74 protein-coding genes (2 of these 74 cut by a window edge) are annotated in these 115,343 nt (G+C 43.2%); 19 read left to right on the top strand and 55 right to left on the bottom strand.

Going from position 1 to position 115,343, the window contains the following annotated elements; all coding sequences use genetic code 11:
- The 3 genes in view from plsX to yceD are tightly spaced (at most 11 nt apart) and all read right to left on the bottom strand, a layout consistent with a single transcriptional unit that may run on beyond the window.
- Positions 1–499, bottom strand: partial view of a phosphate acyltransferase PlsX gene (gene plsX / locus BGP78_RS01605; protein ID WP_119859769.1) — the start only. Its footprint begins 554 nt before the window's first position; the window shows 499 of its 1,053 coding nt (coding positions 1–499); its start codon is at positions 497–499; its stop codon lies beyond the left edge, outside the window.
- A gap of 11 nt (positions 500–510) precedes the next feature.
- Positions 511–681 (bottom strand): 50S ribosomal protein L32, encoded by a 171-nt coding sequence (rpmF, locus tag BGP78_RS01610; protein ID WP_010364512.1) that lies wholly within the window; start codon positions 679–681, stop codon positions 511–513.
- A 10-nt stretch (positions 682–691) separates the two neighbouring features.
- Complete coding sequence (yceD, locus tag BGP78_RS01615; protein ID WP_119859770.1) at positions 692–1,216, bottom strand: 23S rRNA accumulation protein YceD; 525 nt, start codon at positions 1,214–1,216, stop codon at positions 692–694.
- A gap of 119 nt (positions 1,217–1,335) precedes the next feature.
- On the opposite strand from yceD, the gene BGP78_RS01620 reads away from it, so the two are divergent.
- Entirely contained in the window at positions 1,336–1,935 is a 600-nt protein-coding gene (locus BGP78_RS01620; protein WP_119859771.1) for a nucleoside triphosphate pyrophosphatase, read from the top strand.
- Here the strand turns inward: BGP78_RS01620 and BGP78_RS01625 are convergent.
- Both BGP78_RS01625 and rluC read right to left on the bottom strand, forming a co-directional pair.
- Positions 1,912–2,556, bottom strand: coding sequence for an HAD-IA family hydrolase (locus tag BGP78_RS01625; protein ID WP_119859772.1), 645 nt, complete (start codon positions 2,554–2,556; stop codon positions 1,912–1,914). The two genes, BGP78_RS01620 and BGP78_RS01625, sit on opposite strands and share 24 nt — an antisense overlap.
- A gap of 4 nt (positions 2,557–2,560) precedes the next feature.
- Positions 2,561–3,511, bottom strand: coding sequence for a 23S rRNA pseudouridine(955/2504/2580) synthase RluC (gene rluC / locus BGP78_RS01630; protein WP_010364504.1), 951 nt, complete (start codon positions 3,509–3,511; stop codon positions 2,561–2,563).
- A 514-nt stretch (positions 3,512–4,025) separates the two neighbouring features.
- On the opposite strand from rluC, the gene rne reads away from it, so the two are divergent.
- A complete protein-coding gene (rne, locus tag BGP78_RS01635) occupies positions 4,026–7,202 on the top strand; it encodes a ribonuclease E (protein ID WP_119859773.1) in 3,177 nt (1,058 codons plus the stop codon).
- A gap of 375 nt (positions 7,203–7,577) precedes the next feature.
- On the opposite strand, the gene BGP78_RS01640 is transcribed toward rne, so the two are convergent.
- Both BGP78_RS01640 and BGP78_RS01645 read right to left on the bottom strand, forming a co-directional pair.
- Positions 7,578–8,933, bottom strand: a complete 1,356-nt coding sequence (locus BGP78_RS01640) for a transglycosylase SLT domain-containing protein (RefSeq protein ID WP_119859774.1) — start codon at positions 8,931–8,933, stop codon at positions 7,578–7,580.
- An 82-nt stretch (positions 8,934–9,015) separates the two neighbouring features.
- A complete protein-coding gene (locus BGP78_RS01645; RefSeq protein ID WP_119859775.1) occupies positions 9,016–9,594 on the bottom strand; it encodes an LPP20 family lipoprotein in 579 nt (192 codons plus the stop codon).
- Positions 9,595–9,778: 184 nt separating this feature from the next.
- On the opposite strand from BGP78_RS01645, the gene BGP78_RS01650 reads away from it, so the two are divergent.
- The 3 genes from BGP78_RS01650 to BGP78_RS01660 are packed head-to-tail and all read left to right on the top strand — an operon-like array spanning position 9,779 to position 13,084.
- Positions 9,779–11,491 (top strand): hypothetical protein, encoded by a 1,713-nt coding sequence (locus tag BGP78_RS01650; RefSeq protein WP_119859776.1) that lies wholly within the window; start codon positions 9,779–9,781, stop codon positions 11,489–11,491.
- A 5-nt stretch (positions 11,492–11,496) separates the two neighbouring features.
- A complete protein-coding gene (locus BGP78_RS01655; protein ID WP_119859777.1) occupies positions 11,497–12,111 on the top strand; it encodes a penicillin-binding protein activator LpoB in 615 nt (204 codons plus the stop codon).
- Entirely contained in the window at positions 12,101–13,084 is a 984-nt protein-coding gene (locus tag BGP78_RS01660) for an LPP20 family lipoprotein (RefSeq protein ID WP_119859778.1), read from the top strand. The genes BGP78_RS01655 and BGP78_RS01660 overlap by 11 nt, the downstream gene beginning before the upstream one ends.
- A gap of 70 nt (positions 13,085–13,154) precedes the next feature.
- On the opposite strand, the gene yejK is transcribed toward BGP78_RS01660, so the two are convergent.
- Positions 13,155–14,168 carry a nucleoid-associated protein YejK gene (gene yejK, locus BGP78_RS01665; RefSeq protein WP_119859779.1) on the bottom strand — a complete coding sequence of 338 codons (1,014 nt, stop codon included), beginning with the start codon at positions 14,166–14,168 and terminating at the stop codon, positions 13,155–13,157.
- 65 nt (positions 14,169–14,233) lie between these two features.
- Between yejK and BGP78_RS01670 the strand changes: the two genes are divergently transcribed.
- The 5 genes from BGP78_RS01670 (at position 14,234) to BGP78_RS01690 (ending at position 19,231) form a co-directional block, all read left to right on the top strand.
- Positions 14,234–14,446 carry a DUF1414 domain-containing protein gene (locus tag BGP78_RS01670; RefSeq protein WP_119859780.1) on the top strand — a complete coding sequence of 71 codons (213 nt, stop codon included), beginning with the start codon at positions 14,234–14,236 and terminating at the stop codon, positions 14,444–14,446.
- A 4-nt stretch (positions 14,447–14,450) separates the two neighbouring features.
- Positions 14,451–15,947: a DUF3413 domain-containing protein gene (locus BGP78_RS01675; RefSeq protein WP_119859781.1), complete on the top strand. Its 1,497-nt coding sequence runs from the start codon at positions 14,451–14,453 to the stop codon at positions 15,945–15,947.
- A gap of 61 nt (positions 15,948–16,008) precedes the next feature.
- The gene (locus tag BGP78_RS01680; RefSeq protein WP_119859782.1) at positions 16,009–16,482 is read left to right on the top strand and encodes a DUF4124 domain-containing protein; all 474 of its coding nucleotides are present in this window, start codon (positions 16,009–16,011) and stop codon (positions 16,480–16,482) included.
- 75 nt (positions 16,483–16,557) lie between these two features.
- On the top strand, positions 16,558–18,306 hold the full coding sequence (gene aceK / locus BGP78_RS01685) for a bifunctional isocitrate dehydrogenase kinase/phosphatase (protein ID WP_119859783.1): 1,749 nt from the start codon (positions 16,558–16,560) through the stop codon (positions 18,304–18,306).
- Positions 18,293–19,231 carry a LysR family transcriptional regulator gene (locus BGP78_RS01690; RefSeq protein WP_119859784.1) on the top strand — a complete coding sequence of 313 codons (939 nt, stop codon included), beginning with the start codon at positions 18,293–18,295 and terminating at the stop codon, positions 19,229–19,231. The genes aceK and BGP78_RS01690 overlap by 14 nt, the downstream gene beginning before the upstream one ends.
- Positions 19,232–19,336: 105 nt before the next feature.
- Here BGP78_RS01690 and BGP78_RS01695 read toward each other — a convergent pair whose 3' ends face one another.
- From BGP78_RS01695 to hrpB, 3 genes are all read right to left on the bottom strand, one after another.
- A complete protein-coding gene (locus tag BGP78_RS01695; RefSeq protein WP_119859785.1) occupies positions 19,337–19,783 on the bottom strand; it encodes an isoprenylcysteine carboxylmethyltransferase family protein in 447 nt (148 codons plus the stop codon).
- A 60-nt stretch (positions 19,784–19,843) separates the two neighbouring features.
- Positions 19,844–20,434 (bottom strand): Crp/Fnr family transcriptional regulator, encoded by a 591-nt coding sequence (locus tag BGP78_RS01700; protein WP_220475510.1) that lies wholly within the window; start codon positions 20,432–20,434, stop codon positions 19,844–19,846.
- A 74-nt stretch (positions 20,435–20,508) separates the two neighbouring features.
- A complete protein-coding gene (hrpB, locus tag BGP78_RS01705) occupies positions 20,509–22,935 on the bottom strand; it encodes an ATP-dependent helicase HrpB (protein WP_119859786.1) in 2,427 nt (808 codons plus the stop codon).
- 262 nt (positions 22,936–23,197) lie between these two features.
- Between hrpB and BGP78_RS01710 the strand changes: the two genes are divergently transcribed.
- The gene (locus BGP78_RS01710) at positions 23,198–24,541 is read left to right on the top strand and encodes an ABC transporter permease (RefSeq protein WP_119859787.1); all 1,344 of its coding nucleotides are present in this window, start codon (positions 23,198–23,200) and stop codon (positions 24,539–24,541) included.
- Positions 24,542–24,550: 9 nt separating this feature from the next.
- A complete protein-coding gene (locus BGP78_RS01715) occupies positions 24,551–25,756 on the top strand; it encodes an ABC transporter permease (protein ID WP_119859788.1) in 1,206 nt (401 codons plus the stop codon).
- A 66-nt stretch (positions 25,757–25,822) separates the two neighbouring features.
- Here the strand turns inward: BGP78_RS01715 and BGP78_RS01720 are convergent, their stop codons facing one another.
- The 5 genes from BGP78_RS01720 to metA all read right to left on the bottom strand — a co-directional run bounded on the left by BGP78_RS01720 (position 25,823) and on the right by metA (position 33,403).
- Complete coding sequence (locus tag BGP78_RS01720; protein ID WP_119859789.1) at positions 25,823–27,667, bottom strand: GGDEF domain-containing protein; 1,845 nt, start codon at positions 27,665–27,667, stop codon at positions 25,823–25,825.
- Positions 27,664–28,545 carry a hypothetical protein gene (locus BGP78_RS01725; protein ID WP_119859790.1) on the bottom strand — a complete coding sequence of 294 codons (882 nt, stop codon included), beginning with the start codon at positions 28,543–28,545 and terminating at the stop codon, positions 27,664–27,666. The genes BGP78_RS01720 and BGP78_RS01725 overlap by 4 nt, the downstream gene beginning before the upstream one ends.
- A gap of 209 nt (positions 28,546–28,754) precedes the next feature.
- Positions 28,755–31,385 carry a methionine synthase gene (gene metH / locus BGP78_RS01730; protein WP_119859791.1) on the bottom strand — a complete coding sequence of 877 codons (2,631 nt, stop codon included), beginning with the start codon at positions 31,383–31,385 and terminating at the stop codon, positions 28,755–28,757.
- 10 nt (positions 31,386–31,395) lie between these two features.
- Positions 31,396–32,466, bottom strand: a complete 1,071-nt coding sequence (locus tag BGP78_RS01735) for a homocysteine S-methyltransferase family protein (RefSeq protein WP_119859792.1) — start codon at positions 32,464–32,466, stop codon at positions 31,396–31,398.
- Positions 32,456–33,403 carry a homoserine O-succinyltransferase gene (gene metA, locus BGP78_RS01740; protein WP_119859793.1) on the bottom strand — a complete coding sequence of 316 codons (948 nt, stop codon included), beginning with the start codon at positions 33,401–33,403 and terminating at the stop codon, positions 32,456–32,458. Before metA ends, BGP78_RS01735 begins: the two co-directional genes overlap by 11 nt.
- Before the next feature lie 147 nt (positions 33,404–33,550).
- Here metA and BGP78_RS01745 point away from each other — a divergent pair, with 147 nt between their 5' ends.
- Entirely contained in the window at positions 33,551–34,447 is an 897-nt protein-coding gene (locus BGP78_RS01745) for a DMT family transporter (RefSeq protein ID WP_119859794.1), read from the top strand.
- 333 nt (positions 34,448–34,780) lie between these two features.
- On the opposite strand, the gene BGP78_RS01750 is transcribed toward BGP78_RS01745, so the two are convergent.
- The 37 genes from BGP78_RS01750 to BGP78_RS01930 all read right to left on the bottom strand — a co-directional run bounded on the left by BGP78_RS01750 (position 34,781) and on the right by BGP78_RS01930 (position 106,900).
- A complete protein-coding gene (locus BGP78_RS01750; RefSeq protein WP_119859795.1) occupies positions 34,781–35,791 on the bottom strand; it encodes a phage late control D family protein in 1,011 nt (336 codons plus the stop codon).
- Between the two features lie 10 nt (positions 35,792–35,801).
- Positions 35,802–36,017 carry a tail protein X gene (locus BGP78_RS01755; protein WP_119859796.1) on the bottom strand — a complete coding sequence of 72 codons (216 nt, stop codon included), beginning with the start codon at positions 36,015–36,017 and terminating at the stop codon, positions 35,802–35,804.
- 12 nt (positions 36,018–36,029) lie between these two features.
- Positions 36,030–36,476, bottom strand: coding sequence for a phage tail protein (locus tag BGP78_RS01760; protein WP_119859797.1), 447 nt, complete (start codon positions 36,474–36,476; stop codon positions 36,030–36,032).
- A complete protein-coding gene (locus BGP78_RS01765) occupies positions 36,476–40,417 on the bottom strand; it encodes a hypothetical protein (RefSeq protein ID WP_119859798.1) in 3,942 nt (1,313 codons plus the stop codon). The genes BGP78_RS01760 and BGP78_RS01765 overlap by 1 nt, the downstream gene beginning before the upstream one ends.
- A gap of 256 nt (positions 40,418–40,673) precedes the next feature.
- A complete protein-coding gene (locus tag BGP78_RS22815) occupies positions 40,674–40,802 on the bottom strand; it encodes a hypothetical protein (protein ID WP_259386089.1) in 129 nt (42 codons plus the stop codon).
- A gap of 5 nt (positions 40,803–40,807) precedes the next feature.
- Entirely contained in the window at positions 40,808–41,065 is a 258-nt protein-coding gene (locus tag BGP78_RS01770; RefSeq protein ID WP_010364460.1) for a phage tail assembly protein, read from the bottom strand.
- Positions 41,066–41,071: 6 nt separating this feature from the next.
- Complete coding sequence (locus BGP78_RS01775) at positions 41,072–41,581, bottom strand: phage major tail tube protein (RefSeq protein ID WP_119859799.1); 510 nt, start codon at positions 41,579–41,581, stop codon at positions 41,072–41,074.
- The gene (locus tag BGP78_RS01780) at positions 41,581–42,915 is read right to left on the bottom strand and encodes a phage tail sheath subtilisin-like domain-containing protein (RefSeq protein ID WP_119859800.1); all 1,335 of its coding nucleotides are present in this window, start codon (positions 42,913–42,915) and stop codon (positions 41,581–41,583) included. The genes BGP78_RS01775 and BGP78_RS01780 overlap by 1 nt, the downstream gene beginning before the upstream one ends.
- A 378-nt stretch (positions 42,916–43,293) precedes the next feature.
- A complete protein-coding gene (locus BGP78_RS01785) occupies positions 43,294–43,629 on the bottom strand; it encodes a GPW/gp25 family protein (protein WP_119859801.1) in 336 nt (111 codons plus the stop codon).
- A 54-nt stretch (positions 43,630–43,683) separates the two neighbouring features.
- The gene (locus tag BGP78_RS01790) at positions 43,684–43,983 is read right to left on the bottom strand and encodes a PAAR domain-containing protein (RefSeq protein ID WP_119859802.1); all 300 of its coding nucleotides are present in this window, start codon (positions 43,981–43,983) and stop codon (positions 43,684–43,686) included.
- 2 nt (positions 43,984–43,985) lie between these two features.
- Positions 43,986–44,666 (bottom strand): phage baseplate assembly protein V, encoded by a 681-nt coding sequence (locus tag BGP78_RS01795; RefSeq protein ID WP_119859803.1) that lies wholly within the window; start codon positions 44,664–44,666, stop codon positions 43,986–43,988.
- Positions 44,667–44,668: 2 nt separating this feature from the next.
- A complete protein-coding gene (locus tag BGP78_RS01800; RefSeq protein WP_119859804.1) occupies positions 44,669–45,271 on the bottom strand; it encodes a hypothetical protein in 603 nt (200 codons plus the stop codon).
- 70 nt (positions 45,272–45,341) lie between these two features.
- Entirely contained in the window at positions 45,342–45,623 is a 282-nt protein-coding gene (locus BGP78_RS01805; RefSeq protein WP_119859805.1) for a hypothetical protein, read from the bottom strand.
- Between the two features lies 1 nt (position 45,624).
- Positions 45,625–46,422, bottom strand: coding sequence for a hypothetical protein (locus BGP78_RS01810; RefSeq protein WP_259386093.1), 798 nt, complete (start codon positions 46,420–46,422; stop codon positions 45,625–45,627).
- A 22-nt stretch (positions 46,423–46,444) separates the two neighbouring features.
- Positions 46,445–47,002: a phage tail protein gene (locus BGP78_RS01815; RefSeq protein ID WP_119859806.1), complete on the bottom strand. Its 558-nt coding sequence runs from the start codon at positions 47,000–47,002 to the stop codon at positions 46,445–46,447.
- A complete protein-coding gene (locus BGP78_RS01820) occupies positions 47,003–47,944 on the bottom strand; it encodes a phage tail protein I (RefSeq protein ID WP_119859807.1) in 942 nt (313 codons plus the stop codon). It lies immediately after the preceding gene.
- Positions 47,941–48,858: a baseplate J/gp47 family protein gene (locus tag BGP78_RS01825; protein WP_119859808.1), complete on the bottom strand. Its 918-nt coding sequence runs from the start codon at positions 48,856–48,858 to the stop codon at positions 47,941–47,943. The genes BGP78_RS01820 and BGP78_RS01825 overlap by 4 nt, the downstream gene beginning before the upstream one ends.
- Before the next feature lie 1,887 nt (positions 48,859–50,745).
- The gene (locus BGP78_RS01830; protein ID WP_119859809.1) at positions 50,746–51,174 is read right to left on the bottom strand and encodes a hypothetical protein; all 429 of its coding nucleotides are present in this window, start codon (positions 51,172–51,174) and stop codon (positions 50,746–50,748) included.
- A 9-nt stretch (positions 51,175–51,183) separates the two neighbouring features.
- Entirely contained in the window at positions 51,184–52,665 is a 1,482-nt protein-coding gene (locus BGP78_RS01835) for a hypothetical protein (protein WP_119859810.1), read from the bottom strand.
- A 9-nt stretch (positions 52,666–52,674) separates the two neighbouring features.
- Positions 52,675–52,992, bottom strand: a complete 318-nt coding sequence (locus BGP78_RS01840) for a hypothetical protein (RefSeq protein WP_119859811.1) — start codon at positions 52,990–52,992, stop codon at positions 52,675–52,677.
- A gap of 9 nt (positions 52,993–53,001) precedes the next feature.
- Entirely contained in the window at positions 53,002–54,207 is a 1,206-nt protein-coding gene (locus tag BGP78_RS01845; protein WP_119859812.1) for a hypothetical protein, read from the bottom strand.
- Entirely contained in the window at positions 54,204–56,237 is a 2,034-nt protein-coding gene (locus BGP78_RS01850) for a DUF4815 domain-containing protein (protein WP_119859813.1), read from the bottom strand. Before BGP78_RS01850 ends, BGP78_RS01845 begins: the two co-directional genes overlap by 4 nt.
- Before the next feature lie 9 nt (positions 56,238–56,246).
- The gene (locus tag BGP78_RS01855) at positions 56,247–56,729 is read right to left on the bottom strand and encodes a hypothetical protein (protein ID WP_010367972.1); all 483 of its coding nucleotides are present in this window, start codon (positions 56,727–56,729) and stop codon (positions 56,247–56,249) included.
- 241 nt (positions 56,730–56,970) lie between these two features.
- Entirely contained in the window at positions 56,971–57,921 is a 951-nt protein-coding gene (locus tag BGP78_RS01860; RefSeq protein ID WP_182912195.1) for a DUF4376 domain-containing protein, read from the bottom strand.
- Between the two features lie 149 nt (positions 57,922–58,070).
- Positions 58,071–61,337 carry a hypothetical protein gene (locus BGP78_RS01865; RefSeq protein ID WP_119859815.1) on the bottom strand — a complete coding sequence of 1,089 codons (3,267 nt, stop codon included), beginning with the start codon at positions 61,335–61,337 and terminating at the stop codon, positions 58,071–58,073.
- A 347-nt stretch (positions 61,338–61,684) separates the two neighbouring features.
- Positions 61,685–62,233, bottom strand: coding sequence for a phage tail protein (locus BGP78_RS01870; RefSeq protein WP_119859816.1), 549 nt, complete (start codon positions 62,231–62,233; stop codon positions 61,685–61,687).
- A 607-nt stretch (positions 62,234–62,840) separates the two neighbouring features.
- Positions 62,841–66,164 (bottom strand): hypothetical protein, encoded by a 3,324-nt coding sequence (locus tag BGP78_RS01875; RefSeq protein WP_119859817.1) that lies wholly within the window; start codon positions 66,162–66,164, stop codon positions 62,841–62,843.
- Positions 66,165–67,274: 1,110 nt separating this feature from the next.
- The gene (locus BGP78_RS01885) at positions 67,275–68,270 is read right to left on the bottom strand and encodes a phage tail protein (protein WP_119859819.1); all 996 of its coding nucleotides are present in this window, start codon (positions 68,268–68,270) and stop codon (positions 67,275–67,277) included.
- 7 nt (positions 68,271–68,277) lie between these two features.
- The gene (locus BGP78_RS01890; protein WP_119859820.1) at positions 68,278–69,114 is read right to left on the bottom strand and encodes a baseplate J/gp47 family protein; all 837 of its coding nucleotides are present in this window, start codon (positions 69,112–69,114) and stop codon (positions 68,278–68,280) included.
- A gap of 157 nt (positions 69,115–69,271) precedes the next feature.
- On the bottom strand, positions 69,272–69,823 hold the full coding sequence (locus BGP78_RS01895; RefSeq protein ID WP_119859821.1) for a hypothetical protein: 552 nt from the start codon (positions 69,821–69,823) through the stop codon (positions 69,272–69,274).
- The gene (locus BGP78_RS01900; protein WP_119859822.1) at positions 69,807–70,718 is read right to left on the bottom strand and encodes a hypothetical protein; all 912 of its coding nucleotides are present in this window, start codon (positions 70,716–70,718) and stop codon (positions 69,807–69,809) included. The genes BGP78_RS01895 and BGP78_RS01900 overlap by 17 nt, the downstream gene beginning before the upstream one ends.
- On the bottom strand, positions 70,718–75,223 hold the full coding sequence (locus BGP78_RS01905; protein ID WP_119859823.1) for a phage tail protein: 4,506 nt from the start codon (positions 75,221–75,223) through the stop codon (positions 70,718–70,720). The genes BGP78_RS01900 and BGP78_RS01905 overlap by 1 nt, the downstream gene beginning before the upstream one ends.
- A gap of 12 nt (positions 75,224–75,235) precedes the next feature.
- Complete coding sequence (locus BGP78_RS01910) at positions 75,236–75,808, bottom strand: phage tail protein I (RefSeq protein WP_119859824.1); 573 nt, start codon at positions 75,806–75,808, stop codon at positions 75,236–75,238.
- The gene (locus tag BGP78_RS01915; protein WP_259386098.1) at positions 75,805–76,710 is read right to left on the bottom strand and encodes a baseplate J/gp47 family protein; all 906 of its coding nucleotides are present in this window, start codon (positions 76,708–76,710) and stop codon (positions 75,805–75,807) included. Before BGP78_RS01915 ends, BGP78_RS01910 begins: the two co-directional genes overlap by 4 nt.
- A gap of 589 nt (positions 76,711–77,299) precedes the next feature.
- Positions 77,300–78,061, bottom strand: coding sequence for a hypothetical protein (locus BGP78_RS01920; RefSeq protein WP_119859826.1), 762 nt, complete (start codon positions 78,059–78,061; stop codon positions 77,300–77,302).
- Positions 78,062–78,322: 261 nt separating this feature from the next.
- Positions 78,323–89,968, bottom strand: a complete 11,646-nt coding sequence (locus BGP78_RS01925; protein ID WP_259386101.1) for a non-ribosomal peptide synthetase — start codon at positions 89,966–89,968, stop codon at positions 78,323–78,325.
- A 3-nt stretch (positions 89,969–89,971) separates the two neighbouring features.
- Positions 89,972–106,900 (bottom strand): non-ribosomal peptide synthetase, encoded by a 16,929-nt coding sequence (locus BGP78_RS01930; RefSeq protein ID WP_182912196.1) that lies wholly within the window; start codon positions 106,898–106,900, stop codon positions 89,972–89,974.
- Between the two features lie 568 nt (positions 106,901–107,468).
- Between BGP78_RS01930 and BGP78_RS01935 the strand changes: the two genes are divergently transcribed.
- The 6 genes from BGP78_RS01935 to BGP78_RS01955 all read left to right on the top strand — a co-directional run bounded on the left by BGP78_RS01935 (position 107,469) and on the right by BGP78_RS01955 (position 114,034).
- Positions 107,469–108,020 carry a YcjF family protein gene (locus BGP78_RS01935; RefSeq protein WP_119859829.1) on the top strand — a complete coding sequence of 184 codons (552 nt, stop codon included), beginning with the start codon at positions 107,469–107,471 and terminating at the stop codon, positions 108,018–108,020.
- 150 nt (positions 108,021–108,170) lie between these two features.
- On the top strand, positions 108,171–109,814 hold the full coding sequence (locus tag BGP78_RS01940) for a cyclic peptide export ABC transporter (RefSeq protein ID WP_119859830.1): 1,644 nt from the start codon (positions 108,171–108,173) through the stop codon (positions 109,812–109,814).
- Complete coding sequence (locus tag BGP78_RS01945; RefSeq protein WP_119859831.1) at positions 109,807–110,895, top strand: prohibitin family protein; 1,089 nt, start codon at positions 109,807–109,809, stop codon at positions 110,893–110,895. Before BGP78_RS01940 ends, BGP78_RS01945 begins: the two co-directional genes overlap by 8 nt.
- 39 nt (positions 110,896–110,934) lie before the next feature.
- Positions 110,935–112,773: an ABC transporter substrate-binding protein gene (locus tag BGP78_RS01950; protein ID WP_119859832.1), complete on the top strand. Its 1,839-nt coding sequence runs from the start codon at positions 110,935–110,937 to the stop codon at positions 112,771–112,773.
- Positions 112,770–112,931, top strand: coding sequence for a hypothetical protein (locus BGP78_RS22570; protein ID WP_171044344.1), 162 nt, complete (start codon positions 112,770–112,772; stop codon positions 112,929–112,931). The genes BGP78_RS01950 and BGP78_RS22570 overlap by 4 nt, the downstream gene beginning before the upstream one ends.
- A 41-nt stretch (positions 112,932–112,972) precedes the next feature.
- The gene (locus BGP78_RS01955; RefSeq protein WP_119859833.1) at positions 112,973–114,034 is read left to right on the top strand and encodes a DUF481 domain-containing protein; all 1,062 of its coding nucleotides are present in this window, start codon (positions 112,973–112,975) and stop codon (positions 114,032–114,034) included.
- A 103-nt stretch (positions 114,035–114,137) separates the two neighbouring features.
- Here the strand turns inward: BGP78_RS01955 and BGP78_RS01960 are convergent, their stop codons facing one another.
- Both BGP78_RS01960 and BGP78_RS01965 read right to left on the bottom strand, forming a co-directional pair.
- Entirely contained in the window at positions 114,138–114,521 is a 384-nt protein-coding gene (locus BGP78_RS01960) for a hypothetical protein (protein WP_147386050.1), read from the bottom strand.
- A gap of 699 nt (positions 114,522–115,220) precedes the next feature.
- Positions 115,221–115,343: the end of a hypothetical protein gene (locus tag BGP78_RS01965; protein WP_119859835.1), read on the bottom strand. Its footprint extends 693 nt past the window's final position; the window shows 123 of its 816 coding nt (coding positions 694–816); its start codon lies off the right edge, out of view — the gene reads right to left on this strand; the stop codon is at positions 115,221–115,223.

A 115,343-nucleotide genomic window follows, 5' to 3' on the forward strand; every position in this document is an offset into this window, starting at 1 on the left:
AGCCCATGACTCCGAACTGGAACAACGTTTCAGCATCACAATGTACATTAGCGCCCAAGTCTAATAAATAAACCGGCTGTTTCTTTTCTGTTGGTACGGCTGAAATTAACGCAGGGCGTTTAATTCCCGGCAGCATTTTAAGGACATAATGTGCCATAAAGAACAATGCCCCCGTGTTACCTGCACTGACACATGCTTGTGCTTCACCTGATTTAACTAATTCTAAAGCAACTCGCATTGAAGATGATTTTTTATTTCTCAATGCCGAAGCAGGCTCACAGCTATTGGTCACAACTTCAGAGCAGTGCTTAATGATCAATCTAGGGTGATTTAACGAGTCGAGATCAGATAGGCGTTCGCGAATCAGTTTTTCGCTGCCACATAGGAGTAGAGTTAGGTTTGCGTGTTTATTTACCGCAGAAACTGCAGCAGGAATAGATGAACGGGGGCCGTAATCGCCCCCCATCATATCTAACGCTATGGTTAGATGAGTCAGCATCAAGCAATCTCTTATTTAGAAATTACTTGAACGCCTTTGTAGTAACCATCTGCAGTCACATGGTGACGACGATGAGTCTCGCCTGAAACCTGATCTACAGTTAAAGCTGGTCCACTGATCGCATCGTGTGAACGACGCATACCGCGTCTTGCGCGAGACTTTTTGCTTTTTTGTACTGCCATGAGCCTTCTCCTAAGAATCTTTCTTAAGTTGTTTTAAAATATCAAATGGATTTGGTTTACTCTCTTCTGCATCTATTTCTCCGAAGCTGGCTGGCTTCTCAGAATAAGAACAGTTAACTTCGTTATGAGTAGGTACTATTGGAATCGCTAAAATCAATTCATCTTCGATTAATTCTCGAAGATTAATTTCACCATCTTCATCCAATTCTACTATATCGTAGTTATCAGGAAGTTCGTCTGACTCTGCATCCGCCTTCACAGGAGAATACATAAAGTCTTGGACCAAATCCAACCCTAGTTCATCATTACAACGCTGACAAACAACAGTCAGATGCGTTTGGATAGAACCATACACAACTGTTAACCCTTGCTCATCATTTTTGCAATGAATTTGTACCGCTATTTCACCGCTTTGATCACGCACAACTTGCTCTAAACGAGAAAGTTCTTCGAGTTGAACAACACCATCATAACTGAGTTGGCGCTGAGCTGCTCTGCTTGGATCAAGAGTGACGGGAATTTTCACCTTTTGCATAGGGGCTGCATCATATAGATTGTTAGTATGTTAGTCAAAATAAATATCAAACTTTCCTTTGTTTTTCGCTTGATTGCGCCCTATCCTAGCAACAAGTTTACAATGACTTCAGAGTATTTATGAAAATCCCTCTTATTCTAGCCTCTAGTTCTGAATTTAGGCAGTCTATTTTAAAAAAAATCAACCTACCATTTTCATCTTTCAGTCCCGAAATTGATGAAACCGCGCGAGTCAATGAAACGCCTGAACAATTAGTCCTTCGTTTAGCAGAACAAAAAGCACGCACCGCCACAAAACACTATGCGCAAGGCCTCGTTATCGGTTCAGATCAGGTTGCTGTCCATCAAAACCAAATTTTAGGTAAACCCCATACAAAATCAAATGCAGTCGCGCAATTACAACTGTTTAGTGGGCAAAAAGTGACGTTTCTTACGGGACTATGCCTTTATAACATTGAACAAAATAAAAGCGTGTCGATTGTCGAACCGTTCCATGTTTACTTTCGCAACCTAAATAAAAATCAAATCTCTGCCTATTGCGACGCAGAACAACCCTATCAATGTGCAGGGAGCTTTAAAAGTGAGGGGTTAGGTATTTGCTTATTTGAAAAATTAGAAGGCAATGATCCAAATAGCCTCATCGGATTACCCTTGATCCAATTGACGCAAATGCTTTTAGACCAAGGAATCGATATATTAACTGAAAATAGTACTGCGTAACGCGTCATAGTCATCACACACTGTTAACGCGTTTGTTGCTGATAGCGCTAATGTATCAGCAGCCCCCCAACTCATTGCCACAGCATCTACCTTTGCATGCTTTGCCATTTGCATATCTAACAATGAATCACCCACCATAAGCGCTGAGCTTGCAGCGATCCCGAGTTCACTGAGGATCTGCTCAAGCATATCAGGAGCGGGCTTTGAGCTTGCTTCATCTGCCGTACGACTGGTAATAAAATACTGACTTAACCCAGATTCTTTAAGTACCCGATCAAGGCCCCTGCGACTTTTACCAGTAGCGACAGCCAATAACATTCCCTGAGTACGTAATTCCATCAGCAACTCAGCGGTCCCTTTAAACATCGCAGGCTCTAAAGTAGTATTGCTTTTATAGCTGGCTTGATAACCAGTAACTAGCTCAGGCCACATAGCTTTATGTTTGGGAAATAAAGTCGCAATAGCGACTTCCAATGAAAGCCCGATAACCGCAGCGGCATCCCCCGTCTTGGGCTCTGGTACTCCTACACGCAATGCCGCCTGTTTAAGGCAGTTGACAATTTTTGGTATGGAGTCCATTAATGTGCCATCCCAATCAAAAATTATCAGCTTATATTTCATAAGTTTAGCCTCGTAAAACCTTTAAGCAATTCTTTAGCGTTTTGTCCAATGGCGCTTCAACACGCAATGTGGTCTCCGTTTTAGGGTGGAAAAAGCGAATATCATGGGCATGCAAAAATAACCGGTTTAAGCCGAGTTTACGCATTTTACCGTCAAATACTTGATCTCCATACTTATCATCACAAGCAATAGGGTGCCCTTTACATTGAGTATGAACCCGTATTTGGTGAGTACGCCCCGTCACCGGAGAGGCTTGCACTAAAGTACAATCATCAAAGCGTTGCAACACTTTAAAACGAGTATGAGAGGCTTTGCCTTCCTCATGATCAACTCGTACAACACGTTCACCTGACTGCAACGTATTTTTTCGTAGCGGTTCAGTGACATTTTTTGTTTTTGATTGCCACTCTCCGGTTACTAACGCCCAGTAATTTTTCTCCATCGTTTTTTCACGCAACTGCTCGTGTAAACTTTTTAGGACCGAACGTCGCTTTGAAATCAATAAACAACCCGATGTATCTCGGTCTAAACGATGTACCAATTCCAAGCTTTTTTCATCCGGACGAAGTGCGCGCATTGCCTCAATTAAACCATAGCTTAAACCACTCCCACCATGCACCGCCATTCCTGAAGGTTTATTTATAACAATTAGATACTTATCTTCATAAATAATGGCATCCTCAAGCCCTGCAACCTTATCTAGATTTTTTGGTACAAATTCTTCTCTCTCAGCCACTTTAACTGGCGGAATACGTACTAAATCATCAACTTGGAGTCGATACACTGGTTTAACGCGTTTTTTATTAACTCGCACTTCCCCTTTGCGCAAAATTTTATAGATGGCGCTTTTTGGCACCCCCTTCAAATGCGTCAACAAGAAGTTATCTATTCGTTGACCATCTTGGTCTTCGTTAATAGTTACAAAGCTAACTTTTAGAGCCGGTTTTTCTGACATTGCCTAATCACTGATTTGAGTAATAATTTAGTTGCTATCACGAGTATATTAATGGGATAATCGGCCCGCAAATTTTTGCGAATTTGCTTTTTATCGCAAAAATCGACCGTGATGCACATCTTGGGTGCCAGATCATACAGATTGAAGCTTGGATCTCCAACGCTTTTTAGCCCCAATTAAAACACGTGCGTTTAGCCCACTGCGTTGCGCGTAATAGAACTCAGTGTGAATGCTAAGCATGGTAAGAAATAAAAAAGCAAAAAATAGAAGATATACGTCAGATTGTTTAGTAACGAGCCCTTTAGCCCGTGCAAACACCGAACGCAAATAGCGATGCTCGCAGGTGCCAGTAATATAATGGCGAAAAAAGCCAATAATAAGGCACTGTGAAGCCGGTACTACTGATTGTTCCCATTTCCCCAGTCGGGAGACTGTATTAAATACCTTGGAACGCTGAATGTAGGCTCGTGATATCAATCAGACTTAACTAAAAATTGAAATGTAGAGTAACAATATGAAACGTATGCTAATCAATGCTACGCAGCAAGAAGAAATGCGCGTCGCACTGGTTGACGGCCAACGCCTTTACGATCTAGATATCGAAAGCCCTGGTCACGAACAGAAAAAAGCAAATATATACAAGGGTAAAATTACCCGTATCGAACCATCTCTTGAAGCAGCCTTTGTTGATTATGGTGCTGAACGTCACGGTTTCCTTCCTTTAAAAGAAATAGCAAAAACCTACTTCCCTTCTGGATACACATTCAATGGTCGTCCAAATATCAAAGATGTGATCAGAGAAGGGCAAGAAGTCATCGTTCAAGTTGATAAAGAAGAACGAGGCCAAAAAGGTGCAGCGTTAACAACGTTTATTAGCGTCGCTGGTAGCTACTTGGTGCTCATGCCAAATAACCCTCGTGCCGGCGGTATTTCACGTCGCATCGAAGGGGACGAACGCATTGAATTAAAAGAATCCCTTAGCCGCCTTGATTTACCAAAAGGTATGGGCCTCATTGTTCGTACAGCAGGTGTAGGTAAATCTTTTGAAGAACTTGAATATGACTTGAAAGCGCTATTGGTGCACTGGCAAGCGATTCAAGAAGCAGCCGACAGTGGCAAAGCGCCGTTTTTAATCCATCAAGAAAGTAACGTGATATTCCGTGCTATTCGTGACTACTTACGTCGCGACATCGGTGAGATCTTGATTGATAAAGCGCGAGTCTTCGAAGAAGCAAAAGCACACATCGAGCGTTTTCGTCCCGACTTTATGAGCCGAGTGAAGTTATACCAAAACGATGTACCGTTATTCACGCATTACCAAATAGAAAGCCAAATAGAGTCTGCGTTTCAACGTGAAGTTCGTTTGCCTTCTGGCGGTTCAATTGTTATTGACCCTACTGAAGCACTTACCTCAATTGACATCAACTCTTCAAAAGCAACCAAAGGTGGTGACATTGAAGAGACTGCACTGAATACAAATTTAGAAGCAGCGGATGAAATTGCGCGTCAATTACGTTTGCGTGATTTAGGCGGCCTGATAGTCATTGACTTCATTGACATGACCCCTCCTCGTCACCAACGTGAAGTAGAAAATCGTTTAAAAGATGCGGTAAGACCAGACAGAGCTCGCGTGCAAATCGGTAAAATCTCACGCTTTGGTTTACTTGAGATGTCTCGTCAGCGTTTACGTCCAAGTCTTGGTGAAGCTAGTCAGCACTCTTGCCCTCGTTGTAATGGACAAGGTACCATTCGTTCAAACGAGTCAATTGCTCTGTCAATTTTGCGTTTAATCGAAGAAGAAGCGATTAAAGAAAATACTGCGCAAGTGAATGCTCAAGTACCAGTACGTGTAGGCGCTTACTTACTTAATGAGAAACGTAAGTCTGTTCACCGTATCGAAAAACGTCACAATTGTGACGTCGTGATCATTCCTAATCAGCACTTAGAAACCCCACATTACGAAGTTGTTCGTTTGCGTAAAGATGAAACGTCTGAAGCGGCAAGTTACGAACAAATGAGCGTGCCAGAGCCAGAGACAATTGAAGTTGCGCGCACGGTTACTGCAGTTAAAGAAGAGCCTGTTCTTAAAGGTGTTGTAATGCCTTCGGCACCTGCGCCTCAACCAGTTGCTGAAACGACAGAGAAACCAGCGAGTGCACCGGTAAGTGCAGAGCCAAGCTTACTTTCTCGTATTGGTACTTGGTTAAAGGGTTTATTCGATACTGAAGAGCCTGCTCCAGAACCTAAACCAGAGCCTAAGCCTGTTGATAAAAAGCCGCGTCGAAACAATGACAATCGCCGCCGCAATCAGCGCCGCCGAAACTCAGGTAAAAAACGTGATGAGCATGGCGATGCAGTAAACACTGAGCAAAACCAAACTGCTGTTACAAATACTGACAGTAATGAAAAACCTGAAGGTCGCAACAAGCGCCGCCGTCAGAATAACCGTAAACGCAACGACCAGCAAAAGCCGGAACATGACGTTGAATCAACGTCAAAAGATACGACAGAAGTTAAAGAGCCTAATACAAAACCACGTCGTCAGCGTAGAAATATGCGTAAAAAAGTCCGTGTTGTTGATGAATCTGTTGAGCAAACAGCAGATACAAACACAGTTCAAGCACAAGAGCCAATTCAACAGACTGAAAAGCCAGTTGAAAAGCCTACTAGGCAACGAACTCGTAAAGAAGCGCAAAGCACGCATGCGTCTGATCAAGCGGAAGTTGAAACTAAACAGCCTGAGACTCCAACATCCGATGCTCAACACCCTGTTGCACAAACAGCTGTAGCAACTGACACAGTAGTAGCTGATACAGTAACAGCTACGTCGCAAGACGACTCGGATAAAGATGCACCGAGAACGCGTTCAAGACGCTCACCTCGCCATTTGAGAGCTGCGGGCCAACGCCGCCGTAAGCCTGAAGTGAATGAGACAGCTGAAGAGCCAGCATTTGTTCCTGTTGCTGACCAGGCAGCTGCCGAATATGAGGCTCAGTTAAAAGCGACTGAAGAAGTTTCTCCATCTACTCCTGCGGTTGAAACGCCAGTTGTTGAAGCACCTGTAGTTGAAACGCCAGTTGTTGAAACGCCAGTGGTTGAAACGCCAGTGGTTGAAACGCCAGTTGTTGAAACGCCAGTTGTTGAAACGCCAGTTGTTGAAGCACCTGTAGTTGAAACGCCAGTTGTTGAAGCACCTGTAGTTGAAACGCCAGTGGTTGAAACGCCAGCTGTTGAAACGCCAGTGGTTGAAACACCAGCTGTTGAAACGCCAGTGGTTGAAGCACCAGCTGTTGAAACGCCAGTTGTTGAAACGCCAGTTGTTGAAACGCCAGTTGTTGAAGCACCAGTTGTTGAAGCACCAGTTGTTGAAGCACCAGTTGTTGAAGCACCAGTTGTTGAAGCACCTGTAGTTGAAACGCCAGTGGTTGAAGCACCAGTGGTTGAAGCTCCAAAGGTTAAAACACCTTTAGCTGCAACATCTACTGTCACATCACGTGTACGTTACAATAGAACAGCCTTTGCACCGATGAAAAAGGCCAGTAGTGTTGAAGATGGATCGTTAGCAATAACGCCATCAGCTATGCCACATGAAGCACGTGAGTTAGTCGCGAACTCAGGTCTTGCAGCCGGTTCTAAAGCACCAATGGGTAGAGCTAGCGCAGAAATGGCTTCTCCGCCACAAGCCGACTAAATATAGATTGGTATTTGACTTAAAAAGGCCGCAATTGCGGCCTTTTTTAATACATTCCCCCGTACTAGAGCGGTTAACGTATTCGTTGAATTAAGTATTGCAATAACAGACATCAAAAGTAGTGCCTACTCAAACACACTTTTTAGTCATACAATAAAGTAAATGCCCTCTCATTTTTGCACGCATCCTCGTTCAGAACAGCTCTAACATCACTCATGCTTTTTATGTCCAACAGCACGAGATTATAGCTGTGCTATCAAGTTATAAAATACCTGTATGAACAATATATATTTGAAAGATGATAAGGGTCGGATGTCAGATAGAACAGCCAACTATGAATACATAGTCGGCTTACATTGATGTTTTAAAGTAGAGTTACTGTATGTAGAGTGTTTCTTTTGATAAGACTTTATCTAAGTAACGCTTTGTTTCATCATAAGGTAAGTGACTTTGTAATGTCTTAAGCACAAGCTTTGGTGACATAGAATTTATCACCCTACTGGCCTTTTTAATATTACGTGAACCATCACTATTAAATACCCGTGCAACATTACCTGCGCCGGTGTTATAAGCCGCTATTGTGCAGTATTTTCTGCTTAACGGATCTTCTATATGGCGCAAATAACGATCGTTCAATAAATGTAAATAGGCAGTGCCTGCTTCAATATTATTATCTGTGACGTATAAATATGGCCCTGACATAGGCTCATCAATATCATATAGGAACCGGTTAACATCAACCCCTGCACTGGTTGGCACAACTTGCATTAAGCCATATGCTGGAATAGGTGATTTAGCAAGCGGGTTAAAATGGCTTTCGGTATGCATTACAGCCAATACCAAACTATTGTCTATTGAAAAGCGCTCACTTTGTGCTTGAATTTGTTTTACATATCCGCTGGCACGTTTTTGAGCCAATGTATTTTTAGGCAATGTGATCACAAACTCTGTTACCACGGTATCACTGCTCTTTTTGGGTAAATCTTTAATACTTTCTTTAAGCTTTTTGATCCGCTTAACTTGCAACGCTTCAATTGCTTGCTTTTTTGCCTTTAGCTGCGTAGCTGCTTGTTGATCATCTATTACATCAGATGTAGCAGTATTATCATCGTTATCAGCTAATACGGTATCAAATTGCTTATCAATTACTTGCTGCTGTTGCAACGTTTGCGATTTAATCTGCGCTTTTGCAGTTATCAGTGCTGTGGCCCGTTTTGCATTATCAACAACATACGACTGCGCTTTTGTTATTGCTTCTTGCTGGTCCTTGATTGATTGGTGCTGAAAGAACTCAGTTAATAGTGCACTATTTTCTTGTAAAAAGTCTTTGAATGCTTGTTGTGCTTGCGCTTTAGAAACATCTTGCTTGCTACTGTGCTTAACACTAACCACTAACTGATCTTGCTCAAAATCAACCATAAGTCTTGCGTTATTATCTTTTGAATAATGCACATATTGACTGCGGGACGAAATTTGGGCATCTCCCCATTCCAATATTAAATTATCTCTGTATGCATCAAATTCAGCGAAATGTGCTTCAACATATTTGTCATATTGTTCAAAATGCTGTGTTTTAAATTGCTCAAACTCATCCTTGTCTTGTACTGTTTGCTGACTGGCTTTCCAACTGGCCATAGCGTGTTCTAATTCAGCATCGAGTTGTACTTGACTTGCGTATAAAGAAATCGGTAATAGATGAGCTGAGACAACAAATGCGATTAGTTTTTTCACTATGTCGTCCTCAGTGATCACTTTAGATAAAGTGAAATGTAGAATATCGCGCAACAGTAGTCATTGCGCGAAGTATCAAGTGCTAGTTGGTTAATTTAGCAATTTCTTTGTCTAGGTCTTGCTCAGCTTTGAACGCCTTAAACTCCTGATATAAGAACTGTTCATCTTTTGCATTTATTTTAGGCTTTGTTTCTTTGATCAAATCCTTAAACAAAGTTTTTGTTAATTCTGGTGATAATGTGGTCAATGCGCAAAAGTAATCCTTACCACCAATTTCGACAACATCAGCTTTAACAATGCGAGAACCATTCAGCGTTTGCTTCGTTAGCTGCTTTGATACTGAACTAAACGTTGTGCCAACGCTTGATTCGTCATTAACATCCGTTCTATTTGCAAATGTTTTATCTAAGCCTTCAATACGAGTTTCAATCTGCTGCGCAAGCGCGAGACGTGCATTCGCAACAGCCATTTTTTGATCGATAGAAATATTGCCTGAATACTTAATGCAATCAGCTGCTGCAATACCATTTTCTACAACAGGATTTAGCACCCACTCCGGAATGTTTACACTCGAGTCAGCTGCTGAATTGTCTTTAGTTGCGCTACACGCAGACAATGTCCCTGCAATAATCAATGTCGTTAAGATTGGTTTCAATTTCATTTTGGTTCCTTTAAGCCTTGAGCGGTTTATATTTAATCTAGCAAATCTAGTTAGTATTAACAGTAATAAAGTGTACGAACGTTTTTTAACAAAAATTATCTTTTAATATCAATTCTTTTTATCTACTTTGTAGAAGTTATTGTAATATATCCTCAATATGAAATTGAGTGCAAAGGACGCATCTTTGAATTCTATCACTACACAGGTTTTAAAATTTTTCCTACTGCTTGCTACTTTAACATGTTTAAGTGCTTGCAACGTAACGCATTTTGAAAAAAACAATGCAATTAGCTTAGCTCAAAAAGGAGAGCTGACCTCTGCACGCACGGCAATTAAACGTCATTACAGTAGTCAGGGTAAAAATAGATTACTTTATCACCTAGAGCTTGCTACTTATTTCCAGTTAGAAAAAGACTATCAACAAAGCAACAAGCACCTAACGCATGCAAAAGATTTATTGGAATCATTTTATACGGTAAGTTTATCTGAAACCGCGCTATCACAATTTAGTGGCCCAACTTATACAACGTTTCATGGACAAAAATATTACCGTCCACTATTGCACGTAATGAAAGCACTTAATTACAATGCACTCGCCATAGCTCAACCAGAAAATAGACCCGCATTACAAGATTCTGCATTAGTTGAAATGCGACAACTCAACCTTTACTTAGAAGCCTTAACAGACGAAACTGGAGGCTATAACCCCTCTGTAAATGACAAACTCACCAATCAAATTTACGCAATTTTAAAGCCTATTTTGGCACCTAAAGCATTACTCTCTAATATTGACTATCGAGATGACGCATTTGCTCATTACCTCAGTGGTGTTATTAATGAACAAAATGGCGAATTAGACAGCGCGAGACTGCAGTACCAAAGAGCCGCATCAGCCTATGAAAATGGGTTTGCCGAGCAATATCAACTGCCGCCAGATACAACCAAGCAAGCTTATAATAACCTAGCGCGTGTAATGACAAAAAGTGGTGGCTACGAAATAGAGTTAGAACGCCTAAAAGGCAAAATAGACCCACAACAGCAAAACCATTTAAGTCAACTGACCGTTATACAAAATATCGGCGTGGCTCCACAACGCAAACAGTTTAATTTAGTATTAACCGCGGATCATGATTCCAAAGCACTGGTTATGACTCCTATCCCATTTGGTACTCACGCTGAACGCCAAGCACAAATTCAGTGGTTTCAAATGCTATTTGCGGATACCAGCATTTTCGATATGATACAAAACTATACAATGGGTGATGGTTCAGATGTTGCACTTGGGTTTGTCACTAAGCGCTTGCCCCTCGGCGGTCTTTGGGACAACGCTAAAAAAGTGGGACTTATTGATGCTTTGCAATACGGCGCTCGGATCTCAGTAACCTACTTAGCCCCACCAAAAGAAAGAATAAAAAGCACAGAAATCTGGGTCAATGGTCAAAAACACTCACAATTGCACCCTTTTCACTCGATTGAACTGCTAACAGTACAAAATGCACTGAAAAACGCGAATACAGAAATCCAACTTGCTTTAACAAGAGAAATAGTAAAAGCAATCAGCGCTCAAAAGCTCTTGCAGAAAACGGGTTTACAACAACATGAAGTATTTGGTAGACTCGCAAAATTTGCGACATCTGCAGTTAATGCCGTCACGGCAGCTGCCGATACCCGACAATGGCAATCACTCCCAGCTCAGATCAGAGTAGCTCAAATCCCTCTGCCAACAGGTGAACATAACATTATCATCAAAACACAGCTTAATTCAGGACGTGTTATTAATCAGACGGAACAAGTCAATGTAAGTGGGCAAATGTCACTGTGGCAAACACGAACGTTTATTGATGCACCACCGCAATCAAAGTCTTCTACGTCATCATCAATTTTTAATTTGGACTAAATAGTATGAAAAAGCCTTCTAATATAATCAAACTAACCCCTATTCTTATTGCATGCTCACTGGTATTGACCGGTTGTAAAACGACTGAAGTACGTCGTGTTGATGCTAACCAGGAAGTTGCGCTATCAGATAAATGGAATGGAAAAGATTCTCAGCTGGTTTCTGAAGCAATGATCAATGACATGTTAAGTTTTCCATGGGTACGAGATCACCTCGCTAAAGAAGGAACACGCCCAGCGATTATCATTCAATCTGTGCGTAACAAATCTCATCAACATATTGCCGTAGACACTTTCTTAAATGACTTAAAACGCTCAATATTACGTTCGGGGCAAGCTGACTTCGTTGCCAGCGCTGACCTACGTGGCGAAATAAGAAATGAAAGAAAAGACCAAGAGCTCAATGCCAGCTTAGAAACGCAAAATGAGATGGGCCAAGAGCAAGGTGCTGATTATGCACTGTCGGGCACAATCAATTCATTTGTAGACGAGCAAGGCGGAAGTCGTGTAACTTTTTACCAAGTAGATTTGCGCTTAATCGATATGACAACTAACCGCGAGGTGTGGAATGGACAGAAGAAAATTCAGAAAGTGCAAGAGCGTTCAAGCTATGGCTTCTAAAACAAGCATTGTATTATGCATCAGCCTCGCTTTATTGAGCGGCTGTCAAAGTACCAATGAACAGTCTACTTCAACAACGCAGCCTCTATGGATCACTGAAACGCCAAGATCTGACTATATGATATATGGTGTTGGCTCAGCAAAAAGTAGTGGAGATTTGCGTCAAGCACAAGTAGCGGCGCAAGAAAGTGCACGATTAGAATTAGCAAAACAACTCAATGTTTCTATTACAGGTTCTACGACTGTAAAGCAATCTGCGACAACAAAATCAATGCAATTTCACGTTGATGAATTAATTAATTCCAATGTACCCACCATCCAATTGCAAGGCGTTAAAATAGAGCAAGAGTTCCAAAAAAATGAGGTTGCTTATGCATTAGCCACATTTAATAGAACTGAAGCAATTATGCAAACTGAACTGAGTATCAATGCTTTAGATACGCAAATTAGTCAATTTAAATTACAAGGTGCAAGTAAGTCAGAACTTTTGCACAAAGCCATTAAAGTAAAAACATTGGCGGCAAAACGTCACAAGTTAAATACCTACTTGCAGATGTTACAAAGTGCAAATATAACCCCCTCTGAAGCGGTCAACACGCAATTAGAAACCAGCGAAGGTATTTTAAATGGCTTGAGCTTTACTGTTGTATCAGATCATTTGAAGCATGCAAAAGTACATGATTTACTATCTAGTGCACTGACAAGCAACGGGATAGTCATAAAACCTAGCAATGCAGATTTCGATTTAAGTTTCAGAGTAGAGTGGCAAGAAATATACAAATCAGGTACTTACTACTCTATTGCAGAGAGCTATATGGTTGTGAGTGAAAATGGTGAGGAAAAAGCCCACTTTAACAGTAAAGTAAAAGCAGCATCATCGTACCAAGAAACTGCCAAAAGTAACGCAATGAGTAAGCTAGCTGACAAATTATCTAACCAGCTGGCTAAGTTTATTGTATCTGGGCACTCATAATATTAGTCGGGTATAAAGGGTCTTATGTGTATAAGTTCAGACCTTCATACCCGCCTATTTATAAGCTTAATTACTCACTGTCTTCATAGTGTCTCTGCAGTTGATCTTTCAAATTGGGTGGGATCCCCTTAATGGTTAAAGTATCTGTTGCTGCATTATATGTGACTCGTTCACCTAAATGTTTACGCTCAAAACCAATACTTACGCCACCGCCTAAGCCTGAAAACTTAACCATGCTGGTGACTGTTTTCTTATCTACCGGGAATGACTCCTCTAGTGCGTAATCCTGATCTTTATAAAAATCATCAAATTGTGTGTCGCCTGACTTCGATAATGTCTCTGATAAGGTTTCTATATTAGCGTCTTCACCAGAGGCAACACAGTCATTACAATAATCAAACACTTCCTTTCGAAGGGTGTCTTTTTCTTGTTTATCGAATTGCTGTTCGCTTAAATAATCTTCAACCGCTTCAAGCATCACCTGAGATTGTTGTTTTGGATCTATCCCCTCTTCGCAACCTAAAAAGTCTAAAAAGAAATCGGCTACTTTACGGCCAGCACGGCCTTTAATAAATGAAATATAGCGGGCATCATCAGGTTGGGTGTCCCAAGCCGATAAATCAATCTTGGCTGCTAATTGCATACGAGAAATATCCAAATGCCTAGAAGAAGATAAATCAAGCTCTGACGTAATAGAATAATGGTCTTTAATATTTATCAAGGCGATTAATATATAATCAGTTGCCACATATTGATAATGGCAAAAAACCAAATAGCCAGTTTCATTAAATGCGTATTTATTTAACTCTTCTTTGAGTACTTCCGTGGCCTGTTCTGTCATATGCCAAAAGCCAAGTTCATCATTACGATAACTTTGCATCGCTGCTGATACTTGGCTGTTCTTATCACCACTAAATGCGCAGTACCCTTTTCCAGGCTTTCCGTTATAAGCGTGATGTAGCTGTTCGATAAATACATTTACACGATCATTAACCTGCATCTCATCATTGCGTAAATGGATTTGTGTATCTTCATCTTGCTTGTCTACATAATGTACAACAAGCTTATTCACCTCAATGCTCATCTTTGTTTTTCACGCCTCTAGTGTTAAAATAAATAAATTATAACTCTTTAATATTGAACTTACTGATGCCTATCCAATCAAAATACTCCAACAAGCAAGTTGAAGACATTGTTGACCAACTACTAAACGTCTTAACTCAACAAAATGCGACTGTTGATTTAAGCCTAATGTGTTTAGGAAATTCTATCACGCATATTATAAAAGAACATGTGCCTGAAGGAAAAAGACAAGCGGTTACAGCGAACTTTGCAAAAGCACTAGAGCAATCGGTAAAATAACTGAATGAATTTATCCCCTCACAGCCCTTTTTCATCAAAAGCTAGCCAGTTACTCAGTTGGGGCCACTGGTTTACTTTTGCGAACATTGGGCTGGTATTATTGATCAGCAGCAGCTACTTATTTGCCGACAAAAGTCCAACCTCTTTACTCGGTTGGTTTTACATGGTGATAACTTGGATTAGTCACACAAGCTTCATTACGTTTAGCGCATTTGTACTCACTATTTTTCCTTTAAGTATGATATTCCCCTATCCTCGGCATATTCGAGGTATGGCTGCTGTCATTGCCACAGCTGGCATTTGCGTACTAAGCTTAGACGCATTCGTTTATTTTCAGCTAGGCTATCACTTAAACTTTTCTTCACTGCCAGATATTATCACCGTTTTGTGGAAAACCATTGTAGGTTCTCCGGTAATTACCTCCATTTTAAGTATCGGGTTTGTGCTGCTCATTTTTGCACTGGAGCTTATTGCTGGGAATCATGCTTGGCGCCACTTAGATAAGCTTAAGTGTTTCAAATTCCCTCGTTATGCAACGGGACTATTGGTTTCTTGTTTTGCAATGAGCCATAGTATTCATATTTGGGCAGATGCAAATGCATATTTTGACATCACCAAGCAAGATAATGTCCTCCCATTGTCATACCCAACCACGGCGAAAAAGTTACTTGCGCGTCATGATTTATTAGACATTGAACATTATCAGCAAGCGACTGAAATTCATTTAGATAACACGCAAAATCAGTACCAGTTGCCGCATTCTTTACCTAGTTGTACGTCATCTAATCAGGCTGTTACTGTCCTTTACTTTGACGGCCCATTGGCGTTAGAAAACTTTATACAAGATAAGCCTGAGTTAACAGCTGTGCCCCAACTGATCCAACCATCAGATCATCAAGATGCACTTTTTAACCTTGCTTTTGGGTTACCAGCATACTACCAAACCGCGAATAACCCGCACCCTTCATGGGATCCAAATAACCATATTTTAGCGTTACAACAGCCTGACACACATAGCAAAAACGTTAATGCCAACAATCCGCCGCCGCTAATCTCTGTTGTTAATGGGTCAACTAATAATATGACGTATGACAAACAACAGTATTATTTTATATTTTCATTGGCTGAGCCAAAAAGCGACGTGGTGATAAGCAACACCTATTATACCAATATACCTACACTACAAAATATTATGGGGTTTAAACAGTTACAAGATATCACCTACACACTACTTGCCGAGCATTTTAGCTGCGCCAAGCTTGCTGAGGCGACCATGATCGCACGTAACTTAACGCATAGTAGGAGTGAGGGCGTAAACTTTACCCAAGGTGTACTCGTCGCGCTCAAAAAAGATCGTATTACGCTTGTAAAAAGAGATGGAAGTTATGAACATATCTCTGGTGCCGAAGGGTTTGCTATTGAACAAAAACTAGATGTGCCCTTTTTAATTCAAAGTATCAAAACGCTTAAAAAGTTCTCTGTCGATACCTCAACCAAATAACACTTGCCAATAAGCTCTAATCGGCTATCTTAATATTAAGGAGATAGCCGAAGGACGCACCATGATTAAGATAATTATTGCATTTTCATTGTTATTTAGCACTTTACTCGATGCCAAATCAGTCGTTAACTACTATAAGTGCGTAAACGAAAGAGGGTCTACTTACAGTCAATTCCCATGTGGTCAAAACGCAACACAACATACTCTTTCACATTCAGATCCAGATGTTGCAATTCCCTCAGAGCAACACTATAAAACCCTCAATCAGCTTGAAAAAAAGCAGCTCGTACGTAATCTCAAAAAGTCATTGCGTGCCAAGCGACATGAGGTCGCTATTTTAAATAGAGACAGAGATCGTGCCACACGCGATCAACAAGAGAGGATCCGTCATGTTATGGATGATAAAAAACGTAAGGAAACCGTAAAAGATATCAAAAAGCAGCTTAAGTCGATTAATAGAAAGCATAAAAAAGAAGTTAAAGTGGTCACAAAACAAATAGCTAGGATAGAAAAAAAGCTAAAACGCTATGAATGATCTATCAAGGTCTTTGACAAAGAACCAGTAAAGCATGTTAATCTAACAACAAGTCAGACCACTTGGTAAGCTTTTATGGATGCGTTTGCAATATCTAAGCTGATATTAGCCGGTTTTACAAAACATTATCGACTATTTCAATCTATCACCAAAGAAGCACCTGAAGCATTTGCCCAACAACATTGGGATAAGATGCAAAAAATAAGTTCAATGCGCATTGATCATTATGACCAACGTGTTGAAGAGACCATTACTCAGTTAAAAATGACAGTAACGTGCTCAACGCTCAATGAAAGTTTATGGCTAAATATCAAACGGCAGTACCTCGACTTATTGACCTTTCATCCACAAGCCGAACTTGCAGAAACTTTCTATAATTCAGTGTTTTGTAGGCTATTTCATCGTCGATACTTTAATAATGCGTTTATTTTTGTTCAAACAACACTCAAAAATGCACCAGCTCTGCCTGTTGAGGCAGAATATCGCAGTTACTTCCCTGTGGTGGAGGGGCTCATCCCTACCATTCGCAATATTGTTGAGCATATTGATTTTAAATGCCAATTTCGAGATCTCGAGCAAGATATCCGCAACCTAGTCAAAGCATTTATTAAGCAAGCACCCGATACGCATCATCATGGCCATATGATGCGTTTTGATATGCTTGAAGCGCCATTTTATCGTAATAAAGCAGCGTATATTGTGGGCCGAGTTGTTTCCACCAGCGGTGTACAACCGTTTATTATCGCTGTACTACATCATCATAAAGGGGGCTTATACATAGACGCCCTACTTACAAGCTCATCGCAGATGCGTGTTATTTTTGGTTTCGCACGTGCTTATTTCTTAGTTGAAACACACGCCCCCTCTGCCATGATGCGTTTTTTAAACCAATTAATGCCCAGTAAAACACCCGCTGAACTATACAACGCGATCGGCTTTCACAAACAAGGTAAAACTGAATTTTATCGCGAGTTTCTAGACCACCTTGATACCACTCAAGACAAATTCACGATTGCTCCCGGTACACTGGGCATGGTGATGATGGTATTTACTCTCCCTAACTTCCCTTATGTATTCAAAGTTATCAAAGATACCTTCTCGGAAAGTAAGCCCTTTGGTAGAGATACCGTAGTGCAGCGATACCAACTCGTAAAAAATCATGACAGGGTGGGCCGTATGGCCGATACAATAGAATATTCCAATGTTGTCATTCCCAAAGGACGTATTGAGCCTGCATTGCTAACCACCTTAATGCAGACTATATCGGGCAGTATGCAAATAGAAGATGACGTTGTCACGATTAAACATTTATATATTGAACGGCGTATGACTCCGCTAAATTTGTATTTAGAGAATGCCAATGACGCCCAACTAGAGCATGCCATGATCGACTATGGTCATGCCCTTAAAGAAATGCTCCATGCCAATATCTTTCCCGGTGACATGCTATTAAAAAACTTTGGTGTTACCAAGCACATGCGCATCGTTTTCTATGATTACGATGAAGTACAATACCTAACCGATATGAATTTTCGACGCATGAAAAAGCCGTCTCTTGAGGATCTCTATTCTGGTGCAGATCAGCAATCGATTGCACCACAAGATGTATTTCCTGAGCAACTATATACATTTGTACTCACAAACCCTAAACTCAAGACGGTGTTTAAGAACGCGCACCCTGATCTGCTGGACGTCGATTATTGGTTACAAGCGCAAAAGGACGTGACCAATAAAGTGGTTAAACACATTTATCCGTACCCACAACAGCAGCGATTCAAATATTTAGACAAAACAATAATAAAGGAAAGCCGTGAACATAAGTAAAATAGACCTCAACTTGTTGGTATATTTAGATACGCTGCTGCGAGAATGTAATGTTACGCGAGCCGCAAATCAACTGAGCATTACACAGCCGGCAATGAGTAATGGCTTAAAACGCCTGCGTAACTTATTTAACGACCCTATTTTAGTACGTACCAGTGAAGGGATGGTGCCGACTGAAAGAGCGTTAGAACTGCAACCCGTTGTTCGCGGGATCTTAATGACGCTAGAAGAAACATTAGCGCCTAATCGAGAGTTTGAAGCAAGCCAAAGTAAACGCGTATTTCGTATTATGGCCAGTGACTATGCAGCAAGTACTTTGGCACCCAAATTACTGAGTAAATTACACGCAGAAGCACCAGAAACAACATTAGATATTTTAACGCCAAGTGACGTGACCTTTCATGATGTAGAGAATGGCAAAGTCGATATGGCGATCAACCGCTTTGAAAATTTACCCCAATCATTCCATCATAAACGCATTTGGAAAGACAGTTTTTGCTGCTTGGTAAAATCCGATAACCCCATAATTGAACAGTTTAGCCTCGATGCATACCTCAAAGCACGCCACATATGGGTGAGTAAAACAGGCTTTGGTGTTGGTGTCGGCATGGACCCTGAAGACGTGCAAAAACTTGGTTGGGTAGATGAAGCTCTCGCTCATTTCGGTAAACACAGAAATATCGCAACGTTCACGAGAAATTATCACGTAGCAATTCACTTAGCGAAAGAACAAAACTTAGTTGCGACATTGCCTTCCAAAGCTGCAAATATTTACCAAGATGACCCTGGTTTAAGTATTTTAGAGCCGCCCTTTCCGATCCCACCGTTTGAATTAGATATGATCTGGAGCCCACTATTGCACAGAGATGCAAGCCATATTTGGCTAAGACAGAAAATAGCCGAAGTTGCCGACCAGCTTAAATAGACTGGCCGCAAAATGACTGTTTGGCTGCCTATCGCAACCAAACAGTCACTGTACTACTTGACACAGAAACCTTTAAAAGTCACCTAATCAGCATCATCGTAAGGATTAAAACCACCGCCTTACTTTATTACAGTAGAAAAGATAATCCTTACCAAAAGCTTGCTTCATCTTTTGCTCCTCAAAGCGGATATACCAAGCATGACTAACCGCGACAAAAATGAGTAAAAACACAAAAGCGAGAAAACTTGCACCAATAGCCAAGACGAACCCAAATAGCGCAATGGAAAAACCAAGATACATGGGGTTTCTAGAATACTGAAAAGGCCCGCTCGTAACCAATTTATTAGGCATACCGAAGGTCATAATGTTCGTATTTTCTCGTTTAAATACGCTTTTGCTGATCACACACAATAATAACCCTGAAATAATAAATGGGATCCCTATTAGCGTAATTGGGTAACTCAAGTTATGCTCAATCTTTAAACTCCAACAGAGTGAAACCATAAGCACAACACACACCAAAAATAAGATTGGGGGTAAAATTTTCTTCATTATTAATCTCCAAATTAAGTACATCTCACTTTAACGCAGAGGTAAATACCATGCCTTAACCTATGTTAAGCCCATCACTTTTCTTATTCTTGATAATGAAACATCTGTTACACCAATATACATCGCGACTTGGCGTAGTGGAATGTGGGGTGCCTCATCCGAAAACTCCCTCAAAAACTGTTGATACCTTTGTTGTCCAGAAAGTAATAATAAATCAGCTTCTCTTTTTTCTTTTTTGAGCACCAACCGCTCGTAAACCTTTAATAAAAACATCGCCCATTGAGTATTGCGCTTCGCAAGCGTTAATAAATCGTCGTAACTCACTGACAGCGTATTACAAGGCACTATTGCTTGCGTAAAAAATGGACTTGGACGCTTCTCTACCAAACTGCTCATGCTCGTAAAAGCACCACCGTATTTCACTAAAGACTTATTACGTTCATAACCACGCTCGTCGATATAGTAATAACGTCCGATCCCTGATAACAGGAAAAACACGTCATTAACCATATCACCTGCACTAAAAATGATTTCTTTGGCTGCAAAAGTACGCACTTTAAAATAAGGCAAAGCAAGTGCTAAGTCATGCTCTGTAAATTTGATAAGCGATGTCGCAAACTGTTTAAACTGTGTGATCTGTCCCGGCTCCACCTAGTATACTCCCTTGTACATTAACCCTCATTTAGACTCGCGTTTCCTCATCACCAGCGTGAAAAATATCCACCCTACATTCGACTTTTAACTTTATTGGTCGCTTGTGAAGTGGCAGGATCATCCGGCCAAAAATGCTTTGGATATCGACCTTTCATTTCCTTTTGCACTTCTTTGTAACTATTTTTCCAAAAATGCGCCAAATCTTGCGTTAGCTGTAATGGCCTTCTTGCCGGTGACAATAGCTCCATTAATAACGGCAGCTGGCCTCGACATAATTTAGGTGTTTCTGTTAACCCATATACTTCTTGCATACGAACCGACACTTTAGCAGGCCCTTCGAGTTGATAAGCAATTTTTACATTAGAACCACTTGGAACCTGAATTCTAGTTGGCAGTATTTGTTCTAACAGCTGTTGCTGCTGCCAATCTAAACAACTTATTAAAGCCGATTTCAAGTCTAATTTTTTTAACTGTGTCAGCTGTTTAACATCATGTAAAAATGGAGCAAGCCATTTATTTATTTCTTTAAATAAGGCCAACTCATCTAAATTGTTAAACTCAGACGGATAAAAACGTGACGCTAACGATAAACGATTAAGGAAAGGCTTTACATCATCATATTGCACAAATAGCACAAAACCATGTTTTTTAATTAACGCTAACCAAGCTTGGGTTCTCGTTGCTATATCAATCTCTTTCGAGCTTGGCACGGCATCAATGATCAACTCACCAATGGCGGTGCGATCTTCGTGTAAAAAGCGCCCTTTTTTGTCATCAAACTCACAAATACTATAATGAGTAAACAAATAAGGTAACACGTCATTTAACTGCTTTATTGGTAAGTCAGTCGCACTGAATATACGCTGGCCTTTATGTCCCCCAAGCGCCGCAATCGCGATGTAATCATCACTTAACCAATGACTATCATGACTGTTCACGCCTGCACCATTTGCCAGTATAAATCCTTGACCTCGCCGTTTAGCCAGCCTATCAGGAAAAGCTAGAGCAACGATAATACTTAAATGCTCTGTGGCAAGAGTAAGAGGCTTTGCCAGCTTTAAACGTTTTAACCATTGATTCAATTGTACCGTAAATGCGTGATGTGGCTGCTCCAATTGATTTAGTAACGCAACCCTTAACTCAGGGCTACTTGTTACCCTGCTTTCGAGCAATGCAATAAAGTAGCATGCCAATGTTGTGATCCCAGATAACTTTGCTTCTAAAGCTTGAGCTTTGATCAACATGTGTGCCAAACGCGGCTCTGTACCAAAACTATGAACCTTGTTACCTAGAGGTGTTAGCTTGCCATTCTTATCAAGTATTTCGAGCATTTCTAACAACTGAGTCGCTTGCTCTATTTGACCATGACTTGGCTGATCGAGTAATGGCAACTCAACGAGCTCCGTGCCCCATACTTTCGCTTCAAGCAATAAGCTGGCGATATCTGAACTGAGTACCTCTGGTGTATCATGACCATCGCGTCGTTCAAATTGTTCATGAGAACCCAATCGATATACAACGCCAGGCTCAATTCTTCCCGCTCGCCCAGCTCGTTGAATCGCTGATGACCTTGATATTGACACTGTCGATAATTCTGTCACACCCGTTCTAAGATTAAATTGTGCAGCCCGACGCTTTCCACTATCAACAACAATCCTGATCCCTTCGATTGTTAATGAAGTCTCAGCCACATTTGTAGTCAAGACGACCTTTCTCAACCCCGCTTTTGCAGGAGCAATAGCCGCTTGCTGAGTGTGTTTGTCTTGATCGCCAAACAAAGTGACTATTTCAGTATCGGACAATTTATAAGCCGATAACATTTGGGCTACTCTATGAATTTCTCGCTGTCCGGGTAAAAAAACCAGTGCGCTACCATGTTGCTCTTGTAATGCTTTAACCACTAAACCTGCAATCGCATCTAACCATTTTGATTCATCATGCAAAGGCTCATACACAGTATCAATAGGAAAGCTGCGCCCCTCACAACTCACAACCGGCCCCCCTAAAAACTGCTGGTAACGCTGAGTATCGAGTGTCGCTGACATAACCAATATTTTTAGGTCTTCTCTGAGCACCATTTGCGTTTCAAGCGCCAAAGCCAATGCGGTATCTGCTGCCAAAGAACGTTCATGAAATTCATCAAATATAATTAAATCAACACCTGTGAGCTCAGGATCTGTCTGAATTAGCCTCGTCAACATCCCCTCTGTGACTATTTCTAACTTAGTATGGTTAGACACTTTGACATCATTCCTAATACGAAGCCCAACACTTTGGCCAACAGGTTCCTGTTGCTGTTTAGCTAAAAACTGCGCGATATTTCTTGCGGCAAGGCGCCGAGGTTCAAGCATTATGATCCGCTTAAAATGCCCATCTCTTATTAACTTCAAAGGTAACCAAGTTGACTTACCGGCTCCGGGAGGGGCTTGTAACAACACTTTACTCTGACAGTGCAACTCAGAAATAAGCGAAGGATAAATTGATTCTATTGGTAACAAAGCAAAGCCTAGCAGGATAATATTTATCTATATTAACATGTTAGAAGTCGGTATTTGCACCTTTTTAATATCACAATGAATGATTGAACAAGCCAACAACAAGTTAAAGGTAAGTAACTAAAAGGTTGCCAAAATGATTAAAAAAGAGTATTTATTACTGAGTTAAGCAATAAACTCAAGTAATGAAATAAATAATATATTACATCTATATTATTTATTTAGCACAATTATTCACCTAAAATATAGGCGAGCGCGGTAGGTTATGTTTCAGTATTATTTAAAGTTAGCGTGGATCAGTATTAGAAAAACGCCCGTATTAAGCTTGCTCATGGTCTTAATAATCGCAGTAGGCATTGCGGCTTCTATGGTCACTTACACCATAAATTATATGATGACCCAACACCCTATACCAAATAAGCACGATACTGTGCAGCTCATTCACTTAAGTAGCTGGAGCTCTGAGCAACCCTACCGAGAGCTTGATGGTAAAGAAGATGCGCCATCAATGATGGCCTACCAAGATGCTGAAAACCTTTTTTCAGTACATAAAACCAGCCCACTAATAAAACATCAATCTATCATTGGCACTTATCGAGACCAAATAAGAGCAATACATCAGCCAGTCACAGACGCCAGACTGCGATCTATGTTGACCGTAAATCATGACTTTTTCCCAATGTTTGATGTCCCTTTTCTTTTTGGTACAGCTTGGTCTAAACAGGCTGATGAAAAAGGGGAGCTCGTCGCCGTGATCAGCAGTAAACTCAATGAACAGTTATTTAATGGTGAAAACTCCGTTGGTAAGCAGATCGTGATGGGAAACCTCATATTGACAATATCTGGCGTCACAGATAACTGGCTCCCAACTCCCAAATTTTACTACGTCAGGACAGAAAGCTTTGTAAACCCAAGAGATATAATGATCCCATTTGAGAGTCAAATTCAAAATGAGCTGTTTGCTAAGTCAGATACTCGATACTATTGTGTCAATTATCCAACTGTTCAGTCCTTCTCAACTTTTTTAGCTTCAAACTGTGTGTGGCTGCACTTTTGGATTGAGCTTAATTCTGCCACCGATTTACCTCAATATAATGATTTTCTAAACAACTATGATGCGCAACAAAAACAGGCCGGTCGCTTTGAGAGAGAGCTTGCAAGTTACACTCTAAATATAGAAGATTATTTAACCAGAGAAAAAATGATCCCTGAAGATACAAAATTGGCTGTGTGGCTGGCGTTTTCGTTCTTAGTAGTTTGTCTATTGAATTGTATGAGTCTGATGCTAAATAAGTTCTACAATAAGCGGGCAGAAGTAGGATTGCGCAGAGCGGTTGGAGCCAGTCGACAAAACATTGCTCACCAATTTGGCTGTGAAACACTATTGATCAGTATTATTGGTGGATTTCTTGGGCTGCTCCTCACCAAGCTAGGGTTACTAGCCGCACAAAATGTCTTAACTTTTTTACCTCAACAAGTGATGGAGATGAATCTACCACTGGCAAGCATGGCTTTGATTTTGGCTATTGTGTCATGCTCTATATTTAGTTTATGGCCTATTTATAAAGCCATTAAAGTTCAGCCATCTAGTCAGCTAAAAAGTATGTGAGGTCACTTTATGAAATCATTTAGCCTAATAATAAAGTCACTTTTTAAAAGAAAAACGACGACCTTACTTTTAATATTACAAATTGCAATCACACTCACAATCTTAATTAATGCCACTTTTATTCTTATACAAAAGCAAGGAAAGATTGATAAACCAAGTGGTGTAGACACACATAATATCTTCAGCTTCACCACAAACATTCAGGGAGCTGATAACGAAATACTCACTCTAATTGAACAGCATGTGCAAGCAATACGTGATTTAAACAGTGTTTATAACGCATCACAATTCAATGCTGTACCTTACTCTGAAATTGGCGCCCATGTATCTTATGGTTTAATGCAAGGGAGTGATAATAGCATGGGCAGCGCAGGGTATTATCTCAGTAGTTATCATGGCGCAGATACATTAGGGATCACGCTTATTGCCGGTGAATGGTTCAAGCCCACAGATATTACCATTTACGACAACACCGATCCTACTGGTGTTAAAGTGGTGATCTCAAAAGCCCTAGCCACAGCCCTATTTCCAGATGATTGGCGACAAGCATTAGGGAAAACCCTTTATGTCGATGGTTCACCAGACACCATTGTTGGTATTGCAGATATTATCCCAGGTACGTGGCCTTCATGGCGAAACTTTGATAAGCACATTATGGCGGCGAGTACATTGAAAAGTGCAGAGCCTAATATCATTGTGCGAGCACATGATGGCGCTCGTGATGAAGCTATGGAAGAGGTAAGAAAACTGCTATCGCAAACACCAAATCGCTGGATTGATAAGTTCAAAACACTACAAGCACAGCGGACACAGAGTCATGCTAACGACACCGCGATTGTCCATATATTATATTGTGTTATCTCACTGCTTATCATCGTCACTGCACTGGGAGTATTCGCACAAGTACGCTTTGGAATTGTTACTCGACGCAAAAAAATAGGTACGCAACGCGCATTAGGTGCAAGTAAATCTCAAATACTACAGTATTACATAATTGAAACATTCATTCTTGCGACATTAGGAGCAATATTAGGTGGCTTACTCACCATAGTGACAAACGTTTATCTAATTGAGCAATTTAAGTTAATCGTGGTACCAATGAGTTACATACTGCTTGGCGCATGTACTATGATATTGCTAAGTCAAATCGCAACATTACACCCCATTTTACAAGCAAGTCGCGTGTCACCTGCGATTGTCACCCGAGGCGGTTAATCGTTAAAACATAAACCTGCCTTCACATTAGATTACATTACTCGTTCAAGCCTGAACGAGTAATACTTAAGCAGGTATTTCAGCACCGACATAACTGCTACTAACAACAATGTTGCCCTGACGCACCTGTTCTTTGTAATGTTTTAATGTGTACTCCACATCAAATGCACTAGGTTGACGCACGGAGTCGAGTCCAATCCATGTATTTCTATGCACTTCTTTTGCCAAATATAGACCACTATCGGCCAGCTCTAATACTTGTTCCCACGACACTTGCTCTTGTAAGTCTGGTGTCAAAGGATAAGGTGCAAACCCTATCGAACAGGTGCACTGCACTGTTTGACCATTAGCCATAAATGGAAAACGCTCAACCTGTTGACGGATCCGCTCAACAGCTTCCTGTGCATCACGCCTAGACATATCGGGCATTACCAACAAAAACTCCTCACCGCCCCACCTCACAAGTAAATCACTATTTCGAGTACACTGCTTGAGAATGTCAGCGAAACTCTGCAGCACAAGGTCTCCAGCGGCATGGCCATAGGTGTCGTTGATTTTTTTGAAGTGGTCAATATCAACAATGCAAAAGATCATGTCGTGCTTTTCTGGCAAAGCATTGATTTGACTGTCTATGGTGCTAAAAAAGTAATGGCGATTACTCAATCCCGTTAAACTGTCAGTAAAGCTCAGAGTTTGTAGGCGCTTATTTCTTTCTTTTAGCTCGGCCGTGCGTTCAGCCACTTGCATCTCTAGCTTTGACGTATAACGGCGGTTTTGCCAACGCCAATAAACAAACAGTACCGCAGCAAAACACAACAAACCGATCAGCAGCCAACGTTGCTGCGTGAGTTTTGTATTTTCTAATGTTTGCTCATGTTGCACTATCTGCTGAGCTTGAATGGCGTTGTCTTTTTCTAACAAGCTCACCTGCTGCTGCTGGTGCGCTAACGCATATTGCGCCTCCAGTTGCAAAACTTTGTTATTGCGTTTTTGCTGGTCAAGCGCTCTTTCTGTTAACGAGTAACGCTTCAAATATAAATGCGCTTGCTGATAATCACTAAGCTGCGCATAAGCGCTGGCCAATAACCGTTGTAAAGATGCTTGCTCTTCTAAATACCGTGTATGAAAAGTTTGCTCAAGTCCTTTCATTGCTAATTCAATCGCCTCAGAAAACTCACCGGCTTGTAAGGCACTTTCCGCTAAAGCAAGTTGATAATCTAACTGACTCTTATCATCTGCTGATGACATATACTTTATTGAAAATTCGTTGAGTAAGGTGCGACTGACCAAATAATTACCAAGCCGTAAGGCAACTTGCGCTTCAATTAATAACAGTCGAGCAGAGAGAGGGCTATTATTTTTAGCAAGCTTTTGGCCCAGCTCTAGCTCATATAAAGCCTGCCTGAAGCTGCCTTTCTCAAGATAGATCTTGGCCCGCCAAAGCTTCACATGTACTAAAAATTCATCGTCTTGATTAAGCGCCTGCGCTATTTGTGTCGCTTGATTTACATATCTTTGTGCATGGTCATAGCGCTCTAAATCAAGTTCTAAGTCAATAATAGCCAATAATGTTTCTACCATAATACGTGGCTTACCAACTTGCTCAGCAAGTTCTAACGCTTGGTAATGCATCGACAAGCTATGTTTATAGTCACCAAAATGTTGTCTGATACTGGCTTCGATTAAGATTGTTTGAATTTCAATAGTACGTTGTGCATAGTGCTTAGCTTGATTACGGATCACCCTAAGCTGGGGTAACACACTGAGTTCATGCTCGCTTTCCATACGGTACTTGAGTTGCTCAAATGCTGTACTTATTGTTTGCTTTTGGACCACAGTATCTTCGTCACCACAGATCTCGTACGAAAATAAGATCAGGCAGTAATACCAAACACTTCTTAGCCAGCTCATGGCAGAGCTCGCATCAGCATTGATTCATTAACCATGTGCCAATCTTTCACTCGCCCACTAATGAACCCCGATTCAATCAGTGCTTTTTTCAGTATCCCTCGCTGTTTTAAAATAGCCAACCCTGTATTAAGTGCATTAAACACTTGCTCACCTTCAGGATGGCGTTTGCTAACAACAAAGTGTCGAGAATCGGGTAACAATAATTTTAATTCATTGATGGGCACATACTCTCGCCCCTCAAAGTTCAATACTAAAGATTCACTCACACTAAAGTTAATGAGCATGGCATCAACCACATTGGTTTCAACCATCTCTAGCATAGTTTCCCAAGGGCCAATAAAGCTCACCACATTAATATCGGTATTATTCAATGCTCGCCAGTCCACTTTCCATCGAGGGTTAGCAACAACAGTTAATTGATTGAGGCGCTCTGCTGGCATGTCATGTAAAGCAACATTGCGTTTGGTTACATAAAACCCCGCTTCATACTCTCCGTACTCAACCAAAGGCTCTGTTATGTAGAGCGACCCTTTATAATCGAGTAAGTCTTCATGCCATGTTGAACGCGCTAATACCAAGCTGTCTCCAGCAATTAGGTCTGAGAACTCAATAATATTAACGGATGGCTTAGGATTAAATATAACGGGCCGATGTTCACCGCCTAAAAAAAGGGCTTGCTGTAAAAGCACCATTTCTATGATCTCAATATGAGACCCTTTGGTTGAAGGGTGAAAGTCATCAATCTCTAAAACTGATCGTCCCGCTAAAAACTCTTTATACCGCTGGCTAAAATTTTCACTGCTAATAATATCAATCACAAGCGGTGGCTTCGCATAAGCAAAGCAAGATACAAAGAAAAACAACCAGCACCATTTCATTCACAATTCCAACAATCAAAGAGAATAAAAACTTCGTTCAAATTAATTATACAAGAATAAAAATTAATTAGTTAACTTAGGCAGGAATATTATTGTGATTGGCACAAGATAGAGAAAGTTTTGAGATAAAAATTAGAAAGTTAACAATATACACTCAAAAGGGCGATTAAGAATTACAGGTTTCTTAAACGCCCTTAGCCAAACATTAGCTACGCAGGTTCATAGCCTAAATTAGGAGATAACCAGCGCTCCGCTTCTTCAAGTGTCATGTTGGTACGTTTTGCATAGTCTTCAACTTGGTCTTTTTGAATACTCGCAACCGCATAATATTTACAGTCTGGATGAGAAAAATACCAACCCGACACCGCGGCACCTGGCCACATAGCATAGGAGGTAGTTAACTGCATACCAATACGCTGCTCAGTATCAAGTAACTGCCAAATCTTTTTCTTCTCAGTGTGCTCAGGGCAAGCTGGGTAGCCTGGTGCTGGACGTATGCCTTGGTAATTTTCACGAATAAGTTCTTCATTACTCAAGCTCTCGTCAGGCACATAACCCCAAAACTCTTTTCGTACTTGCTCGTGTAAATACTCTGCAAATGCTTCCGCCAAACGATCCGCTACGGCCTTAACCATTATTTTATTGTAGTCATCTTGCTTGGCATCAAATGCATCAGCCAAGTCGTCTTCTTCAAGACCCCCCGTCACCGCAAAGCCACCGTAATAATCCGCAATACCCTTCGGCGCAATGTAATCTGCCAAACAGTAATTAGGAAAGTCCGTTTTTTCTGTTTGCTGACGTAAATGACATGATGTCGTTAATACCTCTGAGCGTGTTTCATCAGTATAAATCTCAATGTCATCACCTACTCGGTTTGCCGGAAACAATCCGATGACACCAAGCGGCTTGAGTGCACCACTTTTTTCATACTCATCAAGCATCTCATTGGCATCTTTAAACAGGCTTTTTGCTTCCTCGCCGACGATTTCATCGTCTAAAATGCGCGGGTATTTACCTGCTAATGACCACGTCATAAAATACGGAGTCCAATCAATATATTTACGTAATGTCTTGATGCTCACATCACGAAACTCGGTTACCCCTAACTTTTTCGGTACCGGTGGCGTATAGTTTTTCCAATCAATTTGAATGGCATTATCGCGCGCGCGTTGCAAGGTGACTGGCTTTGAACGTGGTTTTTTACGTGCCTGCTGCTCTCGAACTTTGACATACTCTGCCGCTGTTTTAGCTAAAAACCCAGGTTTTCTTTCATCACTTAATAAACTTGAAACCACACCAACCGCACGGCTGGCGTTATTCACATACACAACGCCTTTATCGTACTGAGGTTCAATTTTAACCGCGGTATGCGCTTTTGATGTGGTTGCGCCACCAATGAGTAATGGCAGTTCAAAATTTCGGCGCTTCATTTCTTTGGCAACATGGACCATTTCATCAAGCGATGGGGTTATTAACCCAGAAAGCCCGATGACATCGGCGTTTTCGTCTATGGCAGTTTGCAAAATTTTCTCTGCGGGTACCATCACGCCTAAGTCGACCACTTCGTAGTTATTACACTGCAACACCACGCCAACAATGTTCTTACCAATATCATGTACGTCCCCTTTGACGGTCGCCATGATGATTTTACCATTGGTTGCGCCTTCTTCTTTTTCTGCGTCAATAAAAGGGTCAAGGTAGGCAACAGCACGTTTCATTACCCGTGCAGATTTAACCACCTGAGGTAAAAACATTTTACCTGCACCAAACAAATCCCCAACCACATTCATGCCATCCATTAATGGCCCTTCAATGACTTGTATGGGCTTATCCATACTGGCACGACACGCTTCAGTGTCTTCATCAATATAATTGGTAATACCTTTAACCAAAGCATGTTCAAGGCGCTTTTCAACTGGCCAAGTACGCCATTCGAGATCTTCCACCTTTTCAGCTTGTGCCATACCTGAATATTTCGGCGCAAGCTCTACCAGCCGCTCACCAGCGCCTGGATCGGTATTGAGTACCACATCTTCAACGGCTTTTCGCAGTTCTTGTGGAATATCATCATAAACCGCAAGTTGCCCTGCGTTTACAATCCCCATATCCATACCAGCTTTAATGGCATGGTATAAAAACACCGAATGAATTGCTTCACGAACGGGGTTATTACCACGAAACGAAAACGAGACATTCGATACCCCACCCGACACTTTACAATGCGGTAAACCTTGTTTTATCCGGCGTGTGCCCTCTATAAATTCAACCGCATAATTGTCATGTTCTTCAATACCGGTTGCCACAGCAAAAATATTCGGATCAAAAATAATGTCTTCAGGCGGAAAACCTAACTGGTCAACCAAAATACGGTATGAGCGCTGACAAATTTCAAACTTACGATCTTCTGTTTCCGCCTGGCCTGTTTCATCAAACGCCATTACAACGGCTGCGGCACCAAAACGTTTAATTATTTTTGCTTGACGAATAAAAGGCTCTTCCCCTTCTTTTAAAGAGATAGAGTTAACAATGGCCTTACCTTGAATACACTTTAAACCCGCTTCAATGACTTCCCACTTAGAGGAGTCGACCATAATTGGTACACGAGAAATATCGGGCTCTGAGGCGATCAAATTTAAAAACTTCACCATCGCCGCTTTTGAGTCCAACATGGCTTCATCCATGTTGATATCAATCACTTGTGCGCCACTTTCTACCTGTTCACGTGCGACGCTTAGTGCGGTTTCATAATCTTCTTCTAATATTAGGCGTTTAAAACGCGCAGATCCTGTGACATTTGTACGCTCACCAACGTTGGTAAATACTGCTGTTGCTTGACTCATTGACGACTTCCTAATTCAAATTACAGGCTTCAAGACCAGCCAAACGCATACGGACGTCTAGTTCAGGTAATGCACGAGGTTTTACACCTGTAAGGCCATCAGCAAAGGCTTTAATATGCGCAGGCGTTGTACCACAACAGCCTCCAACAATATTGATGTAGCCCTCTTTACCCCAATCTATAATTTCTTTCGCCATTTCATCCGCTTCTAAGTCATACTCACCAAATTCATTGGGTAAACCGGCGTTAGGGTGAACCGACGTAAATGTTTCACATACGCGCGATAACTCCACCACATACTGACGTAACAGATCAGGTCCTAATGCACAGTTTAGTCCTATTGAAATAGGCTTTATATGACGAATAGAGTTATAAAAAGCTTCGGTTGTTTGACCTGATAACGTACGCCCAGATGCATCGGTAATGGTACCTGAGATCATCACCGGCAAAGTAACGCCCGCTTGCTCAAACGCTTCTTCAACAGCAAACGAGGCTGCTTTGGCATTTAAGGTATCAAAAATGGTTTCGATTAATATTAAGTCCGCGCCTCCCTCCATTAAAGCAAGCGTTGACTCAACATAGGCCTCAACTAATTTATCAAAGGTAATATTGCGATAACCCGGGTCATTTACATCCGGAGAAATTGAACAAGTTTTAGATGTTGGCCCTAACACGCCCGCGACATAGCGAGGTTTATCTGGATTTTGTGTGGTAAATTCGTCACACACCGCTCTTGCCAACTTCGCCGACTCAATATTGATTTCACGGCTAAGGCTAGCCATTTCGTAATCGTCCATTGAAATGGTCGTGGCATTAAAAGTATTTGTTTCAATAATATCCGCACCAGATGCTAAAAACTGACTATGGATGTCTCTAATTACCTCAGGTTTAGTCAAACTCAGTAAATCGTTGTTACCTTTGATCAACACATGCCAATCTTTAAAGCGCGCACCACGATAGTCTTCTTCTTCAAATTTATATTGCTGGATCATGGTACCCATTGCACCATCAAGGATCAGAATACGGTTCTTCATTGCTTCGCTTAAAGCTGCGCTTTTATTCGACGGTAAATTATTCGGCATAGCTGTTAGTCCTTACATCTTGGCTAACGAGGTTAATATCATACGGAGTGGTTTGGTAAACATAGTAGTTTAACCAATTCGAGAATAACAAAAAGGCATGACTTTGCCACGTTTTAGATGGCCGTTTGTCTGCATTATCATCAGGGAAGTATCCCTCAGGCATAGCAGCATCATCGCTTTTGCTCAGATCTCTGGTATATTCTTTTTGCAATGTATCAGCATCATATTCAGGGTGGCCCGTTAAGTAAACTTGGCTCCCAGATTGGTTCTTAATTAAATACGCCCCGACCCTTTCTGAGCCAGCAAGGGTAATTAAATCATCTGTTTTATCAATTTTTTCTGCGTCAATATGACCATAGCGAGAATGCGGCACCACAAACTCGTCGTCAAAACCTCGCGTCAACGCACCATGTTCAAAGTAACAACGGTGTTTAAACACCCCACACAGCTTATTCTCTTTAAGCTCTCGTTTTAATCCATGGTGGTGAAATAACCCAGCATGGGCAGCCCAACAAGAAAACAACGTTGAAGTTGCATGGTTCTCAGCCCAATCAAAAAAGGCTTGTAGCTCATTCCAGTACGTTACATCTTCATATTCTAAATGTGCCAACGGTGCACCCGTCACAATCAGCGCATCGTAGTTGTTGTCTTTTACATCTGAAAAATAACGATAAAACATATCTAAATGATGCTCTGAATTTTCAGAACTACGATGGGTATCTAGCCGCAACAGATCAACATTCACCTGCAAAGGAGAATTGGCCAGTAAACGAATAAACTGAACTTCAGTTTCTACTTTATTAGGCATCAAGTTTAAAATGGCCAAACGCATCGGGCGGATCTCTTGCGATTTTGCACGACTTTTTGGCATTACAAACACATTTTCTTGACGTAACTGCAAAATAGCGGGTAATTCGTCTTTGACTGTGATCGGCACACGGTTCTCCTGAGTTTAGAATACTCTGTTATTATGAACGCAACGACAGAAATTTCAACCTCTAGATGTACAGACGTCTAAACAATGTTAGGGTTGGTTGTTATCCATATTAAAAGAATAATAACAAACATAAATTAAAGGGAAGGTATGTTGAATATTGGGTTAGGTGAGATTGCAGCACTGAGTGCTGCGTTGGTGTGGGCGTGCTCTACAATTATTTATAAGCGTTTTAGTCATACACTGTCACCCTTTGAGCTAAACGTCAGTAAAGGCGTTATGGCAAGTGCGATGATGTGTATTGCTTTATTGCTGCTCCAAGACAACGCACTACCCAGTCACGCTAATGCATGGTTATGGTTAATCGCAAGTGGCATTGTTGGCATCGCTATTGGAGACAGCGCCTATTTTGCGGCACTGAGAAATATCGGCCCCGCCAGAACCTTAGTCATTGAATCGTTGGCACCAGCCATCGCGGGGATACTCAATATTATCATTTTAGGCACCTACTTAAATACCGTCGCTTGGTTTGGCATAGCTATCACCACAGTGGGTGTTATTTTAGCGATTAAACCACACCATACATTGCCCATACTGGATAAACAAAAATACACACTCGGGGTGGCATTTGCCTTAATTGCAGCCAGTTGCCAAGCCGCGGGGATGGTGATGTCAAAGGCAGGTATGGGCGATGAAGCAACCAGTAGCCTATGGGCCGCGATGATCCGCTTGCTGTCTGGCACATTGGCTGTGGCTATTTTAGTGGCATTTTTAAAGCAACATAGTATAAGCAAAGCCATCAAACTCAAAGGGATCAGCAATAAAAAATGGCTATTTATCGCGGTGTTCTTTGGCACCTTTATTGGCCTTTGGTTACAGCTCGGCGCGGTAAAACATACCGATCCTGCTATTGCACAAACTATTTTAGCAACCGCACCATTAATGGTAATGACACTCGCGTTCATTAAAAAAGAGGCGATCACACGCAACATGATAATAGGGGGATTGTTGGCCTTATTTGGGGTGGGTGTGTTACTAAGTGCATAATTCAGCGCATAATAAAAAAGCTAAAATAACTCAAATTGGAAATGACAATAAATTGTGTGTATGAAGAGATAAAAAGTGGAAGGAGGCCAGAGCCCGTTTTTGCAAACGAGGATAGCCTATATGGAGAAAGGAGTGTCTAGGTAGGATGTATAGAAGAGGGGTATGCGCGCGACAGACATTTGCTGTAGCACGCTAAAAATCAATATATTTAGAATGTAAAAAGTAGAACGTAAAAGGCTTACAGTGATGTTAAGCCTTTAAAATATTCTTGAAAGGGTCTGATGGAATTGCGATTAGTAAGCGCTTAAATCAAAAAATATTGTAGATAACGCGCTAAGACGCAATTTGCTCACACAATAAATAAGAGGCAAACCCCTCACCATTAATGCAGTGTTCAACTTCACTGACATACCACTTACCGTCTACAGTGGTTTGGGTGTTGACGATTTTAACAACGGCCCCTGCACCAATAGCGGGATTGCCAATTACTTTTGCTCTCATTGACTTGGCACTGCGATTTAACCGGTTATGTTTGGCTGTGGCCGCTTGCGTTGCATAGGCTTCATCTGCATACACATAAGGTAGAATAGTGGCTGGCGCGCCCTTGCCTGCTTTAACTTGTTTGCGCTTTGCTTCATTCTGATCATAAAAATACGCTTTGACTTCGCCAACTTTACGATATGCATCTTGCATATAGTGCCAAGACAGTAATTGACCAACATCTATTTCAACTTCTTTGAGTGGCTTACCTGACAACGACTTGCCTGTACCTCGCGCCATAAAAACCAGTTTATCTTGTGCGATTTTGAGCACCGCATCATATTGCTCTGCAAGCTTAGTCAGCAATTGTAAATCACTTTCACTTTGCTCAATATGTGGCAGTTCAATACTTGTAAAATCAGGGCCTACTTTTGGGTCTAAACCATGCTCAGCAGCAATATCAGACACTAAATCACCCAACTTTTGGGGCGTGCTCGGGTCATCAGGCCAAGATTTTTGTTTCGGGGTTTTAAGACCTGTGTGCCACAGCATTTTATTGCCAAATAACTCAAGTGAACGAACAGGGCCTGACACACTGTATTCGCCCACTTCAAATGCACCTAAAGGCGATAGCTTTGCCGACTTATCCGCCGCGCCATTTTTATACCCCATCGCAATTTCAACAATATCTGTCGCTTTTGGCTCTTGGATTGGTGCAGTGCCTAGGTTATCAAACCTGACATAACAAGTGTCACTTTGCAGCCCCGTTCTCAGGCTAACCCGCACTTCAACCATTCTGTCTCGCAAACGCTCAGCCACTTCTTTACCGTTTGCTTTAATTGAATACTGAGGCTGTAAACCCATAATCCTTCCCTCAATCCCAAATATTAATGACGTTGTCTGCAATCGGTTTCGTGATCACTTCTGGCAAAAATATAGCGATATTTTCAGCATAAATACCGCCTTTTTCAGCCAGTCCATGATTTGCTTCTAGCACTAACTCAACCATGCCACTGCTGCGCCCATAATGACGCCAGCAAATATGGTCTAAGCAATCCCCATCTCGGGTAATATAAGTTACTCCGTTCATTGGCTTACCTCATTACTTGGTGTTTGCATCATGGCGCTTTAATTCCATAGAGAACTTAATTTCTCGTGGGATACCATCGTTTAAAAACAGGGTTCTATCTTCACTGATTGACATTATTATCCAGTTGCCCAGCACACGCCCCACACTGGGGTCTGACTTGCCACTTGCTTGCACATAAGTAAGCTTTAAAGGCAATTGAGTGATTGCCTCTGCGCGCATTTTGTCGACTTGTGTCAGGCCATCTTTTACCAATTGAGGGTAAATTGTGCCCGTAAGACTTAACGTTTGATCCCCAACACCTACAAACTGCATTGAAGGGCTACTATCTTCAGTTTGAGAGTCTTGTGTTTTCCAGCGGTAATCTGTATTGAACTTTAAATTGTCAAAAGCAGCCCCTCCAACAGAAAACTTAAACTCCCCTAATTGCATCATGTGTGATGCATTGACTACTTTTTCCATTAAGCTACCTCATCAATATATCGAGTACGCAGATCTCGTTGTGCTTGCACTTGTTTTTGTTCAAGCACTTGTTTAATTTGCTCAGCAATTTCAATCGCCGACATGCCTGGGGTGGTGTTCACAGTAATGTTTGCATTGACGGTGACACTCGAAGATCCTGATGTACTACTTCGAGTTCTTTTCTCAGTCACAACTTTGGCTTTATCATCCGCTAATTCACTTGCTTTTAACCCGGCAGGTGCCAACTTTTGTGATTTCTCTTTGTCATCCGTAAAGAACTTGTCTACCACCCAGCCAGCAGCTTGACCACCATATTTATTACCTAATGAACCTGCTGCATACCCCGCAAATGGTGCCAATAATTTGAATGGTAAAGGTGCAAACTTAGCTACCGCACTTGTGGCCAACTGGCTAGCTCCAGCACCAATAACCGTGCCACCGATTGTTTGCGCCTTTTCCTTGGTTGACAAGGAGTCGTCATTTGCCGCCTTAAGAATCGTATCTATATTCAGTGCATGACCCAGAACCCCGCCATACTTGGACATTGACTTCATAGGGCCTGTATTTTTCCCCATGCTTTGTTCTGCTAAAGCGCCAAAACTTGTCAACGCATTAAACTCATTAATGACATTATTTTTTACAAAATCTAATCCCATATCCGAGTATTTAGCAGCGCTTGAAGATTGGTCATTTGGTTTTTCGTAGCCTTCATATAAATTAGCCAAAGACATGGCTGCACCAACAGGGTTTGGCAAGACCGAGTTAAGTGTTTGTGTCACTGGGTGTGACATTGCTTGGCTAAAAAATGATGGCGCCTCATTACCCTTTTCTGATTTTCTCCCAGCACTATCTTTATCTATGGGAGCATTTGAGTTATTAGCTGACTGTTCAGCCAAACTTTTAATCTTTGAACCACTATGCTCCAGTGAGACCACATTGCTTGGTGCATTGCTCTCATTTAAAGGCTCGTCAGACTTACCTTTCTGTTTAGGCTCTGATTTTTCATCAGACTCGTCTAACGTACTGCCAAACCAGCCACCTAACATACCGCCTAGTGATTCACCACCAAAGGCACCTAACGCACCGCCAACAATGCCACCAATCGCAGTACCAAACACGGGGATCACTGAACCAATTGCGGCACCGGCTGCGGCACCGGCTAAAGCACCACCCGCACTGCCCGCAGCCTGTCCAACTTGCTGTGATTTTTCCTGTTTTGTTAGGCTATCATCAGATAAAGTCGACGCCACATCCATAACACCCATCGCAGCCGTCACCGGTGCAGCCAAACGGCCAAATAGCTTACCAAGTGGGCTTCTGGTGATCCCCTTAATAAGCCCTTTGCCTTTAAACAACCCTTTTTTCGGTTTACTGAAAATCGGGTCATTGGCCGCCATCGGTTTACCCAATTTTGTATTCGACGCCTTGGTATTCGCTGCTTTTGCTTTAGTCTGCGATGGTGTTTTTTTCGCCTGCTCATTTTTATCAGCGTCTGACAAACCGCCATCAATAACAGAAAGCTTTGGCTTATTTGCCGGTTTTGCTTTTACTTTGGCTGACTCCTTCGTTTTAGAAGGCGTGTCTTTTGCCCATGGTTTTTTATTGCTTTTGGGTGACTTTTTCTCATCAGAGAGATCATCTTCTCGTTGAGCGTCTCGCCCTTTACCTTTATTACCACGGCCTTTTTTATTGCGTCGGTTGCCTTTTTTACCGCCTTTATTTTTACGCTTTTTAGGCTTTTTCTTTTTTTCTTTCTCTTCTTCGTCAGGGGCTTCAAAGTCAGTCTCAGCTTCCCCGCCCGAGAACATATCGGCAATCCCCCCTAAACCAAATCCGTCAAGTAAATCAGGGAGGGCGCCTGTTATTGATGATAAGTCGCCTTTTAAAATCCCTTTAAAATCTAATTTCGCCAACGTCGCTGCGTGATCTTGCATAAACGAAGCGGCACCTTCAAAACCAAAGGCATTGAGTAAATCAGGTCCAGCGCTTAGTAACGAGTCTAAGTCTCCCCCCATTATGCCTTTAACATCGAGCTGTTTTAACGCAGGTAAGGCCGACTCCATCATACCCGCAGCGCCCTCTAACCCTAACGAGTTTAATAAACCAGGGCCTGCGTCTAATAATGATGAAATATCGCCACTGGCGATCCCTTTCATATCGAGTTGTTTCAGCGCGGGCAGTGCTTCGCCAAATTTGTCTGCTGCATCACCCAAGCCGAATGCGCGTAATGCATCGGGTCCGGCGTCCATCAATGAGCTTAAATCGCCTTGCATCAGGCCATTCATATCCAGTTTTGACATTGCTGGCATGGCGTGTTCAAGTACGTCTGCCGCTCCACCAAAATCAAAGTTGCGCAGTAATTCTGGCCCAGCTTTTTCAAGCGACGATAAGTCACCGCTCATGATCCCCTGTGGATCAAGCTGCTTAAGCGCGGGTAATGCCGTTTGCATTGCATCTGCGGCACCACCAAAATTAGCAGAGCGCAAAATATCAGGGGCCGTATCGAGTAAACTGCTTAAATCACCTTGTGCAACACCGGCTAAATCTAACTGCTCTAGCGCAGGTATTCTTTGTGTAATTGACTGGTGTATACCGTCTAAATCAAGGGTTTTTATTAATTCAGGAGCCGCATCTTTTAAAGAGCTTAAATCTCCATTCATAAGCCCTTTCATATCTAACTGCTGCAATGCAGGCATAACAGTTTGCATCGCATCGGCCGCACCACCAAAGTCAGCCGTTCGCAAAATATCGGGAGCCGTTTTTAATAAACTGCTTAAATCCCCTTCTACAACGCCCGCTAAGTCAAGCTGAGAGAGCGCCGGCATATTTTGCGCAATCGATTGATTAAGCGCGTCAATATCCACTGCTTTTATTAGCTCTGGGGCTGCGTCTTTTAACGAGCTTAAATCGCCTTGCATAATGGCACCGGCATCAATGCTGTGCAATGCAGGTAACATGTTCTCGATTGTTTGCGCCGCTTGCGGCATGTTTAACGCATCAAGTGCAGCGGGAGCTGCATCTGCCAAAGAGCTTAAATCGCCTTGTAATACTGCACCAGCGTCTAACTTATCTAGCACTGGCAGTGCTTTACCCACCATATTGGCCGCTTGGCCAAATCCCATATTCTCTAGCACTTGTGGTGCTGTTGCCGTTAGGCTCGACAAGTCGCCATCCATCATGCCCGGAATATCGAGCTGATTAAAAGTCGCCAACCCGGTTTTAAGTGAATCCGCCGCTTCTGGCATATTCAACGCATCTAAAACTTGCGGCGCAGTCGACGCTAATAAGTCGAGTTGCTGTGACAGGACTTGCTCACCACCACTGGCTGAAAATGCAGCACCGTGCTGAGCTATCACATCCGTTAAACCCGCAATATCTACCGAGTTAGAAATTTCTGGCAGGGCTTGCTGTAACCCAGATAAATCTTGTTTTACCACATGTTGAAAGTCGCTAAAGTCTAATCCTTTAACATGGTGACTCAACCCGGCTATCGCCTGTGATAAATCAGCTCCTTGGCTCATCTGTGCTGACAAATCAGTTGCCGCCGCTGAGGTAGCCGCTTGTGCTTTTGCTTGTGCTGCGTTTTTCTGATTTTCTAGTGCCTGTATTGCACCATTATTTCCTGTATTCTGTGTCGCGGCTTTACTTAAACTTACCAGTTGCTGCTTAAGCACATTGCCATTATCGGCCATGACCTGATTAAGGTTAAACTTGGCCAATTGCGTTAAAATCGGCGCAATTGAGTTAGGTTTAAGTATGGCACCTGAGGCTTTCATGCTTTGTACAGCTTGCCCGAGCTCTTTTGCCGAATCGGCTTGATTTTGCTGAACCTTAGGTAGTTTATTTTTAACTTTATTGGCTGTATTCGCCTTTTTTTTACTGACTGCGGGAGATTTTTTTTTCGCACCGCGTTTTTGATCGGATGATCCGTGACGTTTCATAGCTATACCTGGGAGATGCAAAGAAGTGAGCTGAATACTTGCCTGCCAGTAAACCTGCCTGCTTCAATAGCAAGACGCGTACATAACTGAAATAACAAGCGTGAAATAATGGGCCGAGGGCCGATAGAATTGAAAAAGATATGCGAAATAACAATACGTTAAGTGTTTAACTCGCTAACCTATTAAGAAGAGCGATTGCGATTTTGCTTAGCCTTTTATTAGAAAAGGTATTGAATGTAGCAGTAAAAAAGGCAGGTCAATGACCTGCCTCTGTTTCATTTTTATAGTCAACGGCCGCTTCAAACCAGTCACAAAGCTCTGGTTCAGTTAAGCCGTTTAATTCTTGTAAGCCCCACCCGGTATATTTTGCGAGGGCTATAACCATGGCTTTTAAGCGCTTGGGCGGGATACGAGAAAAGCCTGTAGCTTTTCTCTTAGTTTGACAAAGTCACTCCAGTCTAATTCTTCAATTACATCTGGAGACACTTCACACAAATGTGAGAAGTAACGAATTTCGCTTTCTGATTCACTTAAATCCGTTTTGTCTACCATTAATCTATCACGTACCTTTGGTCGTCTCATTTTAAGCTCTGCATACTCATGCGCGTCGACCGTGACTGGGAAAGTCAGTTTAATGATATCTGTCATAACTTATTAAGCTCCAATTGCTGTGCGAAGTAGCGCCATTTGATCAACACCGTTAACGATGCGAACATCATTGCCTAAGTCGATGTCGTAAATGACGTCTGCGCCAATTTCTAATTTATATTTTTGTACTGCATACTGCATAGTCAGCTTGGCTTCTTCGCCATCTTTCCAGTTGCCCATATCCATTTCTTTGAAGAAACCAGACAACGTAACTTTTACAGGTACTGGCGCTTCGCCTTGTGCTTGAATTGCACCACGTGCAACAAGTGGCTTAGTAATATCAGCCCAGCCACCCATCAATTTTAATAGATCAGCGTTGTACTCAAGTAATGTGATTGTGCCTTCCATTTTCTCAAGCTGGCCCACATCAAGTTCGATTGGCGCTTGAAAACCAGACGTCACTTCACGTGTTTTAACCGTTACTTTTGGCAGCGTGATTTCATCTGCGATACCAAGGTAGCCCTTACCATCAACAAATAATTTAAACTTTTTTAGAATTTTAGGAGATGTTGCCATTATACGATTTCCTCTAGGTAGTTGTTAGTAAGGATGCTTTTGAATGTAATATGCTCAGCTGGTGTTGGTGGCGTGAAATCAAAGCTGAAATACACTTTACCTGCTTGAATATTGATTGGTGTGTTTAGTTCTTCATCAGCCCAAATTTCACCACCCAAGATTGCACCTTGTGCTTTTAGGCTATCAAGGTAACCTTGCACACTTTGTACAACATCATCGATGTATGTTTTAGTGATGTTACGGTCAACTGCCCACATGTGAGCACGTAGTAATGAATCGTTGATCATGTCCGCGGTACGAACAACCGATAAGAACGCCCATTTAGGGTCATCAGAACACGTACGGTTACCCCAAAGCTTAAAGCCGTTTTGACGAATAATTGTTGCTACTTCGTTTTCGTTCAGTAAGTTAGCTCGAGCATTTGCATCACCTAGTTGGAAATCGATTGGACGAGCTGTCGCCACAATACCATTCATATTGGTGTTACTTGGACTCCACCAGAAACCACGGTCGTTATCTGATTTTGCAATCATACCTGCAACACGTGCACTGGCTGGTTCTACAACTGATTTACCATCGCGGAACACTTTAACTGCTGGGTCAACCACAAATACTCGGCGTGAACCAAAGTCTTTACGGTATGCTTTTGCTGCGTCGTCATCAGAGTTTGGCCCATCAGCAATGATAACGGCACGTAGGCGCTGAGCAATACCAACTAAATCGGTAACAACTGGGTTTTTCTCTGTGCCATCTTTTTGATGTGTATACCCAGGTGCAACTAAAATGCGCGGTGCAACACCCACAACAGATTCAGCACCAAGGAATGCCTGCATACCTTCAAATGAACCGTCAGCAGCAACGCCACCAATGATATTTTGAGTAACAGCAGCTTCAGTACCATCAGCAACACGTACAACAATAATTACAGCACCTGCTTGGTCGAAAATACCGTCAACACCTGGTACTAGCGTACCTTTACGGTCATACTCAACATCATCAACTGCTTTTTCAACTTTATCTGTTAATGCTTTAAGCTCATCAGCCGTCGGCTCAACATTGCCATTCGCTTTTTTAAAGTCAGAAACTTCAGTAGCGAGTGCCGCATCACGTAAAGTCTGTAAACGCGTTTTAAAATCCGCATTTTCAGGGTTAACTAACTTTGCTGCTTCAGCGCGCTTACCAGCAATCAATACTGGCGTATTTAAAGGAAACGCGTCTTCATCTGCAAAAGGCGCTGTACCTATCAAGCCAATTACTGAGCTTTTTACTGTTTTAATTGGACGAGTGCCTGATTGCGCCTCGATTACCTCTACACCATGTAGAAATTTTGACATATGAATCTCCTTTAAGGGTATGTCAGTTAGAAACAAAAAAGCCACGCTGAGCGTGGCTTTTTAAAGTTAAAAGTTAGGGGTTGTTGAACTTTTAGGTTCATTTTTGCAGCAGTCTGATTGGCTTTTATACAAGGCAGAGACTGCGTAGCATGGTTATTCCATGTGAGTCAGTCGATAACATAGTAAAAAAGCCAATCAAGCGCTGCCTACCGGTTCTTTTGAGCGCCCTTTTCTCTTTGTTGCTTAATATTCGCTTAGATTACTAGGCCACACATTAAGCGCCGCGATAAAAGCACGCTCAAAGAGAACAAAAATCAAACAGAAAAGAACAACAGCCCCTGGGATTTACTTACCGAAATAGGGTCGTAATATCCTGGTTTAAATTTGAATACCTTCGATGAGCACTGGCTCACCATTGATTAAATATAAGCCGCTAATATCGATTGAGAGCTTACCCGAGCTGGTCGGTTGTACCGCGACTGATTCAAGTTCAAAACGCGGCTCCCATTTTTCCAGTGCATTCGATATCACCAAGGTAATGTCACCCACCATGCTGGTTGAATATGGGCTATCGAGTAAATCAAATAAGCCACAGCCGTAATCTCTGCGCATCACACGGCTACCAATCGGTGTAGTAACAATGTCTTGAATACTCTGTTTTAAATGCTCAACCCCAGAAAGGGGCTTACCTGTTTTTGCGTTCATGCCAAGCATATGATTGCCTTTTATGTCTGACCGTAGGTCTATAAAACGAACGTAAGTTAAAAATCACCCACCTACAGTGAACCCACCTTCACCTTGCGCCAATTGCCCATCACAGTTGGTTGGGTCGCCAATACGAGCAACCGCTTTACCTTCAATGGTAAAGCTGCCTGCGCCCGCGGATATCGCCTTGCCTTCATGCTTTACACTTGGGTCTGTCGACAATACATGCGTACTAATGGGGTCGCCTTCTCTGAGCGCTGGCTTACCCGCCACGGTAAAGCTGCCCTGTGTTGCACTGGCTTTACCCGGTAAAAACAGCGCGTGGACATTGGTCATCGCACCATCTAATGAGATTGCTGGCATAGTTACTCCTGTGCACTAATATTCGCGCCATTGAGCTTCAATGTATCAGCCGCTTTAATCCCGATCCCGGCACTGGCGTCCACCTTCACATCTCCCCCAGTTGCACTAATGTCGACTGTTTTACCAGATAACTTAAGCGCTTCTGTGGCTGAAACCGTGATGCTTTGTGTTGCGTTAACCGTTGCATTGGCGGAGGTAATTACGGTGATATCTTTTTCAGTGGTAATGTTAAGTGTTCCGGCAGAGACAACATCAACCGTTGCTTCTTCACCTTTTATATCAATATAGTAGCGATGCTTTTCGCGGTCGTATTCAACCATGGAGCCGTCTTGATACACCGTGCGCTGTACGTGTTGACGGCTCTCTTTTGCTACATCACTGGCCACTTTGTCTACGTTGTGGTCTTGTTGATATAAACTCCCTAACACCACCCCTTGGGCTAAGTCACCGCATGGGGCCAATACCACCACTTGCTCGCCTACTTCTGGCGCTTGCCAAGTTAAGTCGTTAAACGCTTGCGCTGTAAGCCAAGGCAACCAAGAGGTTAACCAATCACCAATGGTGACTCTAACTAGCGCTTTTTCGTAATCCACCTTATTCACAGTGCCTAACGAAATTAACTTAGCGAGCCGATGCTGCATGTCGGCTTGGGCTAAATTGGTTTGTAATGGGTTAGCTATCATAATTAAGCACTCCCACTGCCTGATGGCGTTTCAACCGCTGCTGGGGTTTTGGCAATAAGCCAATGTTCGCCCCCTTCAGGGCCTAAATACACTTCACTGATAGGCGGTAAATCACACACTTCTACAATCTCAACTTGGTAATAAAACTGCCAAGTTAACGTCGCTTTACCAATCACACTGCTCGGCTGTTTAGTAAACGCAAAGTCGATATTATACGGAATAAAAAACTGCCAAGGAGTGGCCATATCGTCCGCCTGCATCAGCGCTTCACATCGCTCAATCACCCCATCTAAACGCGTCAGCAGTGCATCACTGTCGGCATGCTCTACTTCTAAGTCCAGTTGCAATGTTAATACCCGCCTATCGAGCGGGTTAGGGCTCAAATTCTTATTTGAAGTTGGCCCGTAAGTGACGCCAGCGTCGGCGCCTTTTGATTGCAACTCACTGGCTTGACGCTCAGCTAAGACTTGCACACATACTTGCGCGACTTGCGTTAAATCTGGATACGGCATGCTCGGCTTTAACAGCCCTACCTGAGCGATACCGTCAAGTCCAGACGTGAGGCACTCAAGTACCTTTCGTACTAGGGTACTACGTTGATTCATAGTGATTCTCTGATTAAAAGCTCAGCCAGAATGGCTGGAAATTTAGGGCGGACGATACGACCGAAGTAAATTAAGCCGACAGTGGATATCGCGCTTTAATTTCTTCAACTTTAGACAGCCACTTTTGTTTTGCTGTATCAGTTTGATCATATTGCCATTCAATAAAAAGGGAGTCTGACTCTAATTTATAAGCACTCTTTCTAGCTGACAATGCTTCTGATGGTTCATACGTCAATTCAAGTTCTGAGACAGGGATATCCAGTTCATTTTGTAACAAAAATGAAGCTATCTCAGCTGAATCTAGTATTTGGCCAACCGAAGCCACAAGTTTCCCTTGATGTTTAATTAACATTTTATACTCCTGTTGCAGGTATATCTGATGGACGTGCGAATTCGGGATAAATACCCCAACCCACTTTTTCAAGATCAATATATCCACTGGCAGTACCAAACAAACAGATTAATGCCTCTCCTGAGGTTTCTGTACTTTTAGAGAGTCCTAACTTGGTATGTGCTCCATAAAACTGACTTACTGTACTTGTTACTTTTGATTGTGTTCCATATAAAGACCAATCATTTTGATAATTTACAACTGGTCGCATTACACCTTCAACATCGCCCGTAATAAGCTTCAAATAACAAGCAGTGGTCATGCTCCCTTGTTGATAACCTCGATACCAATTATCGTCTATTCGCGCAGGATGAGCCCTATTATTTCGAGTCCACTTAATCCGTAATATGTTAAAATAACCATTAACATATCCGCCATACACATTAGCTCTAAAGTCAGCAGCAACGCCATTCCCTGTATGGTCAACATCATGAGATGGGTTACCATGTAATGTCGCTTCTTTTATAACTTCAAATGACGATAAACCAATCGTATTAAAATGTTTAATTCCTGTTGTTCCGAGAGGTTCCATTCGCTGATTTTTGCTCAGTAATATATGCGATGCTTCACCTCTTGCACCAACAATAAAGTTATCGATACTCACTTTTGATTGTGCTATTGAAACATCAACCTCTGCTGATTTTGCAGCAACGGTAGCATCAATATTGCCAATTTTATCTTGTACGGTTTGCGTTAGGTTGTCGGCGGCGACCACCACGTCCGTGAGCCGTTGGCTCATGGGTTTTTCTTGATTTGACATCGTATTTCCTTAACTTTAAAGACTAAGCTTGTTCAAGTGCGACTAAACGCAGCTCTTGTTCAATTTGGCGTTGCATGGTGTTGAGTTGAACCAAGGTCATATCGGCCAACTCTCTGTCTACAATCAGGTTTAGATTATCAACGCCGACCTTTACCTCAACACTCTCTGATGGTAACTGCGCCAACGATAAGGTTAGCCACTGGAGTACTTTTACATCGGGTGTACGATACCCCAATGTGGTATTTGGCTTTGAGTACACACCCAATAAAATCAGCTCAGGCTCACCTTCACCGCTGTAGTTTGGTGATTCAATGAATACCCCGATTTCACAAATCGCATATTCAATCGGCGCATCAAACTTGCCTGCTATTTTTAAGCTGCTGCCTTCGCCATCGGAATAATCAGTGTCGGCAATGGCGACCCGTTCTTTTTCGCCCTTAAGCGCTGTTTGAGTTTTATCTGGTGTGTAGTCACTGTCACCAAATGCCATATGGCTGATTTTGCCTTTAAAACCGCGCTGTGTGGCGGTCATTAACGCGTCTAAACCAGCTTGAGTAAATTGCAAGGTTAATGCAGACATTTACGTCGCTCCTTGTAGAGTAAAATAAGTAAGTTGAAGTTGAGATAATGCAGCTGACACCACAGTAGTGGCAGTACATGACTCAGGCCATACACCTTTCCAGCTCGCTTGCGCCTCCATTGCTGCAATATTCACTTGGCCATAACCACATAAGTTTAAGCCTGCGGCCATTGCATTTGGCACCACCCCCGTCATATCAAGGCTATGTTCTAACGCGCCAATCCCTTTTTGACCTGCAAGTACAGCGCCAAGCGTTGCCTCAGTGTCATCCGGTGTCACACCGTTAAAGTCGCCTTGTTGTTGCAAAGACCCAATACCAGGTTGAGCATTAAGCGACGCGGCTAAATCAATATACCCCGCATCTGGCCTTACTCCGTTGAAGACGCCTTCCTTGGAGAGTAATCCCGTCCCTGCGCTGGCATGTATTCCCATACCAAATTGTTCTTTTAACGCAATGCCCAACTGCACTTCAACATGAATAGAAGCGCGTTTAACGGTATCAATAATACGTTTTACTTGCGCAAGCATCGCTTTGGTCAGTAACCCTTCCTCGTTGCTATCGAGGTTTTCGTTCACCATCGCGTTAACCACGATGGTGCCGGGCTGCGCATCGATTTGATGCCACCATTCATGAATGTCGGTTTCAATGTTTAAGCTATCTAGCGCTTTTTTTAAGGCAAACGGTGTGGCTTTAAATTGATGGACGACAAACGCATCATCAATCATTTGCCGTTTGGTGTTTTCAGACCACGCATCATTCCAATCATCTACCGACAAGGCCCAAGCAAGCCAAGGTAATAGCTCTGCGGGGCAATCCTGTGGATGCCAAATGTGTTTTAATAACTGTGATTTATCAGGATATGTTAATAACTCAGCAAGTGAGCGCATCAACAGTGACGCATTATGTGGTAGTAGATCAGGTAACGCTTTCAAGTCGCTCATTCATCACCTCGGCGCACCGATGCATTAATCAACATACCTGTGCAGTGTGCGACTGAGTCGGCAGACACCAGTATATCTGTACTTGGGCTTACTACTTGCCCATTTTCAACACCTGGCTGATTAATAGCGCTAAAGAGCCCCATCTGGCTAATGTCTCGCCCTAGTAATGCTTGTTGTGCACTATATTCGTCAAGCGCCGCCTTTACCGTCGCTTCAACACTTGATGCCGAAGGCCCAGGCGCAATTACCAAGTTAACCTCAATATGATACGGCACAACATTTGGGGTAAAAATCGACACTTTGTCGCCCAATGGCCTCACTTTTGACGCCTCCTCGCTTGGCCCACTGCCATCGGGCAATAAACCAAAATGGTTGCGTAGTTTTTCAACTAATTCTGTAGAGGGCAAACCGTGCCCTTCATGGCTCAATACGGTGAGTTCTACAACGCAAGGTTGCGGACTATGTACATACACATCTTTTACCCGCGGGTCTGCCGATAATGCATGAAACTGATATGCTTGCTTACTTCCTGCGGTGTTTAACCCTTCAAATACCATTTGAATACGACGCCTAAAGCGCGTATCGCTTTCTTTTTCATGAATATTTGAGCTCGCAGCTTGGCGAGATAAATTGTATCGCGCCGCAATGGCATCTAAATCATTACCTGTCGCCGACGCCAACATATTACCTTTAATGGCATCATTCACTTTACCGTCAAATAACAAAGCTTGATACGCCATCATTTCTAGCATGATGGCCAGTGGCTCTGATTCTAAAGTTAACGCATCTGAAAATTCAGGGTGTTTTGCTAATAGCTTCTCTTTTAGCTCTTTAAGCTTTTGTTCATAGTCCAACACCGTGATGCTATCGGGCAATGGTACTTTTGACATATCGAGTAGATTAAACATATTCATCTTAAGCACCTTTTATTTGCATCCATAAAAAAGCCTACACAGTGTGTAGGCTCAATTGGTGGAGTTGGAATCTATGTAAAACGAGTTATTATTCATTAATAACAACGTTGTATATCTTTTCTTTGATTAACCAGCTTAGGTATATATTACCGGTTTTTACGGTTTGGAACAGGTCAATGCTGACCCTTTAAAAACATTCAGAATGATTCGCCGTAGCAAACCGTTTTGGATGTTTTTTTATTGAGGTAAGAGAGTAATACAAACGCTTAGCTTCACACCCTTGTCTTCCTGACGAAGGTCAGGACCTATCTTTGTATTAACGCCCATGTGTAACTTAACACCAATGCTCAAAACATATGGACCCTGAATCAAGTTCAGGGACACGATGGTTTAAATTACCCCTGATTTCAAATAATAAGTACTTACTCAAATGATGACTTCTTATAATACTTCGCACTACTCCCTGGTCTTCCTGACGCAGGTCAGGATCCATCTTTGTATTAAAGCCCATGTGCAACTTAACAACAGCGCTCAAAAGCATATGGACCCTGAATCAAGTTCAGGGAGACGAAGGTTTTATACTTTACGTTATACGCACTCTTGCCAAAAATGCTTGTCTAAATCATCTTCACCCCAAAACAAAAAGCCGATTTAGTCACACTTTAAAAGTCAACTAAACCGGCTGTATCTGGACAAGTTAGATGTGTTAGCAAACCTTCAAATCAGCTCACTGTGCTAGTGCAAACCCTTTTGAGCTTGTTGTCTAGCATAGGTGTATATTAGCGAATTTTACGGTTTGAAACAGGTCAATGCTGACCCTTTAAAAACATTCAGAATGATTCGCCGTAGCAAACCATTTTGAGTGTTTTTTATTGAGCTTATAACGTAATGCAAACGCTTAGCTTCACAACAATCTTCCTAACGAAGGTCAGGATCCATTTTTGTATTAACACCCAAGTGTAACTTAACACCAGCGCTCAAAAACATATGGACCCTGAATCAAGTTCAGGGAGACGATGGTTTTATACTTTACGTTATACGCACTCTTGCCAAAAATGCTTGTCTAAATCATCTTCACCCCAAAACAAAAAGCCGATTTAGTACGACTTAAAAGTCAACTAAATCGGCTTTAAATAGTACAAGTTGGGATTGTGTTAGCAAACCTTCAAATCAGCTCACTGTGCTAGCTGCAAACCCTTTTGAGCTTGTTGTCTAGCATAGGTGTATATTAGCGAATTTTACGGTTTGAAACAGGTCAATGCTGACCCTTTAAAAACATTCAGAATGGTTCGCCGTAACAAACCATTTTGGATGTTTTTTTATTGAGCTTATAACGTAATACTAACACGTAGCTTCACACTATTGTCTTCCTGACGAAGGTCAGGATCCATCTTTGTATTAACGCCCATATGTAACTTAACAACCAGCGCTCAAAAACACATAGACCCTGAATCAAGTTCAGGGAGACGAAGGTTTAAATTACCTAAGTACTTACTCAAATGATGACTTCTTATAATACTTCGCACTACTCTCTGGTCTTCCTGACGAAGGTCAGGATCCATTTTTGTATTAACGCCCATGTGTAACTTAACACCAGCGCCCAACAACATATAGACCCTGAACCAAGTTCAGGGAGGCGATGGTTTTATACTTTACGCTATACGCACTCTTGCCAAAAATGCTTGTCTGAATCATCTTCACCCAAAAACAAAAAGCCGATTTAGTGTACTTAAAAGTCAACCAAACCGGCTTTATCTGGACAAGTTAGATGTGTTAGCAAACCTTCAAATCAGCTCACTGTGCTAGCTGCAAACCCTGTTGAGCTTGTTGTCTAGCATAGGTGTATATTAGCGAATTTTACGGTTTGAAACAGGTCAATGCTGACCGTTAAGCAATATACTTTTCTGGGATAAAGTTAAATAAGTTTAATTCATCGATGTCAATTATTTCTGCTACATCTAATTCAGCCAAATTGCTTGCTTCTCTTAACTTTTCTCGCATTAATAATTCACTTTGTAAAGTCTCAGTCGCAGCAACGATTAAAGCGTCATTAGACCCTAACTTAGCCAGTTCTAGGCGCTCTTGGGCTCTTTCAACCCGCCAAAATGTGCTTGTTAAGCGCTTAGCTACCGCGGCTTTAATTCTTTCAACTGCCTCGCCTTTATTCACTTGTAGTTGATCAATCTCTTTCGGCTCGTAACTCGCTATATATTCAGCGGCAGATTCCGCAGTCCAATTAGCTCCCGTAACAGGGTTAACTTGCCAGAAATTTCCTTCAATACACATGCCTTGAATTTCATTATAATAACAATTCATATTTTACTCCTAAAACGCTCTGCAAGTTCGGCCTAAACCATACTGATTATGTAAATAGTGCTCGTTCAAAATGCCCACATTTGAATACGGATTGATACAGTTAACTGCGACGGCTACGATACCACCAGAATAACCAGCGCTTTCTGGTTTTGTCCTATATTGATACATACCTAATAACTCCCCCATCATACTTTCCAATGCAATTGTCACCTCTCCCTCACTATTGACAGTGCCGGAGCTATTAGCTGTTTTATATGCTTCTGAATTGCTCATGAAATAATAGTTTATGGGCTCGAGCTTTTTACCTTCGGTAAAACGGTAATGCGCACTGTATTTATTATGACCCATTTTAGTTACTCCATTGAGAATACCAAAATAGCCATGATAATTTTGTGCGTATGAACTCATCGCACCTTCTGCATGGTTATACCTACTTATTCCATGAGGATGCACTATTGTATTGTAGATAAAATTAACACAAGTAAAATCCCCAGCATTAACATAGCTTTGCAGTGCGGCATCATCCGGAATTGAAATTGACGTAATGTTATTACCGTCACGGTATTTTTCAATTAATAACGACGTCCCTTCATCAACCATAACTAAACAATGTTTATTGTTGTCGTACAAAACCCCTGCTGTTTTATACGCATAGTTTGTTGTTGTCGTTACCCCCCATTGGTCAACCGCATTCAGGTTTTTCTTGGGCTTAGTGATAGAGTTAAACCCAGCTGTTTTACAAAAAATACCACCATAGTCATTTACTGACGAACTAACTGAATCTTGCGAGCTAAATACAACTTCATACTGAATATCATTTGGTGCAGCTTTCAACGCCAATGGTAAAAATGCGGATGAGCCATACTGGAGTACTTTTCCTACCGGGTTTTGCTCAAATGCATTAGTGTAAACAAAACTAGTAAAGTGTGTTGATTTATGACTGCCATCATTACTCAAAGTCAAAAACTCAATTCTGCTTTGTTCTTGAGTGGTATTCGCTGTATAACTTGGTCGCACCAGATGCGTTTCCCCTGAATTATCATAAATTGCAAATGCAGCAGTAGTCCTTCGATTTTCCCCACCAGAACCTGCGGTCTCCAACGGAGTTAAACCAAACAAGGGTTTTACATAACTCGCTGAGGCCTGCTGCTGTACCTTGGTGATATTCTCAATCGCAGGTGTAATATTGTCTAATTGGCTTAACTGAGCGCTTCGCGAAACCAATGTATTACTTGCATTATTCACCGACTGCGTTGCGTTTGCCATCGTTGATGTATTATTGCTCGTCGCTTGTTTTAACTCCCCAGTCGCAACATCTAAATGTTCCTCTGCAACCGCTACGAGGGCTTTTTCTAATCGGTCGTTGTCTGCTAACTTGGTTATTGCATTACTGACTAGCGCTTGGTCTTCTGCCGATAACGGTGTGCTGCCTTTCATATCAGTCACCAGTTTATCAACCATGGCCTGTACGGCATTTTGTATTGTTGCCATAATATCCTCTTATAGTGGAAAAATTGATTCGCCCAACAATTGGTTGAGCTTGTGTTTACGTGCTTGTTTTGTGGATGCTTCAACCTGGGTTTCGTGCTTGTCTTCAAGAGTAGTTAGCTTAGCGTCGAGGGTTTTATCGTTTTCCTCTAGTGCTTTTTTAAGCGTTTCTCTGGCTTCGTTGGCACTTTTATCGGCTTGTAGTAGCGCATATACATTGCTATCAACGGCTTTTAGTGCTTCGGCGAGTCTTAACACATCTTGATCAAGTTGATTGGTTGGGTGTGGCAGTGGGTATTGTTGATGTGGGGTTTTATTGTCTACAGTCATAGACCCTCCTTAGGTTGAAAACGCCCTCAAATTACGCACTCTTGGCCTGCTTGACGCGGTGCCAGTGAGTACCAGTTTTACACGTATACTGTCTTGTTCGATATTCGTTAACCGGCAATCTATTTGCTGCCAACTGTCAGCCAATTCTTGCACTGCATCCACCTCTAACTTAGCCCAGCTCAAGCCACTCTCTGTTTGCTTTTCAACAAACACGTTCACGGTGGCATTGGTGGGTAAATTCGCTTCAAAGCTCACAGTAAACTGCCCGCCTCGACGGCAATTAATCGCTCGGGAAATATAATCGGCTGAGGAGCTAACAACGCCTTTGGCGCATTGGCTATCGGCAAACAGTATGGGGCTCAGTGTTTGGCTACCACTCAAATGGGCTTTAACGCTTAATTGCCCAGTAAAGGCTGCGGGTAATTGTGCTGGCTGCCATTCTTGCAAGGTTTGTGTGCTAAACGCGCTGTCATTACTGCTAATGGTAAATTCAACATCGGTATTGGCACTGGGCCGCTGCACAACAGCCAACGCCATCACATCGGTAATTTGCTCAGCGCTCACACTCCCCAAATCTAGGGTGTGCGTTGTGTCAGTAAACTTGGCGGCTTTTAACCTAAAGGTTAAATCGCGCGTTTGATGCGGCGTCCAGGTACTGGCGTTACTCGACGACAGTAGTACCCCCACCTGATAAGGCTGACTGGTCACCCACCCTGTTTGCGCGTCGAATTGGCCCAGCTCTGAGATGGCCACTTCGTGCTCAGCCCCATCGGTTAATACCACAATGGCGTATTCTTGACCGGCTAATAAATACACCGGCGTAAAACTAAAGCGCGTAAATTGCTCACCTAAGTGAATGTCAGCACTGTCTACGCTGGTTTGCGCAAGCACATTTTGCGTTGGCACACCTTGCACTACATCGCGAATTTGTACTTGTACCGCCTCTGGGCCTTTGGCTTTAAACCATAAATCAACCGCCGCAATAAAGCGGTTTTGCTCAAGGGTAAAGGTTTGTGCGAGTGGGTCGTAGCGCTGAGTAATTAAGGTATTTACTTGGCGCATGGTCTCAACACGAATGGTGCCACTGCCGGTATAAACCGCACTGCCGTTTGATTTACCCGCGCCAGTAAACTCTACCCGCTTTCTGCCTGCCGGAATGTTACTTGGAATGGTAAAACGCCCTGTAACTTCTCCTTGCTGATTGGCTTTTATCATGATGTTGCCTCCGCAGTCACCGTAACGCCATCAAATGTGACTGACTCTAATTGTTCATTTGGGCCAAAGCCTTTGAGGGTAAATGCCACCGAACGAGGGCGTAAAAACTCAACTTGCTGAACTTGCGTACCCACCCGTTCAACGGTTACACGGCTGGTAATACGTTGAATGCGCCCGCCTCCTTGGGTAAAGCGTCGTGTAATTGGGCTCGACCACACTTGTTGTGTTTGGGTCCAATGATCAACACTTGGGGTAAGTGTTACCCTAGCGGGTACTGGTTCAAACGCTTGATACGGGTTAACTTTCATACTGCCTGTTTGGCTGGTTTGTACTAAGATGTCTTCAAGTTCATAAGGTAATAACGTGGCCTCACTGGTTTGATTAAGTGCATCAGCCTCCACATCAATAGGCAACAGCAGCTCACCATCAATGATCGCAGCGCTTTGTGCACGCCCGGCATCTCGTAAGTCGTCGTCTAAAAACGGGTCTACAAAAACGCCGTATTTACTGGTTGCGTCTTGAATATTGGTGTCGTTGCGTAAACGCTCAATTGCCAGCAAATGGTATAAATCGCTGATCTGTGATTGCATATAATGCATATCGGCCATGTTTACCGCTTGAATTGCGGCAAGCTCAATACGCGGTACGGTATTTCCCCATCTTTGGTGTACAAATGCCAAAGGTAAATGTTGCTCTGGCACTGCTGGTTTAACTGGGTTGCGTATGGCTGAAGCACCTTGAATACATGTCACTTCACCGCGTGCGTTGATCACAATTAAGTCTATACGAGGCATGAAGTAGGTATAATCTACCCGTATCTCTGTAGCGGGGATCACTTGGCCGCCATCTGGCAACTGTTGCGTTACCGTGTAGTGCGTTTCGCTGTTTACCAATGCCGAATGAGGTATATCAACATTGTACTCGTATTCTATAAAATACGTGCTGCCAACAACGGGCTCTTCGCCCCCTAATTGCCATGAAATATCATTGCCCGTGAAGGTAAAACTAATGCCTTGACTATATACTGTGTCACCTTGAGTGACCGTCACTATGCGTTTTACACTTAGATCGGGTAATAGGTCTTTACCACCTTGCTCGCTTCCCCGCGTCATCTGTACGGTTTTTTTCGCAGTAACAACAACCTGTTCAACGCGCTTAACAGGGAAAAAATCGAACGCAATGTCCATTTTTCCTTGTTCGTTGGGCACAAAATTGGTTGGCTCATTCGATATTTCACGCTCTTGTGGCACAATATCAAACGCAGCCGACACTGCCGTATCAAACGCTACTTCATAGCCATTAATGTGCGCTTTACCCTCTTGCACACTAAAGTACTGCTTGGCAACCTCATCAACAGAGTGTGTTTTTAAGTAGCGCAGTGCCAACCCTTCAATCACATAACTGCCGCCGTTCGACTCTCGATCGTAACGGGCCAATGCCAAGGTCACTGAGTCTTGCTTAGAGGTACCACTATTTTGTAATATATGACCATCGTCTATGTGATAGACCGTATAAAACTCACTTTGCTCGGCGTCGTTAAGATCACTGGGCGTGTCACTTTTGCCCCAATGCCCCGTCACTTTTAATCGCGCTGCCCCCGGTTCATTAAAGTTTTGGGCAATAACGGGCGAGTCTTTACCTGCTGGGTCTAGCATGTCTGGGTCGGTGAGTTCAGTAACCACTGAGTGCGTTAACCACACCCCCACGCTCTCTTTTCCGCTGAGCGATATAGGCAACTGCGCCGCCGCAATAGTCTGTATCGCGCCATTTAAATAAACTTGTGCATCACCTAACTGCACCCTTTTTTTGCTGGTATCTACTGCTATGGCACCACCCGATACCACACTGCCATTTTTTAGCAGTACATCACCCAGCCCTTTTACTTGCTGACTAACCTGTAACTGTAAGTCGTTTAGCTCGCGGCTTTGTAGCCCTTTTCCGGCCCTAAACAACAATTGCTGATACTGCTTGTCTTTGTCATAGCTTTGGTAATATTCGTCACCTAAGGCGTTGTTTATATACTCTGTCATAGTCGAACCTTAAAAGCTGAGTACAAATTCAAAGGTTTCTCGTACCCCTTGGTCGCGATACATCGCAGGGCGATGCTCAAGTAACATCAATACACCTGGATCGGCAATGCCGCTGGGGGCATGATAAAACCGACCCGCAGGTTCACTGCTATGCGGTTGCGTGCCTACCATTAACCCAAGTTCACGAATGGTCTGTTCAAGGCCATCGGTAAAATCATAATTAAACTCACAATAAATGTGCGGTGTGGCTTGCGTACTGGCTTTGAATGTTCCTTCAGGCACTTGTATTTCACCGTTGGTGTCGGGCTCACAGTATAAAACTCGGCGCGCTTTACGATACCCCAAGGCCTGCGTTAACTGGGTGCTGCCGCTTTGTTCGGTCACAGGGGTCGTATCCCATTGTGGCTGACCACTGCCCCATGCTAAATATATACTTTGTGCTTTAACGGCTTTAGCCAATTCAATTCGGCCCACTCGCGTTAATATGGCCACTATGACCTCCTATTATTTTCATTAATTTCTATTGGGGCTGACAGGGGTTTTACCCACTTATTACAATGCGTAAAACAACTTGGCCACCTCCTAAAACCCAAAAAGCCCCGCCAGATATGGCGAGGCTTTTAACTGTGTTAGTCACATCATGTGGTTGCTTTCTTTCCTACAAAACTCGTCGCTAACATACTTATACCTAAAGTACTGATGACCAACATGCAGGTAACTAACACACAGCAAGCTAGATTGCAGGCACCCACAGCGCCGACTGCTGCTCACCCGCTTGTTTACAAGCCTCGAACAACTGCTTTTTACTCACTTGCACCACCTCATTATTAGCCAACACCCACATGGTGGTTTGCGTCTCATTCATCAGCAATAACGCCCGTGCCATGCGCTGCTGGCTTAGCTCGTCGGCATCAAATTCCATGCCTTCTACAATAACTGTTTGCTGCGCCACTTTACGTGCTCGACTGGCTTTAAACCGTGTGCGCTGTACTTGTGCAATATATTCTGCACTGTGTGCCTGAGTTGCAGGATAAATACGTAAAATATGTGCTGCATCGTCATACTCTTTACGTTGTGCTTGTGTTTGCGTTGTTAGTTCTAAGTCAACCTCAACATACTCAGTGCGGTAACAACTGCGGCGCAGTGCCATGTCTATTTTTGGCTGCTGTGGCAACTCAGGCACGTCGACCAAAGTAGTTTCTGCCCCCTCATTTACAGCCGGGTTTTCAGCCCTATTCTCAGCCGCTGTTACCGTCGCATTATGTGCAAGTGCGTCATCGCGCTTGGCTTGCGCTATAACAACTTCCAGCTCCCATTGCTGGTATGCTTCAACATGCTGATCTTGTTCAAATGCAATCGCTTGCTCAAGTGCAGCGTCAATCTCTGATTGCGAATGGCGCAATGCCATTTTAGTTTGCACCTCTTCATAACTGATTGGTGTGATCTGTGCTTCATCCGAAGTCGATTCACTTTCATCGCCTTCTTGCTCAGAGGTTTGCAGCGCCGCATCTTGTGTTTCTGGTGTATCTACAGTGTGTGCTGGGGTGCCCGCCGCGGCTGATCCTGTACTGTCTAATTCCGTACTTTCTGGTTGTGTATTTTCTGGCTGTGTATCTTGCGTTTGTTCAGGCGTCAAAGCGCCCGTATCGGCTACATTCGCCGAACTTTGATCATTCTGTTCCATGATTTTCCTTATGGCACCAACGCCCATAGCTGTGCGTCAGTGACCCTATTAAAAAGAGATAACTGCAAAGTGAGTGACTTAACAGGTGATAACTAAAAAGCTAAGAGATTTAAAAGTTGATGAGTAAAAGTAATAACCCTAAAAATGCATTACCCGTGGTGCGCAATGCCAATCGGTATTTGCGTATGGTGGCAAAATACCTTCACCGTGTTGCCGTTCAGGTCGGTTTTAACATTTTCACCGCTAACGATAGGAATAACTTGGTCGTCGCCCCAACCAGCCACATAATGTGGTATAAAATAAATATTGGGGTCTGACACTGAACCTCCAGCACGTATATTTCCATCACTATTTTTTGACCACGTAATATCGTCAAACGCTGCGCTTGTGGTGGTGTTACAATACCAAACACCACCAGCTAATGGAGAGTTAACCTCTGAAGCAACTCGGTAAATCGTGCCTTTCGTCGCCTTTATTTCTGAGTTATTCAAGGTGATTTGCACAATCGTCGGCGTATCGTACCTCAACTCAGCACCATGAAATTGTAGGTATAATAACCCATCTTTTTCAGTGATTGTCGGCAAAGCTTTGACAGCTGGAGAATCATTAATCGGCTTACGTAGCGTAATCGGTGTGTGTGTCACCTTGTTCGAATTCCAAAGCTTGCTGTATGAAGTCAACGGCGCATTCGTTACACTATTACCTCGCAGTTGATTTCCATCTTGATTATCTTTGCCTATTTTCCCAATTAAGCTTGGCGTCAATCGGTTACTTTGGCTTACAAAGTTATCCGCGCTCGTATGAACCTTGCCAACATCACCAAGTACAACAGAGTTAGTTGAAGGTTCTGTGAAGTTTGAAGGTGATTTGTATGCTACTAGCGCTACGTACCCTGTGACGATAGGATGAGTAATAGAGTTTTTTGCTGTATTAAGCAGTGAGTTAAATGCGCCTGTTAAATCAGAGAACGTTACACCATCATCTATAGTTCTAACAGCAGAGTTAAAAGTACTTCCATTTAGTTTGGTATTCAATTGAAATTCCTTAGAACTGCCATCAGGGATCTGAGGGATCCACTGCCCAATAACGCCATCAGGAAAAGTGGCTGCAATCCGTTTAGGGTCTCCGATTATATCTACGCAAGGGAGTGAGTCGAATTCAGATGGTAAGTAATCCCCAAATACTGCTTGAATAGAATCACCACTACTTGCGTCCGAGGGATAAGTAGTTCTCAGTGCAATATTTTCGAAATTACTTCCAGCGTAACTGATACCGTTAATATCATAAGCGACCCCATTAACTAATATTTTACCCTGACATTTTTGGGTGTCTTGATTATTCCGGTTAATCCAAGACAAGTCACCACTAACACTACTAACAGGAACCGGTATAAAGCCATTTGTATTTGATGCCACTGCTGTTCCAGATGAAATGTAAGTACGAGTAAACGGCACCTTCCCTTTACCTCGCATTTCACCAGCAACCGCTTTACGTATTGAATCTTCACGTAACTGATTCACATCAAGCTTATTGGCATTGAGGCGTAAGTCTTCGACCTGCCCTGCGTAGATTGCATCGTAATATTTGTATTGATCGTTTCTAATCGGGCCCGTATATGGTGCACTGATAAAACCCGAACCCGTATGCTTGCCAATTTTAGTTGATGTCGCATTCATAAAACAATCGGAAATCGATACAATAGAGCCCGTAGGTAAATTATGCCAATGATAATTTGCTACACCACTTTTAGTGAATACAGCCGTCCCCATAGGATTATAAGTTGGGTGATACGCACCTTGGTTCATACGTTGCACAAGGGCTATTGGAACTGCGAAGCATTTATTATTGTGTCCTATTCTCTTCTTTGAAGCAAAACCCTCAAAATCACTGCCGTTAATTATCTCACGTTGGCTATTATTTGGTGGATTGAAGTACCCGTTAGATGATGTAGAACCTGAATCATAATAGTCATCAGACAATACATTCTGACCTCTAACGTTGAAGTAAGGGTAATCCGTATTCCCTCTATTAGGTCTCCAACTTGTAGTTATGCCTCTATATGCATAGGTATAGTCAAAGTCATCCCCGACCCCTTCAACAACCCGTATTCTATAGCGTACTTGAATGTAGGCTTTGACCTCTGGGTCGTAATAAATATTGTGCGCTGGGTTCGCTAATAACTTAGCGCGATTTGCTTCTGACAAGCCAGACCATTTGGCACCATGGCCTGTGGTATTGGTATCCCACTCGCCAAATGCGCTGTAACCTTGTGCCACCAAGTTATTTAGCAATCCGATACCGTCGTAAGAGTTAGCACCGTATTGCACATTACCCAGAGGGTAAACCACATCTTTATCGGCAATTTTTTCATGCCATGATTCAAGAAATACCAGATCTTTACGGGAAATAATGACTTGTTCGGTTATTGGCCTAATAGAAAATTCACTATAATTTGTCGTGGTATCATGCGTGTACAATAATATCGAGTGACCAGCAGTTGGTGCCGTGAATGTGGCGATATGAGTTCCTGCCGCATTTTCATTTGAAAAACTTGCTATATGTGTGCCATCGGAAGCATCTCTGATGCGAGAGCCATAAACACCATTAGATATCGGGCCGTCACTGACGACAGAAATTTCATACCGAACACCGACAGTTAAATTAAGCCTAATATCGATATACCCGCTTTCGCTCTCTGTATTATCAACCATCTGAAACGAAGTGGCCCCATTTGTATAAGTATGGCTAGTTAGTCTATCCCACACATGGCTTTTCGCAGCTTTAGCTAAACCACCAAACGCCTCCGCTGCACTTGCATGTTCCGTTACAACACCTGTAGCGGAGTCGTAAGTTTTAGTGCCATTGGGTGCTGAAGGGAATGGGATCGAGTTCTGTGTTTGTGATCCTACCTCATTCACAGCTCTTATACTGTGAGATACGCCATTAATGAGGGCCATTGGGTAGTCTGTGCTGGATATACCTACATTGTTATCACTACCTCTACCCCATAAAAGGTTAGAATTATTATTTGAGAATAAGCCTTCATTGACATTATCTAGTATTGTCGTTGTATAGTGCTTACCCCACTCCACAAAGCCACTGCCTGCATACTGTTTTTTTCTTATGTCTCGCAAGGCATCAAACTGGGCTTTGGTCATCACATGGGGGTTGGGGTTAATTTTTTCAGCGTCGGCGATGATGGTTGCCAGCGTGTCTACCTGATGGGTATTTCCGGCTAAGTCTTTAAATGCCACTTTACCGGTTTTGGTGCGCCAGTCGTCCATCACGCTGTGGTTTTGCGACACCACCTCAATGGTGTCTATGCCGTCTTTTACGCCCTCTATTAATTGGTTTGCTAAGTCGGCGTGTTTTGCTGCTTCTAGTGCAACATTTGAGAGTGTTTTTTCTAAGGTCATACAAGTTCCTCGATTAAATTCCTTTTAATTCTGCGAGCTTAATGACAATGCAATGCTGCTAAAACCCGTGAATTAAAAGGTACCTATTTGCCTAAGTAGACGCCTAAGTAAATACCTAAATACTTGGCTATATACTTGGCTATATACTTGGCTATATACATGGCTAATAGATATGACTCATCGCTATGGCACAGTCTGTTTAACGGTGCTTTTTTTCTGCCCGCTTTAAGTTAAATAAATACTTAGCGTGCCACAGCGGTGTTTTTGATCACTCAATTTGCATTAAATATGAGTGGATGTGCGTTATTACTAAAAGCGCGCTGTTAAAATAAGCGCGCGGTACCGCCTTAAAAACCCGCTTTGCGTAAGCGGTCTTCAATCAGCATGTTGCTATGTGCTTGCTGTATGAGGTTTTTACCTTGTAATAACTGTGCATGAGTCAAATTTGCGAGCTCTTCTGCCATAAAAATATTGGCGTTGTTTACCCCTACTTCAAAATGAATATTTTGTGTGGGTAGCGCCGACACATCGAGGGTAAACATTTCTACCCACGCCGCATTGGCGGCTTTATGGTTAAGTTGTTGATTTGGAATACTGTACACCGCCACTAAGGTCTGTTCAGACCAAATGCCGATTTCTTTTACATCATACGTTTTCTCGCCATCAAATAAAGCGCTAAAACGCAATTGATTATTGTCGAGCTCTTCAGCACCACCAATGCGCACGATTTGTTGTTGTTGACGTAATGACGTTTGGGTATCACTGGGCGTATACGCTTCACTGCCCGCCGACACATGGGTGATTGGTAAGTCCAACCCCTGCTGTGACGCCGATAAAAGTTTAGCTAGCCCTTGTTTAGTCCAAACTACCGCCGAATAAGTTGTAGGTGTAGTCATGGCTTTCTCCATAAAAAAGGGGGTGAATACACTGTATTTTATCGCGCCAACCACACCGCACTTTGCCAAGCGCAACCGCGTGCTGAGTGATATAGGTTGTTAAGGTGATTAAAATACAGGGTAAAGTAAGTCGATTGCTTGCAAGCGCATAGCTAACTTTGCGTTAACCCTCAGCAAACTGGTATTTAAATAAATACAGTCACAACTAAGCCTGTGCTCACAATACCGCTACTATACCCCCATCTTTAGCAGAATAACGGGCAACTTTGCCCTCGCCATTTTACGTCTCACATGTGAGAAATTTCAATAATACACATTGACTCTCAAACACTTAGAAAAACCCGCTGTACAACCCAATAAATCACTTCGTATCAGTAACCCGGTACTGGTTTACAGTTACTGATTTAAAACGACTTGGTAAACCCCGCTTATTTAAAGTCACTTAAAGCGTGATACAGGGGCTTTTTATGTAAGTTGTTTTATGTGTATGTCACGTGCTCTTACGTGAGCGGCCCTTAAGTAGGCTGTTCTTCTATAAGTTGCCCTAGGCTGAGGGGCTACGCCCTCAGCCTAATGCGCATAAGCTTGCTTGTTTTAAACAACCCGCTTAGTTACTGGCAATACCCAGTGGTATTTGGGTATGATGACAAAACACCTTCACCGTATTACCGTTCAGGTCGGTTTTAACATCTTCACCATTAACGATAGGAATGACTTGATCGTCGCCCCAACGGCTCTCGAACGCCCGTAGCGTAGAATACGTTGTACCAGTGTTAGTAATAATTTCACCTAAATCATTTAAGGTAAAACCATTATAAGAATTAGCGTTCCAAGTGGTTCCTGCGTTATTTACTAATGCGATCATCGGCCTATTTATTAATGAGTTATCAAATCCTTGAAACAAATATACATGACCTTTCGTGATGACCCCTGTAGGAGAGCCTGCATTAATTACAGTCATATCAGCTATTGTGCGAGGTGTATATTTCAATTCAGCACCGTGTAGCTGCAAATACAGTAGCCCGTCTTTTTCAGTGACGGTTGAGAGTGCTTTAACTGCGGGTGAATTATTATCTGGTGTAGTAATACGTAAAGGTGCATGAACAGGGGATTGCGAACCTGAATCAACTTTATCAGCCAATGTAGTAAAGTCGGTTAATGCACATTGACCATGAGATGGAAAATTATTAGAAGTAATAATATCACCGGTTAGTGATGGTGCTAGCCTATTACCCCTGTCAGTTGTGTAATAACCCATATAACTAACATCACCCACATCACCTACGACGACAGAGTTAGTTGAAGACTCTGTGAAGTTTGAACGTGATTCATAACTGATCAAGTAGATACCTGTTGTTATGAACGGATTAGTATGAACTGCTTTATTCTCAACCAGATCAACGGTACAACTCGGAGTATCCCAAACACCTCCGGCGGATAGTTGTCTCAAAATATGACAGGTATTTTCAGATTTCCTACTTAACCTTACTGAAGTTACTATATTATCAGCAGAAAAAGTATTCCACTGCCCAACAACCCCGTCTGGGAATGTGGCTGCAATTCGTTCAGGATCGCCAACAATATCTACCCAAGGGAGTGAGTCGAATTCAGGTGATAGTTCAGTTTCAATAACTGTGATGAGGTTCAATCCTGTGCCTCTGTCAGGCATACCATTGTTATATGTTACGCTGAAGTACGCATAACTCGTACCAATAAAATTATTGAAAACACCTTCGAAATATTTAGACATATCATCAGCATTATACACACGAATGGTTTGCCCTTGTTTAATACCGTACAATACAATATCCATGAGTGCATAAGGCGATGCAGCGAATAAGTCATCGTATTGATACAGTTTTATTGAGTGGTCTCCAGACCCCAAAAGTGTACGACTTACATGATGAGTAAAAGGAACTTTCCCCTTACCCCTCATTTCACCAGCAACAGCTTTGCGCATCGTCTCTTCACGTAACTGATTCACATCAAGCTTATTGGCATTGAGGCGTAAGTCTTCTACCTGCCCTGCGTAGATAGCATCGTAAAATTTGTATGGGCCTGAGCGGGCGCTCAGACCAGCAGCTATAGAGCCATCTGTCCTTATTATGCCATCTACTGTGAACGGTGGTGTAGTTGCCCCTACTGCATTGGTAGAACCAGAAGAAAAGCAGTCGGCAGTAGATGAAGGTGTTTTAGCTACATCTACATACCAATCATGCCTCCAAGAGCTAGCACCATTAGAGTTCCAAAAACCTTTACAACCCATCGGATTATAAGTCGGATGGTAAGCACCTTGGTTCATACGTTGCACAAGGGCTATAGATATTGCCTTGCCTTCATAAATGACCCCACCAAGCCCTTCCGTCCAGAGACTAGGTTCTCCTGATACAGCACCATCATTTCTAGTATTACCATAAAAAACTCTATTGCCCGTACCAGATATAAAGTAATCTCTACTATTGGTAGACGAACCTCTAAACACTACAAAGTCGTTAACGTTAAGGCTATATTGCATAGTATTTGATGTGGCAGAGGTCACTCTCCCCCAATTATCCCCCTTACCCTCAACAACCCTAATGCGATACCTTACCTGAATTAACTCATCAGCTTCTGAATCGTAATAGATGTTGTTTTCAGGGTTATCTATGAACTTCTTCTTTTCCGAATCTATCAAAGTTGTCCACCGATGCCCTCTACCATTTATAGCAGTGTCCCATTCTCCAAATGCTGAATACCCCTGAGCAATCCCTGATGGAGATAAATCCATGGTCATTCCATCAAAAGTCGTACCACCGTATTGCACGTTGCCCAGTGGATAAACCACATCTTTATCAGAGATTTTCTCATGCCAAGATTCAAGGAATACTAAATCTTTACGTGAAGTAATGACGGATTCTGTAGAAGTTAAAACTTGAAGTGAATGAAGTTTTAACGTTTGTCCTACTTGAGACGAAGGTAATCTAAAATAAACCCCAGTCGTTGTTGCTGTATACTCTATTTCAATACTAGTCACCTTTCCTGCTGAGAGTGTTGTAGATGTTATCAAGGGAGCATTACCAAGAGTACCTGTATCATCCCTGAGTTCAATAGTGCGATTTCCAGAAGATTCAACCACAGCAATGAGTTTTACGACACCCGTTGGCTTACCTATAGAAAAAGATAGGCCGTGTGGACTTGTAGTTTGTGATGTAGCTGTGTTCGTTGCTGCATCCCAAACTACATTCGCCCCAACGATAGGTATTGTATCTTTGCGTTCATTAAAAGCTTCCGCAGCACTCGCATACTCCGTTACGACACCTGTCGCAGAGTCGTAGGTTTTAGTCCCGTCTGGGGCGTCTGGGAATGGTATAGCAAACCTGTCTACAAAATTGTTCGACCACTCTCCGTGAGTCTTAATATTATGTGCAGCACCATTTACAATTGAGATTGCTGAGCCTGAGAGTGAATCCCCAATTGATTCACTAGTGCTATCACCCATAACTAGGATATTGGCCCTTGCAGTATCCGTGAACAATCCTTGGTTGATATGGTCAACTGCTGTAGCGGAATCGGGAAACTGTTTCCCCCATTCAGCAAAACCACTCCCCGCATATTGCTGCTTTCGCAGCTCGCGCAAGGCATCAAATTGGGCTTTACTCATCACATGGGGGTTGGGGTTGATTTTTTCACTGTCTAAAATCAGTTTTGATAGCGTATTAACCTGTTTATTTTGGCCTTGTAGGTTTTTAAACGTCACGGTGCCGTGTTTAGTTTGCCAATCATTCATGGCTTGGTAGTTACTGTCTACAAAATTATGGGTGTTTTGAATATCGCCTTTTACCGCGTCAATTTCGGCTAAGCTACTGGTTACACTTTTTGCTAAGCTTTGGCTTGTATCTGCTAGCTCTGCTACGTCTACTTGTAGCTGTGTTAATCCGGCTTCAATGGTCATTGGTGGGTCCTTAAAGAAGGTAAATCTGTCCGCTGTGGGAAGGAAAATAAGAAATGTTGTCGTAGGCGAGGTTTTATACCTCGCATCACTTAGGTTTATACCTCGCATTAATTTGGTTTTATACCTCGTATTATTTAATGCGTGGTGCCATCCGGTGTGGTGTTAAATACCAATAAGCGCGACGTAAAGTCGCGCCTACGTTTAATCACACAACCGCTATTTTTATGGCAACACCACCGCCCGTAGGCGAGGTTTTATACCTCGCATTACTTAGGTTTATACCTCGCATTACTTAGGTTTATACCTCGCATTATTTAGGTTTTATGCCTCGTATTATTTAATGCGTGGTGCCATCCGGTGTGGTGTTAAATGCCAATAAGCGCGACATAAAGTCGCGCCTACGTTTAACCACACAACCGCTATTTTTATGGCAACACCGCCGCCCGTAGGCGAGGTTTTATACCTCGCATTGTTTGGGTTTTATGCCTCGCATTATTTAATGCGTGGTGCCACCCGATGTGGTGTTAAATACCAATAAGCGCGACATAAAGTCGCGCCTACGTTTAATCACCTGACCGCTATATTTATGGCTATACCACCGCCCGTAGGCGAGGCTTCATGCCTCGCATTATTTAGGTTTTACACCTCGCATTAACTTGGGTTTTGTACCTCGTATTATTTAATGCGTGGTGCCATCCGGTGTGGTGTTAAATACCAATAAGCGCGACATAAAGTCGCGCCTACGTTTAATCACCTAACCGCTATTTTTACGGCTATGCCACCGCCCGTAGGCGAGGCTTCATGCCTCGCATTATTAAGGTTTTATACCTAGCATTAATTTGGGTTTTATACCTCACGTTATTTGAGCGCTGCGCCATTCGGTTCGGTGTTAAATACCAACAAGCGCGACGTGAAGTCGCGCCTACGTTTAATCACATAACCGCTATTTTTATGGCAACACCACGGCCCGTAGGCGAGGCTTCATGCCTCGCATCACTTAGGTTTATACCTCGCATTGTTTGAGCTTTATGCCTCGCATTATTTAATGCGCTGCGCCATCCGATTCGGTGTTAAATACTAACAAGCGCGACATAAAGTCGCGCCTACGGTTTATGAGGTAGGTACTTTTGAGGTCATGTTTAGGCTGCCAAAATTCATACGGCCTGTATTTGCGCCTGCAAAATATAAGGGGCGTACTTTTCGTATTTGGCTGTGAGCAATGGCCGCTTTACAAAGCTGGCCTTGGTTGCCATTCACTTGGCCTAGTGAATCGCCAAACCAACCGCCTTGCCACGTACCAACCCAATGGCGCTGAGCTAGCACCTTTTGTTGGCTATAAGTACGGTAACGCACAATATGGTTAGGCAAGCGAGACGGCACGCGACCGCTTAAATAATATCGCCACGGTTGTACGGTATCTAATTGGTCGCTGGTTTTTACCCGTGTGCGCTGGTGGCCAAAATGTAATTGCTGCGCTGAGGCATCAATTGACTGGCGGTTATAACTGGCAAAACTGGCTTTGCAGAGCACTTTGCCATGCTCTTTAACCAGCACCCCAGAATGATCTGACAATATATGCCCAAACCCCGCTCTTTGCCCTGATAGCGTTTGATTGCGTACATCATACCCATTGTATAAACGCGTCAGTTTAGCGCTCACCGGGGCGGAAAGTTGCGCCAATTTGGTCACATTACTGGTTCGGCCTTTTGGCAACTCCCCTAAGTCGAGCTGGTAGGTGTAATGATGCCGGCCAGAGTCGGTGTTTTCAATTGTCACATTAGGTAAATTGAGCCAGCCCAACGCCATTTCTAAACTTTTAGGGGTACCGCGAATGCGCTGCCATGCCAGCCCGTCTTTTAACGTTTGTCGTAAATTGGGGCTATAGGGTAATAATGCCTCTAGGCCATATTCCCACACCAGCCACATTAATAGCGCGTCGTTCGGATCGGCTTTTAAAGTACTTAATTGTGCAATGGCGTCGTCATAGGGCGCATGTTGTTGGCTTAATAACGCTTGTTGCTGTAACTGACTATGGTTGGGGGGCAAAAGTTGCTGCTTGGGTCGTTCGTCTTCGATCGGCGGCAACGGTGTGTGCATAGCGTGCATAAATACCTCACTGACATAGTTTTAATGTGATCGCCCCCATGGCCGCACATTGCGTTTTATCTATATTTTGTCGCTTATCAGGCTTATGTAACACCACATCGCGTACCCCTTTTTTGTGGAGCTGTGCGCTTAGCCAACTGGGGGTTAGGTCCCAGCCGAGGCGCGCCTCTTGCTCCCATGCTAGTGTTAACGCTGCTTGCAACTCGTTAAATACCCGCTCTGAGGTGTTTTCTTGCAAATATACATCTGCCTCCACCTCTATGTATTTCAAGTCAGCTTTATTCACTTCTACGGTGTCGGTAAGCATTTTCACGTCACTGGCGGTTACTGCCTGTGTTACCTTGCTCACTACCTCGTCTACATCATGATCTTTTTCACCCAACACGGTAACGGTAACCACGCCGTCTTTTAGGCTTTGTACCGACACGTCTAATATTTCAGTGGGTGCCGCATTAAGGGCATGTTTACGATAATGCACGCCACTGCCAGCGGTACTCGAGGCAATGGTGTTATCACGAATACGCAAACGGTAATCTTCGTCAGACTCTTTGTCTAAGCGCGACACGCCGTAGAACGCGCCTAAGTGCAGTAAGTCGTTATTTTTTGCTTTGGCTAATAAATTAGACGCCGCCGCTTCGTTAATACGCTGGCGCAACAGCGCTTCGCGGTAACTCTCTACCTGTAGCCATACATTAATTGGGTCGCTTTCAAGCTCCAATGCTTGTGCGTATTCAGGAGCATATTCAATAAAGCGCGCTTTACGCTCAGTCAATATGTCTTGATACGACAACGATTCAATAATGTTGGGTTCAGGCAGGGTTTGTAAATCAATATGTGTGGTCATGCCACTCCCTGTAAAACGGTAGAATCAGCGAACTAAACGCCTGATGTTAAAAGATGAAATTTAAATATAAAATTGAACGATGAAGTTAAAAACTGCACGCTAAGTTATAAGACTCAGTTATAAAGCTAAAAGATGATTTAAACATGCATTACACTGCCTAATTTGCAGGGTCTACGTAAGCATCAAACTCCAGTGTGTTAAACGCCAATCTAAAAGGCGCGCCAATGCGCTCAAGCCCTGCGTTTAAACGCTCGGCAGTAATAATATAATTGCCCGATTGCTCAAACTTGCCCTGCATTGTGACAATGCCGTCTTTGATGTTCGCCACAAAACGTATGTCATCAACTGGTTGTGTTGCGTTAATGACTCGTTCAACCATGACCATTAAACCGCCATCGGGCAAACCTTCGGCATTGGCAGTAATGGTGAATGACTCATCTTTGGGTAACCACCAAATGTTGCCGATAAGCTGGGCGTTGGGACTGGTGACTGTGGTGTTTGTTAGCGCTATTGATGGCAACTCAGTACTTTGTGAGTTGATGTATTTATTGACATCGTAATCACTTGGTATCGTTTTAGTGCCAACATAATTACTTAATAAATAGCTTTCATTCTCAATTATTACAACCGATTGATTTTCAAATGTGCTGATATCATCAAGGAGCTGTGGCGCTATTAAGCCTGAGTTTATTTTAATGAGAAGCTGCATAATCATACCCCAAGTGATGCTGAATAACGTTAGCGACGAAACCCTCTAAAGATTCAAAATCCCAGTAGAGACAGTCAGTATACTGTATGCCCGTTCCACCATAGTTAGGGTTAAATATTCCTGAATCAATCCTTCCGATTAACGCAACAGACGGTGATATTTGCATACCTCCACTGTGGGGCAAATTTACACTGTTCACCATGGGTATTCTGACGTTAGAGGATTCCAACGCGCCGCAATCTAAGATTAAATCCAAACAAAATGCGGGGCTTCCAGAGTGATTAGATGATGCAGCCCTTAATCCGCCATATTGCACTCGGCCGCTGCATAACGTAATGCCTGTCGGTTGGAGTTTGCTGTGCGTTTGATTGCTTAACGAGAGTGTCGATATATCTACATCATATTTATAATACTGCGCTGTATTGTTGTGGTTGCTATGTGTCACTATTTTTAAAGTGTTATTGAAGTATTCGAACGTCTTAAACCAGTTTGGAAAAGATCCATTAATTTGGGGTATCGTTGCTCCCTCCATGATTTCTCCATTTGATTTATTAAACGAAGCAAGTGCATTAATATCAATGCCATTTCCATTTCCTTGATCGTAATTAATAGCCACTATTACTTTATTATCAATAAAAAATGGTGTTGAAATCATATTCATATTCAGCTTATAAGTGTGTGCATTGAAAGCCCAGACAACTTCATCATCATTTGTATAATACACCACTTGCCTAGCTGACATTTTTAAATAGAAGCTTGGGTTTTCAACGTCAATAAAATACGCCCAACCATCGTCAGCGCTTTTCGTCATGAATTTTGAATTCGGAAATATCTTTCGCTTAGGATACTCAAATGAATACACATTATCACTCACTAACTCACTAACACTTTTCACTATTGCATCTCCCAATTTTTTGCTGAATTTAATATAAATGTGAGCGTGCAGTGTCTATCAAATAGCACGCTGGTATCTGTGAGCATGGTTGTGCCGCGCATCATGGCGATATGCTCTGACCTTCCATTTTGTGAACCATGGGTTTTAATCGTCGGTGTTACGGCCATGGCTTTTGATGCAACGACCGTGGTGCCTTCGCTTAGATTTGTCACATCTGGCAATGTAAATGTGGCGGTGGCGGTTAAATGGTTTTTGCTGTTTGCAGTGAGTGTGCCGCTGGCTTTCACTGTGCGCTTTTCTGCATAGCTTGAAATATTGCCCGCGTGTGCCACTTCATGCCCATTTATTTGCATGCCGGTAGCGCCACTTGAGCTTAATTGGCGACCAAAAAGCTTTACGGTATGTGCATGCTCATATGTAAAGCCTGCGGTGTCGTAACTGCCTATGCTTACATTGTCATTGGTATATGACAATACATCGCAGCGTAATGAGAGTGGGTTGCCGCTGAGCAGCTTAGCTTGGATTAAATATTGCTCGTTATTGTTGCTAATTATTTTTAGCTGAATTGTTGTGTAACCACCGCATAATGAATCAATCACAATGTCTTGGTGGTGATTCACTAATATAGCCGCATTGACATTAACAACAGTACCGTTTGATGTGCCTTTTAATTGCAAGTTAATACTTGAAGAAAGTCCGTACCCCTCTATTTTTGCAATCGTCGTAAAACCATCTTTATTGACGACGGGCGTAATTCCATAATGCCGCTGAAATGCCCCGACATCCGCCGCGCTGGGTTTATACCCTTCATGATATACGCGTTTGCTGTAACCTGAGCCCGCGTAGATTTCGCCATTAACGTTCACATTTTTGTCAAACCAATGACTTGATCTATCTGTTGCGTAATGACAATGACCTGAGTTTTTTGGCCCAATATCAACATACCCGTGGTTTGTTTTAATCCTTAGTGAATTACCGCCCCCTTTTGATAAATTGGTATTGCCATCTCCAAGTAACAATGCGCTGCGAAATTGCACCCATGTGTTTTGGTGATGCATTTTCATGGCCCAGTTATCAGCAACGTTATCTGGGCCTAAGTTACCCATGCCGATATAGCTGCGGCCATCTCCTGTATAGCTTAGGTGTAATGATGCATTATCATGACGGCCACTTTCACCCAGTGAGATACCCGCTGCTTGTTCGTTTGTAGCGCTGCCAGAGCTTGCGCTATCGAGCGTTAACCATGGGTTGTTTTTGATAATATTAATATCAGCGCCATAGTCGAAGCCTTGGCCGTTGGTGTATTTAAATGCAACGAGGCCGTTAACTGTGTCCCATATTCCTGTGGCGCCATTTGCGGTATTAGGCGTCCATATATAACTGTCTGAGCCAGTCATTTTTAAGTCGCCTTTGACTTTCAAATCCCCCTCAATTGACCACGTACCATACCCCCTGACTACGGGCCAGTCTGCCGCATGATTAATGGCAAGCTCAGTTTCATGACCCACCAAGGCACGCTTGCTACGTATCTTAAAATCTTGACCATTTACATCAATCAATGAGCTTTCAAATCGGGCGAGCTTGTCGCTAATATCTGCGGGTGTGGGCTTATGCTTGCTCGTATATATTTCAGCCCACGACTCCCAGTTACCACTGTTTTGTGTTCTTACATACCAACGGTTCGTACGCCAATCGCTCGCCATCTGTGTTGACCAATCAGCACTATACGATAACGTTTGTAATGCATGGTCCACGCCTGCCGGTTTATTTTCGGCTCCACCGTATAGATATTTAAAAGTGACACCTTGTGAGTCAACTTCGTTAGCATTAATCGTGCTTTCTGTTTTTAAATAGTTAGCTGGCACAGCACCGACGTCTGATGCCATCAACCCTGCTCGCGCCTCACTGATCACCTGTGCTTTGGTTTTGCCTTCTAATTTTGCCGCATCGACTGCCTTGGCGGTTTTGCCAAGGTACTTATCTTTTAAGCTCTTACCAGCTTCAATAAAATTAGGTGATGCAACTGCGCCACGAAATTCCCAGTCGTTGTTTGAATGCAAGTTTTTAGCCGTCCAATGGAAGTGACCTTCACTTTTTCTAAATAACGTAACATAGTCAGCACCTGCCCCTGTGGTGGCAGGGGTATTGTCGCCATTGTATTCGATGCCGCCACCATGCCTGAATGATTGCCCCACATAAACACGCCCTGTAGTTTGAGCATTATCAGTCCCAGAACACACATTAAGCGCTGCCAAGCCTGCATCATCGGCATTAATATTCACTATAGTGCTAGTGCCATTGTCAAAGGTGGCATTTTTAAACGATGGTGAGGTGTTTACTTGAGCAAGCCCGTTTCTCGCTTCGCTAATGACCTGTGCTTTGGTTTTGCCTTCGAGTTTAGCTGCATCGACTGCTTTAGCAGCTTTGCCAAGGTAACGGCTATCGAGCGGGCTTTTTAACCAGTCTGCTATGGCAGTAGGGTTTGAGCAATAACGGGTGTAATTATCAGCATGGTTATTGACTCTAAAAGCAATGGCACCGTTCATTGTCGTTTGGTTTGGGTAAGTTGCTCTGAGTAAGCGCGCTTGTAAATCCCCAGCCGCATTTCTTTTCACAATGGTATTGGCTGTTGGCTCGGTGGCATCAATTGCGCCATTGAGTTTGCTTGAGTCTACTGCTTTAGCAGCTTTGCCAAGGTATTTGTCACTGAGCTTTGTGCCAGCTTCATATACATCTCCAGTGGTATGAATACGCCCATGAGATGCATCCAAAAATATTCTGGCATCGCCATCGGCCGCAACATACATGCCCCATCCAGCACCATCGGGGACAAAACTTGCGTTACCATGAGCATACCCAATGCCGTACATATTATTTAGTTCAGTTTCATTAGGCTGATAGTTACTACCAATGGTATAAATAGGGTTAGTTTTACGCTCATTTGGGCCAATATTGTTATACGAACCAACTAAATATCCGCTATTGTGTGAATTGCGTTCAATGTTGCCTCTAAAACGCCACGTGCCACCTGCATCAACGTGTGACCAGTCTGAATTGTAATTAATGACTAATCTGTCATCAAAACCGACTAAAGCGCGCTTGCTGCGAATTTTAAAGTCATGACCATGGGTTGTAATTTTAGAAGTTTCAAAATCGTTAAGTTTTACACTAATATCTGCGGGTGTTGGCTTATTTTGTGTAGAGTATGTATTGGCAAAAAACTCAAACGGTTTGGCATTTGCGTGACTTTGACAAGCTATCCAACATTTATATTCAAACGGGTATCTACTGCTGCCATGATGGTTTTCAAATACCGGTTGATTATTAACAATTGCAATTGAAGGGTGGTTACTAACATCAGTTGTGCCGTAGATTTTATTGGCACTCCATGTGCTGCCGTATTTTGTAAAGCGCCCAACAAAGTTAGTACTTGTACCAGTCATGTCTGTAGAGCCGAAGACTAAAATGTCACACGCAGTCGCGGGTAAATCTGGGAATGGCACAGTGCTGTTTGCTGGTATCGTTAAGCGAAATGAGCGGTCGTAAAAATTACTCGACTGATAATCAATGTGTGTAAGTCCCGCTCGCGCCTCGCTAATTACCTCTGCCTTGGTTTTGCCTTCTAATTTAGCTGTATCTACCGCTTTGGCGGTTTTGCCAAGGTACTTATCTTTTAAGCTGGTGCCAGCTTCAATAAAATTAGGCGATTTAACTGCACCGCGAAATTCCCAGTCATTGTTATGAACATGGTTCTTTGCTGTCCAATTTAAACCGCTACCGTCGCTTCTAAATAAACTGATATAGTCAGCACCTGCCCCCGTTGTTACAGGATTATTGTCACCGTTGTATTCAATGCCGCCACCATGATGCAATGATTGCCCCACATAAACACGGCCTGTGGTTTGGTCATTACCTACTCCATCCAATGAGCACACATTTAAGGTCGCCAAGCCCGCGTTATCAGCGACTATATTTACCGTGGTACTGGTGCCGTTATCAAAGGTCCAGTTTTTGCCGACTTGGGTTAATACACTGAGTTCGCTGTGATCAACCTGATCGCTCACCCACTCTTTGGTGGCATAAATCACAGACGGATCGATTTTCTCGCTGATAACTTGGGCATTAACAACATCAATCACGGCTTTTATGCCCAGCTCTGCAGCGGCGTTATCGGCCGCTGCTGGTTTGTAGGTTTCTGGGTAATTAATAATGGCAAATGCTTGGCCGTCGTCGGTATAAAAAGCCGCTTCACGAACGTAAAAGCCGCCTTCTGTGGCAGGTACAACGCCAACCACTTCTATGAGCGCATTATTGTTGGTTAATTGCTTTAAAGAGCTGGTATGACTGCGGTACTTGAGGTTAGACAGGTCGTCAGAGGTGTGCGTTATTTGCCCGTCGCCGACGGCAAATTCACTGATTTTTACAGTGTGCTTATTGGCAATGGCCGCCAATACTTTCTCACGGCCAGCGCGCGTGAGTATGGTCCAATATTGAGAATTTGACATAAGGTGTATTCTTTAATGAGTATAAGGATAAATGGTGGTCATTGAGGAGCTACAATGAATGCTGTTAAGTTCAACCACAGGTTTGGCTTGCAAGTTCATATGCAAGTTATAGTCAACCGATTTACGCTTAGCGCGGTCAATAAGCTTGCGGGTTTCTTTAATGAGCGGTAAATCTATGCCACGGTGCGACACATACACGTCAACCCGAAAAGTGCCGGGTTCTGACATGGGCTGATGCTCAAACCATTCGCTGATCTGCGCGCCCATATCAAAGTGCGCCAAGGCATTGGTAATGGCAAAACGAGTCCCTAAATATTGATGCTGCTGGTAGCTGTCGGCTACCAATTGGCGCTTAATGGCTTCAGGCCAGCTTTCGTCCCACTCTTTTATACCTTGGCTCCACGCCAACCAAGGTAGCAGTGCTAACGGGCAATTCGCAGGCTGCCAAAGCGTTGCGACTACATCAGCCCCTTGTTCAAGGGTGGTTAGCTCTTGGCCAATTAGGGTTTGTAACTGAGTTTGCAGTGCGCTGCCTTGATGTAGCGGTTGAAATGGGGTGTCACTGTCATCTATCGCATCGCTCATATCAGCACCTCAAACTCAAGCCCTGCTAGGGCGTTATCACACAGTGCGACTTCATCGCTTGCGACTAAAATGTTTTGCGCGGGGCTGGTAAGCTCAACCTCTTCGACCCCTGCTTGGTGCAATACCGCAAACAGCGCCGAGCGCTTAATATGTTTACCTAGCCCAGCGCGTTCTTTTAAATAAGTGGCGACTTTGTCACGTACTTGCTGCTCTACGTGGGCATGACCAGGCCCCAGCTCTAACTTAACTTTGCCGTGTAAATTAAAGGTGCGGGTTTTGGCGGGCAATAATTGTACTCGGTCACCAATTGGTCGTATTTTTTGTGCGCTTAACACCTCTGACACTGAGTTTTGATCGCCGGCTTTTAGGCCAAAGGTGGTTTCTAATTTGCTCATTAATTCAGTAGATGGCAGCCCGTTGGGGTTTTCATTGCTTAAAATGGTGATCACTATGTGTGACGGGCTGGGGCTAGTAACAAATACATCTTTTACCCGAGGGTCAGCGCTCAAGGTGTGATATTCATAGCTTTCTTGCGTACCTGCGGTGTTTAAGCTGTGGAATGCTTTTTGAATGCGTTGGCGCATGCGCTCGTCGGCCTCGCCAACCAAGCGCGAGACACTGTAGCGGGCACCTATGTGTTCTAAATCGGCCCCAGTGGCACTGGCCAACAAGCTTGATTTAGCAGCATCGTTAACCCGCGCCCGTAATAATGTGCTTTGATACGCATAAGCGTTTAATAGCTGAGTAAGTGGATCAGACTCAAGGGCTAATGCACTGGCCAGCTCGGGGTTATTGTTGATTAATGTTGTTTTTAAGGTCGTGAGGAGGTGTTCAGCGTCAAGCTGTTCAAGCACATCAGGCGCTGGCAACTTAGCTAGGTCAAGTAATTGAGATGTTGGCATAAGAAACGTCTTTGAAAATGAAAAAGAAGATGGGTGTGCGGCGTAATATAGGCGCGGCGTAAAGTAATACATGCGCGGCGTCATACAGGCGCGGCATAAAGCCGCGCCTACGGGATTATTTACACCTTACTGGTAGCCTAGATTTTATCTTTCGCTTTGAAAATCGTTTTAAAAATACGTGCGCGGCATAAAGCCCCGCCTACGGGGTTATTTACACCTTGCTGGTAGGCGAGATTTTATATCTCGCTTTGAAAGTCGCTTTGAGAATACGTGCGCGGTGTAATACATGCGCTGCATAAAGCCCCGCCCACGAGATTATTTGCACCTTGCTGGTAGGCGAGATTTTATAGCTCGCTTTGAAAATCGCTTTGAAAATACGTGCGCAGCGTAATACATGCGCGGCATAAAGCCGCGCCTACGGGGTTATTTACACCTTGCTGGTAGGCGAGATTTTATATCTCGCTTTGAAAGCCGCTTTAAAAATATATGCGCGGCGTAATACATGCGCGGCATAAAGCCCCGCCTACGGGGTTAATTTGAAAACACAGCGCGGCGTAAAGCCGCGCCTACGGGGTTATTTGAAAGCCGCCTACGTTATCGCGTCGTAAAAATATAAGGCAACACTGTTTGGCTGCAAAATGTCGGCATTGCTAATGCTGCTTTTCGCTGTATCAAGGGCCATTGCAGACGTTGTGGTATACCATTGTTCGCCATGCTTATAAGCACAAAATTCAGGACCTTTGTCGCGGGCTTTTTGGGTTAAATTAAATCGCAGCCCTGAGCCGTCGGGTATATAATTTGGATTTATTTGCCCCATCACACCTTTGGGAAAGGTCGCTACAATATGGTCGATATGACCTATAATATCGACATACGGCATCACATCAAATTCATCGGTTTCAAAGGCGGTGGTCATAATAATTTGCGCCTCTATGTGCTGTGCATTACCCGTGCTAAACCATTGTGTGGTGTTATTATTAGGGTTTATAAGAGCAATATGCTCCCCGCCACTTACTGCACACTGGTTCACTTTTATCCACGTATTTAGCGCATGGCCCCCTGCAAAAGTGGTCATGTTTACCTCAGATTGACCCGTTGGCACACTCACGTCTAAAAACTTGATCCATACCGTTTCGCAGCTCTGCGCTGTGGGCGAAAAATAGTGCGCTCGGTTGTACAAGGGCTTATTTTGCGTCAACGGGTTGTTGGTAGCAGGTACCACCAGGCTATCAATCACAATTTCACTGCTTGACGCGTGACATTGGCCGGTATTTATTAACGTAAATGGAATGGTCATTAACGTCTGCTGTGCAGCATCGGCTGGCACGCGCTGAAGAGATACTTTGTCCATGAGGGTTCCTACAAAGGGGGCAATCGCACTGCGTTGCGTATGCATCATAGCGATGTGGTTCAAGGTCATGTTATGAAAACTCTGACCGTGTATGTAATACAATGGGGTTGGCGCTCAATTATGGACTTATGATAGCAACAATGTAGGGTAATAAACGGTCAAACCTGCCCTACCATGCAATAAACCTCGTTTTCCTCAATAAAAACGTGTGCGTAAACGTTACACACACGCTGTAATCATGTCACAAAGATTGCTCACCTTTTAAGTGGTGAGCGTCGGTTCTATCTTGCTAAATGAGTTCATTGCAGCAGCAATCTTTTTCACCGCATCGGAGTTTGAAAACACATCATGGTGGCTACACTCTATAGGCTCAATGATCAGGTTATCGACTACGGCATAATCTGATAAGTGGTTATCGTGTGTCGCTAAGTAATATTGCTCGACCGCGGCAAATACGTCACCGTGCGACTGCTCACAATGACTTTGCTCAGCGCTATGTTGCGCCTTAAATAAGTACGCATGTGCAGGTAACTCCACGCGTGCCTTATTAGGCGTATACATATAGTTTATATCGCCTTGTAACTGCTGATCTTTTAGCAAAGAGTGTAACGCCTCTGAGTGATTTATAGCCGCTGAGTAATTCAAATAGCAATCTACCAATATAACTTGCTCAACCTGCTCCCCAATCACCGCCAACTGCTTAATGATCTCCAGTGCGAGCACCCCTCCAAAGCTCCATCCCATAACGCGATATGGCCCCTGCGGCTGCACTGTTTTCATCATCGCAATATGGCTTATTGCAAGCTGTTGAAAGTCAATGGCCTTAAAGTGCGTGTTATCAGGCATTGCGGCATGTAAGTAATTATTAAATAACACGAGCTGAGTGTGCGCTAAGCTTGGCACCAAATGTGTTTGGTAGCTTTCACTGCCCCCTTGTGCGGGTGGCAATATAAACCAAGGATCGCTGGCGTCAGGGTTATAGATTTCAAACGGCACATAGTCTTTGCTATCAATCGGTGAACGCAGCGCCGCTATAGTGGGTAAATTAAACTGCTGCACCAGCTTGGTTAAACAGTGGCATATGCCATCGGCCAGTGTTTGGGCAATCTGCGGGGCAAGCTTTGACTCAATACTAAACTGCAATTGACCTTGAACAATGGCCCCATTAAATGCTAACTCATGAGGCGACTGGTTGCTGCTATGGCTGTTTTCACCACTAAATTGCGACATTATCTGCCACGGTAAATCAGCTTGCTTACTTAATTGGCCCAAGTAATTAAAACCAATTTGAGGTAGATTGTGGGTATTGTGTAACCTCGACGCCAGTAACGCATAGCCAACGCCATTGTTTGGGATCCGCCCTAATAGCTCTTTGGCAAACAAACAAGTCCGTGTTATATCCACGTCATTATGCTGCGTGTACACCTGTAACAGCACCGGGTAATAACTGGTAAACCATCCCACTGTGCGACTCACATCTAGCTCATCAAAAATGGCCTCTCTGCCATGCCCCTCTAAACAAATACCTTGCATTGTGTGACCAAACTGCTCAAACAATGCTATTGCAAAACAACTCAGCAGTAATTCATGTACTTGACCCAAGCCCGCTTTATTCGCCACAGTGAGTAACGCTTTCGTACTATCAACCGACAACTGCCCCGTGCCTACTGATGCAGGGCTAATGTGGGCACTGTGATTAACTGGGTGTAAACAATTTAAAACTTGCTGCCAATAGCCGACTTCTTGCGGGTAACGCTGCGCATAGCCCTGACACTTCTGCACCCACTGCCGATAACTTGATGTTTTTTCAGGGAGTGTGTCATTTTGAAAACGCGCTTGAATATCATCCGTGATTATTCGCCAAGAAACCGCATCAATGAGTAAATGATGGCAGGCAACATAAAATCGGCTAAAGCCATCATCAATGCCCGTAATATAGCCAAAACGTACCAAGGGCCCCTGCGTAATATCAAACTCTGCTTGCCACTGTGTGAGTTTACTGTGCAATACTTCGTCGCTCATGTGCCGAGCATCTAATAAATTAACTCGGTTCACTGCTGAACTGTTGTACACCTGCGTCATGGCACCTGAGCCTGTTTTTTCAAACGTCACTCGTAATATGTCATGCTGGCAAACCACATCATCTATACATGCTTGAATATGCGCAATTTCAGCGCATGGCACACGCAGCAAGAACGATTGGTTCCAATGATTTGGGGCTTTTATATAGCCCATATCGCATTGGCTAAAGAACCAGTTTTGAATGGCTGATAGCGCAAATGCTCCCGTTAAGTTGCCTTGTTCTGCCTCTATGTCTTGACGCTTACCTTGCTGCTCTAATAACGTACTTTGTGCTGCAACGGTGCGATGAGTAAAAATATCTTTTACCGACAACTGATACCCTAAACGCTTTATTCTGGCACTTAATTGAATACTTAAAATGGAGTCTCCTCCCACCATAAAAAAGTCATCTAAAATACTCAACGAGGTGCTCGACAATAAGCTCAACCATGCTGCCATTACGCTCTGCTGCATGGGCGTGGTTGCTGGCACGATTTGATTGTGTGAGATGTGTGGCTCAGGGAGTTTTGCTACATCGAGCTTCCCATTTAAGGTCAAGGGCATGTGCGTCATGTGTACTAATACAGATGGGTGCATATACACTGGCAATCGCTGCTTGAGCTGTGCAAATGTGCTTGCTTCATCAAGGGGCTCTGGTGCCACATAATAGCTCACTAACAACTCAGATTCATTATGATGATGCACACAGGTATGGGTGTTTACCACTGTCTCAAGTGTACACAGCGCCTGATTTATTTCTTCAAGTTCAATGCGCTGCCCCCTGAGCTTAACTTGCCCGTCGCGCCGCCCAAAAAACTCTATATTACCGGATTTATTTATTCGCCCTAAATCACCTGTTCTATACGCTCTGGCAAATTGTGTGGCGCGCTCTTGCGGCGCATAACAGGCCGCTAACGGATTACCAATAAAACTCATGTTGGTTTGCTGTGGCAAATTTAAGTACCCGCGCGACAACGCTGGCCCCGATATAACAATTTCGCCAACACAGCCCGCAGGCAATGGTTTAAGCTCATCGTCCAATATATAAATATGATTGCTTAATAATGGTTTACCAATCGAGGCGAGCTCGCCCTGTGCAATTGCTTTGTAGGTTGACGTAATGGCGCATTCTGTGACCCCATATTCAACAAATATATTGGCATAAGAAAATGCCTTTAATGCGGCATAGGAGGCTTTGTCGGCACCATAAATTAGGCATTTTAAATTAGGGAAATGCTGAGGGTCTAAACTATCGAGTACCGACGCAGCAACAATTAAATGCGTAACTTGCTCTAATTGAGTCGATGTAAAATCAACCCCATCAGTTACCAGCAGAGCGCCGCCTTGGCACCATGCTCCATAAATAATAGCAATCGAGGCATCAAATGCTGGTGAGATCCCCATATAAAATACCGCATCACCATTTAACTGATAGTTTTTCGCTTGTTCACCAAGGGTATAGTTTATTTGGCTATGTTCAATCATTACCCCTTTGGGCTGCCCTGTTGTTCCTGAGGTATAAATCACATACGCAAGGTCATTAACTGACAAGTTCAAATTGAGCGCCTGCGCAGGTAAGTGAGTATAGTCACATTCATCGACACAGATCACCGCAGCCACGGCAGTGTCGGTGAGTGTATTGGCATATCGTCGTTGTGTTAACACCAGGCAGCTTTGTGTATCCGATAAAATATATGCAACTCTTTCAGGGGGGTTTCTAACATCAATAGGCACAAACGCAGCCCCCGCTTTTAAGCTTGCCAGCTGAGATAGCAGTAAATCATGACAACCCTCCATTAAAATCGCCACCAGCGGGCTGCCTTGCGTGTCTTTGTTTAATTGGGCTTGCTGCCAACTGTGGTGGCTGCGAATAAAGCGCGCTAACTTATTGGCTTGTTCATCAAGCTGTTGGTAGCTTAACGTATCATGGTCTGTAATGAGTGCTGGTGCCTGTGGGGTTATGGCCGCTCTATGGCTAAACTGCTGCTCTAACCGTACACTCGAGTTATGAGGCAAGGCAGGAAAATCTGCCACTAAGGTCTGTATCGCCGCGCTATCTAACACACTGTAGTCTTTTATGGCTTGACTCGTACTTTGTATGATCTGCTCTAACACATACACATAGTGCGCCAGCATATGGGTGATCCGCTCTTGCTCAAACAATGCGGTGGCATAGTTCATAGTACACACCAGTTTGCCTTGATGATTTGCCACCACCACTGATAGGTCATATTTAGCAAATGGTTGGTCGAGCTTCGATTGTTCATGACGATACCAGTGGGCATCAACGGCAGACTCACCAAAGTTCTGCTGCGCAAACATCAATTGAAAAATAGGATGCCGACTGCCGTCTTGTGGTAAGTTTAAGCGTTCGACCACCGCTTCAAAAGGCACATCTTGATGATCTTGGGCGGCACTGCTAACGTGCGCAACCGCTGTGAGTAATTCATCAAAGGTGTCTTGCTTATTCACACTCACCCGCAACGTCAGGGTATTTACAAAAAAGCCCACCAGTTGATCGATGCCATGAATGTGTCGATTGGCTACTGGTGTGCCCAGCACAATGTCACTCTGCCCTGTGTATTTATGCAATAGCACATAATATGCCGCGAGCATTAGGGTATTGAGCGATACCCCTTTTGCCTTTGCCATCTCAATGAGTGTTTTACTGGTTGCAATGTCCAGCTCCCGACTAACATGCGCGCCGGCAAAGTTAAGCTGACTCGGACGAGGCTTATCAGCAAACAGCTGTAAGGTAGGCAACGCATGTAACTGCGTTTGCCAATAACTAAGCTGACGTTCTGACTCGCCCTCTGCTAAATACGCCCTTTGCCACACGGCAAAATCTTTATATTGCAACTTGAGCGTAGGCACCGATAACCGTTCTGCCGATTCAAAGTGACAATAATGCTGATTTAACTCGTGCATAAATAACTCAATGCTCCAGCCATCAAACGCAATATGGTGAATATTAATCAGTAAATACGTCGACGTTTTGCCTTCAACAATATAAGCCTGAAGGGGGATCTGCTGTGTTAAATCAAAGTCTGATTGCCATAAGGTTGCCAACTGAGCCTCACTCGGTTCCCCTTCTACCAGCACCCGCTTTAGCATAAACACAGTTTCTGGCTGCACATCTTGATAAAACCCGCTGCTGTCTTCTTTAATGCAGGTTCTTAACACTTGATGCCGAACCAAAATGGCGCGGATCGCCAATTCAATACAATGCTGATCAGCATCATTACTGAGGTTCAACAAAATCGGAATTTGGTACGCCGATGAATGACTATCAAATTGCTCTATAAACCAAAGTCGTTGCTGCGCATACGACAGCGGGTAGCGACGGGTATTTGCAGGTAAAATTCGTACAGCCTGACGCCCTAAGCCATGCTCAATCAAGGTGCGGATCTGGTTATGTTCAAACAAATCAAGTATCGACAATTCAATATCAAGTTGCTGACGAACTTTGTTTATTAAGTGAATCGCCAATATTGAGTTACCACCGAGCATGAAAAAGTCATCGGTTATCCCCACTTGCTCAACCGTGAGTACCTCTTGCCAAATTGCACACAGTGTTTTTTCAAGTTCAGAAGCCGGAGGAACATATTCATAAACGGTAAACTCAGGCGTAGGCAACACGTTTCGGTCTAATTTGCCGTTCGCTGATAGGGTAAACTTGTCTATTTGTACAAACGCAGCGGGGATCATATGTTCGGGTAGCTTGTTACGTAAATGCTGGCGTAACAGGGCTGAATCAAGTGGTTCAGAGGCCACAAAATACGCGGTTAAATAGTCTTGTTGATTCACTTTGCACACCATAACAACAACGTGTGAAATTGTGGCAAGTTCACTCATTAGCGCTTCAATTTCACCCGTTTCAACGCGGTGACCATTAATTTTTACTTGGAAGTCGGAGCGGCCTAAAAATTGAATATTGCCGTCGTCATGCATAAACGCCAAGTCGCCCGTTTTATACAAGCGATTAAACCCGCGCTCTGTATCGCTTTGCGTCGCAAACGGATTATTGATGAAGCGCTCCTCGGTCAGCGCTGCACGATTTAAATACCCTCGTGCAAGTCCTGCTCCGCCAATGAATAATTCGCCTACCACGCCTTTTGGCACTGGCTGTAGGTTTTCATCCAATAAATAACATTTTTCATTGGCAAGAGGTCGGCCAATTAACGCGGCATTATTGGTTTGAGAACAATCATATGCACAGCTCCATATCACAGTTTCGGTTGGCCCATAGACATTAATCACACGCCCAAATGTGGTTTGTAATTTTGACAACAAGTCCATATCTAATGCTTCACCCCCTACCAAACACGTGATGTGTGGCAGACTGATCCCCGTTAGCATAGGTAATAGTGTGCGGTACACCGACGGCGTTTGCTGGATAAGCGTTAATGTGGTGTCTGTTTTTAACGTACTCACCGCAGCGTCTAACTGACAAAGGGTGACTGTGCCCCCTCTTAATAACGGCATTCCATACTCTAAACCGAAAATATCAAAGGTGAAGGTTGTCAACGACAGCATGTTCGCACTGGTGATATTCATTTCAAAATGCGTTAAAAAGTCGACAAAAGCACCGTGTTCAATCATGACCCCTTTGGGTTTACCGGTTGTCCCTGAGGTATAAATCACATAGGCCAGATCAGCAGAACTCACAGGATAATCACAATAAGGCGTAAAGTTATCAGCAAGCGTACATTGGTTGACCTCAATATACGTCAGTGGCAACGTCCACTCTTCACCCTCTTTGCCATTCTTTTTTGCATCAACACAGATCAACTTAGCCTGTGTGTCTTGTACAATAAACTCAAGCCGCGCTTGTGGGTAATCTACCCCCACTGGCACGTAAGCTGCCCCCGCTTTTAAGATCCCCACTATCGCAATAAGTAAATCTAGGCTGCGTGTCATGCGCACTAAAACCAGTTCACCTTGCGCCACGTTATGCACCTGACGCAAAGTGTGTGCAAAATACGAAGCCGACTCAGCAAGCTGCTGATAAGTTAATGATTCATCGTTATATACCGCTGCAATACTGTGCGCTTTAGCGCTGGCCATTGCGTCAAATTCGTGCACAAATGTACTGGGTTTAGAGCCGGTATCGGTTTTATTAAGCGCGTAGGTCAGATGGTGCTGTTGCTCGGTACTGAGCAAACTAAAGTCGGCTAAACGCTGCTGAGGGTACGCAGTAATACTGGATAATAACTCTTGATAATGCGACAAAAACTGTTCAATACTTGCTTGAGTGAATAAAGCCGTCGCCCAGTTCATTGCCAATGTCAATTGTTCGCCGTGACGGCTGACATATAACGACATATCTTGTTTGGCAACGTGATAATACGGCGCTAAGTCAACGTGTTCAAATCCCGCATTTTGCGCCGCAGCCTCTTGGCCTGAGAACTCATCAATCGAAAACATAACTTGATAAATTGGGTGACGAGAGCTGTCTCGTGACACCGACAAATCATCCACTATTTGTTCAAAAGGAACATCCTGATTGTGCTGAGCCTGCTCTACCGTTTTAGTGACTTGTGCTAGCAACGCCAAAAACGATGCAGACCCATCAACGTGCGTGCGCAGAGGCACTGTATTAACAAAAAGCCCAATTAGCTCTAACACATCAGGATGGTGACGGTTCGCCATGGGTGTGCCAACTATGATATCATTTTGCCCTGAATATTTACTCAATAAGACATTGAATACCGTCAACATAATGCTAAATAAACTACACCCTTGCTGCTGCGCTAACGTGGTTAATTGATGGGACAAATCGCTATCAAGTGCAATAACCAGGTTATCTCCTTGGTATTGAAATTTAGCCGGGCGACTGCCTTTCGTTGGCAGTCTAAGCGTTTCATACCCTGAGAGCTTATCTGACCAATAATCTCGCTGCTGTTGAAATTCCGCAGAGTCTAAAAATTGTCGCTGCCAATCGGCAAAATCACCATATTGGATAGGTAACGCATCAAGCGTGATTGATTTTTGCTGTTTGGCTTGCTCGTAGCAGGTTAACAACTCTTGAAAGAAGCGCCCCGTACTCCAACCATCAAAGGCAATGTGATGAAAGTTAATTAATAAATAGGTGCTTTTTTCTGCCTGCCCTTCTACTGCATAGCATACGGACCGTATTGGTAAATCGCTTTCTAAATCAAAAATATAATTAATATCTTGATGCACGCGGCTTTCAAAGCCATCTGGACTTAGTTTGACCTGTTCAAGTACAAAGTGCGACTCAGGCATAACGACCTGAACCTGTTCATCATTGACTCTTTTTACAATACTGCGTAACACTTCATGGCGCTGAACGACGGCCATTAACGCTGCTTCTAAATGCGTGATGTTACACTGCGTGAGCCGCAGCAATAACGGGATGTTAAACGCATTTGTACCTTGTTCATATTCATGAACAAACCATAAGCGCTGCTGAGAAAATGACAAAGGTGCATGCGCCTGTTCACGCTTGGGAATGCGACGACGCGCCACATTACCATGCTGTGCTAACACGGCGGATATGGTTTTCGCTTTAAATAACAGCGCAAGTGGGATCTGTAACTTTAATGCTTGTGACATACTTTGGCAGAGCGAAATAGCCAAAATTGAATTGCCACCGAGTTTAAAAAAGTCATCGTGTATGCCCACACGATCTAATTTGAGCGCTGCCGCCCAAATTTGCGCCACAATAATTTCTTGTTCTGACTTTGGAGCCTGATATTGCTCAGAGGAAAACTCTGGTGGCTTAAGGGCTTTACGGTCGAGCTTACCATTGGCAGAAAGAGGGAACTGCGTCATATGCACAAAGACTTTTGGCACCATATAATCGGGTAGGTTTTGCTCAAGCATGCGCCCTAGTTGCTCATCGCTGATCGGGACTTCACTGACATAATATCCCACCAAAACCTGATCATCACAGCGCGCAACAACACTCACCAATGCCTGTAAAACCTGCGGGTGCTGGCACAACTGCACTTCTATTTCAGACAATTCAATACGCAGGCCATGTAATTTAACCTGAAAGTCACTGCGCCCGATATACAGCAACTCGCCGTCTTGATTAAACTTAACCTTATCGCCGGTTTTATACATGCGATGGGCACCAAAGATCTCGGTGCTGGGATCAAAATACGGGTTCGCTAAAAAGCGTGTGTGTGTTAATTCGTCGCGATTTAAATACCCCTTCGCAACACCCGTACCCGCAATGTATAACTCCCCTTCAGTGCCAATTGGCACCTGACAATGTTGGTCATCAAGAACATAAACCAAAGTGTTTTGAATCGGTTTACCAATGGGTACGCAGTCTGTGACTTGGGCACACGGGTAGTACGTTGAATCAATCGCGGTTTCTGTCGGCCCATATAAGTTGTGTAACTGGCACCCTCCTAAATGATGGTGGTTCACCGCGTTAAATAATTCAACTTGCGACAATGCAAGCGCTTCACCAGAGGTAAATATGTAGCGTAAGCTTTTTGGAATACTTAACCCATGTAGCTGAATGCTTTGTAAGAACACGTTAAACATGGAGGGGACGAAGTGCACCACAGTCACCCCTTCTTCTTCAATCAACTGATACAAACGCTGTGGGTCTTTGTGCGCATTAGGGGGTGCCATCACCACACTTGCGCCGTAGCAATGGGCCCAAACAAGCTCCCATACAGAGACATCAAAATTATAAGGGGTTTTTTGCAACACCACATCCTGGGGCGTAAGCGGGTAAGTATTTTGCATCCAATCAATACGATTAAGTAAAGCATGGTGCGACAACATAACCCCTTTGGGTTGACCGGTTGTACCTGATGTATAAATCACATAGGCCAAATCTTGCAAGGTACTTTGAACGGTAAGCGGCGCTTTGAGTTGATCTAATATATATAAGCTGTTGATCGCAACAATGCGGTTGGGATCAAGCTCTGGTAATTCATCTAACAAGGCCAGCTTTTCATATTGTAAGCTGAAAATCATTTCGGCTTGAGTGTCGTCTAAGATGAATGCTTTGCGGGCTTTTGGCAACGCAGGGTCTATCGGTACATAAGCCCCCCCTACTTTGTGAATGGCTAAAATGGCTGGGATCATCTCAAGTGATCGCTCCATCACCAAGGCAAACACTTTATTAGCACAGTCATCAACGTGTTGTGTTATCCAGTGCGCTAATTGATTGGTATATTCATCAAGCGCCTGATAACTCATTTGCTGTTGTTTATATTTAACGGCGATGTGTGTTGGCTGAGCAGCTGCCGTCGCTGAAAAGAGCGCTGTTACAGTGTGTTCGGGTAAAACTTGATAAGTTTGGCAGCCATGCTGGTGGAAAAATGCCGTTTCTTCTGGGAGCACCACCTCAATCTGAGACACTGATTGGGTAATATTGTCACTAAACTGCGCTAACACCTGTTTATATCGCTCAACGACTCGGTTAATTGTCTCGCGGTTAAACAGTGCGCTCGCGTAATTAAAATATCCACTTAACACGCCATCGCATTCAGTTAAGTACAAAGAAAAATCATATTTTGCGACTTGATATTCATCAGCCAAGGGGTACGCTTGAAATTGGCTCTGCTGGGCTTGGGCTGTTTTATCAAAACAAAATAGCACTTGAAACACTGGATGCATATTGAGTGAGCGGTCTAAGCCGAGTGCATCAACCACCACGTCAAAGGGTAATTCCTGGTTTTTCAAAGCATCAATGACGTTAACATGGGTTTTGTGGATAAAGTCGATGCAGCTCATCGCAGAGTTCACATCATGGCGAGTGGCCTGGGTATTGGTGAATAACCCCACCACAGAGCCTGTTCCTTCAATTTCGCGGTTTGCCACTACCGAGCCGGTGACAATATCTGTTTGATTCGCCCATTTGCTTAATAGCACCACAAAGCTTGAGAGCAATAAGCTGTATAAGCTCACGCCGCTGTCTTGTGCCAGTTTAATCAGTACAGAACTTTGAACAGCCGATAATTCAAATGACACGTTGTTTCCGATATAACTAGCTTGATCTGGTCTAGGTCGGTCGTAAGGAAGGTCGAGTGTTTCAGCCCCCGCCAAATGTGTGCGCCAAAACGCCAATTGCTTTTGCCATTGTGCACTGTCTTTTTGATGACTTTGCCAATAGGCATAGTCGCCATAATCAAAGCTCAGCGCGGGTAAATTCAACGTCAGGTCATTGAGCTGCGCTTCATACACATGCTTAAGCTCTGATAAAAAGACCCCCGCACTCCAGCCATCAAATGCAATGTGGTGAATATTGATAAGTACCACATCTTGCTGATGGGGTTTCGCATCCGTGACATGATAATGGCTCACCCTAATTGGCGCTTCATCTGTGAGCTTAAAAATATGCTGAATATCATGGCGGAGTAACGACGAAAGCTGCTGTTCTTGCGTTTGCTGGCTGTCTATCTTAACGCGCGACGATGCTAAGCGCTGCTGCTGTGCATGGGCGTCATTTTGGACAAATACACTATTTAAGACCGGATGACGTAAAACCATAAAAGCCAGCGCTTGCTCAAAACACGCTACATCGAGCGCTGGCACATAAAAACACAGCGGAATCGTATATGCATTGCTGCCTTGCTCTAACTGCTCAATAAACCACAGTCGTTGCTGGGCATATGACATAGGTTTAACCGGGTTCTGACAACGATAAACCACGGGTAATGCGCTGGGTTCCTGTTCAATGCCTGATTGCAGTAGCACTTCTATTAGCGCTTGTTTATTGGCTTTTATTAAATCAAACCAGTACGTTTTGTCTTCTAACGGTTGGCGTAATTTAAATTTTAATTTATCGCCTGACTCGACCCAAAGCAGCATCTGCAAATCGTTAACTTTATACAATAACTCCAATGCATTCATCACTTAGAACTCCCCTGTTTCTTCTTCTACCTGACTCGAAGCCATGAGATATTCATCCAACTGAGCCACACTTTGATGCTCAAACAAATCTGCGACTCTGATATTAATACCAAATTGTTCGGTCAGTTTTTGACACACTGTTATTGCTAAAATAGAGTTGCCCCCCAGAGTAAAAAAGTCGTCGGTTATTCCCACACTTTTTATACTTAATGTCTCAGCAAACAATGTACAAATTGCACGCTGAGACTCAGTGCTAGGCGCAACAAAAGCAGTTCGGGGGACATCAGGTTCTGGTAAAGCGTGACGATTTATTTTGCCACTGCTGGTATAACTAAAGCGCGCAATATACATAAATACACTTGGGATCATGTAACTCGGCATGCCTTTTTGGAGATGGCTCATTAGCACATTGGCGTCGAGTTCTCGCTCGGCACTGTAATACCCAACCAAACTATCAACACCGCCTACTTTCAAGACTTTTACCACACAGTGATTGATCGCATCATGCTGAGCGAGCCTATGCTCAATTTCTTCCAGCTCAACTCTGTATCCTCGTACTTTTACTTGAAAATCAGCACGACCGATATATTCAAACTGCCCTTTAGCCGATAACCGCACGCGGTCTCCGGTTTTATAAAGTGTGTTATAACTTGTTTGTAAATCAGCCTCGTTCTTAAATGGGTTATCAATAAACTGCAATGACGTTAATGCCGGTTGATTTAAATACCCTCTTGCCACCCCTGGACCTGCAATATACAGCTCCCCCACAACACCTCGCTCTACAGGTTGTAAGTGAGGGTCTAACACAAACATCTGCATATTTTGAATTGGCGTTCCAATAGGCAACTCGGCTAAATCTGTGATTTCGGCTTGCGCACAACACACCGTGCCTTCGGTTGGCCCATATTGGTTAATTAACCGGCATGAGTTTGGCAAAATGGCTAAGCCACCCAGTGCTTCACCACCGGTATGGATCACCTCTAGCGAACTGAACTCATTACCTTTTAATAGCTTAACCAAGGCGGTACTTAAAAAAGCACAGGTTATTTTTTGCTGTTCTATGTATTCAACCAGTCCAACAAGATCGCGCTGTAGCGATGGGTCTATAAGATGCAGTTCAGCACCCGCTATAAGTGCAGGGAAAATCTCAAACACCGACGCATCAAACACCAAATTAGAAAACTGCAGTACCTTGCTCTCTTGCGTCAGTCCTAAGGTATTTATTTGCGATTCAATGAGGTTAACCACACCATTGTGTTCAATCATCACGCCTTTTGGCTGGCCAGTTGTACCTGATGTGTAAATTACATACGCGAGCCGTTCTGCTGACAAAGGCCTATCTACATTGTGCTTAGGCATTGTGTATATTTCGGGGTTATCAACCGTAAACACTTTCAGCGTACATGCCTCATCACGGCGTATATTATCGGCTTGCTGTTTAAAGTCGGCGTGATAACTCGACTGGGTTAATACGGCTAACGCCGCAGTGTCTTGTAATATATAGTGAGCACGTTCAATTGCACCTTGGGGGTCAATGGGCACATACGCCCCTCCCGCTTTGATCACCGCTAATATGCTGATCACCATCTCAATTGAGCGATCCATCGCAATGGCAATCAAGCTATCAGGCTGCACGCTCAAATGCTGCAATAGATAATGAGCAAGTTGGTTAGATGCTTCATTGAGGGCTTGGTAAGTCAGGGTTTTCCCTGCAAAGGTGACCGCTGGTAATGCCGAAAATATCCGAGCCTGTTGATAAAATAACTGCTCTATTCCCTCAGGTTCAAAAGCAACATAGGTTTGGTTTGCTTTTGCTAAAGCATCATAGCGCTGCGCGGGAGTCAACGCGTTTAACTGACCATGGTGACGTGTAAGATAACGGGGGATCGCATGTAACATCTGTTCAAATTGCGCCAATAAATGCTTAGCCCTTTCCTCTGACAGCAAGGCAGTATCGTAACTTAACCCGAGTGTTAACGTGTTTTGCTGCTCTTGAGCGATCACTGCGATTGGGTAGTCTACTTTTTCAAACGCTGCGCGATAACTAAAATTGAGCCTTTCTGTGTCATCGTTTTGCGGCTCAGGGTAATTTTCATGAATTAACACGGTTTGAAACAAACGTTCCGCGCCTTGTTGTAATTGTGCTAATGGCTGGTGGGAGTGGGTATTTAACAGTGACATACTCTGGGTGATCGCTTGCAACTGTTGTAATACTGTATTGTCGTTGTCCCACTGCACACACAGCGGCAATGTGTTGATATACAAGCCGACACTGTCTTCAATACCGTCAACATCAATTCCCCTGCCCGAGACGGTCGTCCCGACCATAGTTTGACTACTCGCACTGTATATTCGGATCAATTTATGCCACGCAAGCTGCAATATACTGTGCATAGTCACGTTACTGTCGCGTGCAACTTGCTGCAAGTGTGTCGCTTTAAACGAAATAAACGCTTGTTCTGCTGCCTCAACGTGTTTGTGTGTCGCTAAACCCGACGCACACGACAGCATAGATGAAATATCATTACACTCATCAAATCGTAACTTTTCTCTCAACCAAAACTGCTTACATGCCTCACGCTGACTGACGTAAAAATGTTGTGCATTAACATAGCCACTATCTTCACGTTTATGTGGGATGGCTCCTTGGCAAAGCTGGATATAAACTTGATGTACCCGCGCCATAAGTCGCGCGTTACTCCACCCGTCAGACACACTGTGATGTTCACTTCTTAACAAGGTGAAACTCGACTCGTCTCGTTTTATAAGTTGGAGCCGCAATAAGCCCGCCTGATTTAAATTAAAGGGATGATTTCTATCTTCTCGCTGTAGCAGTGTGATGGCTGCATCAACATGAGTGTGTGTACTCCAATCATGAAAGATAAAATTAACGTCAACTTCCTGCTGAATAAGCTGTATAGGAGCATGTTGCCAATCAAAATACATTCGCAGTGCTGGGTATTCATCCACAACCCACTGCCACGCTTGCTGATAATAAGGCACGACCAATGGCTCATCATAATCAATCAAAAACTGCACATGATAGGCGTCACTATCTGGAAAGCTAACGTGCTGATAAATCATGCCTTGCTGCAAAGAGGTTGCGCCAAACACCTCTGAGATCCCCTGCACTGCCGTTATTTTATCAAACTCTTCAATCGGCATATCAACCCCAATATCGCTTGGGGAGCGTGTGAAGCTTGCTTGCCTCGTGCAGTGCTGCACAATGTCGTGCAATGTTTGTTCAAAGGCATTACACAATAAATGATGTGCCTTGGCGTCCAATTTTGTCGCAATTGAGAACATCAGCTCTCCGGCATTTACGGCACCGTTAACACTGATGAGCAAGCCATCATTATTTTCTTGGCTCACTTGTGTTGATAAATCATCAAGCGCTATTTGCCAATCAGCAGATTGCTCTGCCGTGCTGATCACGCCTAAATAATTAAATGCAATCGGAGGTAAAATTAAAGATGCGTCGTTTACTTGGCACGCACCAAAGCCGATGCCTTTATTTTCGACCTTTCGTAAGCACTCTTTGATTGCTCTAATAGTCAGTGATAACGAGTCTGCTATTGGCAGTGCTACCGGGTAATGGGTTGTAAACCATCCTATGGTGCGTGATGTATCCAGTATCACATCGCGTTCATCAAGCAAGTGATCAAGTTGCTCTCGCCCATGCCCCTCTAATGTAATTAACTGACAGTGACACTGATTTACTTGATGTAATGCATATGCAAATGCACACAGTAATAAGTCATTAATTTGCGTGCCATAAGCCGCATTCGATTTTGCTAAAAGCAACTCAGTTTCTGCAACCGGTAAGCGTATTTCAGCGTCAAAGCTGTGCGAAGGGTCTGTGTGTAACACCAGCTCTTTGAGCGATTCATCTTGTGCCAAGACATGCTGCCAGTAAGCACCTTCGCTAGGATACATACCTTCATATTGATGCATCACATCAACCCATTGACGGTAACTGGTGGTTTTTTCTGGTAGGCTGCGGTTGAAATACAGCGCGTGTAAATCCTCACTGAATATTTGCCAAGACACAGTATCAATGGCTAAATGATGACAACTGACGAAGATGGCATCCCGCGCGTGAGTAAACTCACGAATATAGGCAACCGACAGAATTGCACCAGAACACACCTCTTTATCTTGTTGCACTTCATTAAGCAAGGCTGGCAACGCCTCAGGTTCTGTGTGCGCCATATCAATAATACGTAACCCTATTGGCCGGACTTTTTCATAGCTTTGATACCGCACTGGGCGGCCACTGTGATTTACATCAAAGCTGGTACGCAACATGTCATGGTGTGCCACTAACTCATTCAGTGCTTGCTGTAAGCGGACTATATCAATAGGCGGCACTTGAATTAAAAAGCTTTGATTCCAATACTCAGGCTGAGTAATTAAGCCACGCTGTACGTCATCAAAAAAGCGCTGCTGCACCGGTAGTAGCGAAAACTTACCCACTAGCTCGCCTTGCTGGCTCAATACCGTGGTACTCGAATGCCCTGACAGCACATATTTGGCTTGAGCCTGAACCGTGCTATGAGTAAATACATCTTTAACTGCAAAGTTAAACCCCGCTTTACGTAATTTCGACACCAACGTAATAGAAGAAATAGAATCTCCACCAATTTGGAAGAAGTTATCTAACGTGCTTACTCGCTCAACATTCAGTAAAGATTGCCAAATATCGCTGATCTGCTGTTCTGTCTTATTACTGGGTGCCTGAAATTGCGCCTGGGCTAAGTCTTGTGTGGGTAGTGCCTCATGGTTCACTTTACCATTGGCGGTTAACGGTAATTCTGATAACGCAATAAACTGACTTGGTATCATGTAATGCGGTAAACGGTCACTCAATAAATCAACAAACAGCTCATGCGTTACCACTTGTTCGCTGACATAAAAAGCAGCTAGCCACTCACGTCTGCCCTGTTGTTTTAGTGTCACCGCGACTTGAGTGATGCATTCGAGTGATAACAATTGCTGCTCTATTTCATGTAACTCAATGCGGTAGCCTCTGAGCTTAATTTGCGCATCGCTGCGGCCCAAGTAATGTAATTGAGAGGCCCTATCCACTTTCACCAAGTCGCCCGTAAAGTACAAACGGTCATAAAGTCCGTTATAGTCGCCTTGTGCGACAAACGGGTTATTAATAAACGCCGCCTTGGTCTGCTCTGGTAAATTTAAATATCCAGCCGCAACGCCTGGACCAGAAACATATAAGTAACCGCTCGCACCTTGAACAACAGGCTCTAATTGGCTATCTAGCACATACACTCGGGTGTTGGCGTATGGCGCGCCTATCCCTTCATTTTTTACTGGGTAACGCTGGGAGATACAGCATCCTACCGTGGTTTCAGTTGGACCATACTCATCAAGTACAACATGACAATGTGCTTTTAAGGCTGAGACTTGCTGAGACAGTAACTTCTCGCCCCCGAGCATAAGCGTATCGACACGTACTTTCGTATCACTAGAAAAGACTAACTCGGCAAGGCTTGGGACCATTTTGACAAATTCAATATCATGACGGGTTAAGTACTGGCGATACTCGTCTACATACTTAACGGGGTGTGGGAATATATGCACATGTGCAGCACGTAACACAGCAGCAAGAGTAGTCGTTACACTGAGATCAAAGCCAATATTAGAAGAAAAATCCACTTTCATTCCAGGTACAATGATCTCTGTAATATTATCAACGTAGTGGCCAACACATCCGTGCGTTACCATTACCCCTTTCGGCTGACCTGTTGTACCAGAGGTATAAATCACATACGCCAAATCATCAATATTACTTTCTGGTAATGGCTGCTGCGAGCAATTAACGCCATCTATGCCCGATTTTGTTTCAACACTTTCTATGGCCACATCGGTTGCCAACTCTGGCAATGCCGCCAGCAAGTGAGGCTGGGTTAATAGCAATGTGGCCGCACTATCAGTGACTATATAGTCAATACGCTCTGAAGGCGCATCAGCGTCAATAGGCACATAAACTGCACCCGCTCTCATAATGGCGATTAATGACACCAGCATGGTAATAGAGCGGTCCATCAGTAGCACCACTCGGGGTTGTTTTTGTGGTGTTGCAACGCCTGCGAGTTTCGTTGTGATCTGTTGCGCAATTTGTGTCGAATACACATCGAGTTGCTGATATGTCAACCGCGTATCATCACACTGTAATGCGATAGTATCGCCGTATTGTGCACTAAGCGTATCAAAGCGTTCCGTCAACGCGCACTGTTCCCTTGCAGCATGTGGCTTATTTGACGCATTCAATAATTGCTGGCGCTGTACTGGCGTAAACATTGCTAACTCATTAATTGGGCTATCTGGTGCCTCACAAATAGCCTCTAATAAATTCACATAGTGTTGTGCCAAATTGTCAATACGTGCATCGCTAAACAACGCGGTATTAAAGTTTAATAGCAGCTTTAATTCATTTTCGCTCTGTTGTGAAACACTGTCATTCACAAAGACCGTTAGATCATGTTTGGCCACTTGGTAAATGTCATCAACATCAATCGGTGTAAAGAACGCACTTTTATTGGCCTCTTCGCCAAAATTCTGCACAGAAAACATCACCTGAAAAATAGGATGTCTAGATGCGTCTCTTTCCAAAGATAAATGTTCAACAATCGACTCAAATGGCACGTCTTGATGTGCTTGCGCCTTAATAACCGTGTTATGTACTTGCGCTAAAAATTCATCAAATTTACTGACAGGATCAAGCTGATTACGAATGGGCTGAGCATTAACAAAAAAGCCAATTAGATTCTGCGTATCGTAGCTGGTTCTATTCGCAGTAGGCGAACCAAGGGTTATATCGGTTTGGCCCGAGTACCTGTGTAAAAGAACATTAAATACACTTAATAGTAAGGTATACAAAGTCACACTGTGAGCACGGGCGAGCGCTTTGAGCTTTTTCGTGGTGGTGGCTTTCACAACCTGATTGAGGTTTTTTCCTACATAACTCAGCTGCTCAGGCCGTGGGTGATCAAGCGGTAAATTAAGGGTTTCAAAGCCTTGTAGCTGTGTTTGCCAATAACTTAATTGGCGCGCTAGCTCTCCTTGTTGTAAATAAGTGTGTTGCCAATATGCGTAATCTTGATATTGAATGGGTAACTTTGCCAGCGCTTGAGATTGCTCGTCCTCTGGGGTCAGCAATAGCTCTAGCTCTTTTAATAAAATATCGACACTCCAGCCATCAAATGCAATATGGTGGATATTTATCAATGCTGCAACTTCACTCTTATCTTGGTAAATGCTTAACCGCACTGGCAGCTCTTTGGTCAGATCAAACACATATTGCATATCTTGCGCTATGCGCGTGCGCCAATCGTGTTGGGCAACCGTTTCAATCACGGGGGTAAATTCATCCGCCGAACGAATATCTAATAAGACCTTTTCAGACTCACTTTTATCATCAAAGCATGTTCTTAGCACCTGATGGCGCTCAATAATACACTTTACAGCCTGCGTGAAGCGGGCAGCGTCTACAGTAAGAGTCAGTGCTATCGGAACCGTGTACGCCGCTGAGCCTTGCTCATATTGTTCAATAAACCACAGTCTTTGTTGTGCAAAAGACAGAGGGAGATTATCGATATTCGCGGGCTCGATTTTGTTCTTTTGTAGGTATAAACCATCGTCGATTAAGGCACTAATGGTGGAACACTTAAACAAAATAGCCACATTCACTTCGTAATCGAGCGCTTGAGACATTCTATGGCATAACGTGATCGCCAATATAGAATTGCCTCCGAGCCTAAAGAAATCATCATTCACCCCTACACGGGCAATACTCAGCGTTGTTTGCCATATGTGACATAAGGTTTGCTCAAGCTCAGTATGTGGTGCTTGATAATCGACTGAACACAGCTCAGGCGTCGGCAATGCTTTTTTATCTATTTTACCGTGCGTTGTCAGTGGAATTTGCTCAAGTTGAACAAAGTGCTGTGGGATCAGATGTGCAGGCAATTGTGTTTTTAAAGACTCAATCAGGGTTTGAGTATTAATTTCTACCACCGGCTCCCGAACATAATGAGACAAATGAGTATGAGTTAACGATTCACCGTGCGGCTGATTGATAGACGCAAACTCACAATGTGAGTTTACGTCGTTTTTAATTAAGCTCACCGACATTAAATGTGCCGCACTGTCGTTTGGCATAAAACGAATACCACAACCCAATGACTGAGCTACATCTACCCAGTTTTGCCAATTGAGCGGCGCAGAGAACTTACAAGGTAAATTATAGTAATTGACATAAGCCTGATAGACACGTTCATTGGGTACGCCTTCAACAACAAGATGCTGATGTAAAGCCATCAGCTCTTTGACATTGACATCGTTCGTGTACTCAATCACATGGGGGGTAAGTGGCTGCGTGCTCTCTGCTGAGAAACTCAGTAATGCATCATACCGATAGTCTGTCATTTCACTGCTGTGATTCCCCGACTTATACATAGTTTGCGCATCAGTACACAGAGCAAAGTGGCTTGGTAGCTGTGCAAAAAATGCTGGGCTGATCAGCAATTCTTTATCTAGTACCCGTGCTTGAGAGGCTAGTTGCTTAAGCTGATTGTGAGGTACATCAGACGCACGAGATTTCTGTACATCATAATGGAATGTGTCGAGCAATCGAGCATCTCTCACATCACCAATAAAAATAAGTCCGCCCTTGGCGATTAATTGACTCGCTTGCTCAATCACTTCCATCAAATAATCGAATGATGGAAAATACTGTGCAACCGAATTGATTATAATGGTGTCTGGCACATAATTTTGTGCAGCAACCGCATCATAAATCTTAGCCGCATCACACACAGCAAACTGAGCTTTGTGTTCAAAGCCAAGTTGCTTGGCACCAAAGCCTAGTTTATCAATGGCGGCTTTAGAAAAGTCCGTTGCAAAATAGTGGGTGCAGTGTTCAATCAGAGGATAAAAAATTAACCCTGAGCCGCTGCCGATCTCAAGTACATTACCAAGCGGCAATGTTTTTAAGCGTGCAACCGTAGCATCACGCCACTCATGCATTTTTTCCACATCGATGGGCATCCCCGTATAGGTGCTATTCCACCCTTCGAAGTCAGCTTGATCAACCGTTAAGTCTTTTTCCAATCGACTATATTCTGCATCGTACACCTGTTGCCAGCTCTCAACGGTGACCTCGTGTCCCTGAGTAGGATCAGAGCATGAAGTAAAGTACGCACTCAGAACTTTTTGCTGATTCAGCTCTAATAACTGAACCGTACTTTGGGCTATGCCTTGGCACTTTGATAAAACCTGTTCAATTTCGCCCAACTCAACACGATAACCTCGGATCTTAACTTGAAAGTCACTGCGCCCAAGATACTCAATATCATTGTTCAAATCATATCTGGCGAGATCTCCGGTGTCATACAACACGCTGAAGTCATCATCTTTCATGTGATTTGCAATAAATTTTTGTGCCGTCAGCTCAGGGCGTTTAAAGTACCCTGCGGCAACGCCACTGCCGCTAACGAACAAGCGACCCACGACCCCTTTAGGCACAGGGTTCATATGTTGATCAAGAATATACAAACACGTATTTAGTAATGGTTTGCCGATATTGGTGTTTAAGTCTCCCACTTTATAACGGTGGAATGAACAACACACCGTTGTTTCAGTGGGGCCATAAGCATTGATTACCTGACATACCTCAGAAAAGCGCCGTAGCGTTTTATCGGGCGTGGTTTCTCCAGCAACCACCAAAATACGCAAAGAGTGGCAGTCGCTTTCATCGAGTGTTTCAACAAGTACTGGCGGTAATGTCGCAATAGATACTTGCTCAGCGCTCAGCATTTGAGCCAGCGCCTTAGCATCTTTTCGTACCGTTTTATCGCACACCACCAGCGTTGACCCACTACACAGCGTGCTGTAAATCTCCCACGTTGCTGCATCAAAGCTGATTGAGGCAAACTGCAAAACATTATCTGTGTGAGTCAAACTAAACATCTGCCTTTGACTATGAACCAGATTCACCACCCCCGCGTGGCTGATCATGACCCCTTTTGGCTGCCCTGTTGTGCCTGATGTATAAATAATATTAACCAACGATTGCGGCGCTAAGTCGACAGGCCTTCCTGCCCACTTATACGCAGCCGTTTTTACCGCCTTACTGGTGATATCAACTAAGCGAACGCCGTCTTCTTGTATAAACGCTAATACATTGACGACGTGATCGCAGCACAGTACGGCGGATGCACCACAATCTTTTAAAATATAACGTACTCGCTCCATTGGATAAGCAGGGTCGACGGGGACATATACCACGCCGAGTTTTACTGCAGCCAGCATCGCAATGATCATATTGCTGCTTCGCTCAAACGAGATGGCAACGGTATCGCCCAAGCGTACACCGACTTCCTCAGATAAATAGCCCGCAACCTGATCAGCCTGCTTGTCTAATGCCTGGTAAGTAAATTGCTCGTTTTGAAAGCACAAGGCCACTTCATCGCTATATTGCGTGACCGTGCGTTGCCACATATCCAGTACCGTGTCTTTTTTATCAAAACTTGCATATGTATCAACTTGTTGCCTCAGCGATATATGCTCATTGCTGCGCATACCCGACTGCAAAGGCTCTGATGATAAAATACAGCTTAAATAGTGTTGGTAATACTCAGCCAAATATTCGAGCTGAGCTTGCTCAATGAATGTACTGTGGGCTTGAAATTGAATATCGAAGGTATTGCCTTCGCGGTTAACTACCAACGCAATAGGAATATTGGTCATCGCTATTGCGTCTATTGCTTCGCCTGCGCTGGCTTTTAACGCGCTATGCTTTTGATAAAAATGAATGTAATTAAACGCTGCTTGGTATAAATCTTGGTCTGGTTCAATGCCTAAATCTGATTTGATTTGACCATATGGATAATTTTTGTGCTCCATTAAATACAGTTTTTCTTGATACACCGCCTTAACCAATTCTGCCTCTACGCTGTTAAAGCGCATGGGCATGGTATTTAAGTGCAAACCAAACTGTTCATCACCGCCTTCGACTTCAAGTCGATTATTAACCACTACGCCCAGTGTGACATCGTCTGAACCGTTAAATACTCGCAACAAATGTACAAAAGCGGCCATAAAGACCGAATCAACCGACACCCCATGCTGTAGCGCCATATCGAGTGCCGCTTGATGCATATAGGCGGAAAGCTCGCAGGTCTGCTCAATCATAACAGGCTCATGTTTAGCAATCGCCTTACTGCGCATTTTATGCACTTTCTCGGGCATATCTTCTAAATAACGTCGCCAAAATTGACGTTGCGGTGGATCGTTTATTACTGCAATTTCTTGCTTAACATATTGACCAAAATTCACCGCAACTGGTCGACTTTCAATAGATGAAACCACCTCTTCATCAGTCCTGTTTTGCGTATACGCACTGATAAACTCAGCAATGAGTGATGCCACACTCCAGCCGTCTTCAATGGCATGATGCGAGGTAAATATCAGCTTAAACTGCGCCTGTGATGGCACAATAGCAAGCCGAAATAGTCCAGCCTCATCGAGCACAATAGGCGTATTACTTTCTTGATCCCATGCCCGCTCATAGTCACTGTATTGCACAATGTGTTTTGTCACATCAAGGGTATGCTCAACTAAAGTGAGATACCCCATATCATCAAACTGCTGATATGCCGCGCGCAATAATTCATGCTTATTAACCAAGGCTTGCCATATCAGGGTAAACCTTGTTATATCGAGCGGTTGATTGACTTCACTTACATCCAAATTATGATAAATCCGGCCATCACGCTTGCACTCTACAAACATACCTTGCTGCAAATGGGTTGCAGGGTAAACGTCGGCTAACTGAGCAAAGCGCGATTGCAGCTGGGTATTTACCAGACTAAACGGTAAATATTTAGGTGTTGCAGTGTATGGCGCCGTATTTACCGGTTTACCTTCGTTCGTTTTGTCTAAAATGCGTTTTACTGTTTTATACTGAAATATATCCCTGACAGACACACTAAAACCCATTGATTTTAGCTGTGCCACAACACGAATAGCATTAATAGAGTCTCCCCCAATACGGAAGAAATCATCTTCAATACCCACTTGCTCAACTGACATCACATCAGCCCAAATAGCACACCATGCGTGTTCGGTTTCAGTGCTTGGTGCACAGTGATCCGCTTGGGTAAAGTTTGGCTCTGGGAAATTACGAACATCGACTTTGCCATTAATCGTCAGTGGCATTGATGGCATATAAACAAAATGCTGTGGCACCATATGTGCTGGTAAACGACTGCTAAGCTGCTGAATAAAATCATCATGTGCAATGTCACTGTCAGCCACATAGTACGCCACGAGATACTGACCTGAATCTCGCTTTTTGGCCAATACCGTATTTTGTATCACGCCTGCGATTTGAGACACGCAATGTTCAATTTCACCGAGTTCTATTCGATACCCTCTAATTTTGACTTGAAAGTCGTTACGGCCAATATACTCGATACCACCACTATCAAGCTCTCTGACTAAATCACCGGTTTTATAGAGGATTGCTTGCCCAGCATTTTGATTATGCGGGTTTGCAATAAACCTTGATCCGGTTAACGACGTTTTATTCAAATATCCGCGTGCAACCCCGCCTCCGCTCACATACAGTTGCGCGACAACACCTTGTGGCACGGGGTTTAAGTTATCATCTAAGATGTACGCACTCAGATCATTTAATGGCATACCAATGTTAGAGCGCTCACTGATGTCTGCTGGTGAAATTGCCTTAAACGTAACATGAACACAGGTTTCTGTTATGCCATACATGTTAACCAATGTAGGATCACGATAGCCATACAAATCAAACCAAGGCTGAAGCTGAACCAAATTAAGTGCCTCTCCACCGAAAATGACGTACCTTAAATGCTCAAGCTGTGCTTGTTTTCTGGCTTCTTGAATAAAGTTGTAAAACGCGGACGGCGTTTGGTTTAATACCGAAATTTTGTGCTCTTTCACTAACTGAAAAAATACGGTGGTATCTTGGGTTTGCTGCTTGCTAGGAATAAATAAACTCCCGCCATGCAACAAGCTCCCCCAAATCTCCCAGACACTAAAATCAAACACATAAGAGTGGAATAAACACCACACATCGTCTGGTGTAAAATTAAAATGTGAGTTTGAACTATTCAGTAAACGGCTCACGTTATTGTGTGTGATCTGCACACCTTTTGGCTGCCCAGTGCTGCCGGATGTATAAATCACATAGGCCAGTTGCTCTGGTACTATCGCGATATTGGGTCGTTCATCACTGTAATGTTGTGCAGGCAGCGTGTCTAAGCAAATGCGTGTTAATTGAGGCAACGTCGCAATGCGTTCGCTATGGGTACTGTTCGTGATCACAATTTGGCTTGCCGTATCTTCTGCAATATACCTAATGCGAGAAGTCGGATAAGTCGGGTCAATTGGCACATACGCGCCACCTGCTTTTAATACCGCCAGAATCGAAACAATGGTGTCAAATGATGGCTCCAGCAACAGTAATACTAAGGACTCAGCGCGTATATGATTGTTTTCTATAAGGTATTGGGCTAATTGGTTAGAGGCCTTATCAATATCAGCATAAGAGGCCTCTTTACCTGCACACATAAGTGCACATTTAGTGGGCGCTCGCTCAGCCATTGCAACAAATTGTGATACTAAATTATTTTCTGGATAGGCAGGTACCGCCGCCGTATATTTTTCCAGCAAGCACGTACGCTGTTCTACTGACATTAAATCAATATCGCCAACAGGGCGTTCCAATTGAGTTGAGAACGATGTCAGTACATGTTCAACCGCAGTGATCAACTGTTGGATCTGTGTGTCACTGTATATTGCGGTGCGATATTCAACTCGTAGACTTAACGTATCTTGCATATCAAATTCAAAATACAGCGGATATTTAACCTGCGAAGGCAACATATTATTTTGCGTAATAACCCAAGGCACATCATGGCGTTTTTGTGGCTCTAAAGTCATATACACCGATGGTAGTTTTTCTTCTACCGTATAATTTTCTCTCACTTTTTTAAGTAAGGCATCATAGGCGAGTGGGTTTGCTAATTGCTGTGTGATTTGTGCAAAGCACTGCGCAATAAAATCAGTAACTGAGGTATTGAGATCAAGATCACAATAATACAGTTCATTGGCTAAAAAGTTACCATACACGTTTTGCGCATCAGGATGACGAAGGCTTCGTACGCCTCCAATAGACACAGAATCCTGATTGGAGAAACGCAGGGTGATCAGCTGAATACATGCTAATAACACAGAAAAAACGCTCACTTCTTGCGCCTTCGCACTGGCGAAAAGCTGATCTGACAATGCCGTGGAAAAAGCCTTGGTTTTAAATTTTCCGTGTGGTTTTTCACTGTGCTGGTTATTAAACAAGGTTGCGGTATTCAACGAGGCGATGAGCGTATCATCCGCCTCTTTATATACCGTTTGCGTAATGGTACTTGGTACGATGGGCAACTGACACTCAGGGTTTTCTAACACCTCAGCTAACTGCGGCACAAAGAGGTTGTACATCGCTTCACCATCGGTCAGTAAATGGTGATGAATGAATATAAGTTGATGCACGTGCCCCTCATGACACAGTGCGATAAACCAATAGAGTGGCCCCGTATGCATATCGAACGGGCGATCAATGCTGCGCGCTAACGCTTCATCTACCGTAGCATCATGATAGTTAGAATGTTTATGAGCCTGCCCTCCCAGCTCTTCCGGTACATTAAGCACGGTGATCAGGTTATCAGCGGTACTTAATCGCGCACCAATTTGATAACCTAAGTTATCTTCATTTACACGCATACGTAAAATGTCGTGGTGGTTGATCAGGCGCATCAACGCGTGTTGTAGCTGTTCAAGCTTAATAGTCTGACAACCGGCTGCTGAGAAGTTAATAGACAGGTTTTCGTTATACAAAATTGCCGACGTAGACAGTTGATGATTTAAGATCAATCGCTGCATCGGGTTAAATACCCCGTCATTTACTGCAAGCGTGCATGTTTTGGCTGCACTGCCCTCCTCATTCTCAAGCTTATCAGCCAGCGCATAAAATGTTTTACTTTGAAGTACCTGCACTGGCGAGCAACTCACTCCGTGTTCATGTAGTTTAGCCCCAATGTGCATGGCTAAAATAGAATCGCCGCCCAGCTGATAAAAACTGTCATTACCAGCAATGTTCGAGATATTTAAAACACCCGAAACCGTTTTTAACAGCAGCTCAAGCATCTGACTGTGTTCAGCCGTGTTGTTATTTTCTGTCGTAATAGGATCAAGCTGATTTAATAAAGCACGAGCGTCTATTTTGCCACTAATAGACACTGGCATTTCATGCACATGGATATAGTGCTTTGGCAACATGTACTCAGGTAAATAGCGGCTAATAAACGCTGGCAACGCCTCATCTGGCTTGATTGGATGTGATGAAGTATAAAATGCCACCAGCTGGTTACGAGCGGGATCAACCACTACTTTGCTTTGCACTACCTCTGGATATTGCTGCAACTGATGTTCAATTTCGCCCGGCTCAATCCGAAAGCCATTCACTTTAATTTGTTGGTCACATCGGCCTAAATAAACTAACTGCCCATCCGCCTGTTGCTTAACGAGATCACCGGTTTTGTATATTTGCCGATAATCATCAAATGGGTCGTCTGCTTGCACCCAAAATGGGTTTTCAATAAAACAATGATGTGTTTGGGTCTCAAGATTTAAGTACCCTCTTGCTAGACCTCGGCCGGATAAGTACAACTCCCCTTCGTCACCGTACGCGACTTGTTCACCTGCTTGATTAACAATATAACCACGCATATTATCAATAGGCGCGCCGATATGATGGATGCTCTGCGCATCAACCCGCTGGCCCGTGGCATAGATTGCGCACTCAGTTGGGCCATAAAAATTATATAAATTATATGCTTGTGCGAAGTATTCACCACACTCTTTTTGGCAAGGCTCTCCTGCAAAAATAAAGCTGCTTACGCTGTCATAACTGACGCGGGGTAACGTGGCCAATACTGAAGGCGGTAAGTACACCACATTTAAACGGTGCTGCGTGATATAACCTGATAACGCCACACTGTCGGTGCGAATATCATCGCTTAACAGGTGTAATTCATGACCAAATATTAACGGGCAAAAACACTCAGAAACACTCACATCAAACACAAAATGGGTAAAAGCGGAGGTTTTTAATGGTGTATTTAAGCCATCGTTTTTACCATAAATGGGTGACAACGCCTGTAAAGTATTCACCACACTATGATGCTCTAACATCACCCCTTTTGGTGTGCCTGTTGAGCCAGATGTGTATATGACATAAGCCAAATGCTGAGCGCTAACGGCTCGATTCGGGTTACTTATCTGATAATCATTAAAGCTTCTTTCATGATCAGTCAGATCAAATATATACCAGTTCTTTGCCTGTAAGGTGTTAAATTGTAGAGCCAGTTCCGCCGTGGTGATCACCAATGAAGGGGCAACATCATTAAGGATGAAGCGAACGCGTTCAAGGGGGAAGTCAGGGGCAATCGGCACATAACATACACCGGCTTTTAATGCGCCCAGCATACAAATCAACGCAAACTCAGAGCGTGGCAACAATAATACAACGCGCTGCTGTGTGCTATCTGTTGACTCGGCTGATAATTGACTTTTTTCGTAAATAAAATGGCTGACTTGATTGGCACGCTGATTTAGCTGTGTATATGAGAGCGCTACATTATTAAACACAAGTGCATTATATTCTGGAGTTTTATCTACTTGTTGTTCAAAGAGCTGATGTACGCAAGAGGTGGTTTTTGGCGTAACCTTCCCTTGCAAATAAGTGAGTTTTTTAGAATTATCTAATTTTTTTTGGGTGCTCACCTGAGCGTTAACCGTTCCATCATTTGAAGAGTTCATTCTTATACGCCGCATGTTAACTTATTACAAAACAATAAATATGAGCTTATACCATTGAAAATATTCAACTAATATAAACCCGCCTACTGAACAGTAAGAGCTTTAACAGCGTGCTCGAACACTTTTTTATTCCACTTTAAACTATATTTTGTAATTACATATAGCAATTACAAAACATTACAGCAATCAAATAATTTTACACACCATTAACTTGAACTATTCATATTAATATCATATAAAATCAATGTGCATTGCATAAAATACAGCCAATCTACCTATCAGCTAGGATAAAACGAGCTAATCTCGTTATGTTGACATGTTTTTTGAAGGCAACGACTGCATAGCATTACAACGAAATCTGACACTGTAATGACGTGTAATAGACTTTTTTTTAATCATGTCCGACAGTGGACACACTTATTGACTAGGATTGGCGAAACATGTAAGCCAGAGTGGTTTTGGGTTACTGACTGCATTAATGCCAGAAGTTCTTACCAATATTCAGCCAAATACGGCTCATATTTGGAAATTTGCTCGGTGTATACCAAGCAAAAACAGGAGGTTACTTATGGTACAAGATAAAAATCAAAACTCAGAAAAGGAGAATGCAGTGGAACAACAAAACCAAACGGCTGACGCCGAATTATCATTCGAGGGTAAAACCGAAGAAGCTGATAAAATCATTAAAAACTCTGTGTATGGTGCAGCGGGTGTCGGACTTGTGCCGATCCCTTGGGTTGACTTCGTTGGTCTAACGGCGATTCAAATCAAAATGCTTCATTCACTTTCAAAAGTATACGGAGTTGAATTTTCAGAGTCTCGTGGTAAAGCAGTGATCACCTCTTTAGTCAGTGGCTACTTGCCCATTGCGCTAGTGCAGCCTATCGCCAGCTTTATCAAATCAATTCCACTGGTTGGACAATTAACAGGGGCAGTCACTATGTCTATCCTTGGGGGTGCCACAACCTACGCAATTGGCAGAGTATTCAACTTGCACTTTGCAGCAGGCGGCACATTTTGGGACTTAGACGCAAATAAAATGCGTGCTTACTTCGAAGAGCAATTTGAAGAAGGTAAAAAAGTCACCTCTCAAGCACGTAAGAAAACCACAGCTGCTTAATACGCACTATTTGTGAAATAGTATAGCCATCACGACGCGCTTATTTTTATAAAAGTAACCGCGTCGTTATGGCTGTTTGTATGTGCTTGGCATCAATAGCCCGAATTGCTCCACACCGGGTCCTCAAAAAAATAATAACTAGGATCACCTATGAAAGTGAAGTTAATATCATTTGTCTTTAGTGAAACTGGGTTCAGACGTAACAGAATCATTTTAACAATGATGTTGGCAGGTATAACCAATGGTATGGTTATGCTTATCATTAATGATGTGTCTAAAGACTTTAATGAAATAAATTTAAGGAATATCTTACTCTTTGCGCTATGCATTGGCGCGTTTGTATTTTGCCGAAAATACTCTGAATACCATGCGCAATCGGGTGTACAGCAAGCCATTTCAAATAAACATTTAACCCTAATAGATAAACTCAGAAAGTCTGAACTGGTGCACTACGAAAAAATCGGCAAAATGAGTATTATCACCAATATCACCGATAATTCACAAATAATATATGAGTCTACGCGCTTAATGGTGCACTCCATGACTGCCTCCATTATGCTCCTATTTTCATTCGGTTACATTGCTTATCTATCGCTGGCGGCTTTTGCAATGTGTGTGGTTATTCTCGGCATTGGCATTGTTATTTATAAACACGGCCAAAAAGACATCATTCGCCTTTACCATGAATTTCAAGAAAAAGACCAACTCTTTTTCGAATCACTTAATCATTTTCTCGACGGCTTTAAAGAGATAAAAATCAACCTAAAAAGAAGTGATGATATTTATCAAAATGAGTTCTCTCGCAACATCGATGACTCTTTAGTATTAAAGTTCCAATCTGAAAAGAAAGTCGTCTCTAATATGGTTTTTGGGCAAACGATGTTTTTCCTATTGATGGCGGGGATCGTCTTTTTACTGCCACAAATTGATGACGTTGAGTCAGAAACCATGATGTCGATCACGGCCATAGTGTTGTTTATTTCTGGCGCAATTGGCCTGCTTATTGAGTCAATTCCGATGATCATAAAAGCAGATATGGCACTGGATAATTTAGTTCACCTAGAAACCAAACTCGACGAATCAAAAGAGCCAGATCAACATGCCTGCTCTGATCTGTATAAAGACTTTAAAGAACTCAGTTTAGATGAATTACATTATGACTATGTTAATGCGCAAGGACAGGCCATGTTTGGCATTGGCCCCATGCATTTTGCCTTAAAACGCGGAGAAATTACCTTTATTGTTGGCGGTAACGGTAGCGGAAAAACAACCTTGCTGAAAAACTTAACAGGGCTTTATAGTCCAAAATCAGGCCATATTAAAGTCGACAATAAAATAGTAGAAGTGTCGAACTACAATGATTTCCGCAGTTTACTTTCTATCGTACTGACTGATTTTCATTTATTTGACAAGCTATACGGCCTAGATCACTTAGACGGCAAAAAAGTGAATGAGCTACTCAAAAAGCTGCAAGTCGATCATAAAACCCGCTTTGAAAATGGCCGCTTTACCAACCTAGACCTGTCAACTGGGCAACGTAAACGCATTGCATTGATTGTTGCACTTCTTGAAGACAAACCGGTGGTGGTGTTTGATGAAGTTGCAGCCGATCAAGACCCTGAATTTAGAGATTTCTATTATCACGATATTTTACCTGAGTTGAAAAAAGCCAACAAAATGGTACTCGTGGTAAGCCATGACGACCGATATTTTGACGTTGCCGACACTTTAATCAAATTAGAGTACGGAAAAATAGTGAAATTAGAAGGCAATGGAGATAAGCAACATGACTAACCCAATTACCCGACTATCCGCTTATATCCGGCGCTATATTGATGAACATTTACCCACAATTTTAGTGACCATTTTGGTCCTAGCATTTTTGCTCCTTTACTTCTGGTCTAGAATATTTATCACCATAAAAGCCGGTGAAGGCGGCGTGCTGTATAAACGCTTTGATGGCGGTACGGTGGTAGAAACCCTCTACGGAGAAGGCTTTCATATTGTTTTACCGTGGAACGTCATGGCGGTTTATAACTTGCGAGTACAAACGCAAAAACACACCTTGAATGTGTTGACCGAAGATGGCCTGAACGTAAAAATAAACATGGCCATTCGATATCATCCCGACAGAGAAATGGTGGGCGTACTCCACAAATATGTTGGTGAAGACTACTTTAACACCATTGTGCTGCCTGAAATCGAGTCAACAGTACGTTCATACGTCGTAAAAGACAGCTTAACAAACATCTACGCCACACTTGCTAAAAAAACCACTTTTCAAGATGCGGTAAACGAAGCGATTGGCCGGGTTGCCAGAAAGTTTATTACCGTTGATGAAGTGATGGTGATTGATATTGACCTGCCCGATAAAATTGAAAACGTGATCCAAGATAAGCTCAGGCAACAACAGCTCTCGCTTGCTTACGGTTATCGTATTCAAAGAGAAGAGCAAGAAGCTGAGCGAAAAAGAATTGAAGCAGAAGGGATCCGCCGTTATAACGCTATTATTGACCAAAGTATTTCGGGGAATATTTTAAAGTGGCAAGGCATTCAGGCCACCGCGAAAATTGCCACCTCGGCAAATTCAAAAGTCATTATGATTGGGCCAGATAAAAACTCACTGCCGGTTATTCTCAATGCCGAACCCAGCCCCGCGGTGCACGCGCCGCCGTTAGAATCACAAAAGCTGGTAAATAAACCTACAAAGCAAACACACACGAAAAAAGCAACGTTACCCCAGCTCGCGCAGCATACCCTGTTTGGAGCCGATAAAAAGACGCAGCCGAAACAAGATGCTAAAAGCAAAGAGAAACCAGCGGTGAATAAAACCGCTTCACCGGCTAAAAGTGAGCGCTTAAATGACAAAAACTAGAAAAGGATTTAAAAAGCGCCAGCGAAAGGAGCCTACGTAATGCGCCGCTTTATCGTGTATCTCAGTATTGCTTACGTGGCTTATTTAATAGTGCGGGGCATGACTTCAGGGCCAACAAGCACGAATGAAGAACAACGTGCGCTCAACCTGCTTAAGAGTAAACACTTGGAAGTGGCCATCGTGTGGCCAGAAGCCAAGCATGGCAATGATTCATTGCAAGAGTATGTAAAAGCATTTCAAGTGCAGCTCGATTTACTACAAAGCGCTCACAACACCCGATGTATAGAGGCACCCGAAGATAGACAAGCCAATCTTCACTGCGACATGAAACCCATTAGACTGCAACCCGCTTATGAAGAAGACAACAGTTCAAAGCAAGCCAGTATTTCACAAGCACAAACCATAGTACAAAACCCCAACCTAATTGCTGTGGCAGGATATGTACATTCGAGTTCAGCCATTCCCGCTGCGGTCGTATACGAAAATGAAGGGGTCGTTTTGCTGAGCTCAGGTGCAACGGATGCACGGTTAACCCAGTATGATTTTGAGTATATTTTCAGGCATATATCAAGTGAATTAACGCACGCAAATGACATTGCCAGCTATATTTATCAACAAGGCTATGTAGATGTTTATGTCGTTAATGAACGAGACACTAACCTCTATGAAAATGACTTTACCAATTACTTTGTTGAAGCGGCGGTGCATAAAGGGCTCAATGTGGCCGATCCCATTCTTTATGAATATGAAAGCCAAGACCATTTAAATACCATTGCCATTTTAAAAAGGCAGACCAACAAGGTCTCATCTAAAGCAGAGCAGCTCGCCCTGTCGACCGCACGCTCAGAGTTATTCACAGATCTCATTGAGCTGCGTAAATTATTTCCTGAAAGCACCTCTGATATCGGCAATAAAAAAACCGATATTATTTCACTGCTGGTTGAAACTGATTCAAATACAGAGACTTATCGCCAGTATTTTGCAGGGCTGAGTGATAAACGGCTATTGGCCTTTTTAGAGCGAGATTTTACCTATAAGGCCAGTGAAAAACAGCTCAAAATAACACAAGAAAAATACCGACGACAGTTCAGACTATTAGATGAAGATGAATTACACCAAAAGCAACAAGACCTACATAACCAACTCGAGGAGAGCTTAGCTGACTCAGACAACGTACTGCTTCATTATGTGCAAGAAAGTAAAAATAGCAGTAAATTAGAAGCCGTCCTGAATGAAACATTAAAACAGCATTTCGATGCATTACGGATATCACAAAAACGACTCGATAAAGTGTTTACCGAACAAGCGGGGATCATTTTTCTCGCAGCCTCAAAAGACAATGCCAAAACACTCATGCGGCTTGCGCGTGAAGTAGATATGCACGAACCATTTATTGGTGGCAGCGCATTTTTAAACCTACAAGCCGATTGTAATGATAGCACCTGTATTGATGACATCGCCCCTTACTACGCACTTTCGGTCGATGGGCTCCCGTCACTGGCTACTGAATCTTGCCATGCGCCCTCAGACATAAAACACCATCACGTCAATAAACGAGAGCATCGGACTCAACAAGAAATTGCCGAAGCACAATATCAACTATTTGCATGTCGCTTTTACAAAGATAACAATAAAACTCAAGGTTTTTGGGCAACACAAGGCTATTTCGCCGCATCGATTATTTGGGCCGCAGCGCTCGAATCACGTGGTACTACGCCAGAGAAAATTGCCAGTCGACTCAACTATGCCAGCGATGAATTAGATGAAAAATACGGGCTAACCTTTACTCCCAACCCAATTACACCCGGAAATAGTGACCTTTTTATTAGCCCGCTCAAGTTCACCCTTGTGCCTAACACCACAGGAAATTCAAAATGATGATATTGGTTTATTTATTACTTTGTTTATTCATTGCCTTAATAGGCAGCAATAAAAAGCTTGGCTTTTGGGGGTACTTTTTCAGTTCAATATTGCTTACCCCCCTTGTTGGACTTTTATTAGTCGTGGTCTCTGAGAAAAAACAGCAAACCGTGTAATTAACAAAAACCATCCACAAAACCTAAACAAGGATTGTGCTATGCGTATACCTTATATTTTACTCGTTGTAAGCTCGATGCAAATAACCGCCAGTTATGCCAGTGACGTTGATTTGCAATTTATAAAATCTGTCGATGAAAACCTGTACAAACAAATACAGCAAATAGCGCGCTGTAAGGCCTTAAACAAATCTGCTGAGCAATGTAGTAAAGACATAAGCAAAAGTAATACGGTCACCAGTAAAACTACGGCCCAACCGGCGGCACAACCCTCTCCCAGCGCACCGAGTAAATGGTGGCAAGCAAGCGCATATGCACAGGGGCAACCCCAATCTAAATGGCTGCACGCGGCTGATGTGTCGGTATCGTTGAGTAAACTCAGTGGTAATATTGATGGCGACCAAAACAGTATTTCGCTTAACTATTTCTCTCGCTACGATGCGTGGACTAACAGCTTATCGTTGGCCTATTCAAAAGACAAAGTCACCCAATCAAACCAACTGGTATCAGATAGAAGCTATAAACTGTTCAATTATGGCGGGAAGTATGACTTCAATCGCACTTGGTTTGGACAATTAGGTTGGATAAAAGAGCAAGATGACTCGCTCTCTCTGGATGATAAAACCGTGGCTTATTTGGGTGGCGGCGCTTATTTAACCTATTCAGATAACCACAAATTACATTTGGTTATGGCGCTGGGTAATCAAAACGACCAAGTGTCTGATGCTAACCGCACGCTCACCGGATTAAATGAATTTGATTACAATGTGGCCTATGCCTATCAAGAATATAACTGGCAAATTGCCGATAACCTCATGTTCAACCAATCATTGAGCATTATTTATGGCTTAGATGATTTGGCTGAATTTGCCGATGCTTCAACCTCGGTGTGTAAAGAAACGCTCACCTCAACTGCCACCTATTGTATTGTGGATCATAATAAGTCGAGCCAATACCAATTAACCTTAGGGTTAGAATATCGGCTGTCAAAAATGGTCTCTTTATCCTATTCGTTTAATTTTGATCACGACACACAACCATTCTTAGATGATGATGCCAGTAACTCATCACAAAGTTTAGCCGTCACCGCACGGTTTCAATAAGCGTTTGAGGTATATCGACAATACCCATATAACAAAAGGCTGCATATAAACTTGCAGCCTTTTTTATGTTGGTGTGTTTTATTCGTACTTTTTTGGAAATAACTTAGTTTTGAGGCGTATAGCAACTTCCCGTGTAAAACAGTATGAATGGTAACTTGAACAATTCAGGCTCCGCACCGCGCATTGATGAAACAATTAGTTCTAACTTTTCCGCCTTTGAGGCAATGGTTGCTAACGTGCCTTTTAAGAAGGAGCCTTTTACAAAAGTAACAGAATCTAATGCAATATCTTGCACTCGATGCTTTTTTACTGACAGGGTATTTAAACTGAGGGTATGTTCATATCTAGTATGCGCGACAGATACATCTTTAGGCGGGTGAAAATAGCTAGCATCATTACACTGAATGACGGAATGAGCGCAGTGGTTCGCAAACGTATTTGCGATGGAATGAGTAAAATTAAACAAAAAAGCACTGACAAACGCCATTAACAGTAATGATCCAACGGTAAAAAAATCATGATGTGCATGGATTCTGCTAGAGAAAGCTTTGTTAAAAAAAGCTTTATTTAAAAAGAACTTGTTAGAGAAAACAGCGTTTGAGAAGCCTTTATTTGAAAATAGTTTTTTTAAAAATATTTTGTGTGTCAACGAGAAAATCAGCGAGGTTTTTAAAGGCATTATTTAAAGTAATATGATTTTGAAGGGAGTGTTGCTAAAGAAGGTTTCTAGGAATGGCTTTAAAGGATGGGCTTTAAAAAGAAGAAAATTAGTGAGTTGGCTAGCAGGTAGTAAAAACAGCTCATAGCTGATTGAACAACATAAAAATAAGCACAGTGCCTCTTTAACGCTTGGCAAAGAGAACTTAATGGCTAAAAAGAGCTTAATGACTAAAAAGCGTTAGATATTTTAGATAAGATCTAGTCTGAGCTAATACAGCTAATACATATTAGATGTATTAGATAAGCACTTTGTCTTCCTGAATTCATTTCAGGATCCACACAGCGGTGAGCGGTTAAAACCATAGTTTATTTGGCTGTTCCTCAGTAACAGAGCCAGTATTATGCGAGGAGCTTGTAATACGACCCTGTAAATAACACAGTGTATGACCTACCGGATTTGTAGTAGGCCATACATGATTGACTTGGTTATTTAGCTATTTATTTAATTAGCTAGTAATTTAGGTATTTAGCCCTCACTCATCCACAACCGAGTTTGTTCAAGGCCAGCGGCTTTGCATGCAGCGACCAGTTGCGCTTTATTCACAAGGGTTTGGCTATTGTCAGCCAATACCCAAGAGACGCTTTCAGT

Origin of the sequence: Pseudoalteromonas sp. MSK9-3 (assembly GCF_003590335.1) — a bacterium.
Lineage (GTDB): Bacteria > Pseudomonadota > Gammaproteobacteria > Enterobacterales > Alteromonadaceae > Pseudoalteromonas.

Bases quoted from the DNA above. Each gene is read 5' to 3' on its own strand.
- BGP78_RS01695 (WP_119859785.1), bottom strand. From the start codon at position 19,783: ATGAAGAAAATTTTACCCCCAATCTTATTTTTGGTGTGTGTTGTGCTT.
- BGP78_RS01710 (WP_119859787.1), top strand. From the start codon at position 23,198: ATGTTTCAGTATTATTTAAAGTTAGCGTGGATCAGTATTAGAAAAACG.
- BGP78_RS01865 (WP_119859815.1), bottom strand. From the start codon at position 61,337: ATGACCTTAGAAAAAACACTCTCAAATGTTGCACTAGAAGCAGCAAAA.
- BGP78_RS01810 (WP_259386093.1), bottom strand. From the start codon at position 46,422: ATGTCAAATCAAGAAAAACCCATGAGCCAACGGCTCACGGACGTGGTG.
- BGP78_RS01920 (WP_119859826.1), bottom strand. From the start codon at position 78,061: ATGGACAAAGTATCTCTTCAGCGCGTGCCAGCCGATGCTGCACAGCAG.
- rluC (WP_010364504.1), bottom strand. From the start codon at position 3,511: ATGTCAGAAAAACCGGCTCTAAAAGTTAGCTTTGTAACTATTAACGAA.
- BGP78_RS01930 (WP_182912196.1), bottom strand. From the start codon at position 106,900: ATGAACTCTTCAAATGATGGAACGGTTAACGCTCAGGTGAGCACCCAA.
- BGP78_RS01845 (WP_119859812.1), bottom strand. From the start codon at position 54,207: ATGATAAAAGCCAATCAGCAAGGAGAAGTTACAGGGCGTTTTACCATT.
- BGP78_RS01670 (WP_119859780.1), top strand. From the start codon at position 14,234: ATGCCTATCCAATCAAAATACTCCAACAAGCAAGTTGAAGACATTGTT.
- BGP78_RS01645 (WP_119859775.1), bottom strand. From the start codon at position 9,594: ATGAAATTGAAACCAATCTTAACGACATTGATTATTGCAGGGACATTG.
- BGP78_RS22815 (WP_259386089.1), bottom strand. From the start codon at position 40,802: ATGGTTATAGCCCTCGCAAAATATACCGGGTGGGGCTTACAAGAATTA.
- BGP78_RS01945 (WP_119859831.1), top strand. From the start codon at position 109,807: ATGACTAACCCAATTACCCGACTATCCGCTTATATCCGGCGCTATATT.
- BGP78_RS01870 (WP_119859816.1), bottom strand. From the start codon at position 62,233: ATGACTACACCTACAACTTATTCGGCGGTAGTTTGGACTAAACAAGGG.
- BGP78_RS01755 (WP_119859796.1), bottom strand. From the start codon at position 36,017: ATGAACGGAGTAACTTATATTACCCGAGATGGGGATTGCTTAGACCAT.
- metH (WP_119859791.1), bottom strand. From the start codon at position 31,385: ATGAGTCAAGCAACAGCAGTATTTACCAACGTTGGTGAGCGTACAAAT.
- BGP78_RS01720 (WP_119859789.1), bottom strand. From the start codon at position 27,667: ATGAGCTGGCTAAGAAGTGTTTGGTATTACTGCCTGATCTTATTTTCG.
- rpmF (WP_010364512.1), bottom strand. From the start codon at position 681: ATGGCAGTACAAAAAAGCAAAAAGTCTCGCGCAAGACGCGGTATGCGT.
- BGP78_RS01825 (WP_119859808.1), bottom strand. From the start codon at position 48,858: ATGAATATGTTTAATCTACTCGATATGTCAAAAGTACCATTGCCCGAT.
- BGP78_RS01625 (WP_119859772.1), bottom strand. From the start codon at position 2,556: ATGAAATATAAGCTGATAATTTTTGATTGGGATGGCACATTAATGGAC.
- BGP78_RS01655 (WP_119859777.1), top strand. From the start codon at position 11,497: ATGAAAAAGCCTTCTAATATAATCAAACTAACCCCTATTCTTATTGCA.
- BGP78_RS01940 (WP_119859830.1), top strand. From the start codon at position 108,171: ATGAAAGTGAAGTTAATATCATTTGTCTTTAGTGAAACTGGGTTCAGA.
- yceD (WP_119859770.1), bottom strand. From the start codon at position 1,216: ATGCAAAAGGTGAAAATTCCCGTCACTCTTGATCCAAGCAGAGCAGCT.
- BGP78_RS01815 (WP_119859806.1), bottom strand. From the start codon at position 47,002: ATGTCTGCATTAACCTTGCAATTTACTCAAGCTGGTTTAGACGCGTTA.
- BGP78_RS01935 (WP_119859829.1), top strand. From the start codon at position 107,469: ATGGTACAAGATAAAAATCAAAACTCAGAAAAGGAGAATGCAGTGGAA.
- BGP78_RS01790 (WP_119859802.1), bottom strand. From the start codon at position 43,983: ATGCCAGCAATCTCATTAGATGGTGCGATGACCAATGTCCACGCGCTG.
- BGP78_RS01850 (WP_119859813.1), bottom strand. From the start codon at position 56,237: ATGACAGAGTATATAAACAACGCCTTAGGTGACGAATATTACCAAAGC.
- BGP78_RS01950 (WP_119859832.1), top strand. From the start codon at position 110,935: ATGCGCCGCTTTATCGTGTATCTCAGTATTGCTTACGTGGCTTATTTA.
- BGP78_RS01955 (WP_119859833.1), top strand. From the start codon at position 112,973: ATGCGTATACCTTATATTTTACTCGTTGTAAGCTCGATGCAAATAACC.
- BGP78_RS01735 (WP_119859792.1), bottom strand. From the start codon at position 32,466: ATGCCGAATAATTTACCGTCGAATAAAAGCGCAGCTTTAAGCGAAGCA.
- BGP78_RS01795 (WP_119859803.1), bottom strand. From the start codon at position 44,666: ATGATAGCTAACCCATTACAAACCAATTTAGCCCAAGCCGACATGCAG.
- BGP78_RS01760 (WP_119859797.1), bottom strand. From the start codon at position 36,476: ATGGAAAAAGTAGTCAATGCATCACACATGATGCAATTAGGGGAGTTT.
- BGP78_RS01915 (WP_259386098.1), bottom strand. From the start codon at position 76,710: ATGCCAACATCTCAATTACTTGACCTAGCTAAGTTGCCAGCGCCTGAT.
- BGP78_RS01620 (WP_119859771.1), top strand. From the start codon at position 1,336: ATGAAAATCCCTCTTATTCTAGCCTCTAGTTCTGAATTTAGGCAGTCT.
- BGP78_RS01890 (WP_119859820.1), bottom strand. From the start codon at position 69,114: ATGACCACACATATTGATTTACAAACCCTGCCTGAACCCAACATTATT.
- BGP78_RS01860 (WP_182912195.1), bottom strand. From the start codon at position 57,921: ATGGAACAGAATGATCAAAGTTCGGCGAATGTAGCCGATACGGGCGCT.
- BGP78_RS01725 (WP_119859790.1), bottom strand. From the start codon at position 28,545: ATGAAATGGTGCTGGTTGTTTTTCTTTGTATCTTGCTTTGCTTATGCG.
- BGP78_RS01780 (WP_119859800.1), bottom strand. From the start codon at position 42,915: ATGTCAAAATTTCTACATGGTGTAGAGGTAATCGAGGCGCAATCAGGC.
- yejK (WP_119859779.1), bottom strand. From the start codon at position 14,168: ATGAGCATTGAGGTGAATAAGCTTGTTGTACATTATGTAGACAAGCAA.
- BGP78_RS01960 (WP_147386050.1), bottom strand. From the start codon at position 114,521: ATGGCGTTTGTCAGTGCTTTTTTGTTTAATTTTACTCATTCCATCGCA.
- BGP78_RS01885 (WP_119859819.1), bottom strand. From the start codon at position 68,270: ATGCACGCTATGCACACACCGTTGCCGCCGATCGAAGACGAACGACCC.
- BGP78_RS01680 (WP_119859782.1), top strand. From the start codon at position 16,009: ATGATTAAGATAATTATTGCATTTTCATTGTTATTTAGCACTTTACTC.
- BGP78_RS01745 (WP_119859794.1), top strand. From the start codon at position 33,551: ATGTTGAATATTGGGTTAGGTGAGATTGCAGCACTGAGTGCTGCGTTG.
- BGP78_RS01800 (WP_119859804.1), bottom strand. From the start codon at position 45,271: ATGAATCAACGTAGTACCCTAGTACGAAAGGTACTTGAGTGCCTCACG.
- BGP78_RS01675 (WP_119859781.1), top strand. From the start codon at position 14,451: ATGAATTTATCCCCTCACAGCCCTTTTTCATCAAAAGCTAGCCAGTTA.
- BGP78_RS01835 (WP_119859810.1), bottom strand. From the start codon at position 52,665: ATGGCAACAATACAAAATGCCGTACAGGCCATGGTTGATAAACTGGTG.
- BGP78_RS01660 (WP_119859778.1), top strand. From the start codon at position 12,101: ATGGCTTCTAAAACAAGCATTGTATTATGCATCAGCCTCGCTTTATTG.
- BGP78_RS01770 (WP_010364460.1), bottom strand. From the start codon at position 41,065: ATGACAGATATCATTAAACTGACTTTCCCAGTCACGGTCGACGCGCAT.
- BGP78_RS01765 (WP_119859798.1), bottom strand. From the start codon at position 40,417: ATGAAACGTCACGGATCATCCGATCAAAAACGCGGTGCGAAAAAAAAA.
- aceK (WP_119859783.1), top strand. From the start codon at position 16,558: ATGGATGCGTTTGCAATATCTAAGCTGATATTAGCCGGTTTTACAAAA.
- BGP78_RS01905 (WP_119859823.1), bottom strand. From the start codon at position 75,223: ATGTCAAATTCTCAATATTGGACCATACTCACGCGCGCTGGCCGTGAG.
- BGP78_RS01785 (WP_119859801.1), bottom strand. From the start codon at position 43,629: ATGCTTGGCATGAACGCAAAAACAGGTAAGCCCCTTTCTGGGGTTGAG.
- BGP78_RS01715 (WP_119859788.1), top strand. From the start codon at position 24,551: ATGAAATCATTTAGCCTAATAATAAAGTCACTTTTTAAAAGAAAAACG.
- BGP78_RS01840 (WP_119859811.1), bottom strand. From the start codon at position 52,992: ATGACTGTAGACAATAAAACCCCACATCAACAATACCCACTGCCACAC.
- rne (WP_119859773.1), top strand. From the start codon at position 4,026: ATGAAACGTATGCTAATCAATGCTACGCAGCAAGAAGAAATGCGCGTC.
- BGP78_RS01775 (WP_119859799.1), bottom strand. From the start codon at position 41,581: ATGGCAACATCTCCTAAAATTCTAAAAAAGTTTAAATTATTTGTTGAT.
- BGP78_RS01805 (WP_119859805.1), bottom strand. From the start codon at position 45,623: ATGTTAATTAAACATCAAGGGAAACTTGTGGCTTCGGTTGGCCAAATA.
- BGP78_RS01910 (WP_119859824.1), bottom strand. From the start codon at position 75,808: ATGAGCGATGCGATAGATGACAGTGACACCCCATTTCAACCGCTACAT.
- BGP78_RS01750 (WP_119859795.1), bottom strand. From the start codon at position 35,791: ATGGGTTTACAGCCTCAGTATTCAATTAAAGCAAACGGTAAAGAAGTG.
- BGP78_RS01830 (WP_119859809.1), bottom strand. From the start codon at position 51,174: ATGAATTGTTATTATAATGAAATTCAAGGCATGTGTATTGAAGGAAAT.
- BGP78_RS01925 (WP_259386101.1), bottom strand. From the start codon at position 89,968: ATGAATGCATTGGAGTTATTGTATAAAGTTAACGATTTGCAGATGCTG.
- BGP78_RS22570 (WP_171044344.1), top strand. From the start codon at position 112,770: ATGATGATATTGGTTTATTTATTACTTTGTTTATTCATTGCCTTAATA.
- BGP78_RS01895 (WP_119859821.1), bottom strand. From the start codon at position 69,823: ATGCAGCTTCTCATTAAAATAAACTCAGGCTTAATAGCGCCACAGCTC.
- BGP78_RS01820 (WP_119859807.1), bottom strand. From the start codon at position 47,944: ATGAGCGACTTGAAAGCGTTACCTGATCTACTACCACATAATGCGTCA.
- BGP78_RS01875 (WP_119859817.1), bottom strand. From the start codon at position 66,164: ATGACCATTGAAGCCGGATTAACACAGCTACAAGTAGACGTAGCAGAG.